The following is a 110,242-nucleotide window of genomic DNA, read 5'->3' as shown; positions in this document are numbered from 1 at the left end:
GGGTGGGGGTTTAGCGGAGGGCCAGGCGGGCGGCTCGGGCGTCGCGCTTTTCCTCGAAGCGGCTCGCGGCGCGCTCCAGGTTGTCCAGTTGGCCGGCGAGCTGCTCGCGGGCGGCTTCACCGTCGGCGTTGAGGCCGGTCACGTTGAAGACGTCCCACTGGCGCAGCACCGGCTGCAGCACATCGTCGCGGTGCTGGCGCAGGTCGTAGATGCCGGCCAGGGCGATCGCCACCGACTTGCGGGCGAAACCGTCGATGCCGCTGCCCGGCATCTGGAAGTCGGCCACCACGTCGGCGACGGCCCGCATGGCCTGACTCGGGGCCAGCTCGAACGCGGCGGCGAGCAGGTTGCGGTAGAAGACCATGTGCAGGTTCTCGTCGGCCGCCACCCGGGCCAGCAGCGCCTCACAGGCGGGGTCGCCGGTGGCCTTGCCGGTGTTGCGGTGCGAGATCCGGGTGGCCAGCTCCTGGAACGAGACGTACGCCAGCGAGTGCAGCACCTCGTCGCCGTGGGCGTTGGTGTAGCCCTCGGACATGTGCGTCATCCGGGCCCGCTCCAACGCCACCGGGTCCACGGCCCGGGTGACGGTCAGGTAGTCGCGGATCGCGACGCCGTGCCGGCCCTCCTCGGCGGTCCACCGGTGCACCCAGGTGCCCCACGCGCCGTCGCGGCCGAACAGGGTGGCGATCTCGTGGTGGTACGAGGGCAGGTTGTCCTCGGTCAGCAGGTTCACGATCAGCGCGGTGCGAGCCACGTCCGGGATGGTCGAGTCGGTCGGCGACCACGCCTCGCCGCCGAGCGGCCCGTCGAAGGTCCGCCCTTCGCTCCACGGCACGTACTCGTGCGGGAACCACTCCTTGGCGAGCGTGAGGTGGCGGTCGAGGTTGCGTGCGACCACCGGCTCCAACTCGACGAGGAGAGCGGTCTGACTGAGTGTGGTGCTGACGGTCACAAGAAACTCCCTACGGTGGCGTAACTTACGCTACCGTAGGTCCCCGCGGCCGTCAGCGCCAGTGGAGAGACTCACCCAACAGTCGGCTTGAGGTCCTCCAGAGGGGGCATCCACTCCTGCGCACCGGCCGTGACCTGCTCACCCGAGCGGATGTCCTTCACCTCGTCCGGCGCTCCGTCGACACCGGGGAACCAGACGTACGGGATGCCGCGTCGCTCGGCGTAGCGGATCTGCTTGCCGAACTTCGCCGCGCTCGGCGACACCTCGGTCGGCACCGCGCGCCGCCGCAGCGCCTCGGCCACCCGGTTGCTGGCCGTCCGCTGCTCCTCGCTGGTCACCGCGACGAGCACGGCGGTCGGCACCTCCCGGGACACCGACAGCTCCCCCGCGCCGAAGAGCAACCCGAGCAGCCGGGTCACCCCGATCGAGATCCCCACCCCGGGGTACGAGACGGCGCCGGCGGTGGCCAGGTTGTCGTACCGGCCGCCGGAGCAGATCGAGCCGAACCGCTCGTAGCCGCGCAGCTGGGTCTCGTAGACGGTGCCGGTGTAGTAATCCAGGCCACGGGCGATGCGCAGGTCCGCCACGCAGAGGCCGGGCGAGTGCTCGGCGGCGGTCTCCACCACCCGGACCAGTTCGTCGATGCCCTCGTCGAGCAGCGGATCGCTCACCCCGAGCGCGCGGACGGCGTCGGCGAACGAGGCGTCCGGGGCGGAGATCTCGGCCAGCGCCAGGCACGCCTTGGCCTGCGCCTCGCTCGCCCCGGCGGTCTGGGCCAGCAGGTCGGCCACCTTCGCCGGGCCGATCTTGTCGAGCTTGTCCACCGCGCGCAGCGCCGCCTCCGGGTCGGTCAGCCCGATGCCCCGGTAGAAGCCCTCGCAGATCTTGCGGTTGTTGACCTGGATCGTCACCGGCGGGATCGGCAACGAGCGCAGCGCGTCGCCGATGACGAGGGGCATCTCCGCCTCGTGGTGCGGGGCCAGGGTGTCCCGGTCGACAATGTCGATGTCGGCCTGCACGAACTCCCGGTAACGGCCCTCCTGCGGCCGCTCACCCCGCCACACCTTCTGGATCTGGTAGCGGCGGAACGGGAACGCCAGCTTGCCGGCGTTCTCCAGCACGTAACGGGCGAACGGCACGGTCAGGTCGAAGTGCAGGCCGAGCTGGTCGTCACCACCGGAACCCTCCGCGTCGGCGTGCAGCCGCCGGATCACGTAGACCTCCTTCGAGGTCTCGCCCTTGCGCAGCAGCTGGTCAAGCGGCTCCACCGCGCGGGTCTCCAGCGGCGCGAAGCCGTACAGCTCGAAGGTGGCCCGGATCCGGTCGAGCACGAACTGCTCGATCATCCGCTGACCGGGGGTCCACTCCGGGAAACCGGAGATGGGCGTGGGCTTGCTCATCGGCGTACTCCTTGCGGTGCCGCGCCCGCGGCGCGGTGGTGTCGTGGGTCCGCGCGCGGCGCGGAGAAGGTCTAGAGGCCCCGGGTGGGCGCCGGTCGGCCGCCGCCGACCTGCGCCACCTCGATGAGGTACGGGTTGCTGGCGCGCTCGCGGCCGATGGTGGTGGCGGGGCCGTGGCCGGGCAGCACGACGGTGTCGTCGGCCAGCGGAAGGATCTTGTCGCGCAGGCTGGTGAGCATGGCCGGCATGCTCCCGCCCGGCAGGTCGGTGCGGCCGATCGACCCGGCGAAGAGGACGTCACCGGAGAGGCACAGCTCGTCGGCCTCCCAGTCCGACCCCGCGCCGGGCAGCCGGAACAGCACCGACCCGCCGGTATGGCCCGGGGCATGGTCGACGGCGATCTCCAGGCCGGCGAGCGTGAGGGTGGCGCCGTCGGTCAGCTCCGCCACGTCCTCCGGCTCGGTGTAGCTCAACCGACCGCCGAAGAGCGACGTCAGGTCGGCCGAGAGGCCCTTGGACGGGTCGGCCAGCATCTCCCGGTCGCCCGGGTGCACGTAGGCGGTGACGCCGCGCGCACCACAGACCGGCGCGACCGAGAAGGTGTGGTCGAGGTGGCCGTGGGTGAGCAGCACGGCGGCCGGATGCAGGCGGTGCTCGGCGAGCAGCGCGTCGAGCTGGTCGAGCACCCCGATCCCGGGGTCGACCACCACGCACTGCTCCCCCGGCGCGGTGGCAACCACGTAGCAGTTGGTGCCGAAGGCGTCCGCGGGAAAGCCGGCCACGAGCACAGGCGCTGTCCTTTCCGTCGAGCAGCTGTCGTCCTGCCAGCAGCCTAACGGGCGTGCCGAGCGACTTTGCCGCGTCCGCCCCTCGCGCCCCGTACGGCGCAGTGACAACACCCGATAAGCGCTGCTCGGGATGGGGTGGAACCTCGTACACCACATTCCCAGTCGCTAGCCGTACACTCTGGCGGGCGTGTGGCGCGACACACGTGACGCCCGGACGGGCCGGGACGCCCGGTCGCCGGCGACGACCAGGTAGAGGAAAGGGGAGCACGGGTGGCTTCCAGCAGGGACCGGCAGCGCAAACTGGCGCGGGAAAAGCTCGACCGGCAGTTGGCTCGCCGAGCCGCCGCGACGCGGCGCCGTCGGCAGATCCAGGCCGGTGTCGGTGCCGCCCTGATCCTCGTGTTGGTGGTGGCCGGCTCGGCCTGGGCGCTCGGGGCGTTCGACTCCGACTCGAAGCAGAACACGGCCGCGGAGGACACCTGCCTCTGGACGCCGCAGGACGCCACGGCCAACACCAACCTGAAGGACGTCGGCACGCCGGCGACCAAGGATCTGCCCACCGACGGCACCCGGGCGATGACGGTGACGACCAACCAGGGCGCGCCGATCACCGCGGAGCTGAGCCTGACCAACTCACCGTGCGCGGCGGCGAGCATCGCCCACCTGGCGAGCCGGTCGTTCTACGACAACACCAAGTGCCACGAGATCACCACCGAGGGCGCGCTGCACTGCGGCGATCCCAGTGGCACCGGCCTCGGTGGGCCCACCTACTCGTTCTATGACGAGGAGGTGCCGACCGTGCCGTCGGCGTCCCCGTCGGCCAGCCCGGCCCCCGGCCAGCCGCCGACGTACCCGAAGGGCACCGTGGCGATGGTCTCCAACCCGCCGGGCAGCAACGGCAGCCAGTTCCTGATCTTCTTCAAGGACTTCACCACCGCCGACCCGAAGTACCCGGTGATCGGCAGGGTGACCGGCGGGCTGGACGTGGTGGAGAAGATCGGCGCCCTCCCGACCGTGGACAATGGGACCGGGGCCAAGGTCAAGCCCAGCACCGACGTGACGATCCAGAGCCTCACGGTCGGTGAGCCGGTCACCGGCGCCGCACCCTCGGCCTCCGGCGCCCCGGCCAGCAGCCCGAGCGCCGGCTGACCGGGCACCACCACCCACCCCAAGCGGCACTCAGCAGCAGACAGCCCAGGAGGATCCAGGCGTGACGTCCACCAGAGAGCGGCAGCGCGCGGCGGCACGCGCCCGGCTCGAGAAGGAGATGGCCGAGCGGTCGGCCAAGGCCCGCAAGCGCCGGCAGACGCAGGCGATCGTCAGCGCGGCTGCCGCGCTGGTGCTCGTGGTCGCCGGCACCGTCTGGCTGGCGATGAGCCTCGGCGACGACGACGACAAGAACGACACCGCCGCGCCCGCGGCCGGGGCGTCCGAGTGCGTGTTCAACGCGCTGCCGGCCGAGCAGCGGCCCCCGCAGATCAAGGACGTCGGGGTGCCGAGCAACGAGCAGTACGCCAAGGGCGTGCAGACCATGACGATCGACACCAACCTCGGCCCGATCACGGCCAAGGTCGACCGGTCGCTGGTGCCGTGCACGGCGGGCAGCTTCACCTACCTGGCGGAGAAGAACTTCTTCGACAACACCAAGTGCCACCGCCTGGTGACCGAGGGCATCAAGGTGTTGCAGTGCGGTGATCCCAGCGCCACCGGCAACGGCTGGCGGGAGACCGACGGTCAGGGTGGCCCGAGCTACCGCCTGCCCGAGGAGAACCTGCCCACCGACAAGCGCCCGCCGTACCCGGAGGGTGTCATCGCGATGGCCAACTCCGGCCAGCCGGGCAGCACCGGCAGCCAGTTCTTCATCGTCTACGGCGACTCGCCGCTGGACCCGGCGTACACGGTGCTGGGCACCATCACCGGTGGCCTGGACATCGTCAAGGACGTGGCCAAGGCCGGCGACGACGGGGCTTTCGCCCAGCAGGCCGGCGGTGGCCACCCGAAGAAGGAGGTCATCATCAAGGACCTCACCATGAGCAACCCGCAGGGCTGACCCCCGCGCGCACGACGAAGCGCCCGCCGGCTGAGCCGGCGGGCGCTGTCGTGTCCGGGGTACGCGTCAGGCGCCGGAGGTGACCCGGTACGCGTCGAAGACGCCGTCGACCTTGCGGACCGTGGCCAGCAGGTGGCCCAGGTGCTTCGGGTCGGCCATCTCGAAGCTGAACCGGCTCACCGCCACCCGGTCGCGGGTCGTGGTGACGGTGGCGGAGAGGATGTTGACCCGCTCGTCGGAGAGCACCCGGGTGACGTCGGCCAGCAGCTTGTGCCGGTCCAGTGCCTCGACCTGGATCGCGACCAGGAACGTCGAGGCGGAGGTGAGCTTCCAACTCACCTCGACCACGCGCTCGCTCTGCGCCCGCAGGTCCTCGGCGTTCGCGCAGTCGTCGCGGTGCACGCTCACCCCGCCGGAGCGGGTGACGAAGCCGAACACCGAGTCCGGTGGGACCGGGGTGCAGCAGCGGGCCAGCTTGATCCAGACGTCGCTGACGCCCCGGACCACGACACCGGGGTCGCTGCTGCTCTGCCGGCTGCGCGGTGGCCGGGTGGCGACGGCGGTCTCGGCGATGTCCTCCGCCGCGCCCTCCTCGCCGCCGTACGCGGCCATCAGCTTCTGCACCACCGACTGCGCGGAGACCTGGCTGTCGCCGACCGCCGCGTAGAGCGAGGCCACGTCGGCGAGGTGCAGGTCCCGGGCGATCGACATCAGCGCGTCGGAGGTGAGCATCCGCTGCAACGGCATGCCCTGCTTGCGCATCGCCTTGACGATCGCGTCCTTGCCGGCCTCGATCGCCTCCTCGCGCCGTTCCTTGTTGAAGTACTGCCGGATCTTCGTCCGGGCGCGAGGGCTCTTGACGAAGCCCAGCCAGTCCTGCGTGGGGCCGGCCGTCTCGGACTTCGACGTGAAGATCTCGATCACGTCGCCGTTGGACAGCGTCGACTCCAACGGCACCAGCTTGCCGTTGACCCGCGCCCCGATGCACTTGTGCCCGACCTCGGTGTGCACCGCGTACGCGAAGTCCACAGGCGTCGACCCGGTCGGCAGCGGGATGACGTCACCCTTCGGGGTGAAGACGTACACCTCCTGGCTGGACAGGTCGAAGCGCAGCGCGTCCAGGAACTCGCTCGGGTCGGCCGCCTCACGCTGCCAGTCGAGGAGCTGCCGCAGCCAGGTCATCTCGTCGATGTGCGCGGGCGGGCCGACGATCTGGGTGCCCTTGTGCTCCTTGTACTTCCAGTGCGCGGCGATGCCGAACTCCGCGGTGCGGTGCATCGCGTACGTGCGGATCTGCATCTCCACCGGCTTGCCGGTGGGCCCGATGACAGTCGTGTGCAACGACTGGTACATGTTGAACTTGGGCATCGCGATGTAGTCCTTGAAGCGGCCCGGCACCGGCTGCCAGTTGGCGTGGATGACACCCAGCGCCGCGTAGCAGTCCCGAACCGTGTCGACCAGGATCCGCACCCCGACCAGGTCGTAGATGTCGTTGAAGTCCCGACCCCGCACGATCATCTTCTGGTAGATCGAGTAGAGGTGCTTCGGCCGCCCGGTGGTCTCCGCCTTGATCTTGGCGGCCTTCAGGTCGGTGCCGACCTTCTGGGTGACCTGCCGCAGCAGCGTCTCGCGCTGCGGCTGGTGCTCCCCGATCAGCCGGTTGATCTCCTCGTAGCGCTTCGGGAACAACGTGCCGAAGGACAGGTCCTCCAGCTCCCACTTGATCGTGTTCATACCGAGCCGGTGCGCGAGAGGCGCCAGGATCTCCAGCGTCTCCTTGGCCTTCTGCTCCTGCTTGGGGCGGGGCAGGAAGGTCAGGGTGCGCATGTTGTGCAGCCGGTCGGCCAGCTTGATCACCAGCACCCGGGGGTCCTTGGCCATCGCCACGACCATCTTGCGGATCGTCTCGGCCTTGGCCGCGTCACCCAGCTTGACCTTGTCGAGCTTCGTGACGCCGTCGACCAGGAGGGCGACCTCGCCACCGAAGTCGGCGCGCATCTGGTCGAGGGTGTATTCGGTGTCCTCGATGGTGTCGTGCAGCAGCGCGGCGACCAGCGTGGTGGTGTCCATCCCCAGGTTGCCGAGGATGGTCGCCACCGCGAGCGGGTGGGTGATGTACGGGTCGCCGGACTTGCGGTACTGCCCGGAGTGCCACCGCGCGGCCGTGTCGAAGGCGCGCTGGAGCAGCCGGGCGTCGGCCTTGGGGTGGTTGTCCCGGTGGCTCGCGATCAGCGGCTCCAGCACCTCGCTGACCTGCGAGGTCTGCCAGGGCGCGTTGAACCGGGCCAGCCGGGCCCGCACGCGCCGGCCGGTGGGCGCGTTGGACAACCCGAAGCCACCGCTCGGCGACGGGTCGATGCCCGCGTCGGTCGGGAACGGCACCACAACCCCGTCGGCGCCGGGCGCGGCCTCGACGCTCGGCGGGCCGCTGATCGGGCGGACAGTGGTCTCGCCCGCAGCCTTGCCGGAGCCGTTGCCGGTGCCCGTCACCCGGGCCGGCGCGTCGCCTGTCCGGTCAGTCACCGAGCCGTCAGCGTCGCCTGTCGGGTGCACCGTGCCCTCCGCCGGAGGGACGACATCGTGGGACACCGGCCTCCTCACCGCTCGCCGGAAACACACCGACCGAACATCGGCCGGCCTGGTCTCGCCTCGCCGGACGTGTGCGGCCGGCGTCAGCAAAGGGCAATGCTACCCGCACCGGAGGCCCCCTGCCGCTCCGCCGGACGGTCGACGCCGGCAGTGTCCGCCGGATCTGGGATCAAACGGTCAGCCGCGTGTCGAACTGCTCAAACGGTCAGCAGGGCGTGCACCGGACGCTGCGCCAACCGCTCGCGCCCGCCCAGGAACCCGAGCTCCAGCAGGACCGTGAAGCCGGTGACGGTGCCGCCGGCCCGCTCGACCAGGTCCAGCGTCGCCTCGGCGGTGCCGCCGGTGGCCAGCACGTCGTCGACGACCAGGACCCGGTGCCCGGCGGTGAAGGCATCCTCGTGCACCTCCAGGGTGGCCTCGCCGTACTCCAGGGCGTAGGACACCGAGTGCGCCGGGCGGGGCAACTTGCCGGCCTTGCGCACCGGCACCACGCCCACCCCGGCCGCGTAGGCGACGGCCGCCGCGACGACGAAGCCGCGGGCCTCGATGCCGACGACAACGTCGAAGGCGTCCCGCCCGTGGTACGCGACGATCCCGTCGATCACCTCACGGAAGACCTTCCCGTCCGCGAACAGCGGCATCAGGTCCTTGAACAGGACGCCGGGCTTGGGGAAGTCGGGCACGTCCAGCACCCGGCTGGCGACCAGTCGGGCGGCCTCCGGGCCGCTGTCCCCGCGCGCCTCGGTGCTGTGGGTCTCCGTCACGGCTGTTCCGCTCTCCTTCAACGACGACGGCGTCCGGCAGTGCTGCTCACACAGCATGCCGGACGCCGTTCGGGTGTTTCCGTTCGGGTCAGCGCCGCTTGGCGCCACCCGGCCGGTTGCCGCCGCCACCCGGGCGACCGCCCCGGGCGCCGGTCGGCCGCTTGCCCGCCGGCCGGGCGCCCACCTTGGGGGCGGCACCCGCCAGCGCGGCGGCGTCCGGGTCGAGCGGCTCGTCGGTCGCGTCGGCCTGGGCCGGGCTCGCGGCCCCCTTCGGGGTGACCTCGCCGCGGGCGAGGGCGCCCCGCCGGGTCAGGACGCGCTTGTTGTGCGCCTGGATCCGCGGGTCGTAGTTCTTCAGCAGCGCCAGCAGCGGGGTGGCCACCAGGATGGAGGTCAGGAACGCCACCGCCATACCGACGAACAGCACCAGGCCGAGGTCCTTCAGCGTGCCGGCGCCGAGCAGGCCGGCACCGATGAAGAGCAGACCGCCGACCGGCAGCAGGGCGACCACCGAGGTGTTCAGCGACCGCATCAGGCTCTGGTTGACGGCCAGGTTGGCCGCCTCGCCGTACGTCTGGTTGTTGTTGGCGGTGATGCCCCGCGTGTTCTCCTGCACCTTGTCGAAGACCACCACCACGTCGTAGAGCGCGAAGCCCAGGATCGTGAGGAAGCCGATGATCGTCGACGGGGTGACCTCGAAGCCGACCAGCGAGTAGATGCCGGCGGTGAGGATCAGGTTCGTGATCAGCGAGGCGACCGCGGCGACCGCCATCCGCCACTCGAAGCGCAGGATCAGGTAGACCATGACCAGTGCGATGAAGATGACCAGACCGAGCACGGCCCGCTCGGTCACCTGGCTGCCCCACGCCTCGCTGACCTGGTTGCTGCTGATCTGAGCCGGGTCGATGCCGAGGTCCTCGGCGATCTGGGCCTTGACCGCAGTGGTCTGGTCGGCGTCGAGCTGTGCCGTACGCAGCTCGTAGGTGTCGCCGCCGGTGCCGCCGACCTTCTGCGCGGTGGCCACCGTGACGCCGGTGTTCTCCGTGGCGAGGGCCGAGTTGACCTCCCGCTCGGCGTCCTCCAGGGTGCCGACGCTGGCCGGCACCTGGAACGAGTTGCCGCCGGCGAACTCGATGCCGAGGCTGAAGCCACGCAGCCCGAAGCTGAGGAGCGCGATCAGGATCAGGACCCCGGCGACGCCGAACCAGACCTTGCGCTTGCCGACGACGTTGAGACCGGCTTCGCCGTTGTAGAGGCGGCTCGCCAGACCGTTTTCAGCCATCTCAGGCCTCCTTGGCGCGCGGGTTGCGGGGCTGAGTCGGCTGGTTGCGGGCCGGAAGCGCCCGACCCAGACCGCTGACCCGCGGGGACAGGAACGCCCGGGTCCGGGCGAACATGGTCATGATCGGGTGGCGGAAGAGGAAGACCACGACCAGGTCCAGGACCGTGGCCAGGCCGAGGGCGAACGCGAAGCCCTTGACCGTGCCGACCGAGACCACGTAGAGCACCACCGCGGAGAGCAGGGTGATCGCGTTGGCCGAGATGATCGTCCGGCGGGCGCGGATCCAGGCACGGGGCACCGCGCTACGCGGGCTGCGCCCCTCCCGGATCTCGTCCTTCAACCGTTCGAAGTAGATGACGAACGAGTCCGCCGCGACACCCAACGACACGATCATGCCGGCGATGCCGGCGAGGGTGAGCGTGAAGCCGATCTGCCGGCCGAGCACCACCAGCGCGCCGAAGACGAGCAGCGCGGAGAGGATCAGGCTCAGGAAGATCACCGAGCCGAGCAGCCGGTAGTAGAAGAACGCGTAGATGATGACCAGCAGCATGCCGATGCCGGCCGCGAGCAGACCGGCGCGCAGGTGGCTGGCACCCAGCGTGGCGGTGACGTTCTGCGCCTCCTGCTGCTCGAAGGTCACCGGCAGCGCGCCGTAGCGCAGCTGACCGGCCAGCGTGCTGGCGTCCTTCTGGTTGAAGTTGCCGGTGATCTGCGAGTTGCCGGTCAGCACGCCCTGGATCTCCGGGGAGGAGACGATCTCGTTGTCCAGCACGACGGCCACCCGGCACTTGCCGTCCTGACCCAGCGCGGTCGCGTCGCAGGCCTGACCCTCGTTGTTGAACGCCTCACGGGTCAGCGCCGTCCACTTGCCCTGGCCGTTGCCGGTGAAGTCGAGGCTGACCACCCAGGCGTTGGTCTGGTCGAGCACCGCGTCGGCGTCGGACACGTCGGTGCCCAGCACCTTGGCCTGGTCGAGCAGGTACTTCGAGGCGCCGTCCTCGCAGGAGACGACCTGCTGCTTCGCGTCCGAGATCGACGCCGGCGGGCGGGCGTCGAGCTGCGCGCAACCGATGGTCGGCACGTTGAACTGCATCTGCGCCGGCAGCACGGCGACCTCTTGCGGCGACAGGGTGCCGAACGGCTTGAGCTTGTCGGCCAGCGAGGGGTCGGACGCCAGGTCGGCGGGGGCCTGCAGACCGTTGGCGGCCTGCCAGGACGCCACGCCCACCTTCTGCTCGACGGCCTTGCGCTGCTGCTCGATGCTGGCCGGCACCGGCTCGGTGCTGGCGCTCGCCGAGGGGGCTGCGGCACTCGGCGAGGCGGACGCGGACGGGGTCGGCGTGGCGCTCGGCGACGCCGGGGCCATCCCGCCCTGACCTCCGCTGGGCGAGGAGGTCGCCTTCGGCGCGCCACTGCCCGACGGGGTCGGGACCGCGCTGCCGGACGGGGTCGGCACGGCGCTGCCGGACGGGGCCGGCGTGGCGGCCGGCGGCGGCACGGCGGCCGTCCCGCTGCCGTCGGCGGCCTTGAGGACCTTGCGGAAGCGCAGCTCGGCCGCTTCGCCGACGTCGTCGAGGTTGCGGTTCTCACCGGGCAGGGAGATGACGATGTTGCGGTTGCCCTCGGTGACCACCTCGGCCTCGGCCACGCCGAACGCGTTGACGCGGCTCTCGATGATCTGGCGGGCCTCCTCGAGGTTCTCCGCCGTCGGAGGCTTGCCGTCGACGCTGTTCGTCGCCTCCAGTGTCACCCGGGTCCCGCCGATGAGGTCCAGACCGAGCCGGGGCTCGAGCCGGTCCTTCAGGCTGCCGCTGGCACCCGAGAAGAACACCAAAAGGTAGAGGACGACGAAGATGAACCCGAGCACGGCGAGCTGCCGCCCGGGGCGCATCTGTCCCTGAGGTGGTGCCACGGCTGTCCTGTCTCCCTGTACGGTCGCGCCGCTGCGCGCAGCGGCGGCGGGTGTCGGGCCGGGGGTCCCGGCCGACGGGTCGGCCCTGGGCCGACGAGGTGCCGGCACGAGGACCGGTCACGCCGGCGTGGGGACGCCGACGGTCACGGGAACGTGCCGACGCCCGGCGTCGACCCAACTATCCAGTTTTCACGTCTCGTCCGCTGCCCCGTCGGGCGCGGCGGCCCGGAAGCCGGTCGACCGGCCGTACGCCGGACTCGCCACCCCCGGGAGGGAGGGTCACTCCTTGACGGTGTCCGCGTCCTCGGTGACCGGCTCGCTCGGCAGCTCCGCGCGGGTGACCACCCGGGCGATGGCCGGTCGGGCGTAGCGGGTCTGCACGCCCGGAGCAACCTCGATCAGGACGGTGTCGTCCTCGATGCCGGTGACCGTGCCGTAGAGCCCACCGATGGTCACGACCTCGTCGCCGGGGCCGAGGTTGGACTGCATCGCCTCTGCCTCTTTGCGGCGCTTCTGCTGGGGCCGGATCATCATGAAGTACATGACACCGAAGAGCAGGGCGATCATCAGGATCGGCGTGAAACCGCCGGCCCCGCCACCCGCTGCTGCCAAATGCACGGTTACTGACCTTCCCATTGGCCACCTGCCCGGCACCGGGGTGCCGGAGCGGAGGCGGATTCTCACGTCCTGTACAGACCGCGGCGAAGTCTAAACCCTGCACCTGAGAACGCCGAATGCGGCACAGATCACGTTCACATCACGGCTGATCGGTATCCAAGGAGAACAGATCGGGCGCGGGCGGACTATCCATACCAAATGTACCATTCGGCGGGGTACGTCCCAGATGCCGCCAAGCTCCCTCAGTCGCCACCCGGCCCCGGGGCGTACGGGCCAGCAGACCGGCACGGACCAGGAACGGCTCGCAGACCTCCTCGACCGTGTCCGGCTGCTCCCCCACCGCCACAGCGAGGGTGGACAGACCCACCGGGCCACCCCGGAACGAGTCGACCAGCGCGGTCAGCACCGCCCGGTCCAGCCGGTCCAGGCCGAGCGCGTCCACGTCGTACACGATCAGGGCCGCCCGGGCGGTGTCGAGATCGACCACCCCGTCGGCCCGCACCTCCGCGTAGTCGCGGACCCGGCGCAGCAGCCGGTTGGCGATCCGGGGCGTGCCCCGGGACCGACCGGCGATCTCGGTCGCGCCCTCCGGGGTGATCGGCACACCGAGAATCCGCGCCGAGCGGTGCAGCAGCGTCTCCAGATCCGCCGGGGCGTAGAAGTCGAGGTGCGCGACGAAACCGAACCGGTCCCGCATCGGCCCGGTCAACAGGCCCGAACGCGTCGTCGCCCCCACCAGGGTGAACGGCTCGACGTCCAGCGGGATCGCCGTCGCCCCCGGACCCTTGCCGACCACCACGTCGACCCGGAAGTCCTCCATCGCGCTGTAGAGCAGTTCCTCCGCCGGCCGCGCGATGCGGTGGATCTCGTCGATGAAGAGCACATCGCCCTCGGCGAGGCTGGTCAGGATGGCCGCCAGATCACCGGAACGCTCGATCGCCGGGCCGCTGGTCACCCGGATGCCCGCGCCCAGCTCCGCGGCGACGATGTTGGCCAGACTCGTCTTGCCCAGCCCCGGTGGGCCGGAGAGCAGAATGTGGTCCGGTGGTGACCCCCGCCGCATCGCGCCCTGCAACAACAGGTCGAGCTGATCGCGCACCCGGTCCTGGGCGATGAACTCGGCCAGCCGCTTCGGCCGTACCGTGGCCTCCGCGTCCCGTTCCGCGTCGCTCACGTACGCCGAGACAAGCCCGTCGATCTCGCTCATCGGGTGCGGCCCAGCAGGCGGATGGCCTGCTTGAGCAGGACCGGCACCGGCGGCGTCGGGCCGTCGATGGTCTCCGCCACGGCGGCCACCGCCTGATCGGCCTGACCGGCGGACCAGCCCAGCCCGACGAGCGCCTGCCGGACCTGGTCGGGCCAGGCACCAGCGGTCACCCCGCCCACGCCGTCGGCGCCGATCGGCACCGGGCCGATCCGGTCGCGCAGCTCCAGCACCAGGCGCTCGGCGCCCTTCTTGCCGATCCCGGGCACCCGGGTCAGCGCCGCCGTGTCGGCGTTGGCGATCGCCTTACGCACCGCGTCCGGGGTGTGCACGGCCAGGACCGCCTGGGCCAGTCGCGGACCCACCCCGCTGGCGGTCTGGAGCAGCTCGAACAGCGACTTGGCGTCGTCGTCGGCGAAGCCGTAGAGGGTCAGCGAGTCTTCCCGCACGATCAGGCTGGTCGCGAGGCGGGCGACCTGACCGACCCGCAGCTCGGCGAGCGTGCCGGGAGCGCAGTGCACGGCGAGACCGACACCGCCGACCTCGATCACGGCCTGGTCCGGACCCGTCGCGGTCACCGTGCCGCGCACGCTGGCGATCATCGTGCTCCTCCTCGTCGTACCCGGTCGGCCGCCGCGGCCAGCTTGGAGCGGGTGCCGCCGCGCCACACGTGGCAGATGGCCAGGGCCAGCGCGTCGGCGGCGTCGGCCGGCTTCGGTGGCTCGGCCAGCCGCAACAGCCGGGTCACCATGGCGGTCATCTGCGCCTTGTCGGCCTGACCGGACCCGGTCACGGCCGCCTTCACCTCGCTCGGCGTGTACGTCTGCACCGGCAGCCCTGCACGCGCCCCCGCCAGCACGGCGATGCCGCTGGCCTGCGCGGTGCCCATCACCGTGCGCACGTTGTGCTGGCTGAACACCCGCTCGACGGCGACGCTCTCCGGCTGGTGCTCGGCGACCAGCTTGGTCAGCGACTGATCCAGGTGCAGCAGGCGCAGCGACAGATCGTCGGCCGGGTCGGTGTAGACCACGTAGTAGGCGATGAGAGTGCAGGGCCGGCCCGGCACACCCTCGACCACGCCCACCCCACACCGGGTCAACCCCGGGTCCACACCGAGCACGCGCACGCGACCCCTCCCCGAAAACCGTGACCAGTACGTGTGTTCGACACCCTACTGCCCGCCCTCCCAGCGGCCCCACGGGACACGCCCCACGCCCCACGCCCCACGCCCCACGCCCCACGCCCCACGCAACTTCCCGGATGTTGCTGCCTCCGGCGGGCGAGAGACAGCAACATCCCTGATGTTGCGCGGATCTTGACGACGAACACCGTGCCCGCGGCGCGACGCGGCGCGGCGCGGCGGGACGGGGCCGGGGCGGGGTGGTCGCGAGCGGCGGTGGGGCGGGAGTGGGTGGCCGGGGCGGTGGGGCCACACAGCTTTGCACCGGAGTATGTGTCGCTGGCCCATGTGCCGGGGAGCACACAGCTCGTAACTTCTTGCGCCATGACGGCAGAACCCGTGGCGGTCCGCCACGTCGTACAGGTCGACCTCGCCGGTCGGACCGCCCTGGTCACCGGGGGCGGCAGCGGCATCGGGCGGGCGTGCGCCCTGCGGCTGGGCGCGGCCGGCGCCAAGGTGCTCGTGGTGGACCGCAACCTGGAGGCGGCCAAGGCGGTCGCCGCCGAGGCCGGCGGCCGGGCCGAGGGCGTGGACCTGTCCGACGCCGCGGCGGTGGACCGCCTCGACGTGGACGTGGACATCGTGGTCAACAACGCCGGGCTCCAGCACGTCGCGCCGGTGCAGGACTTTCCCGTCGAGCGCTTCGAGTACATCCAGCGGGTGATGGTGGAGGCGCCGTTCCTGCTGATCCGCCGGGCGCTGCCGCACATGTACGCCCGGGGCTGGGGTCGCATCGTCAACATCTCCTCCGTGCACGGGCTGCGCGCGTCGCCGTACAAGGCGGCCTACGTCTCGGCCAAGCACGCCCTGGAAGGGCTGTCGAAGGTGGTCGCGCTGGAGGGCGCCGCGCACGGGGTGACCGCCAACTGCATCAACCCGGCGTACGTCCGCACGGCGCTGGTGGAGAGCCAGATCGCCGACCAGGCGGCCAGCCACGGCATCGACGAGACCGAGGTGATCGAAAAGATCATGCTGGCCCGGGCCGCGATCAAGCGACTGATCGAACCGGAGGAGGTGGCCGAACTGCTGGCGTACCTCTGCTCGCCGCCGGCGGCCTTCATCACCGGCGCGTCGATCGCCCTCGACGGGGGCTGGACGGCCAACTAGTGGGCCCGAGCACAATGTCGACCATGTCTTCGCCGGTGGAGTTCCTGGAACTGCTCGCGCGGGAGGCCGCCGCTGTCGAGTTCGAGGGACCGTTGGTGGCCGCGCGTGCTGCCGGGCTGCCGGCCGACAAGCTGGCCGAGCTGGAGCAGGCCAAGTCGGTGGCGTTGCGGGTCCGCGCGTTGTTGGAGCGCCGGCGCAGGCGCGAGACCGAGCTGTCCGGCCTGTACGACACGGTCAGCGACCTGGCCGGGCTACGCGACCTGGACGACGTGTTGCGGGCGATCGTGCACCGGGCCCGCAACCTGCTCGGCGCGGACGTGGCCTACATGACGCTCAACGACGACGAGCGCGGCGACACCTACATGCGGGTGACCGACGGGTCGGTTTCGGCCCGTTTCCAGCGGCTGCGCCTGCCGATGGGTGCCGGCCTCGGTGGGCTGGTGGCCCAGTCCGGGGCCCCGTACGTCACAGCGAACTACGGCGAGGACGCGCGCTTCCACCACACCGGTGAGATCGACGCCGGGGTCGGGGAGGAAGGGCTGGTGGCGATCCTCGGGGTGCCGCTGCGGCTCGGCTCCACCTCGATCGGCGTGCTCTACGCGGCCAACCGTTCGGCCCGGCCGTTCGTCCGGGAGGAGGTGGCGCTGCTGGTCTCGCTCGCCGCGCACGCCGCGGTGGCGATCGACACCGCCCGGCTGCTGACCGAGACGCGCTCGGCGCTGGGCGAGCTGTCGGCGGCGAACACCACCATCCGGGCCCACAGCAGCTCGGTGGAGCGGGCCGCGGCGGCGCACGACCGGATGACGGCGCTGGTGCTGCGCGGCGGCGGTGTGGAGGACGTGGCGGCGGCGGTGACCGAGGTGCTGGGCGGTGCGCTGCTGGCGCTGGACGCCGAGGGCCGCCTGCTGGCCCGGGTGGGTGAGATCGACGAGCCGGACCGGGCGGACATCGTGGAGGCGGTCGCGGCCTCGCGCACCGAGGGGCGCAGCGTGCGCCGCAGCCCGCTCTGGTACGCGGCGGTGGTGGCCGGCGCGGAGAACCTGGGTGCCCTGGTGCTGCGTCCGGACGACGAGTTGGTCGACGCCGACCAGCGGATCCTGGAGCGGGCCGCGCTGGTGACCGCGCTGCTGCTGTTGTTCCGCCGTACGGTCGCCGAGGCGGAGGGGCGGGTCCGGGGCGAGCTGCTGGACGACCTGATCGCCCGCCCGTTGCGGGACACCGACGCGTTGCGCAGTCGGGCCCGCCGGCTCGGGGTCGACCTGGACGCGCCGCACGTGCTGGTGGCGGTGGGCGACGACGCGATCGCCGCGACCGGCTCGGCGAGGCAGCGGGTGCTCTCCTGGGCCACCACGTACGCCTCGGCGCGCAGCGGACTGGCCGCGGCGCGGGACGGCCGGGTGGTGCTGATGCTGCCAGGGCTGGACGCCGGTGGCAGCGCTCGCGCGGTCGCGCGGGACCTGTCCCGGGTGACCGGCCGGCCGGTGACCGCCGGGGCGAGTGGTCCGTCGAACGGGCCGGCGGCGCTGGCCGCCACGTTCCACGAGGCGGATCGGTGCCTGACGGCGTTGGGCGCTCTGGGTCGCGACGGGCAGGGTGCGAGCACCGCGGAGTTGGGCTTCGTCGGGTTGCTGCTGGGCACTGTCGGCGATCGGGGTGAGAAGGACGTGACCCAGTTCCTCGCCACGACCGTCGGGCCGGTGGTCGACTACGACGCCCGGCGGGGCACGGCTCTGGTGAAGACGCTGGAGGCGTACTTCGGGGTGGGTGGCAGCCTGGCCCGGGCCGCCGAGCAGTTGCACGTGCACGTCAACACGGTGACCCAGCGGTTGGAGCGGGTCGGGCAACTGCTCGGCGCCGACTGGCAGCGGCCCGAGCGGGCGTTGGAGGTGCAGCTCGCGCTGCGCCTGCACCGGCTGCGCGCACCGGCCGGCTGACCAGGACCGGCCGGCGGGCGGACTCGCGGCCGGCTCAGCGGACCTGAATGCCCTCCAGCACGGCGTCGACGACCCGCTCGGGCAGGGTCTGCTCGTCCAGGTCCGGGTTCCACTGGAGCACCCGTTGGATCAGCATCGGCCCGGTGAGCAGCGCCATCGTCACCTCGACGTCGATGTCGGCCCGGAGCACCCCCTCGGCGATGCCGCGCCGCAGGACCTCGCGCATGAGCTGCCGCCGGGGCCCGATGATGTTCTGGTAGAGCTGGAACTGGTCCGCGCTGCGGTTCACCGCGGGCACCAGACAGGGCATGATCTTCGCCGCGCGGGGGTCGACGTTCTTGCCGATCGCGCCGACCAGCAGCACCAGGTCGTCGCGGACGGAGTGCCCGGCCGGCTGCGCCATGACGCCCTTGAGTCGCCGCAGCGCGTCCAGCAGGAGGGCGTCCTTGCCGGCCCAGCGGCGGTAGATGGTGGCCTTGCCGACCCCGGCCCGCGCGGCGATCGCCTCGATCGACAGCGCCTCGATGGTGCTGCCCTCGGCGAGCAGGTCGAGGGTCGCTTCGATGATCGCCTCGTCGGCGCGGACGCTCCGCGGTCGCCCGGGCGACCGCGGAGCATCGGCAGTGGACATCATGTCCGACATTCTTCCCGCACCTACGCCGTGCCGGCCAACTCGGGCTCGGCGACCGGCGCCACAGGGGCGACGCTGGAGTCCTCCCGACCCGGCATCCAGCGCAGCACCACGATGACCCCCAGTGCGGCGATCACCGCGGAGAGCCCGGCCGCCCAGTGCATGGCGGTGACGAAGGCGTCGTTGGCCGCCGAGATCAGCGCCGGCGCGTCCGGGCCGAGCTGGCCCGCCGCCGCGTACGCCCCGGAGATCGACTCGTTGGCCGTGTCGCGGGCCTGCGTGGGCAGGCCGGTCAGCGCGTCACCGATGTCGCTGCGGTAGACGGCGGAGAGCACCGAGCCGAGGATCGCCACGCCGAGCGCACCGGCGACCTGGCGGACGGTGTTGCTGACCGCCGAGCCCACACCGGCCTTCTCCCGGGGCAGCGCCGACATGATCGACTCGGTGGCGGGAGGCATGATGTTGGCCATCCCGGCGCCCTGGATGAGGAAGGCGACCAGCACGATCCAGATCGGGGTGGAGGCGCCGATGAACACGAACGCGGCGAGTGACACCACGGTCAGCGCCAACCCGACGGTGGCGACGGCCCGGCCGCCGTAGCGGCGGACCATCGCGGCGCTGCGCGGTGCGAAGACCAGCTGGGCGGCGGCGAAGGGCAGGAAGAGCAGACCGGTCTGCAGCGGGCTGTAGCCCCGCACCAGTTGCAGGTAGAACGAGCCGAAGAACAGCGAGCCCATCGCGGCGAAGAACACCAGGCCGACGATGGCGACCGGCGCGGCGAAGCGGGGCACCTTGAACAGCCGGACGTCCAGCGACGGGTGGTCGCTGCGCCGCTCGTGCTGCACGAACCAGGCCAGCACCGCGATGCCGACCAGGATCGAGCCCCAGACCACCGGGCGGCCGAAGCCGTGCTCGCCGCCGTCGATGATGCCGTAGGAGAGGGCGACCAGGCCCACCACGGAGAGCAGCACACCGAGCACGTCGACCCGGCCCGGCCGCGGGTCACGCGACTCGGGGACCAGCAGCGCCACCAGGATCACGCCGGCGACGACCACCGGCACGTTGATCAGGAAGACCGAACCCCACCAGAAGTGCTCCAGCAGCGCGCCGCCGAGGATCGGGCCGATGGCCACGGCGAGACCGACCGCTCCGGCCCAGACACCGATGGCCCGACCACGCTCACGCGGGTCGAAGACGTTGGAGATGATCGACAGCGTGACCGGCATGATGGCCGCGCCACCGACCCCCATCAGGGCGCGGGCCGCGATGAGCTGGCCGGGGCTCTGGGCGTACGCGGAGAGCAGCGACGCCAGGCCGAACAGCACCAGACCGATCATCAGGAAGCGCTTACGGCCGGCGCGGTCACCGAGCACCCCGAAGGTGAACAGCAGCCCGGCGAAGACCAGCGTGTAGGAGTTGATGGACCACTCCAGCTCGCCCTGGGTGGCGCCGAGGCCGTGCACCGGGTCGGCCAGCGTGCGCAGGGCGACGTTGAGGATCGTGTTGTCGAGGACGACCACGAGGAGGCTGATCACCAGCACCCCGAGGATCGCCCACCTCCTCGGGTGGCCCGTGTTGTTGTGCAGCTCCATGCCTGATTTCCCCCCATGCTTTCCCCGCGACGCAATACGATACGGGTCAGACTCGTAACGCGGGTCAGCCTACGACGCGCATTAACGATACGGCACCGATCCGTATCGTATGTGGTGGGCGTCACGTCCGGGAACGCCCGCGAGGCAGGCGGTGACGGCCCTCGGCAGCGAGTCGAGATGCGCCACCGGCGCGGTGAGCGGCTCGATCCAACCCGGCCCCGCGCCGTACACCCGCAGGCGTGCGAACTCCCGGGCGAAGCGGACCAGACGGTACGCGCGGCCGGTGACCGGCGTCTGCGACCAGAGCACGACGGTGTGCGGCCGTGCCCGGTACACCGCGCTGGTCAGCGCCGACCAGGGCAGCGCCGGGCCGAGATTCAGACACCCACGGCCCTGCTCGCGCAGCGCGGCGGCCAGCGCCTGGAGGCCGAGACTGTGCGCCTCCTTCTCGGCGCCGGCCAGCAGCACGCCACCGGTCGGCAGCGACCGGCCCGGCTCCCGGCGGTAGACGTCCAGCCCGACCCGGACGCCCTCGCTGAGGGCGTGCTCGACGACCACCTCGGCGGCGGTACGCCCCGACAGCCCGGCCAGCAACGGACGACAGACCTGCTCCCAGAGCGCCGGCACGCCCCAGGCCTCGGCCAACTCCAGCACCAGCGTCGCGACGGCGTTGCCGTCCAGGTCCTCGGCAGCCAGCGACACCTGCTTGTGCGCGATCTCCACGGCCTCGGCCGGCATCGGCTCGATCAGCACCAGACGCACCCCCGGGTAGACGTTCCCTACCCGGGGGTTCGCTGAAACGGCGCGCGGCGGATGCGCCGTCGTGAGATTTACCGGCGACGGGCCGCCAGCCGGTGAGCCAACTCGGCGGCGCTTGACCAGGCCTCCCAGGTTGACGACGAACAGACCGCCAACGTCAAGGCGTTCCAGAAGGGTCTGAAGCAGCTCAAAGAGCGGACCCCGATGTCAGCGAGTGGTCCGCAGTTGGCGCATCGAGTCGTTGAGCTGCCGCTTCATCCAGCGAGCGGCGGGCCGTTCGACGAAGCGGTGGATCAGCCAGGCGGCGATGAGCAGGCCGGCGATCAGCGTAGTGATCAGCAACCACGGCGACAGGTGGTCCTGGAGCCGGTCGATGACGGCGAGCCCGACCGTCTGGTGAATGAGGTACAGCGGGTAGGTCATGGCACCGGCCGTCGCGACCCAGCCCCACTTCACCCAGGAGAAGAAGTTGAGAGCGACCGCCGCCATCACCACGACGAAGGCCGTCACGATGACGGCCGTCGGCGCGAAGGCGACGTCGCGGGCCTGGGCCAGGCTGGGCAGCCGGGTGATCGCGATCAGCCAGGAGAGGCCGATGATCGACCACAGCAGCAGGTTCGGGCCGAAGCGGTAGATGAGATAGAGGGCGATGCCCGCGATGAAGTAGCTGGAGTAGCCGGCCGCCACGACGGCGCTGAACCATGGGCTGCCGAACTTGGGCACGACCAGCGAGGCGACGGTCCAGATGGCGCAGAAGGCGACCACACCGCGGTAGGTCAGGCCGCGCGCCACGAGGATGGCGAAAAGGAGGTAGAAGACCAACTCGACGGTGAGCGTCCAGTACGACAGGTCGAGGTGCCGGATGCCGAGGAACTCCTGCATCATCGTCAGGTTGCCCACCACTTCGCGGAGCTTGAGGTCGACGCCCCTCGGCACGGCCACGAGCACGGCGGCGGACACCAGGACCGCGAACCAGTAGGCGGGGTAGAGCCGGACGACGCGGGAGACGAAGAAGTCACCGACGGAGCGTCCCCAGGCGCTCATGCAGATGACGAAGCCGCTGATGATGAAGAAGAGCTGCACGCCGAGGAAGCCGTACTGGGAGACGGAGTGCAGCAGCCCGAAATGGGACGCGGCGGAGGGCTGCCAAACACCGATCTTGTCACCGACGAGGTGGTACGCGACGACCATGAGCGCAGCGCCAAGGCGCAGTCCGTCGAGGACCAGCAGGCGCGGCCGCCGCCCGCCCGCTGCCCGCTCGACGGCCGGCGCCTCCACGCCGTCCTGCCGGGGCAGGTCCGCGCGTTGGCCGGCCTGCATCGGCTCGGTGGTCTGCGCTGCGACCGCGTGCTCGTCCATCGCCTGCGTCATCGACGTCTCCTGGTGTTCGCGGCGGTTCCGAGCCGCTGTCGCCGTAGGGAATTGATCACGGGTTTGCGGTGCCGACGGCCGGCAGGACCGTCCGTTCCGCACGGGACCGCCAGTACAGCCACAACGCGGCGAGCGCGAAGAGCACCAGCATCGTCGACACGTAGGGATCAACCGCGAGCCGCTGGGCCGGCCCGTCAAACCGGTTAGCCTGCCAGATCAGGCCGCGCGGGATGACTTCGCCACGATAGGGGGCCGGCCACATGAGAAACGGCACGATCGCGGCTACCGCGACGACGCCGGCGATCAGACGTGCCGTGCCGCGTGAGCGACGCGCTACGTCGATCAACACCACCGCCATCGGGCCGATCCAGAGCCAGTAGTGCGACCAACTGACGGGCGAGATGAGCAGCATGGTGAAGCCGACGACGACCATCGCCATCGCTTCCTCGCCGTGCCGCTGGAGCGCGGTGGCCAGGGCGAGGCCGCCGACCAGCACGACGGCGACGGAGAGCATCCACCAGATGGTGTTCTGCTGGTCGGTCCCGAGCAGTCGGGCGGTGAAGCCCTGCAGGGACTGGTTGCCCCCGTAACGCGGGCCGGAGGACATCAGCACCCGGTGCGAGTCGAACGCCCGCCCGGTCAGCCAGTAGTCGTACGAGCCGCCCGGCTGGATGATGGCGCCCAGCAGCGTGAGCCCGACGAAGGTGCCGGTCGCGACGATGGCGGCCCGGATTCGCCGGGTGAGCAGCAGGTAGACCACGAAGAGTCCGGGCAGCAGCTTGGTCGCGGTCGCGACGCCGATGCCGACGCCCTTGAACCGGCTCCGGCCGGGCAGGGCGAGGTCCGCCACGATCAGCAGCATCACGAAGATGTTGATCTGGCCGAGGTCGAGGTTGCGCTGCAGCGGCTCGGTCCAGACCAGCACCGCGCCGACGGCGGCGACGAGACCGAGCCGGCCCCGCGTGCCCTCGTAGCCGAGCATCTTGGTGGTGAACCACAGGGCGAGGAGCATTGCCGCGATACCCACGATGTTCATGACGGTGAGCGCGGTCCGTGGATCGAGCAGCGTCAGCGGCGTCAGGAACGGCAGGGTGATCGGCGGATAGGTGTACGGAAGGGCCAGCGTGGTGTACCCGAGCTGGTAGACGGGCTGCCCATCGAGGAAGGCGTGGGCGGCCCCGAGGTACATGTTGAAGTCCGTCCCGCGGAACGGCCGGTCGCGCACGAACGCGCCGTACGCCGTGAGCGAGATGACCAGCAGGGCCAGGCCCGGGACGAGGAGCCAGTTCGGCAGGGGGGTCCGCGGGCGCGCGGCGTGATCGGCCGGTACGTCGGTGGCGAGCCGGCGGATGCGCTGTATGAGCATAGTGGGCTGGATCCTAGTCGGGTCGCCACCCCCGTGGGAGACGGCCCCCACACCTTCGGCGACTTGCCGTAGCCGGACAGTTACGACCGGTTGCATCGATGGCCGAGAGGGCTGGCGAACTCCCTGGTAATAGCGCGTAACCGGCCTGGCGGCGACGAGGCCGAGCCGGTGACCCGGGCTCGTCGCCCAGGCCACCGACGCACGCCAGAGTTATCTGCGGCGGGTGACGGCCCAGCGCCGGGCCAGGTCGGCCACGGTCCCCCAGATGCCGCACCGGAACAGCACCACGACCAGGACGAAGATGCCGCCGGTGACCAGGCCGATCGGCTCGAACCCGGAGAACGACAGCCAGTCCTCCAGCCGCACCACGATCCCGGCGCCGAGCACCCCACCCCAGAGGGTGCCGATGCCACCGAGCACCACCACGATGACCGCCTTGCCGGAGGTGGTCCAGTGCAGCACGTCCAGCGAGACGAACCGGTGGCCGACAGCGAACAGCCCGCCGCCGAGGCCGGCGATGAACCCGGAGAGCACGAACGCGGTGAGCTTGTAGCGGTGCACCGGGTAGCCCAGTGCCCGCGCCCGGGCCGGGTTGTCCCGGATGCCGACCAGCACCCGACCGAACGGCGAGTGCACGATCCGCCAGGCGGCGGCCAGCCCGAGCAGCACGATCGGCAGGATCGCGTAGTAGAAGAAGTAGTCGTCGGTCAGATCCAGGCCGAAGAACGAACGGGGCACCCCCTGGAGACCGTTCTCACCCTGCGTGACCGAGCGCCACTCGTTGGCCACGTAGTAGACCATCTGCGCGAACGCCAGGGTCACCATCGCGAAGTAGATGCCGGTCCGCTTGACCGCGAGGTATCCGATCGGCACCGCCAGAACGGCCGCGGCGAGCGCGCCGGCCAGCACCGCGAGGGGGAACGGCAGGCCCGCGTGGATGGCCACCAGGCCGGTGACGTACGCCGAGGTGCCCCAGAACGCGGCGTGACCGAAGGACATCAGCCCGGTGAAGCCGAGCAGCAGGTCCACCGCGACGGCGAACAGCGCCCAGCAGAGGATGTCCACCGCGACCGCCGGGTAGAGGCCGTTGGGCAACCACGCCGCGACGGCCAGCCCGACGGCGAGCAGCGCGTACCGCACCCAGCCGGGAGCCCGGGCCACGGCGATCAGCCCGGACGGGGGTGTCGAGCGGGACGCGTCGGCGGCGGCAGTGTCCACGGTGCTGGTCATGCGGGAGCCTCCTCACGACCGAACAAGCCGGCCGGGCGCCAGAGCAGCACGCCGGCCATCACGACGAAGACGATGGTCTGCGAGACGATCGGGAAGGCCGACAGGTACGCCTCACCCCACGCCTGCACGAGGCCGATGCCGAAGCCTGCGGCGACCGAACCGAAGATCGAGCCCAGCCCGCCGATCACGACCACCGCGAACACCACGATGATCAGGTCGGCCCCCATCAGCGGGTTCACCGCGCGCATCGGTGCGGCCAGCACGCCGGCGAGACCGGCCAGCCCGATCCCGAAGCCGAAGACCGGTGTCACCCACCGCCCGACGTCGATGCCGAAGGCGCGGGTCAGGTCGGGCCGCTCGGTGGACGCCCGGACCACCATCCCGATCCGGGTACGGGTGAGCACCCACCACACCGCGACGCAGAGCAGCACCGCGAAACCGAGGATGAACACCCGGTACGTCGGGAAGTCGAAGAGCCCGAAGTTGACCGACCCGCTCAACAGCGACGGGGTCTCGTACGGGCTGGACTGCACGCCGTAGCGCAGCTTCACCAGATCCTGGAGGATCAGCGTCAGGCCGAAGGTGAGCAGGAAGTTGTAGAGCGGGTCGAGCCTGGTCAGCCGCTGGATCACGGCGCGTTCCAGCGCCATGCCGAGCAGTCCCAGCCCCACCGGCATGATCACCAGGGCCGCCCAGAAGGGCACTCCCGCCTCGGTGAGCAGCACGTACGCCCCGAACGCCCCGAGCATGTAGAACGCGCCGTGCGCGAAGTTGACCACCCGCAGCATGCCGAAGATGACGGCGAGCCCGAGGGCGAGCAGGGCGTAGAACGCCCCGCTCACCAACCCGTTGAACGTGTTCTGCGCGAAGCCGCTCACAGCGAGCCGCTCACAGCGATGCATTCGTTTCGCGACTGCGGGGCTCGCAACACCGGCTCACTCCTCGCGCTCACAGCGATGCAGTCGTTTCGCGACTGCGGGGCTCGCAAAACCGGCTCACTCCTCGCGCTCACAGCTTGCAGTCCGCAGAGGGCGCGCGGAACGCCTCCGCGGCGGGGATCGTCTTGAGCACCTTCACGTAGTCCCACGGCTCGGTCACCTCGGCCTGAGGCTTCACCTGGGCCAGGTACGCGTCGTGCACCACCCGGTGGTCCTCGGCGCGGATCCTGCCGTTGCGCAGGAAGACGTCCTCGACCGTCTTGCCCTCCAGCCCCTTGACCACGGCGTCCGCGTCGTCGGTGCCGGCGGCCTGCACCGCCTCCAGATACTGCAACGCCGCCGAGTAGTTGGCCGCGTGCGCGAACGTCGGCCGGGTGCCGGACTTCTGCTGGAAGCGGTCGGCGAACTCCCGGTTCTTCGCGTCGAAGTTCCAGTACCAGGCGTCGGTGTACGTGGTGCCGGCCAGCGCGGCCGGGGTGAGCGAGTGGATGTCGGTGAGGAACATCAGCCCCACCGCGAGGCCGACGCCCTTGTCGCGCAGCTTGAACTCGTTGTACTGCTTCACCACGTTGACCAGCTCGGCACCGGCCTGCATGGTGCCCAGCACGTTCGGCTTCGGGTTCAGGTTCGGCGCCTTGAGCAGGAAGGTGGAGAAGTCACCGCTGGTGTTCGGGAACGGCGCCCCGTCCTTGCCGACCACCGTGCCGCCGGCCGCCGTGATCGCGGTGGAGAAGCTCTTCTCCATGTCCTGACCGAAGGCGTAGTTCGGGTACAGGATGTACCAGTTCTTGCCGATCTGCTCGGTGGTGGTCTTCCCGGTGCCATTGGCCAGCATGTACGTGTCGTACGCGTAGTGGAACGTGTACTTGTTGCAGCTCTTGCCGGTCAGGTCGGTGGTCGCCGCGCCGATGTTGAAGTAGAGCTTCTTCTTCTCCTTCGCCACGTCGGCGACCTTCAGCGCCGCGGACGAGGTGGGCACGTCCAGGATCAGGTCGACGCCCTTGCGGTCGTACATCTCCTGGGCCTTGGAGTTGGCCACGTCCGGCTTGTTCTGGTGGTCGGCGGTCTCCACCGTGATGTTTCTGGTCACCGCCTTGTCGCCGTACTTCGCGGTGAAGTCGGCGACGGCCAGCTCGACCGCCGCCACCGAGTTCTTCCCGGACAGCTCCGAGTACGCCCCGGACTGGTCGTTGAGCACGCCCAGCACGATCTTGTCGCCGGTCAGTTTCTGGTCGCCACCCGACTGGGGGCCACCGCCGCCGCAACCGGCGACCAGCACCACCGCGGCTGACGCCACGGCCACACCCACCGTCCTGCGCATGCCCACTCCATCCATCCGGCGCGTCGTCGCGCGGGTCGTCGTTGAGAGAATTCAGATGCCGAGGTACGCGAGCAGTTCGCGTTCGCGCGAGCGCACCTCGGAGTTGTCCATCGCCTCGGCGACACGCCCCTCGGCCAGCAGGTAGTGCCGGTCGGCGACACCCGTGGCGAAGTGCAGGTTCTGTTCGACCAGCAGCACGGTCACCCCGTGCCGCTTGGCCTCCCGCAGCAGCTCACCGACCTGCTGCACCAGCAGGGGCGACAGCCCTTCGGTGGGCTCGTCGCAGAGCAGCAGCCGGGCACCCATCCGCAGCACCCGGGCCAGCGCGAGCATCTGCTGCTCGCCGCCGGAGAGCATGGTGGCCACGGAGTCCCGCCGGGTGTGGAGGGCGGGAAACGCCTCGTACACCCGCTCCAGCGGCCACGGGTCGGGGCCCACAGTGGGCGGCAGGGTGAGGTTCTCGGTGACGGTCAGGGTGGCGTAGCTGCCCCGGTCGTCCGGCACCCAGCCCAGCCCCAGGCGGGCCCGTTTGTGCGCCGGCAGCCGGGAGATGTCGCGGCCGTCCAGCTCGACAGTGCCGCGCTGACCGGGGTGCAGCCCCATGACGCAGCGCAGCAGGGTGGACTTGCCGGCGCCGTTGCGCCCGACCAGGGTGACCACCTCGCCGGCGGCGACGTCGAGCCTGACGTCGCGGAGCACCTGCGCCTCGCCGTAGAAGGCGGAGAGGTTCTCAATGCGCAGCATCAGCGGCTCCCAGGTAGGCGGTGATCACGCGCTCGTCGGCCCGGACCTGCTCGTACGGGCCCTCGACGAGGACCTTGCCGGCCTGCAGGACGGTGACGGTGTCGGCGAGTCGGCCGACCACGCTCATGTTGTGCTCGACCATCACGACGGTCCGGCCCTGGCGGACGGTGCTGATCAGCTCGACGGTGCGGTCGACGTCCTCCATGCCCATCCCGGCGGTCGGCTCGTCGAGCAGCAGCACCTTCGGGTCCAACGCCAGGGCGATGGCCAGTTCCAGGGCCCGCTTGCGCCCGTACGCCAACGACTCGGACGGTGCCTGCGCGAGGTCGACCAGCCCCACCATGGCCAGCAGCTCGTCGGCCCGCGCCGTGTAGCGACCCATCAGCTTCGCCGACCGCCAGAACCGCCAGCCCAGCCCGCTGGGCGACTGGAGGGCCAGCGCGACGTGCTCCCGGGCGGAGAGCTGCGGAAAGAGGCTGGTGATCTGGAACGAGCGGGCGACACCGAGCCGGGCCACCTGCTCCGGGGGCAGGCCGGTGACGTCCCGGCCGTCCAGCTCGATCCGTCCGGCGCTGGGGCGCAGAAATCCGGTGAGCAGGTTGAACAGGGTGGTCTTGCCCGCGCCGTTCGGGCCGACCAGCGCGTGCACACTCTCCGGCGCGACGTCGAGGTCGACGTCGTCGACCGCCCGGAAGCCCCGGAAGTCGCGGGTCAGCCCACGGGCCGACAGGAGCGCTTGCCCGGCCATCGCCTCATCCTCCGCACCGTCGCCGCGACGGTCGGTTCGGTGACCGTGGTCACAGGCCCGTCGCGTGGACGAAACCTACGGCCGGCCGTGGGAGTCGAGCCATGTCGATGGGATCCATATTCGCCCCGCAATTGACGTGCGCGAACTCCACCTCCCCGTGCCGTCGATTTGACAGGACCGCCTAAGTTGATGATCCACACAGCCCACCGGAAGGTCCCCACCCCATGCCCGTCGGCTTCACCATGGCGATCGTCTTCGCCGTCGCCCTGGCGGTCACCGCCGTCGTCGCGCTCGTCGCCCCCGCACGGTCGCTGAAGCGGATGGCCGCCCTCGCGGCGCTCGGCTTTCTCGCCCTCACCCTGGTGGTCGGCATCGCCTCCAGCGCCCACTCGGTGCCCATCCGCTCGGTGGGCATCGTCACCAGCTTCGGCAAGCCCACCGGCGAGGTGACCGGTTCCGGCCTCAAGTGGGTGGCGCCGTGGCAGAAGGTCGGCGAGTGGGACGCCGGGCGGCAGAAGTACGACCACATCGGCGGCAACAACTGCGTACGGGTGCGCACCGGCACGCTCGCCGACGCCTGTGTCGAGGTGCTCATCGAGTGGCAGGTCAAGCCGGAGAACGCGCCGAAGCAGTTCATGGACTACAAGGGCGACTTCGTCAGCTTCCGGGGCCAGCGGGTGGGTGTGCAGCTCGACAGCGCTGTCAACGACGCGTTCGCCGCGTACAACCCGCTGGAGAAGATCGACGCCCAGACCGGTGACCTCAACGTCGACCTCAAGCCGTTCGCCGCGAACATCAAGACCAGCGCGGAAACCCGGCTCGCCGCCGACGTGGACATCCTCTCGGTGACCATCACCCGGGTGAACCACGACGACAAGACCGAGGGCAACATCAAGGCGTTCCAGGACAAGCTGGCGCAGACCCGCAACCTGGAGCAGGACCGCAAGAACGCCGAGATCTCCAAGCAGATCACCGAGACCAACGCGAAGGTCGACAAGGTGACCCGCTGCCTGGAGATCGCCGAGAAGAACGGCGCCAACCCGGGGCTCTGCATCAACCCGGGCATCGTCACCGGCAAGTGATGGAGAAGCCGGCCCACCCGTGGCGGGTGGGCCGGCTTCCGCGTCGCGTCGGTGGCGCCGACTAGGCGTAGCTGAACAACGGTGGAAAGACGAGGACCACGATCCACGCCCACGCGGCGTACACCGGCAGATAGCCGGTCTGCCACCGTTCCAGCGCCGCGAACGGTGTGCGCCGCCGGATGAAGGCCAGCAGGAGCCACGCCGACCACGCGAGGTTGACCAGCAGGATGACGTTCTCGCCGAGCGCTGCCGCCCGGTTGGGCGTTCCGCCGTACTCGTCGGTGATGCGTCCGGTGATCTCCAACAGCACCAGCACGTCGATGGCCAACGCGCTGACCACGAGCGCGAGCTGGAGCTTGTCGAACGGGCCGGGCGGGGCCAGCGGATCGCGGGCCGAGAGCGAGTAGAGCAGCAGCCCCAGCACCACGACGAGCAGCAGGTCGAACAGGATCAGAGCTTCGCGCTCGACCTCGATGCCGTGGCTGGTCCAGACGACAGCGACGAGGAAGGCGAGCAGGGCGGCCGTGAAGAGCGGGGTGAACAGCCGGGTGAGGACCGGCGCGATGTTCTCGACGACACTCTGCTTGGCCTCGACCAACCACCCGGCCACGACGACCGCGGCCGCGGCGCCGCAGGGCAGCAGCCACTGCGAGATGAACGCCTCCGGGACGATTCCGATGGCCGCGAAGGTGTTGAACAGGAACGCGGCGAGCACGCCGCCGCCGAGGGCCATCAGTACGAAGTAGATGAACCACTCGCCGGTGAAGCGGATGAAGTCCATGCGTCGACGAGACGAGCGCCAGTCGTCGGCGACGTAGGCCAGACCGACCACGAGCCACAGGGCGATGGGGAGATGGACGCTGCTGACGACCACGGACTGCGAGTCGTCCGCCAGGGGATAGGCGTTGGCCGCCACCACGCCGAGGGCGAACAGCGCCACCAGCACTGCGATCATCACCGGTCGGGCCTGCCGGCGCCAGGCCAGGAACGCCGCGAGCCAGGGCAGCGCGAACAGGGTGGCGTTCCGCGCGTAGAACGAGCCGTCGTCGTCGAAGCTCAGCCCGAACAGCGCTGGCGCCTTGACGGACACCACCGCACCCGCCGCGCAGCCGAACATGACCCACAGGTCCCGCCGGGAGCGCGCGCCGGCAATCGGACTGCCGGAGTCGCCGGTCAGCACCAACTGCTTCCACAGGCGCTCCGAATGCTCCCGGGCGAACTCGCGGGAGATGTCGTCGAGACTGCCCATCCGCTTCACCGCGACCAGGAACGCCTCATCCGGGCTCAGGCCCGCGGCGACCAACTCGTCGACGGAGCCGCGAAGGTGGTCTTCGAGCTCGTCGGCGTCCGACGGTTGCAACTCCCTGCGACGCAGCACGTACTGGCGCCACTGCGCGAACTGCGCTTCCACCTGCTCCGGCCCGTCTTGTGCCGTCATGCGAGGCCCTCCAGCGGTTTCACCGTCAGCGGTGCACGGTCATGCCAGATCTCCTTGAGCGCGCCCACGACGGTGTCCCACTGCCGGCGCTGCTCGGCCAGCTCGGCCAGACCCTTGTCGGTGATGCGGTAGTACTTGCGTTTCCGCTCGCCGACGGCCGACTGCCAGCTCGCCTCCACATAGGCGAGGCGCTCAAGCCGGTGCAGCAACGGGTACAGCAGCCCTTCGGTCCAGTCCAGCTCGCCGCCGGACAGCTCGTTGATCCGCCGGAGGATGGCGTAGCCGTAGCTCTCACCCTCGGCCAGGATGCCGAGCACCATCGGTGTCGCCGAGGCGGCCACCAGATCCTTAGCGACCTTCACGAGACCTCACCACGCTCCCCCAACCCAAGCCTAGAACCATTATGCATAGTAGTGTTAGGTATCGGAGGGTGCAACGGGCCAATCACCTGGTGTCGGCGACGAGGCCGCCCGGAACGGTCCTGCCGCTGAACGGCAGCTGTCCAAGATCGCCAGGTGTGGCGGATGCATGGGGCTGGGTCACGCCGAGTTCGACGGGCACCGGCGCCGAGCAGCCTCGGCTAGTCCAGGGTGACCACCCAGCGAGCGCCCTCGCCCCGGGCCAGCCGGTCGAACGCCGAGGGCGCGTCGTCCAGCGGGAGCGTGCCGCTGACCAGCACACCCAGATCCAGTGCACCGTCGGCGAGCTCGGCTGCCAGCACGGGCACCTCCCGGTCCGGGTCGGATGAGCCGTACACCGAGGAGCGCAGGGTCCGCGCGGAGTGGAAGATGTCCAGCGCGCCGAGGCTGACCATGTCGTCCTTCGCGCCCATGCCGACCACGGTCACCGCTCCCCCGCGCCGGGTGAGCCGCCAGGCCGCCCGGATGGTGGCGGCGCGACCGACGCACTCGAAGGCGTGGTCGGCGCCGCGGCCCTCGGTGCGCGCCCGCACCTCCTTGGACAGCCGGTCGTCGGAGAGCAGGAAGTCGGTCGCCCCGGCGGCGAGCGCCAGGTCGCGTTTCGCCTCGGCGACGTCGACGGCCAGGATCGTGGTGGCGCCGGCCCGGCGGGCGGCGGCGAGCACGGCGAGGCCGACCCCGCCGAGACCGATCACCGCGACCGACTCACCGGGTGCGACGCGGGCGGTGTTGCGCACCGCGCCGGTGCCGGTGAGCACCGCGCAGCCCAGCAGGGCGGCCTGCTCCGGGGGCAGCCCGGCGGGGATCGGGATCACGGCGTTGTCGGGCACCACCACCGCCTCGGCGAGCGCGCCGAGGCCGAGGGTCAGGTGCAGCGGGGTGCCGTCGTCGGTCTCGCCACGCGCCACTGTGGGCGCGGTGGTGGCGGCGCACAACCAGGGCTCGCCGTGACGGCACCACCAGCAGGCCCGGCAGGCCGGCGCCCAGTTGAGCACCACCGGTGTGCCGACCGCCAGCCGGCTGCCGGGGCCGGTCTCGGCCACCACCCCGGTCGCCTCGTGCCCGAGCACCAGCGGGAACCTCGCGGCGAGGGTGCCGTTCACCATGGACAGATCGGAGTGGCAGACACCGGCGGCCCGGATCGTCACCCGCACCTCACCGGGGCCGGGCGCGGGCAGGCGTACCTGCTCGATTCGCAGCTCGGCGCCGGCCCCACGCGCGACCAGGGCACGGACGGTGACCGGCGCGCCCGCCGGCTCGCCGCCGCCCGGCGCGGCCGGGGACGACTCGGGGGCGCTCATCGCTGGATCGCCTTCAGCTCGCAGAACTCGGCGAGCCCGTGCACGCCCAGCTCCCGGCCCAGGCCCGACTGCTTGTAGCCGCCGAACGGGGCAAGCGGGTTGAACGAGGCGCCGTTGATGTCGACCGCCCCGGTGCGCAGCCGGCGGGCCACCGCGAGCGCCGCGTCGGTGTCGGCGGACCAGACAGCGCCGGCCAGCCCGTACTTCGAGTTGTTGGCGATGGCGACCGCCTCGTCGGTGTCGGCGAACGGGAGGACGGCAAGCACCGGACCGAAGACCTCCTCCTGGGCGAGCGCGCTGTCCGGGTGCACGTCGGCGAAGACGGTAGGGGCCACGAAGTGCCCCGCAGACGGCACCGGGGCGTCGGGGCCACCGGCGACCAGTCGGGCGCCGTCGGCCATGGCCCGGTCGATGTGACCGCGGACCCGCTCGGCCTGGGCGGCGGAGACCAGCGGGCCGAGGCGGGTGGCCGGATCGAACGGGTCGCCGAGCCGGTAGCCGGCCACCGCCTTGGCGACCAGGTCGAGTGCTTCGTCGTACCGGTCGCGGTGCACGAGCATCCGGGTCCACGCGGTGCAGGTCTGCCCGGAGTTGAGCAGGGCGTTGCCGACGCCCACCTTGACCGCGGTGGCCAGGTCGGCGTCGGGGAGGATCACGTTGGCGGACTTGCCGCCCAGCTCCAGCGCGACCCGGGCGATCCGGTCGGCTGCGAGCCGCATGATCCGAGCACCGGTGGCGGTGGAGCCGGTGAACGAGACGAGGTCGACGTCGGGGTGCCCGGCCAGGGCCTCGCCGACCACCGGCCCGGTGCCGGTCACCAGGTTGAGCACCCCCGGCGGCAGGCCGGCCTCGGTGACCGCGTCGAAGAGCAGGTACGCGGTCAACGGGGTCATCTCGCTGGGCTTGAGCACCACAGTGCAACCGGCGGCCAGCGCGGGCGCCAGCTTCGCCATCACCTGGTGCAGCGGGTAGTTCCACGGGGTGATCGCACCGACCACGCCGATCGGCTCGCGGACGACGAGGGAGTTGCCGATCGTCTCGTCGACCGGTGCGCGGGCGGCGAGCGCGACGTGGTCGCGCAGCACGGTCAACGGCAGTCCGACCTGCGCCCGGGTGGCGAGCTTGAGCGGCGAGCCCAGCTCAACGGCGATGGTGCGGGCGAGGTCGTCGGCGCGTGCGGCGAGCGCGGTGTGCAGCCGGTCGAGGTGGGCGGAGCGCTCGGCGGGAGCGGTGGCCGACCAGCCGGGGAAGGCGGCGCGGGCCGCGGCCACGGCGCGGTCCACGTCGGCCGGGGTGCCGGCCGGCACCTGCCCGATCAGCTCGCCGGTGCTCGGGTTCTCCACGTCGATCAGGTCGGTGCCGGCGGGCGACGACCATTCGCCGCCCAGGTGCAGGTGGCGCCGGAGGCGCAGGGCGTCGGACAGCTGCGACGGCGGGGCGGCGAGGTCCATGTCGTCCCTTCGGGGGGTGGTCGATGGGCGATGGCGACGGGGTCGCGATGAGGGCTGGCGACGACGTCGCGGCGGGCGATGAAACTAGCGCTGGGAGTTTGGACGCTACCCGTTGGGCCGCCCGGACTCCACAGTGCCGACGGTGCGGGCGTACTCGGCGGCCAGGCCGTACAGCAGGGCGTCGAGGCCCAGCGCGAAGGCGCCCTCGTCCACGCTCTGCTGGTGCTCGGCGAGCCGGTGCGCCTGGCGCAGGTGCGGGTAGTGCGCGGCGTACAGCTCCGGGTCCTCGACGAAACCCCGGGCGAACGAGCCGAGCGCCGACCCGGCCACGAAGTAGCGCAGGGCCGCGCCGATGTGGGTGGCCCGCGCGGGCGGCCAACCGGCGCGGACCAGCCCGCCGTAGACCGCGTCGGCCATGGCCAGCGCCGCCGGTCGGCGGCCCGGCCCCTGCGCCAGGTACGGCACGATGTTCGGGTGCGCGGTGAGCGCCCGCCGGTACGACCAGGCCCAGTCGAGCAGCGCGGCGGCCCAGTCCCGGCTGGCGAAGCCGCTGGTGTCGACGGCGCCGGTGACCGTGTCGGCGACCGCGTCGAGGATCTCGTCCTTGGTGGCGAAGTGGTTGTAGAGCGACGGCCCGCGTACGCCCAGCTCGGCGGCGAGCCGCCGGGTGGAGAAGGCTGGCAGGCCCTCGGCGTCGATGAGCGCGGTGGCTGTCTCGACGATCAGCTGCCGGGTCAGCCGGGGCTGGCGGGGTCGGGGCACTGCGCTCCTCGCGGGTCTCGGCCGTCAGGTCTGGACGCGGCAAAACTTGCACCGCTAGTTTAAGGGCGACCGGCTGCGCCGACGCCAGGAGGACCACGTGGACTTTTCGCTGACCGACGAGGAGCGGGCGGTGCGGGACACCGTCCGATCGTTCATCCGCCGCGAGGTGATGCCCCTGGAGGCGGAGGTGCTCCGCCGGGAGAGGGCGCACCAGCCGGGCCTGGACCACTCCGAGGTGCGTGAGCTGCAACTCAAGGCGCGCAAGTTCGGCTTCTGGGGCCTGGCCACCCCCGAAGAGTACGGCGGGATGAACCTGCCGGCGGTGCTCCAGTCGTTGATCTGGACGGAGCTGGGCCACACCTTCGTGCCGTTCCGCTTCGGCGGCGAGGCGGACAACATCCTGTTCCACGCCACCGAGGAGCAGAAGCAGGAGTTCCTCATCCCGACCATCGAGGGTGAACGGCGCTCCTGCTTCGCGATCACCGAGCCGGGTGCCGGCTCCGACGCCGCGAACATCCGGCTCTCCGCCCGCCGCGACGGCGACGACTGGATCCTGGACGGCGAGAAGACCTTCATCACCGGTGGCCACGACGCCGACTTCGCCATCGTGGTCGCGGTGACCGACCGGGAGAAGGGCGCCCGCAACGGCGGGGCCACCGCGTTTCTGGTGGACCGTTCGATGGGCTGGCGCTCGGAGTTCATCCAGACCATGGGCGAGGGCGGGCCAGCGTCGCTCATCTTCGACGGCGTACGCGTGCCGCACCGCAACATCCTCGGCGAGATCGGGCAGGGCTTCACGCTGGGCATGGAGTGGATCGGCAAGGGCCGTTACACCATCCCGTCGCACGCCATCGGCATCGCCGAACGGGTCCTCCAGATGGCCATCGACTACGCCAACACCCGGGAGACCTTCGGCACGAAGATCGGCACCAACCAGGCCATCCAGTGGATGATCGCCGACTCGGAGACCGAGCTGGAGGCGGCCCGCTGGCTGGTGCTGCGCTCGGCGTGGACGGTCGACCAGGGCCTGGACCCCCGGCACGCGTCGTCGATGGGCAAGCTCTACGGCGCCGGCATGGTCAACCGGGTCGTCGACCGGGTGCTCCAGATCCACGGCGGCATGGGCTACACCCGTGAGCTGCCCATCGAACGCTGGTACCGGCAGGTCCGGCTCTACCGGATCTTCGAGGGCACCGACGAGATGCAGCGACTGATCATCTCCCGGGACCTGCTGCGCGGCTACACGAAGATCGGTGGCCACCTGGCCTGAGCCCGCGTGAGTGGTCTCAGACCACCGGCCGGCCGTGCCCCGCCGCGGGCGCGGCCGGCCTCACCCGACGAGCGCGGTCAGCGCGGCGTCCACGTCGGCCTCTGTGGAGTAGAGGTGGAACGAGGCACGGACCCGCCCGGCGCGCACCGCCGCCCGGATGCCGGCCGCATCGAGGCGCTGCTCCGCGTCGGGCACGTCGACGCTGACGATGGCGCTGTCCCCCGGCGGCCGGCCCAGCCCGGTCAGGAACCGGTTAGCCAGCGCCACGTTGTGCTCCCGGATCGCCGGCACACCGATCTCGGCGACCAACTCCAGGGCGGGCGCCGCACCGACCCAGCTGAACCAGGCCGGCGAGATGTCGAACCGGCGGGCGTCGTCGGCCAGCCGCAGCGGCGGACCGTAGTAGGAGGCGTGCGGGTCGCGGCCCGCATACCAGCCGGCCGCGTCCGGGCGCAGCCGCTCGCGCAGCGCCGGGGCCAGATAGGCGTACGCGGTGCCGCGCGGATTCATCAGCCACTTGTAGCCGCCCACCGCCACCACGTCGGCCCGGCTCCCGTCGAACGGCAGCCAGCCGCACGCCTGGGTTGCGTCCACCACCACCAACGCGTCGTGCGCGCGGGCCGCCGCGACAATTTCGTCGTACGCGGCGACAGCACCGTCGGCCGACTGGACCAGACTGAACGCGACCAGGTCGGTGTCGGCGTCGATCGCGTCGGCCAGCCCGTCCACCGGCACCGTGCGGACCGTGACGCCGCGGCCCTCCTGGACCAGCCAGGGGAACAGATTCGAGGTGAACTCGACGTCCGGCACCACCACCGTGGCACCGGACGGCAGCGCCGCCGCGACCGGCGCGAGGATCTGGGACACGGCGGCACCGACCGCCACGTCGCTGTCCGGCACGTTGATCAGACCTGCGACCGCGGTACGGGAGCGCTGCACCGACTCGCCCCACCCCTCCCACGACGTGCTGCCGACCCGCCACGCGGCGAGAGCGTCCTGCAACGCCGTCCACGCCGGCTCGGGCGGCAACCCGTAGGAGGCGGTGTTCAGCCAGCCGGGTTCCGGCTGCCACAGCTTCTGTGCCTGCTCGATCTCCATGTGCTCGACGCTAGGCGGCACGGCCCCGAACGGGCACGGCCAATCGGCAACCGGCGGCCTGGGCGGACCGGGTCACGGCTGCCCACGGCGGCCAGCCGAGTCGCCCTGAGCCGGCGGGTGGATCCGGGCGAGGGTGTCGGCGAGACCGGCGAGCCACCGGTCGACCTCCACCAGGTGCCGGACGGACCGGGGGTCGGCCTTGCCGAGGGCCGGACGGATCCGGTCCAGTTCGGCGGCACAGCCGGTCGGGAGGGGCGTGGGACCAGCCGGCCGGCCGTGCGCGACCTCGTCGGCGAGGGCCGCGTACGCCGATCGCAGGTGCCCGGCGGAGTCCCGCAGCAGCACCGCAGCGGCCGGCCAGCCGGCCAGGCAGCCGGGCGGGTTGCGCCGCAGCAGCGACTCGGCGCCGGGCACCACGTGGTGCCCGGCGCTCAGGATCGCGGACCAGTTCACCTGCTGACGGTGCGGGTCGTGCCGCTCGAAGTGGTACTGGCAGTACGACGAGTCGATCAGGATCATCCGGCGTCGTACCCGGTCGAGGGCGCGGTCCGGGGACGGAGCGTCACCGAGCATCGCCTCGACGGTCTGCTCGACCGCGTCCGCGTTGGCGGCCAGGTAGCGGGTCGCGTTGTGCCGCAGGTCGTGGGCCGCGCCACGTGGCCACATCGCCACGCCGACGAGAACACCGATCACCGCGCCGAGCAGCACGTCGACGAGACGGACCTCGGCGAGCCGCCACCCTTCCGGGCTGAGCTGGGCGAACACGACCGTCAGCAGCAGGGTGAACAGCGCCTGCTGCCACACCGGACCCAGCAGGCGACCGACGCCGAAGGCCAGCATCAGGGTGACCGGCAGGACGACGGCGTACACGACGGGCTGGTCGACGACGACCATCAGGCCGCCGCTGACAGCAGCACCGGCGATCGTGCCCAGCACGGCCGGCCGCAGCGCGGTGCGGGTGTCCGAGGCCGAGGTACGCAGGACCGTGAGGGTCGCCAGCAGCACCCAGAAGCCGTGGGTCAGGTGCAACACCCCGGCGGCGACCCGAGCGAGGGCGAGCGCCACCGCCAGCCGGAGCGAGCTGTGCAGGTGGGCCGAGCGGGGTGCCAGGTGGGAGCGAAACTGCCACCAGTACAGCGTCCACGGGCTGTGTCGCGCGTACTCGAAGAGCCCCGAGGTCGCGTCCTCGCCGTGCAGCCGCGCCCCGGTGGCCACCCGGGCGCCGACGGCGAAGACCCGCACCTGGTCGGCGAGGGCCAGCCCCGTCGCGTCCCGGCACAACCGGGGTACGTCCGACGTGTCGCGGCCGTCGCCCTCCCCCACGGGGTACGCCGTCTCGGCTCGCCCGACCGCAGTGTCCAAGCCGTCGATGAGCACTGCCGGGGCACCCGGCGAGAGGCTGCGACCCGCAGCGCGGGTGGTGTCCGCGCACGAGCGCAGCAGACCTGCCGCCGTCAGGTTCCCGGCCGGCTCCGGCGGGGCGTCCGTCACCAGCCGGTCCGCCTCGACGAGCACCTCCCGCAGGGCGGCCGCGCAGATCCGCAGCGCCCGGTCCTGAACGCCCGCCGCGGTGGGGGCCCACTCCGGTGGGTTGCGGCCCAACTCGATGGCGGCCACCACGTCGTACGCCCGCTCGCGCCGCGCGTCCCGATCACCCGGACCGGCGTGCGGGTGGATCAACCCGTCGGCGGTGGCGTCCAGGAGCGCCGCGACGCCGTCCGCCGCCTGGGTGAGACGCTGCCGGTAGGAGACCGGCACCGGATCGGGCCAGAGAACAACCTCGGCGGCGGCGAGCAGGACGATCGCGAACGTGACCCCGCCGAGTCGCTGCGGCAGGGTGCCCGGCTGGTACGGCGGGAAGGACGCCAGGATGTAGAAGAGCTGGAACGCGCTCGCCAACCCCACCAGGCGCGGGTTGCCAACCCCGGCGAACGCCACGACGAACCCGATGACCAGCATCCCGCCAGCGGCCGCCCACGTGCTCCACGCCAACAGCGATCCCGCGACGATCAGCGCCCAGACCCCCGGCAGCGACAGGACGAGGATCCGCGCCCGTTGCGGCGCGGGACCGGGCAGTTGCGCGAACGACCCGGCCGCGATCGTGCCGAACAGGCCGTACGTGGCGAGCATCGGACTGCCCGCGCCGTACCGGCAGCCGTAGAAGACGACGGACGCGACGATCGTCAGTCGCGCCGCGCGCCGCAGGATGGCGTCCCCTGGGTCACGGCGGCGGAGCCGGCCGAGGAGGCTGGTTGCCAGCACGCCTGCTCCCCCGGCTCGTCGCGGCACCCCTCCCCGGTCCACCATTCTGCTCCGGGGCGTCCCGGCACCGGCGGGTTTCGCGACGAAATCAGCGCCGAGAACCCCGGAACAGGCCGAGCCCAGCTGATCGGCAGCGACCGCCGCTGTCAATCTGCCCACTTCTTCGAGCGGTGCAACTTTCCGGGTGGGCGGGTCCGTTCTACCTCCGTCATGAGGAGGCAGTGGACTTGATAGCCGAAGACGAGCAAGCATTCCGCGAGTTCGTGACGTCAGAAATGGCGTCACTGCGCAAGCTGGCGTACGTGACCTGCGGTGACTGGCACGCGGCGGAGGACGCCGTGGCCAACGCTCTGGTCAAGCTTTACCCCCGCTGGCGGAAGCTGGACCGCCCCGATCTCTACGTCAAGACCATGGTCTACCGGGCCGCGGTCGACGAGACCCGTCGGCCGTGGCGACGCGAGCGGTCGGCCGGTGACGCCATGCCGGACATCGCGCTGCGCGACCCCGCCGGTGCGACCGACGAGCGGATGCGCCTGCGGGCGGCGCTTGACGCGGTGCCACCCCGGCAGCGAGCCGCAGTTGTGCTCCGGCACTACCTGGATCTGAGCCTGGAGGACACCGCCAGCGTCCTGAACTGCACGGTGGGCACGGCCAAGAGTCAGGTCTCCCGTGGCCTGGCGAAGCTGCGCGAGTCACTCGGCGGCGACCGTACCGATCTCATTGAACCGTCGAAAAAGGAGTGGACCCATGCGGTTGCATGATCTCGTGGACACGGTAACGGGCGAAGAGCCGCCGATGTCCCGCACCATCGACGACATCATCACGGCAGGGCGGCGGGCTGAGCGCCGCCGTCGGGCTGGATTCGCGTCAGCTGGCGCGGCGGGCCTCGTCGTGGCCGTGGTCGCCGGTGCGTTCGTGGTACCGACCCTAGGTGCCGAGCAGAGCTCCCCGGCCACGCCGGCCGGGGCCGGCGCGGCGGCGTCCAAGCCGGCCGGGGCCGAGTGGCCCGACGCCGCGCCGTTCACCTTCACCTTCACCGGGTACGACGCCGGCACGCTGCATGTGCAGGACCCGATCGTCGCGTCCACCGCGTACCAGATCGCCTCCGTCTACTCCGACGGCCACACCTCGAACGACAAGCCCATGACCCGCCAGGAGGTGGAGGAGCAGGGCGACGAGTTCTTGCGGAACAGGGAAAACGGGAAGCCGGCCCTCTGGGCATACCTGACCGTCTACCGGCCCGGCGCCTTCGACCCCACCAAGATCAAGGACGGCACGAACATCACCGTGGCCGGGCGCAGGGCCGTGCAGGCGACGCTGCCGGTCGGCCTTGACCCGCAGCGCTCGGTGGATGGCGGCAACAAGCTCTTCGCCTGGGAGTACGCCGACAACGCCTGGGCGGCTGTCACGTCGTACTCCGGCGACAAGGCCACGCCGAGCTTCGAGGAGCTGGGCGGCCTGGTCGAAGGCCTGAAGCCCAGCAGGCCGACGCCGGCCCTGGTGCCCTTCAGGGTGGGCTACCTGCCGGACGGTTACGTGCCGTTGCAGATCGGCACCCACACCACGGCGGGCCTCGGCGGCATCGCCACGGCCCGCGCCGGCGACTATGGCGGCGCGACGTACACCAAGTCCGCCGTGCCCACCACTGGACTGACCGCACCGTACGACGCGACCGAGGGTGCCATCACAGACGGGTTCCACATCTCCGTCATCCCGAGTAGCAGCGCGGACCAGACGCCGAAGCCCGGTGTGACGGAGTGCTACGACGTAGCCGACCGGCCCGGGGGGGACGGCCCGCTGCCCGGCAGCTGGTGCCAGTTCTGGAGCGCCGACGGCACAGTCGTCCTCGAGGTCAGCCCCGCTAGGCACGGTAACCAGCTGCCGCGGGCCGAGCTGGAGAAGATCGCCAAGGGGATCACGGTCGCCGACGTCGAGGACGAGTCGACCTGGACTCCGGCCGCGACCGCCCTGCGGCCATGACGGCCAGCACCGGCAGCGACCACCCGGCGCAACCGCGGACACCTCAATCCCACTTAACTTCGAAGAGCCGGCTTCATTGAGGTAGACGCGGGTGGCGAGGTAAGCGTCTAGGTATCTGGTCGACCAGGGTGGGCTACGCCACCCCGCGCTCGGCCGTCAACCCAGGTCGTCGCCATCTGTCCTAGCACCGCGAGGGCCTTTGCCACCACGGCGAGGTCCTCGCGCTGTTGTTGGGCTGCCACGAAGGCGACCAGCTCCAGCGTGAGGCTCACGTAACGCCAGCTCCTACAACCGGGACGCAGAGGGGGCCATGCGATCACTCCTCGAACGGTCGGGGAACCACAACATCCACGACGGTAACCATCTCCGGGCCTACCGTCAGCGCGGCAACCAGCTATGAATGTCCGATGAGTGCGAGTGCGACAACCACCCGGCCCCCACGCGTTCCGGTCCACCCGGTGCCCGGGCCGATCGCACGGTGGGGCCTGGTGTGTCTGGCGGCGGCACTGACCGCCTGCACGCCCGCAGGCGACTCGCGGCAACCCAGCGCGCCGCCGTCCAACGGCGCGACGACATCAACGAGCCCGAGCGATGGCGAGCCGCCCTGCACCCCGTCGGTCACGGAGATGTCGGCACCGCCGGCGGGCTACCGGCTGGTTGGAGAGGACGTGGCGGTGCCCAGCGCGGCCGTGCTGTCCGCGGAGGAGTCCGGCGAGGCCGACCCGGCGGCGCGGCTCTTCGCCAAGTGGGGGCTGGTCGTCCGCGCGGACCGGGTCGTGGACCTCCGGATCGCACCGGGATGGGAGGGCAGGGCCCGAGTCGGATGGGGCGCCGCCACCACGCCAGCCGCGACCGCCACCGTGCACGCCTGCGCACCAGAAGGTGGGCAGGCTCGGTGGCTGGCGTTCGTCGGCGGCACCTGGGTCGCGCGGGCGGGCTGCGTACCCCTCATCGTGACCTCGAACGGCCAGGACCACCGCGTCGACCTCGGCATCGGCGTGGCCTGCGCCACGACCACGCCGTAGAGCCGGAAGCGCCGCGACGGACGGCGACACGCGTCGATCTTCGGACAACCACCGTGGGCGGCACCATCTACAGTGAATGATCTGTCGAGAGGCCAACGCCATGCTGAATGCCGAGGATCTTCCCCCGTTTCAGCGCGCCGTGTCCCACGAGTCGCAGCGCGGCCAACGAGTGTTCACGACCCTGATCGCACTGCGGTTGTCCCTGCTCCTGCTGGCCGCCGTCGCGGGCGTCGCCACCTGGAAACTCGACAACTTCGCCCTGGGCCCGGCATTGGCGGCGGGCGCCTTCGCCGCCACCTCGATCGTCGAGGTCTTCCTGCTCACCAATCGTCCCAACGAGCGGTGGTACGTCGGCAGGGCCCTCTCCGAATCCGTCAAGTCGCTCACCTGGCGATTCGTGACAGCTTCTGAGCCCTTTCCCCGGTCGCGGAGCGACGCGGACAGCACCGAGGAATTCACCGGCCGGCTGCTGGGCCTCACCAGGGACATGTCGGCGGCCGGGCTGGCCGCGCCCGCGATGACCGGGCAACAGATCACCGATCGGATGCGGGCTCTCCGCTCATCCTCCCTTGAGGACCGCCGCGCCGCGTACCTGACCGGCCGCCTGGAGAGCCAGCGGGCCTGGTACGCCGAGCGGTCGTTGTCGAACCGCGCCCGGGCGACACGCTGGTCGGTCAGCATGCTCGTCCTGGAGATCGTGGGGGTGACCCTGGCCGTGTCGAGGGCTGCCGGCCTGACCGATGTCGACCTGCTCGGCGTGGCCGCCGCGGCGGTCGCGGCCGGCGCGGCATGGACGCAGACCCGGCAACACGGTGCGGTGGCAACGGCCTATGCCCTGGCGAGTCAGGAGCTTGCCGCCATGGGGTCGCTCGCCACCCGGATCAGGTCGGAAGCCGACCTGTCGCAGTTCGTGAACGACACGGAGACGGCGATTTCCAGGGAACACACGATGTGGCGAGCACGCCGGCGCTGACCGGACCGAAGGCCGGGCCAGCCGATCGGCAGTGCTGCCGTCGCCACGTCCGAAACATCGACAGGAAACGAGGCAGCCAGTGCTCACCGTAGGCTCGGCGGACACGATCTCGGTGCCCGAGAGTGAACGATTCGGATACTGGCACGACCTGGTGGCACGCGAGTCGGTGCCGATGCGGATCCACAGTGCCCACGCGGCAGACTTCCGCGCCCGCGCCGACGTCATCAGCCTGGGCGAGGTCGTGTTGTCGTCCTGGCAGTACCCATCCCTGGACATGCAGCGGACCAGCACGTTCATCCGCCGCGGAGACCCGGAGATGTACGAGTTCGCGCTGCCGCTGTCCGGGTACGGCGGGCTGGAACAGGAGCGGCGGACGAACCGCTTCGCGCCGGGGCACTTCGCCGTCGTCGACACGTCGCGACCGCATCAGTCGTCCCATCAGGGGCGGTCGCAGCACGAGGATCTGTTGACCACCCTGACGATCCTCGTGCCGCACGATTTCATACCACTGCATCCCAACAAGGTCGCGCAGCTCCTCGGAACGACCATCTCCGCTTCCGAGGGGATGGGCGTGCTGCTCAACCACTTCGTACGGCAGGTGTTGACCCACCCCGAGCAGTACCAGGAGAGCGACGTTCCGCTCCTGGGCACTGTCGCCCGGGACCTGATCTCCGCGATGCTGGCCCAGCGCCTGGACCTCACGGAGGCTCTACCGACCGAGGTACGCGGACACAGCCTGCGCGTGCGCGTCAAGGCGTTCATCGACGAGCACCTCGGCGACCCGGACCTCTCCCCGGGCACTGTCGCGGCCGCGCACCACGTCTCGCTCCGCAGCCTGCATCGAGCGTTCGAGGCCGAGGACCAGACCGTTGCCGAGATCATCCGGACGAGGCGCCTGGACCGGTGCGCGCGCGACCTGCGCGACCCCCTGCAACGTGGGCGGCCCATCCTCAGCATCTCCGCCCGCTGGGGCTTTCCCTCCCAGGCCCATTTCAGCAGGGTCTTCACCGCTGCCTTCGGCATGTCACCCCGAGCCTTCCGCAGCGATCCCTCGGCACCTCGTCGGCATCGTTGACGAGACCAGTCAGTCGGTTCGGGTGCGCAGGCTGCGCGCCAGGGTGGGGATCATCACCGCCGCGGGCACCAGGTGCAGCCCGAGGAGAGCGGCGATGGTGGCGGTGTTCGCCCCGGAGATGAGGGGCGGGACCAACGAGACCGCGGTCAGCGACAGCGCCGCCCACACGAATCGCCTGGCGGGCTGAGCGCTCCACCGGCGAAAAGCGGCGGCGATGACGATGCCCAAGACCGAGAAGAAGCCGGTCACCACGGCGAAGCCGGACAACGGGATCGTCTCGCCACCATCGGGGATCTCGAAGTCGACGCCGGCGCCTTGGGCGAGCGCGGCCGCGAGGGTGGTGGCCACCACCGCTGCGAGCGCGGCGACGAGGCCGGTGCCGACGAGTCCGCGGAACCGGTGGGTGTGGGTGGTCCGGGCCGGTGCCGGGCCTGCGACGACTCCGGTGTCATTCGTGCTGCTCATGTCGTTCCTCCATCGGTAACTGGGATACGGGGTGTCTGGGCGCGACGATGCGCACCCTCGCCGTACGACGGCCGGGGTTGTGCAGGGCGCGGACGCCGGTGCCGCGAAGCCAGAACCCGGCGTCACGGCCGAGGACCGGCCCCGGTTCGCCGTCGCGCAACTCCAGCTGCACCCGCCCGTGCGTGACGACGCCAAACGCGTCGCGCCACTGCGCCGGGTCCACGACGACACGCTCACCGCCGCGCAGCGTGAGCGTCCACATCGGGACTACTCCGTGCCGTCCGCCGGCAGTCGCTCCGGCAGCCCGAGCCGCGGAAACTGGTCGTCGTGGAACGTGACGATCTCGGTGATCGCTCCACCGGTGACGCGCAGGACGTCGAGCGTCAGCGGGAGGTACGCGCCCTCCTGCTCCCGCCACAGGTAGAAGGCGACCGCCGGCTGACGGTTCACCGAGGTGGGGATGCCCCGCAGCCCCTTCATGCCGACGAATCCGTCCTGGACCCAGTCGTTCACCACCGCGTCACGGCCGACGTGCAGGCCCGGCGTGGGCGGCATCGAGCAGCGGACGTCGTCCCGCAGCATGCCAGCGAGCACGTCGATGTCGGTGGCCACGCTGGCGTCGGTGAAGCGGCGCACCAGCTCACGTGTCCCGGCGTCCTCTTCACCGCCGGTCCAGTCCTGCCGCTCGGCGGGCAGGTGCTCCCGCATGCCGGCGCGAGCCCGCTGCAACGCGCTGTTCACCGAGTTGACGGAGTCCCCGAGGAGATCCGCGACCTCCTTCGCCGGCCAACCGAGCACATCCCGCAGGATCAGCACCGCCCGCGGACGCGGCGCGAGGTGCTGCACCGCGACCAGGTACGCCAGCTCGATCGTCTCCCGCGCGACGGCGACGGCCTCCGGCTCGTCCGCGTCGCCAGCGGGCAGCTCGTCGAGCAGCCGGTCCGGGTAGGGCTGCAACCACAGCACCTCGCCGCCGGTCGCCGGCTCCGGGCGACGCTTGGCGAGCAGGTCCAGGCAGGCGTTGGTGGCGATCCGGTACAACCAGGCCCGGAACGTCGACCGCCCCTCGAAGGTCTCCCGCCGCCGCCAGGCACGAAGGAACGTCTCCTGCACGGCGTCCTCGGCGTCCTCGAACGACCCGAGCATCCGGTAGCAGTGCACGTGCAGTTCCCGCCGGTGCCGCTGTGCCAGCCCCGAGAACGCCGGCTCGTCGACCTCACCCAGATTGCTCACGCCCAGCTCCTTCAGCCGCGTGTCCGCACTCATCGCGTCATCCTTCCGCCTCGTCATGTCCTGTCGTAGGTATGACGGGCGCGGACGCCGGAACTCATCACCCGGGGGTCCGAACGCGGTGATCCAGGCAGGCGCGGTTCACCCCCGGCAGGGGGCACTGGCGCATGCCCGCGCACCCTGCCGGGGGTCCATGCCGTAACTCAGGCTGGCGCTCCCGCCGTCGCGGGCTTCTGTTCGTCGGACCGTGCAGCGGCCGTCTCGTCGGCGTCGTCGTGCTCATCGAGCATCGTGGCCTCGTCGAACGGGTCGTCGCCCTTGAGCACCCCGACCGCCCGGTCCCGGTCGAACTCGCCGGTCCACGTTCCGACCAGCACGGTCGCCACGGCGTTGCCCGCGAAGTTGGTCAGCGCGCGGGCCTCCGACATGAACCGGTCGATGCCCACGATCAGCCCGACACCGTCGACGAGGTCCGGTCGGTGCGACTGGAGCCCACCGGCCAGCGTCGCGATGCCCGCGCCGGTCACGCCCGCCGCACCCTTCGACGCGATGATCATGAACAGCAGCAGCGACACCTGCTCGCCGATGGAGAGCGGGTTGCCCATTGCCTCGGCGATGAACAGCGACGCCATCGTCAGGTAGATCGCCGTGCCGTCCAGGTTGAACGAGTACCCGGTCGGCACCGTGATGCCGACGACCGGCTTGCTCACCCCGAAGTGCTCCATCTTCGCGATCAGCCGCGGCAGGGCCGACTCCGACGACGAGGTCGACAGGATCAGCAGGAACTCCCGGCCGAGGTAACGCAGCAGCGAGAAGATCGAGATCCGGGCCACGAACCAGAGCAGCGCGCCGAGGAACACCAGCACGAAGATCAGACAGGTCGCGTAGAAGCCCAGCATGATCTGGGCGAGACTCTTGAGCGCGTCCACCCCGGTCGCGCCGACCACGGCGGCCATGGCACCGAACGCACCGACCGGCGCCAGCCACATGATCATGGCGAGGACCTTGAAGACGACGCGCTGGATGACGGCGATCGCGCCGAGCACCGGCTCGCCGCGCCGGCCCATGGCCTGGACGGCGAAACCGACCAGCAGGGCCACCAGCAGCGTCTGGAGGACCTCGCCCTCGGTGAGCGCGGACAGCATCGTGGTCGGGATGATCCCGAGCAGGAACTCCGTCGTACTGGCGGCTTCGTCACCGGCGGCGGCCTTGCCCGCGCCCGCGAGGTCCGAGCCCAGGTTCAGGCCTGAGCCGGGGTGGATGAGGTTGCCGACGACCAGGCCGATGGCGAGCGCCACCGTCGACATGGTGAGGAAGTAGCCGAGGGCGAGGCCGCCGACCTTGCCGACCTTCGCGGCCTGCCGGACGGACCCGACGCCGAGCACGATGGTGCAGAAGATGACCGGGCTGATCATCATCTTGATCAGGTTGACGAAGCCGGTGCCGATCGGCTTGAGTTCCTTGCCGAAATCGGGGGCCACCAGGCCAACCACGATGCCGGCGAGCACGGCCACGATGACAGCGATGTACAGGTAACGGGTACGGTCCCGGCGGGCCGGGGGCGCCGGTGAGGTGGTGGATGCGGTGGTGTCCATGTCGACAATGTGAAGCGTGTCTCACCCGTTGACAGCCTTGCGGTCATTCTGTTCACCGCTGACTCGATAACGGCAGCGGCGCGATGAGGAGGTGGTGGAGGTGGCCCGACGCCAGTGGAGCATCGCGGCGCAGCTCTTCGCCCTCCAGGCGGTGGTGGTGACGCTGCTCGTGCTGGCCGGCGCGGCGGGCGCCGTCTGGCTGGCCCGCAGCGACTCCCGCCAGGCCGCGGAGGAGGAGGTGCTCGCGGTGGCGCAGACCGTGGCCGGCTCCCCCGACGTCCGCGCGGCCCTCGCGACCGCCGACCCGGCCAGCATCCTCCAGCCGTACGCCGAAGCGACCCGGGAGGCGACGGGCACCGACTTCGTGGTGGTGATGGCCCCCGACCGCACCCGTTTCTCGCACCCCACCCGGGAGCAGATCGGCGAGCCGTTCGTCGGCGACATCGGCCCCGCCCTGGCGGGCCGCGCGTTCACCACCACCAACGTCGGGACGCTCGGCGAGTCGGTGCGCGCGGTGGTTCCGGTGTACGACGAGCAGCGACGCATCGTCGGTCTGGTCTCGGTGGGCATCACCACCCGCGCCATCAACCGCAAGCTGCTCGGCCAGTTGCCGGTGCTGTTCGGTGTCGCCGCGCCGGCCCTGGCGCTCGCCGCGACCGGCTCCTGGCTGCTCAGTCGCCGACTTCGCCGCCAGACACACGGCCTGGGGCCGGCGCAGATGACCCGCATGTACGAGTACTACGACGCGGTCCTGCACTCCGTCCGCGAAGGTCTCGTCGTGCTGACCACCGACCGGCGGGTGGCACTGGTCAACGACGAGGGACGCCGACTGCTGGGGCTCGACGCGGACACGCCGGTGATCGACCAACCGGTCGCCGGGATCGACCTGCCGCCAGCGGCGGCCGAGTTGCTCGGCTCCGGGCGCGACGCCCGCGACGAGCCGATCGTCGCCGGCGACCGGGTGCTCGTGGCCAACCAGCGGACCACCCGCTTCGAGGGCGCGGTGCTCGGCACGGTGCTGACCCTGCGCGACCAGACCGAGCTGCGCACGCTGGCCAGCGAGCTGGACTCGGTGCGCGCGCTGACCGAGGCGTTGCAGGCGCAGACCCACGAGTCGGCCAACCGGCTGCACACCGTGCTGACCCTGGTCGAGTTGGGACGCGCCGACGAGGCCGTCCGGCTCGGCACCCGGGACCTGGCCCTCGCCCAGCAGCTCACCGACCGGGTGGTCGGCGCCGTGACCGAGCCCGCGTTGGCCGCGCTGCTGCTGGGCAAGTCCGCGCGGGCCGGCGAACGCGGGGTGGACCTGGTCATCGAGCCGGACTGCCGCCTCGACGACAGCCCACTGCCGAGCGGCGACCTGCTCACCGTGGTCGGCAACCTGGTCGACAACGCCCTGGAGGCGGTGGCCGGCACGCCGGCGCCACGCCGGGTGCGGGTCTTCGTCGGCGCCGTCGACGACGAGCTGGTGATCCGGGTCGCGGACAGCGGCCCCGGGCTGGCCCCGGAGCGGGTGGCCGACGCGTTCCGGCGTGGCTGGTCCACCAAGAGCACCGGCCGCGGCCTCGGTCTGGCGCTGGTCGGGCAGGTGGTCCGCCGGCACGGCGGCAGCGCCGAGGTGACTCGCTCGGACGACGGCGGCAGCCTGTTCACCGTCCGCCTGCCCAATGGAGGTGAGCGGTCGTGACCGACATCCGCGTGCTGGTCGTCGAGGACGAGCCGCTGCTCGCCGAGGCCCATTCCGCGTACACCGAACGGGTTCCCGGGTTTGTGGTGGTCGGCGTGGCGCACACCGCGCGGGCGGCGATGGCTGCCCTGCGCGCCAACGACGGCGGCGACGTCGACCTCGTACTCCTGGATTTTCGGCTGCCCGACCTGCACGGCCTGGACGTCTGCCGGGCGCTGCGCGCGGCCGGCAGCAGCGTCGACGTGCTCGCGGTGACCTCCGCGCGGGACCTGGCGGTGGTGCGCACCGCGGTATCCCTCGGGGTGACCCACTACCTGCTCAAACCGTTCACGTTCGCCGCGTTCCGCGACAAGCTGGAGCGGTACGCGGACTACCGCAGGCAGGCGCTCGCCGACGGCGAGGTGGCCGCCCAGCACGACGTGGACCGGATGTTCGCCACCCTGCGCGGCACCGCCGGACACAGCCTGCCCAAGGGGCTCGACGCGCAGACCCTCAATCGGGTACGCGCAGCCCTCACCGACGGGGCCGGCGCCCAGGCGGGGCTGTCCGCGACCGAGGTCAGCGGGCTGACCGGCATCTCCCGGGTGACCGCCCGCCGATACCTGGAATATCTGGTGACCGTCGAGCGGGCGGCCCGCAGCCCCCGCTACGGCACCCCCGGCCGCCCCGAAGTCGAATACCGACCCCGCTGAGCGAACCACCCTCTTCCAGCATCGATCATGGAATTGTGGTGCCTCGCATATGGAGCATCAGGGGGCATTGCTCCCACCACAACTCCATGATCGACGTCTGCTGTCGCCAGCAGTACGCGAGACGCGCTGTCAGGCGATCTGACGGAGGTCATCGCCGTAGTCGAAGATGATCCGCATCCGGGCGCCGAGCGCCCGTGCATAGCGGCTCAACGTCGCGACCTCGTTGGCCTCCAGATCGCCGTTCTCGATCTGGCTGACCCGGCCGGGCGTGACACCCATCAACTCGGCCACCTGCCGTTGGGTCAGGCCCAGCCGCTTCCGCTCTTCGGCAAGATGGAAAGCGCTGATCCACGCCTCGGTACGGGCACGTTCTCCGTCGAGCGCTTCATCGTCCCCGTCGTGCAACTCAGCCCGGATGTCGTTCCAGTCATGGAAGTCGCTCATCAGCCCTCCCTCCGTTTCCTCTCGAAGGCAAGCCAGCCCTCGTACGCGATTTCAGCGACCGGGATCGCTTTCTCGTACCATCGATTCCAGTCGCCTGCCTTGTTACCGGCCACCAGCAGCACGGCCTGAGACCAAGGATCGAAGACGAACAGCACGCGAACGCGACGTCCCTTCCAGATCTCGGTCGCAGTTCCTTGAGGTTGCTGATGGTCGAACCCCTGAGGGTGTCAACCAGCGGACGCCCCAGGCCCGGACCGGTCTCCGCGAGCATGTCGATCGCCACGTTGACCGACCGGTACGTCGCGGGGTCGGCCTGACGCAGGGATCGCAGCCAGTCGCGGACATCCGTTGTCGTCCTGATCGCCGAGCGACGTGGCGGCTCATGAGACATGGACCAACTATAGCCTGACCTATACACCGAGCGCTGCACCCTATTGCGGTGGCGGGGTGAAGATCCGTTGTTAGACTTGGCGAGTTGGGTTGGTGGCACGACCAGGGAGACCAGACATGGCGGGTGACGACGACATCTCCGGGTGAGACCGGATGTGTTCGGCCATCGGTTCGGCGCGCGTAGGCGCAGCCGCCGAGGCCATGCCGTCGTTCCACCGGTTCCCGTTGTCGTCGGGCGACCTAGGCGCGCCCACCCCACCCTTTGAGGTCACTCTCATGTCTGATGCGTTCATCGTCTGCTCGAACCTGTCCTTCTCCTGGCCGGACGACACCCCGGTCTTCTCGGAGCTGTCCTTCACCGTCCCGGGCGGGCGCACCGGCCTGGTCGCGCCCAACGGCGCCGGCAAGAGCACCCTGCTGCGGCTGATCGCCGGGGAGCTGCGGCCCAGCGGCGGCAGCGTCACCGTCGACGGCCTGCTCGGCTACCTCCCGCAGACCCTGCCACTGGTCGGCGACCTGACCGTGGCGCAGGTGCTCGGCGTCGCCGAGCGGATCGCGGCCCTGCACGCCATCGAGGCCGGCGACGCCAGCGAGGCGCACTTCGCCACGATCGGCGACGACTGGGACATCGAGGAACGCACCCGCGCCGAGCTGGACCGGCTCGGCCTCGGTGAGCTGTCACTCGACCGGCGGCTGCACACCCTCAGCGGCGGCCAGGTGGTCTCCCTCGGTCTGGCGGCGCAACTGCTGCGCCGCCCGGACGTGCTGCTGCTCGACGAGCCGACCAACAACCTGGACCTGGAGTCTCGGCACAAGCTCTACGACGTGCTCACCGACTGGTCCGGCTGCCTGCTGCTGGTCAGCCACGACCGGGAACTGCTGGACCGGATGGACCGCATCGCCGAGCTGGACCGCGGGGAAATCCGCTGGTACGGGGGCAACTTCACCGCGTACACCGAGGCGGTGCAGGCGGCGCGGGAGGTGGCCGAGAGCAACCTGCGCAACGCCGAGCAGGAGGTCAAACGGGAGAAGCGGGAGATGCAGCAGGCCCGGGAGCGGGCCGACCGGCGGGCCAGCAACGCCTCGAAGAACCTCAAGAACGCCGGCCTGGCGCGGATCGTGGCCGGTGGGCTGAAGCGCAGTGCGCAGGAGTCGGCGGGCCGGGCGCAGGAAACCCACTCCAACCGGGTCGGTTCGGCCCAGGCGCGCCTCGACGAAGCCGGCCGGGCGGTACGCGACGAGGACCGGATCACCGTGGACCTGCCGGACACCACCGTCCCCGGCGGGCGCACGGTCTTCTCCGGCCAGGGGATGCGGGCCCGCTTCGACGACCGGGAACTGTTCGGCGGCGACGGCGCCGACCTGGTGATCCGGGGGCCGGAGCGGATCGCGCTCACCGGGGCGAACGGCGTCGGCAAGTCGACAGTGCTGCGCCTCGTCAACGGTGATCTCGAACCGGCCGGCGGCGAGCTGAAACGCGGCGACGGGCGGATCGCGTACCTGTCGCAGCGGCTGGACCTGCTGGACCTCGACCGTACGGTGGCGGAGAACTTTGCCGCGTACGCGCCGAGCCTGCCGGACGCGCAGCGGATGAACCTGCTCGCCCGGTTCCTGTTCCGGGGCTCCCGGGTGAACCTGCCCGTCGGGGTGCTCTCCGGCGGTGAGCGGCTGCGCGCGACCCTCGCGTGTGTGCTCTGCGCCGAGCCGGCGCCGCAACTGCTGCTGCTCGACGAGCCGACCAACAACCTGGACCTCGTCAGCGTCGCCCAGTTGGAGAGCGCGCTGTCCGCGTACCAGGGGGCGTTCGTGGTGGTCAGCCACGACGAACGGTTCCTCGCCGAGATCGGCGTGCAGCGCTGGTTGCGGTTGGCCGACGGCCAGCTGCGGGAGATTAGCGCCCCCGACCGGGGCTGAGCCCCGCATCGGCTGATGTCTGACCGGGCGGAGCGTGCTTTGCCCGGTCAGACGCGGGCGACGAGGTCGGCCAGAGCCCGTCGCACCCTGTCCCGGACCTCGTCCAGGCCCCAGGTGGCGATCTTCGACAGTGGGTGCTCCGTCCGCAACTGACGCACCACCTCCAGCCCGACCAGGTAGCCGCAGCGCTTCGGCAGGTCACCGAGTGGGGAGTCGCGCATCAGGAAGTACGCCGCGTGATGCCGTGGGTCGACGGTCTCCAGATCGGCTGTGATCCGGCCCAGGATCTCCGGCCATCGGCGGCGGCACTCGTCGAGCCACGGTCGGTGGCCCGGCCGGCCGAACCAGAGGTACGCCTCGTCGCCCCGGCCGGGTGTCAGCTCTGCCGAGACCTCGGTGGCCAGGCCCTCGGTGAGCAGCGTGTTCGCCACACCGTGCTCGGGCCAGTCGCGGATCGCCGCGAGCCGGTCGTGCACCACGTGGGCCACCTCGTGCCGCACCAGCATCCGCCCGTCGTCCGTCCCGTCAAGCTCCTCGACGGCGAGGAAGAGCGCGAACCGGCCGTCGAGCGACTCTGCCCAGCCGTTGGCCCGGTGCAGGCCCACCATGACCACACACTCCACCGGGTCGGCATCGCCGCTCCAACCCAGCGCGTGGGACACCGCCGGCACCGCCGTCGGCAGGTCCGCCCGCAGTGCCGCCGACCGGGCGGTCAGGTCGACGTCCGCGCCGGCCAGTCGGCTGAGAACCGTGGCGAGTTCGGGCGGGACGGACCACGCGTGGTCCCGGTCGAGGGTGGCAAAGACCTCCGGGTGACGGTCGAGGTAGCGCGTCCGCCACAGTTCGGGCCGGTGCGACGCGGGGGCGGACGCGGCGCTGCGGGCGTACTCCAGGTAGGCCGGAATCAGGTCGCGGACCCGCAGCGTCGGTCGGACGGCCTCCCCGGCGGGCGTGCTGGCGGTCATCCCGCCATGCTGCCCGACTGGGGCCGGTCGCGCCGACCAGGTGAGCGGGTCAGCTCACGTTGGCCGGGCCGAGGACGCTCTTCAGGTCACCCATCAGCGCGGTCGTCGCCGCCACCCGGAACGGGCCCAGCCGCAGGGTGGTGGTGCGCCCACCGTTCTGGAGTTTGACGTGCACCTCGGTGTCGCCGGGGTGCAGCACCAGGGTTTCCTTGAGTTTCTCCACCAGCGGCGGTGTGCATCGGTGCACCGGGATAGTGAGGGTGACCGGCTTGTTGGTGGCGCTGGTGCTGACGTCCGGCATGGACATGTCCATCGCCATGATCCGTGGGGTGTCGTCGCGGCGGTCCACCCGACCCTTGACCACCACGATGGCGTCCTCGGCGATGTACTGCCCGATCACCTCGTAGGTGTTGGGGAAGAACAGCGTCTCGACCCCACCGGCCAGGTCCTCCAGGGTGGCTGAGGCCCAGGCACGGCCCTGCTTGGTGACCCGGCGCTGCACACCGGACAGGATGCCGGCGAGGGTGACCACCGCCCCGTCGGGCACCGCGCCGTCCTCGGCCAGGGAGGCGATGGTGGTGTCGGCCGCCGCGTTGAGGATGTGCTCCAGGCCGAACAGTGGGTGGTCGGAGACGTACAGGCCGAGCATCTCGCGCTCGAAGGCCAGCTTGTCGCGCTTGTCCCACTCGCTGTCGCCGATGACCGGCATCACCGTCGTGCTGCCGGTGTCGGCGTCTCCGAAGCCTGCGCCGAACAGGTCGTACTGGCCGACCGCCTCCTTGCGCTTGACGTCGGCGTACGCGTCGATGGCATCCGCGTGCACCGCGAGCAGACCCTTGCGGGGGTGGTCCAGCGAGTCGAACGCACCAGCCTTGATCAAGGATTCGATGGTCTTCTTGTTGCAGACCACGGCGTCCACCTTGGACAGGAAGTCGTAGAAGTCGGCGTAGTCGCCCTTCTCCTCCCGGCACCGCATGATCGAGGCGACGACGTTCGCGCCGACGTTGCGCACGGCGGCCAGACCGAAGCGGATGTCCTTGCCGACCGGGGTGAACGGCCCGGCCGAGGTGTTCACGTCCGGCGGCAGCACCTGGATGCGCATCCGGCGACACTCGGCCAGGTAGAGCGCCATCTTGTCCTTGTCGTCGCCGACGCTGGTCAGCAGCCCGGCCATGTACTCGGCCGGGTAGTGCGCCTTCAGGTACGCGGTCCAGTAGGAGACCAGGCCGTACGCGGCGGAGTGCGCCTTGTTGAAGGCGTAGCCGGCGAAGGGCACCAGGACGTCCCACACCGCCTGGATCGCCTCGTCGGAGTAGCCGCGCTCGCGGCAGCCGTCCCGGAACGGGATGAACTCCTTGTCGAGGATCTCCTTCTTCTTCTTACCCATGGCCCGGCGCAGCAGGTCCGCCTGGCCGAGGGTGTAGCCGGCGAGGATCTGCGCGGCGCGCTGCACCTGCTCCTGGTAGACGATCAGGCCGTGGGTGGGCTCCAGGATCTCCCGCAGCGGTTCTTCCAGCTCCGGGTGGATCGGCGTTATCTCCTGGAGCTTGTTCTTGCGCAGTGCGTAGTTGGTGTGTGAGTCGACGCCCATCGGACCGGGTCGGTACAGGGCCAGGACGGCGGAGATGTCCTCGAAGTTGTCCGGCTTCATCAGCCGCAGCAGGGACCGCATCGGCCCACCGTCGAGCTGGAACACGCCCAGGGTGTCACCGCGGGCCAGCAGCTCGTACGCGGCCTTGTCGTCCAGCGGCAGGCCCAGCAGGTCGAGCTTCCGACCGTGGTTCAGCTCGATGTTCTTGACCGCGTCGTCGATGATCGTCAGGTTGCGCAGGCCGAGGAAGTCCATCTTCAGCAGCCCGAGCGACTCGCAGGTCGGGTAGTCGAACTGAGTGATGATCGCCCCGTCGGCGTCGCGGCGCGTCAACGGGATGTGCTCGATGATCGGCTCGGCGGACATGATGACGCCGGCGGCGTGCACACCGGTCTGCCGGATCAGCCCCTCGATGCCCTTGGCCGTGTCGATCACCTTGCGGACGTCCGGGTCGGAGTCGTACAGGCCGCGGATCTCACCCGCCTCGGCGTAGCGGGGGTGTTTGTTGTCGAAGATGCCGGTGAGCGGGATGTCCTTGCCCATCACCGCCGGTGGCATGGCCTTGGTGATCCGGTCGCCGACCGCGTACGGGAAGCCGAGGACCCGGGCCGAGTCCTTGATCGCGGCCTTCGCCTTGATCGTGCCGAAGGTGGCGATCTGAGCGACCTTGTCCTCGCCCCACTTGTCGGTGACGTACTTGATCACCTCACCGCGCCGACGCTCATCGAAGTCGATGTCGACATCCGGCATCGAGACCCGCTCGGGGTTGAGGAACCGCTCGAAGATCAGGCCGTGCTGGATCGGGTCAAGGTCGGTGATGCCCAGCGCGTACGCGACGAGCGACCCGGCGGCGGAACCACGACCCGGGCCCACAGCGATGCCCTGGTTCTTCGCCCACTGGATGAAGTCGGCGACCACGAGGAAGTAGGACGGGAAGCCCATCTGGTTGATGACGCCCAGCTCGTACTCCGCCTGGACGACATGCCCCTCCGGGATGCCGTTCGGGTAGCGGCGGGCCAGACCGGCGAACGTCTCCTTGCGGAACCAGGACTCCTCGGTCTCCCCCTCGGGCACCGGGAAGCGCGGCATCAGGTTGTGGAACTCGAACATGCCGGTCGGGTCGACCTTCTCGGCGACCAGCAGGGTGTTGCGGCAGCCCTCCTGCCACAACTCCGACGAGTCCACTGCGCGCATCTGGTCGGCGCTCTTGATGAAGTAGCCGCCGCCCTCGAACCGGAACCGGTTCGGGTCGTCGATGTTGCTGCCGGTCTGCACGCAGAGCAGCACGTCGTGGGCGGTGGCCTGCGCCTCGTGGGTGTAGTGCGAGTCGTTGGTGACCACCGGCGGGATGTCCAGTTTGCGGGCGATCTCGGTGAGCCCCTCACGGACCCGGCTCTCGATGGAGAGGCCGTGATCCATGATCTCCAGGAAGTAGTTTTCCTTGCCGAAGATGTCCTGGTAGCTCGCGGCGACCTTGAGCGCCTCGTCGAACTGGCCCAGCCGCAGCCGGGTCTGCACCGCGCCGGACGGGCAGCCGGTGGTGGCCATGATCCCCTCGGCGTGCTCGGCGATCAGCTCCATGTCCATCCGGGGCCACTTGACGTAGTGCCCCTCCATGGACGCCCGCGAGTTGAGGGTGAACAGGTTCTTCAGGCCACGGGCGTTCTTCGCCCACATCGTCTTGTGGGTGATCGCGCCGTTGCCGGAGATGTCGTCGCTCTTCTGCTCCGGCCGACCCCACTTGACGCGCGCCTTGTGGTAGCGCGACTCCGGCGCCACGTACGCCTCGACGCCCAGGATCGGGGTGATCCCGGCGGCCATCGCCTGGTTGTAGAAGTCGTTCGCGCCATGCATGTTGCCGTGGTCGGTGATCGCCACGGCGGACATGCCGAGCCGCTTGGCCTCGGCGAACAGGTCCTTGAGGCGGGCCGCTCCGTCGAGCATCGAGTATTCCGTGTGCACGTGCAGATGCGCGAACGAATCGGCCATGCCTGGCGCCCCCCGGCGGTGTGGATCTTGTTGGTCGGAGCCGACCGGGACCTACCCTACCGAGGTGATCTCGGCGGCTCCACCGTCCGCGCCGACGGTCGTGGCCCTCGTCTCCTACTCGCCCGCGAGTGCGCCTAGGCTCTTCAGGATGGCGAGGTACTACGACGTGCACCCGGAGAACCCCCAGCCCCGGATCATCGGCCAGGTCGCCGACCTGATCCGCGGTGGTGGGCTGGTCGCCTACCCGACGGACTCCTGCTATGCCCTGGGCATCCAGCTGGGCAACCAGGACGGGCTGGACCGGATCCGCCAGGTCCGCCACCTCGACGACCGGCACCACTTCACGCTGGTCTGCCGGGACTTTGCGCAGCTCGGCCAGTTCGTCCGGATCAGCAACGCGGTCTTCCGGCTGGTGAAGGCGTCCACCCCGGGCAGCTACACGTTCATCCTGCCGGCCACGAAGGAGGTGCCCCGCCGGATGTTGCACCCGAAGAAGCGCACCGTCGGGGTGCGCGTACCCCGGCACACCGTCACCCAGGCGCTGCTGGCCGAGCTGGCCGAGCCGCTGGTGTCGAGCACCCTGGTCCTGCCCGGCGACGACGAGCCGATGACCCAGGGGTGGGAGATCAAGGAACGGCTCGACCACCAGCTCGACGCGGTGCTCGACGCCGGCGACTGCGGCAAGGAGCCGACGACCGTGATCGACCTGTCCGGCCCCGAGCCGGAGATCCTGCGCAGGGGTGCCGGAGACGTGTCCCGCTTCGAGTAACGCGTCGGGTGCCGGACCGTACCGGGGCGCGACGGCCGCACCGGTCGTACGCTCGGGGATCGGCACCGGCGAGCATTGGACACCCGGCATGCCCGACGCGGACGACATCGACGCGCTGGCCCGGTCCGCCGCGCACGGCGACCCGGCGGCCCTGGACGCCCTGCTGCTCGCGGTACGCCCCGAGGTGCTGGGGCTGTGCGCACGCTTCCTACCCAACCGGGAGGACGCCGAGGAGGCCTGCCAGGACACCCTGCTGGCGCTGGCCAACGGGATCACCCGGTTCGAGGGGCGCTCCTCGTTCCGCACCTGGCTGCACCGGCTGACCGCCAACCGGGCCCGCTCGACGTACCGCACGCTGCGCCGCCGCTGGCGGTTGGAGGCCGGCGGCGTACCCGTGCCCGAGCAGGCCGACCCACGACGGACCAGCGTGGTCGCGGGCACCCGCCTCGACCTGCTCGACGCCTTCGACGCGGTCCGCCCCGACCTGGCCGAGGTGGTTGCCCTACGCGACGTCCTCGGGCTGAGTTATCCCGAGATCGCGGCGCTGCTCGACGTGCCGGTGGGCACGGTGAAGTCCCGGCTGCACCTGGCCCGGCGGCAGGTCCGGCAACGACTCGGCGCCGAATGAGCCCCGCCGCGCGACTCCCCTGGATCCGCTGGCTCCTCGCCGGTGGCGTCGCCCTCGTGGCCGCCGTGGCGGTCGCGGCCTGCGGCGGCGCCGACGCGGTCGCGCCGCTGCCCGTGCAACCACCCGCCGAGTCCCGACCGTCGCCGACCCCCTCGGCGATCCCGGCGCCCACCGCATCTCCGTCCCGACCGCCGTCGACCAGCGGGCGTCCGGTCGCGGCACCGCCCGCACCGACCACCGCCAGGGGTACGCCGCACCGCCCGGCCGCCACGTCGACCGGGCCGACCACGAGCTGCCAGGGCGCCGTGCGCTACGACCTGCCGCTGGCCGAGACCGAGCTTGAGCTGCTGCGGTCCCTCTGCTTCGCCGCCGGCGCGGTGCTGCGGATCCAGGGCATCGGCCCGGGCCTGGTCACCGTCGACCGCCCGGAGCTGGTTTCGCAGCACTACGAGGCCGGCGTGGTGGACATCCGGTTCGTCCGCCCCGGCACCGTCGACGTCACGATCCCCCAGCAGGATCGGGAGCACACCATCACCGTGGTGGTCCGCTAGCCCGCCGCGATCCGTCCGGCCCGCGCATGGTCGCCCGTCACCACGGAGCGCCGTTCAGCGCACCCGCACGCCGGCGAGCAGCCCGTCCACGAAGTCGGGTCCGCCGTCCAGCGGTGGCACGACCTGCACGTACACCAGAGCGCCGCGGGCGGGATGCAGGCCGGCCGACTCGACGATCCGCGGCCGGTCCCGGTCGCAGCGGTACGCCACCACGGTCCACTCGACGCCCGCCTGGCGGGTGGTGCGCACCGGCGCGGACGTGCAGTCCCCGTGTGTGCGCCCGGCCAGGAACCTGGCGGGCGTGGTGCGCGCCGCCGTGCTGACGGAGACGCCGACGAACGCGCCGGGCACCCCGGGGTCGGCGGCCCAGCGGCGGGGCTGCGGCGACATCACCAGCGCCGGTTCCGCTTCGCCGTCGGCGTCGTACTGACCGGCCCAGGTCGCCCCGGTGGCCGACCAGCCGTCCGGCAACGTCACGGTGAGCGGTCCGGCGGTGTAGGTGTCACGTTCGGCCCCGGTGCCGCCCGGCTCGGCGCCCACGACGGCGACGGCCGCGACGGCCGCCCCGGCCAGCAGCATCCGGTACGGGCGACGGGCCATCGGCGACGACTGCCGGACGGGATCGGTGGCCCGGTCGAGCGCGGTGTGCAGCGCGGCGGCGTCGGGATAGCGGTCGGCGGGCCGGTGAGCTGTGGCCCGGAGGAGTACCGCCGCTACCCGCGCCGGCACGCCGTCGCGCAGTCGCAGGGCGCCGGCCGATCTGGGCGGGTCGGACCCAGGGGCGGCGGCGAGCAGGCGGATCCCGAGCCGTCCGAGCCCGTACACGTCGGCGCGGGTGTCGATCACCGCGCCCGGTTCGTCCTGCTCCGGCGCCATGTAGCCGGGGGTACCGGCCCGGGCGGTGAGGCCGGAGGCGGCGGCGAGCGCCTTGGCGAGACCGAGGTCGGCGATCAGCACCCGCTCGGCGCCGGAGGTCGCGCCGGTGGATCCCGCCCCGGGAGACACCTCGGTGGATTCCGCGCCGGAGGGCGACCCGGTGGATTCGGCGCCGGAGGGCGCCGGAGTGGAGTGGAACAGGATGTTGCCGGGGGTGAGGTCGCGGTGCACGACGCCGTGGCGGTGCAGCACGCTCACGCCCGCGCAGATCTCGCCGAGCAGGCGCAGCGCCGCCGGCACGGAAATCTCAGCAAGAGCCAGCCGGTCCCGGAGACTGCCCCCGTTCGCCCAGCCCAGCACAGCGTACGGCCGTCCGTCGGGCAGCTCACCGACGGCGTGCACCCGGACCAACCGCTCGTGTTCCAGCCGGCGCAGCAGCCGGGCCTCGTCTCGGAAGCGTTCCCGGACCCGCAGGTCGTGGCTCCAGTTCTCGGCCAGCACCTTGATCGCCACGTACCCGTCGAGCACTGGGTCGTAGCCCAGCCAGACGGTCGCGAACGATCCGACGCCCAGCAGCCGCTCGATGAAGTAGGGCCCGATCCGTTGCGGAGCCGTCACCGCGTCACCCCCGGCCAGCACGGTCGGTCGGCGTCTCTCTGCACAGTAGACCGGGCTGGTCGGAAAGCCGACGAACCGTTGGGCCGGGCGCGGTGACTAACAGGGCAGAGACCCATCACCGAAGGAGCGCACGATGAAACGACCCTCGATCCTCCTCACCACCGCCGCGCTGGCGCTCGGCACGCTCGTCCCGCTGGTCAACGCAGGTCCGGCCTCGGCGACTCCGGTGTCGGGCGGCAGCGCACCGGCCTCGGCGCGCGGACCACTCGACGCGGCCGGGCACAGCCACCCGCAGGTGCTCAGCGTCGGCGGCGCCGGGGCGTACCGGATCGGCGCCGACCTGGCGGCGCTCACCGCGGCCGGGCGCATCGGCTGGACGGCGACGGCCTGTGGCGGGGTGGTGCACGCCGGCGCGACCGGTTCCTGGGCCGGGGTGCTCATCCTGGCCTTCCGCTACGGCCGGCTGGTGGAGGTCGGTACGGCCACCGCTCCGCCGCGTTCCCCCGCCGGCGCGATGGTCGGCATGTCCTTCGACGAGTTGGAGGACATCTACGGCCGGCGGGGTTCGCTGATCCGCAACGACGCCGGGGACGCCGAGGCTTACCTCGTACGGGTCGGCTCGCGGGTCGAGCTGTTCACCGGGCATCCGATCCGGCCGGGCGTGGGCTACTTCCAGGTCGGCCCGGCCAGCTTCGTCGAGCGGAACTTCCGGCAGGGCTCGACCTGCTGATCCGTGTCAGATCTCAGGGCGTCCGGCCCGTGCCGGGCGCCCCTCGCGCTGCTCGGCACGGCCATCCGTCCAGTGCATCTGTGAGCGACACGATGCTATTGGCGTAGACAACGCTGTGTGGCACACAGTATGGTGTGACACATGGTTAGCGAGGACGTTCTACGGACGCACCTACAGGAGTTGCGTCGAGGCACCGTCGTGGTGGCCAGCCTGGTCGCGTTGCGCCGACCGGACTACGGCTACGCACTGCTGCAACGGCTCACCGACCACGGCTTCCCGGTCGACGCCAACACGCTCTACCCGCTGCTGCGCCGCCTGGAGGACCAGGGGCTGCTGACCAGCGAGTGGAACACCGCGGAGAGCCGGCCGCGCAAGTTCTACCGGACCAGCGACGAGGGCGAGTCGATGCTGACCCGGCTCCTCGACGACCTCGCCGCCGTACAGACCTCCATCACCGGGCTGATCCAAGGAGCCGACCGATGAACACCCTGACCGACCGTTACCTCGCCGCCACCCTGCGCTCGGTGCCCACCCAGCGCCGGGACGAGATCGCCAGCGAGCTGCGCGCCTCGATCGACGACATGATCGAGGATCGGACCGGCAGCGGCCAGGACGCCCCTACCGCCGAGCGGGAGGTGCTCACCGAGCTGGGCAACCCGGACGAGCTGGCCGCCCGGTACGCCGATCGCCGGTTGCAGCTCATCGGCCCGACCTACTACCTGGTCTGGCTGCGCCTGCTGAAACTGCTGCTCAGCTTCCTCCCGGCGCTCGTCGGCACGATCGTCGCCATCGTCAAGGTGGCCGAGGGCAGCGGTTTCGGCGCCATCGGACCAGGTCTCGTCGTCGCCCTGCACGTGGGCGTGCACATCGGTTTCTGGCTCACCCTGACCTTTGCGATCATCGAACGTTCCCAACCGGCCGTGGACCTGCCGGACTGGACGGTCGACCAACTGCCCGACGTCCCGGTGCACCGCGACGTGTCCCTCGCCGACACCATCGCGTCGGTGGTCATGCTGGTGGTGACCATTGGCTACCTACCGTTCCAGCACTACCGGTCCTGGGTGCGCGACACCGACGGCGACAACATCCCGATCCTCGACCCGGCGCTGTGGTCCTTCTGGCTGCCGGCACTGATCGTCGTCATGCTCGGCACCCTGGTGTTCGAGATCGTCAAGTACCGGATCGGGCAGTGGAACTGGGCGCTGTTCGGGACCAAGGCGCTGCTCAACCTCGCGTTCTCGGTGCCGCTGGTGTGGCTGGCGCTCTCCGACCGGCTGCTCAACGCGGACCTGGGCGAGCGGCTGAGCTGGCTGGCGGACGCGGACAACCGCAACCTCATCGGGGTCGCCATCGCGGTCGGCACAGCCGCGATCCTGGTCTGGGACCTGATCGACACCGCTCTGAAGACGCGCCGCCAGACGGCGTGAGCGACACCCGACAGGACGGCCCGGCGCGCACCCCACGCCGGGCCGTCGCCCGTCGGCAGGAGCTGGTAGCGGCCCCGCCCGGTGGACGGGCACCGGGGGTTCCGTGGCATCGTTCCTGGATGAGCACGTCATCGCGAGAGGACTGGCGCCGACCCGGCCCGACGGCAGAGCAGCGTCGGGTCGACCTCTGGCTGGGCCTCGGGGTGACCGCGCTGGCCCTGGTGAGCCTCACCCTGGCCCGCAGCACCGGGGCGTTCATGCTGGGTCCGCCGCCGTCCGGGCCGGAGCAGCTGTTCTGGACCGTCGCGGTGACCCTGCCGCTGATCTGGCGGCGACGCTGGCCGGCCGCGACCCTGCTGATCATCTCGGTGGCTTTCATCGCCGCGCAGGCGCGCTCGGCCCCGGAGACCCAGTTCTCCTCGTGGGCCCTGTTCTGCGCCCTCTACACGGTGGGCGCCTGGGGACAGGACCGTCAGCGGTCCCGCAGGCTGCGGATCGGCGTGATCGCCACGATGTTCGCCTGGCTGGGGATCTACTACGCGGTGTCCATCGACCACATCCCGCCCGGCGCCTTCGCCGACGCCGTCGGGCCGGTGCCACCGGTGCTCGCCGCGATGGTCACCGGCGTCCTCGTCAACGTGCTGGTCTTCGGTTTCGCGTACTTCTTCGGCGAGACCGCCTGGGTCGCCGCACGCCGCGAGCACGAGCTGCGGACCCAGGCCGAGGACCTGCGCCGGTCCCAGGCCGAGGCTCGGGAACGGGCGGTGCTCGGCGAACGGGTCCGGATCGCCCGGGAGCTGCACGACGTGGTCGCCCACCACGTGTCGGTCATGGGGGTGCAGGCGTCCGCCTGCCGCCGGGTCTTCGACCGCGACCCAGGCAAGGCCCGCACGGCCCTCACCGCCATCGAGCAGAGCGCCCGCACCGCCGTCGACGAGCTGCGTCGGATGCTCGGCGTGCTGCGGGCCCCCGCCAACGCCAACGCCGACGCCGAGCCGCCGGCGACCGGCGGCGTCGAACGGATCGGCGAGCTGGTCGAGCGGGCCCGAGCCGCGGGCCTGACGGCAACCCTCGGGGTGTACGGCGACGCGGTCGCGTTGCCCGAGTCGGTCTCGCAGGCGGCCTACCGGGTGACGCAGGAGGCGGTGACCAACACCCTGAAGCACGCCGGAGCGAACGTGTTGGACGTGCGGGTCCGGTACCTGGCCCGCGAGGTGGAGGTCGACGTGACCGACGACGGACGAGGTGGCCGCCGGGTCAACGCCCTCGGGCTGGGCCTGATCGGAATGCACGAACGGGTCAGCGCCCACGATGGCGACCTGGAGGCCGGGCCGCGCGCCGGTGGCGGTTGGCGGGTACGCGCCCGCTTCCCACTGCCGGCACCGGCGGACCCGCCGGTGGGCGCGCAGGCGCCGAGCGACGAGCAGCAGCCGGTCGTCGACACGGCGCGTTCGGCATGAGCGCCGCACCGACCGGCGAGACGTCAGCCCCGGGTCCGACCGTCCGGGTGCTGCTCGCCGACGACCAGCACCTCGTCCGCACCGGCTTCCGGGTCATCCTCGAGGTGGAGGACGACATCGAGGTGGTCGGCGAGGCGGCCGACGGCGAACGGGCCGTAACCATGACCCGAGCCACCCGCCCGGACGTCGTACTCATGGACGTGGAGATGCCCGGGATGGACGGCCTGGAGGCCACCCGGCAGATCACCGCCGACGGGCCCGGGGGGCCGGCGGTGCTGATCCTCACGACCTTCGACCGCGACGACTACCTCTTCGCCGCGCTGCGGGCCGGTGCCAGCGGCTTCCTGCTGAAGAACGGCACGCCGGAGGAGCTGATCGAGGCGATTCGTGTGCTGGCCAGGGGCGACGGCCTGCTCGCCCCGGAGATCACCCGGCGGGTGATCTCCACGTTCGCCCGTCCCGGTGACCCGGCGGGCACCGCGCACCGGGGACCGGAGGCCGACGCCGCGCTGGCCGGGCTGACCCCGCGGGAACGGGAGGTGCTGGTGCTGCTCGCAGGCGGGTCGAGCAACGCCGAGATCGCCGCGAGCATCCACCTGGGCGAGGCGACGGTGAAGACGCACGTGAGTCGGGTGCTGGCCAAACTGGGCCTGCGCGACCGGGTCCAGGCTGTGGTGTTCGCGTACGAGAACGGGGTGGTCCGGCCCGGCGGGTGACCGCCATCCGTCGTAGGACGGACCCACCCGCTCAGTCCTCGGACGGACGGCGTGACGCCGCATTCGATCTAGCGTGGATGCGTGACCAGAACGCTTCGCCTCGACGGCGTCGACCGCAGTTTCGGCGACCGGCAGGTACTCAAGAACGTGTCCTTCGAGGTGGCCGCCGGCCGGATGACCGGCTTCGTCGGCGCCAACGGCGCCGGCAAGACCACCACCATGCGGATCATCCTGGGTGTGCTGTCCGCCGACGCCGGCGAGGTGAGCTGGGGCGGCATGACGCTGACCCGGCAGGACCGCCAGCGCTTCGGTTACATGCCGGAGGAGCGCGGCCTCTACCCCAAGATGACCACCCGGGAGCAGGTGACCTACCTGGGCAGGCTGCACGGCCTCGACGCACCGGCGGCTCGGCGCGCCACCGACACCCTGCTGGAACGGGTCGGGCTCGGTGCGCGCGGCGACGACCTGCTGGAGACGCTGTCGCTGGGCAACCAGCAACGGGCCCAGATCGCCGCCGCGCTGGTGCACGACCCCGAGGTGCTGGTGCTCGACGAGCCGTTCTCCGGCCTCGACCCCCTCGCCGTCGACACCGTCGTCACAGTGCTGCGGGAACGCGCCTCGGCCGGAGCGCCGGTGCTCTTCTCCAGCCACCAGCTGGACGTCGTGGAGCGCCTCTGCGACGACCTGGTGATCATCGGCGACGGGGTGATCCGCGCCGCCGGCAGCCGGCAGCAACTGCGCGACTCGTACACCGTGCCCCGCTACGAGCTGGTGGTGGCCGGCGACGCCGGCTGGGTACGCGACCACCCAGGGGTCACCCTGGTCGAACTGGACGGTGCTCGAGTCGTCTTCGACCTGCCGGCCGGCGCCGACGAACAGCCCGTACTGCAGGCGGCCCTCGCCCGCGGCCCGGTCCGCGCCTTCCGCCCGGTCAGCCCCTCGCTCACCGAGATCTTCCGAGAGGTCACCCAGTGAACGTCACCCAGGCCACCCGGCTGGTCGCCGAACGCGAGATCCGCGTGAAACTCCGCGACCGCACCTTCCTGTTCGGCACCCTCTTCTTCCTGCTGATCGCGGCGGCGGGCACCATCCTGCCGCCGCTGCTCTCCGGCGGTCCGGACACTGTGGCCGTCACCCAGGAGGCAGCCGGGCCGCTGCGGGACGCCGGACTCGACGTCCGCGTGGTCGCCGACGACCGGGCCGCCGAGCAGGCCGTCCGCGACGGTGACGTGGACGCAGCGGTGGTCTCCGGTCCGAAGGTTCTCGCGATGGACGAGTCCCCCACCGACGTGGTCCAGGCGCTGAGCACCTCGCCGCCGGTGCAGTTGCTCGACCCGGACGCGGTCGACCCGGTGGTGGCGTTCCTGGTGCCGTTCGTCTTCGCGTTCGTCTTCTTCATCACGTCGCAGACCTTCGGCCTGCAGATCGCGCAGAGCGTCACCGAGGAGAAGCAGACCCGCATCGTGGAGATCCTGGTCGCGGCGGTGCCGGTGCGGGCGTTGCTGGCCGGCAAGGTGGTGGCCGGCGGCATCCTGGCGTTCGCACAGATCGCGCTCATCGCCGTGGTGGCGGTGCTCGGCATGCAGATCGGCGACAGCGGTGGCCTGCTCAGCCTGCTCGCCCCGGCGATCGGCTGGTTCGTGCCGTTCTTCCTGCTCGGTTTCGTGCTGCTCGCCGCGATGTGGGCGGCAGCCGGCGCGCTGGCCAACCGGCAGGAGGACATCGCCGCCGTGTCGACACCCGTGCAGTTCGCCGTGATGCTGCCGTTCTTCGCGGTGATCTTCCTGAACGACAACGCCACGGCGATGCGGGTGCTGTCGTACCTGCCGTTCTCGTCGCCGACGGCCATGCCACTGCGGCTGTTCACCGGTGACGCGGCCACCTGGGAACCGATCGTCTCGCTGGTCATCCTGCTGGTCGCGGCCGCTGCGTTCGTGATCGCCGGGGCCCGGGTCTACGAGGGTTCACTCCTGCGCACCAACGGCCGGACCTCGCTGCGCGCCGCCTGGCGGGAGCGCGAGACGATCGGCTGAGTCGACAATTCGCCCCACGCGGGCGCCGGTGTCCTGACGGATGCCGGCGCCCGCCGCCGTACGGGCCCGTTCCGAGCGCTGTTCGGAGGCCGTGAACAGCGCGAACGCTCCTACGTTGAGCCGATCCTCACGGCAACGACCTGGTCGTCGCCGGTCCCTGGACCGGAAAGGCTCTCGATGTCCCCACCGATCAACACACGGCACCTTCGTCGCCTGCTCAGCATGGTGCTCGCGGTCGCCCTCGCCAGCACCCTCACGGCCCTCGTCCGGCCCACGCCGGCCGCCGCCGCCCCGGGCGACCTCATCCTCAACGGCACGTTCGACAACGGCAGCACCCAGCCCTGGTGGACCCGGCTCGCCTCGACCAGCACGACGGTCAACGCCGGGCAACTGCGCGTCCGCACCAGCGCGACGGTCGGCAAGCCCGTCTGGGAGGACCTGGTCGGCCACTTCGAGTTCGGAGTGACGGCCGCGCAGCCGTACCGGTTGCAGTTCGACGCTGCCGCGGACGTCAGCCGCTCCCTGCGCGTCTCGGTCTCCCGGGCGGACACGCCCTTCACCTCCGCCGTCGACCAGAGCGTCGCGCTCACCCCCACGATGCGCCGGTTCACCTTCGACTTCACCTCCGCGTTCGGTGACCCGAAGGCGGTGCTCCTGTTCCACCTCGGTGGCCAGGCCTCCTCGACGGTCCGGTTCGACAACGTCTCGCTCAGCCCGTTGGCCGTCGACTCGGCCACCGATCCGATCCTGTACTGGAACGGCGTGCTGCTGCGCACCTACCAGGCGCTGGACCTGCCGCCCACCTCCTCCTCCCGGGAGGCCGCCATCCTGCACGCGGCGATGCACGACGCCGCCGTCTCGGTCACCGGCGTCGGAAATCCCTACCGGGTACGGGTGCCGGTCAGTTACCCGGGGACCATGGACAACGTCGTGGCGCCGTCCCTGCACGCCGCCATCGACCGGGCCGCGTACGACGTGCTGACCGCCCTGTACGGCGGTCAGGGCCAGTCCTACACCCAGGCCCTCGCTGGCGCTGTCGCCCTCCGGCCGTCCGGGGTGAACGCCGCCGAGGTCGCCCGTGGTGACACCGTCGGCGCGGCGGCGGCCACCGCCAACCTCCAGGCCCGCGCCAACGACGGCTCCGGCAACAACACGCCGTACCAACTGGACGCCGTGCCCGGGTCGTGGCGGCCGACCAACGGAAAGGCGGCGGTCAGCCCGAACTGGGGCCTCGTCACCCCGTTCGCGCTCACCTCCGGCCGGCAGTTCCGCCCCGGGCTACCCGCCGGGGTGACCGGAGGTTACGCCGACCTGCTCGGCGAGCAGGAATACCGCGACCAGGTGCAGGAGATCCGCGACTACGGCGGTCAGACGTCGTCGCTGCGGACCCCCGAGCAGACGCAGATCGCGTTCTTCTGGGCCAACGACCTGGGAGGTACGTACAAGCCACCGGGTCAGCTCTTCTCGCACACCCGGATCGTGTCGGAGCAGCGTCAGCTCGGCATCCTGGCCAACGCCCGGCTCTTCGGGCTGGTCGCTCTCGCGCTCGCCGACGCCGCCATCGCCGCCTGGGACGCCAAGTACCAGACACCGATCGACCTGTGGCGGCCGGTGACGGCCATCGAGGCGATGGGCGGCGCCGGTTGGCAGCCGCTGTCCCAGGATCGCGCCGGGGTGCCGTACACGCCGGCCTTCCCGGCCTACATCTCCGGGCACGCCACCTTCGCGGGGGCCTGGTCCGCCGTGATGAAGAGGTTCTTCGGCACCGACGCGATCGCCTTCGACGCCACCACCGACGACCCGCACGCGGAGGGCGTGGTCCGGCGCATGCCCGGCTTCGACCACGCCGCCGAGGAGAACGCGCTGAGCCGCATCTACCTCGGCGTGCACTACCGGTTCGACGCGGACGCCGGACTCGCCACCGGCCGTTCCGTGGGCGCGTACGTGTACGCCAACCGGCTGCGGCCGTGAGCCGTCGGTCGGTGTGACGGGGGGATGCTCCCCGCCCGGTCCGTGGACCCGGGCGGGGAGCATCACGCGTCACCGCGACGCCGTGCAGTGCCAGTGGCCAAAGTCGCCGGTACGCGACCAGACGTGCCGGGCCGCCCCGATGCTCCAACCCGGGTCCAGCGCCGTCCGCCGGTCGACGCCCAACCGGGACAACTCCATGTCGCTGAACTGGAACAACCCCCAGCGCCGCGACCCGTCCCCGGCGATCTCCACGCGGTACGGGTCCAACCCGGACAGGCAGCGCGCCAGCTGCACCGCCCCGCCCGGGTCCTCCGGGAAGACCCGCCGCACCTCCTTGCCGATCCGGTCCTCCGTCCAGGTGGGCGGCACCTTCACCGCGCCGGACAACTCGTCGAGCACCCGCCCGTCCGCCGTGCCGCTGACCGGCAGGCCACCGAACGCCTGGAAGACGATCAGTCGGCTGGTGGTGTCCGGGCCGAACCAGCCGTCCACGGGCACCTCCAGTCCGCCCGCCACCAGACGCTCCTGGAGGTCCAGCACGCACGGGCCGTACATGCCCTGGCGCAGGATCAGCGGACAACCGTCGGACGGCGAGCTGTCGACGGTGGCGGCGGCACCAGGGAGCAGCACCCCGGACGCCCCGACCGTGAGCACGCCGAGCACGGCGAGCAGCGCGAGCCGAAGCCAACGGCGGGTCGGCCAGGGCGCGGTGACCCGCGGCTGCGCCGGCCGGACCGGGCCGACGACGGTCCCGGCCGGTGCGCTGTTCGCAGCGGGTGGGCTGTTCCCGGCTGGTTCGCTGTTCGCGGCCGGTCCGCCGCTCGCGGCCGGTCCGCCGTCCACGGCCGGTGCGCTGTTCGCGGCCTGCTGGGGGGCCGCAGGTGGCGACGAGGTGGTCGGCACCGCCTGGTTCTCCCATCGATCCCGCTCGCCGAGCTGGGCCTCGATGTTCCGGCGCGTCTCCACCCACCGCCGCACGTCGGCGGGCGTGGTGCCGCAGGCCACCAGCAGGGCCACGACGGTGCGCTCCCGGGGCAGGGTGGTCCGCCCCAGCATCGTGGCGAGAGTGCTCGGCGGTAGCCAGTGCCCGGCCGCCGAGGCCTGCCTGGTGATCTCCCGGTAGGTCAGACCGGAACGCCGACGCACGTCGCGGAGCAGTGCGACGTACTCCCCCGCCGTGGCCACGTGCGTCAGCGGATCCCGGGCAGCGTCATCCATCGGATCTCCCCGTGTCGTTGATGTCGTCGGGCCCTGAATCGGTGCCCATTCGAATGCGCCGGCCGCTCACCGATCAGCGGCGCGGCCATTGAGGACAGACGGTAGATAGGCCCGTCGGCGAGAACAATGCCCTGGTCAGCGCGGTGCGATGTCCGGGCAGCTCAGGACGGCATGTCCGGATCTTGTCCGACCATCTCGGACAGTCACCCCGGGCCGCCTTGCCCCCACCCGTCCCGGGTCTGGACAATCGTGCGATGACCACGGGGGAGCTACGACCGGACGAGGCGACCGACCCGGCCGAGTTCGTCGACATGCTGCGCCGGCTCAAGGACCGGTCGCGACTCACGTACCGACAGTTGGAGCAACGCGCGGCGGCGAGCGGTGACGTGCTGGCTCGCAGCACCGCCGCCGACATCCTGCGCCGATCCTCACTGCCTCGACCCGAGGTGGTGGCCGCGTTCGTCCGGGCCTGTGGCGCGGAGGATCAGGTGGAGACGTGGCTGCGGGCGCGGCACCGGCTCGCGGTGGGCACCTACGCGCCGACACCGCCCCCGCCGGTGTCGCCCGCGCCGGACCGCCAGCCGGTCGACGGCGCCGCAGCCGACCACCAGACCGCCGACGGCACCGCGACCGACGACCGGCCCGCCGACGGCACCGCACCCGACCTCCGTCCATCCGTCGGCACGGGGGCGGGGAGCGCGAGTGCCACCCGACCGCGCTGGTTCGCGCGGCCGGTGCCACTGATGCTGCTCGTCGGCGTCCTGCTGGCGGCGCTCGGCGTGGGCATCTGGACGCAGCGCCCCGACGACGACGAGCGGCGAACGGCACAGCTCACCGACCCGAGCACGTCGACAGGTGGGAGCCCGCCGGCCACGTCGGCGGGCGAGAGCCCTCCGGCCACCCCCGAGAGCAGCGCCAGCCCGACCATCGGCCCAGACGCGCTCCTGAGCCAGATCCGTCCCGCCCGCAGCCCGCAACTCTGCCTCAGCGAGGGGCGTGACCGCACCGGCGAGTACGGCAGCCAGGTGGCGGTGCAGATCTCCTGCGCCGAGGCCACCCCGCCGGACACCTATCTGGAGCCGGCGGCCGGCGGGCTGTACTTCATCAAGTGGAACCACCCGGAGCACGGGCCGGGCTGCCTCACCGTCCGGAGCGAGAATCCCGGCCGGAACATGCTCGAACCCGTCACGAAGTGCAGCCAGGCCAACTGGTCCCAGCTGTTCCGCTTCGAGCCGACCGGGTCCGCGCCGACCTCGTACCGCATCCGGCCCACCCGCACGGACCTGTGCGTCGGGCTGCGTGACGATGACACGGAGGTGTCGGCCGAGGCGCTGGTCGAGCCGTGCACGAACGGCCCGGACCAGGTGTTCCTGATCGACGCGCTGCCGAAACGCTGACGCCCGGGGGTCGGCGGGCTGCTCAGCGGGCGGGCGGCAACTGGTCCCAGCCGGTGGGCAGCGGGGGCACCGACCAGGCCGGATCGGGGTGCCATTGCGCCCACGCCGGGTCCCACCAACGCTCGCTCGCGTCGAGCAGCGCCGCGATCCGGTCACCCTCGGCCTGGATCGCGTCAGCCATCCCGGGGTAGCGCCCTTCGACGAGGCGCTGGGCGAACATCTCCACGTCCTTCCAGACGTACCGGTCGGCGTCCGCGCCCCACCACAGGTCAAGCTCGTGGTCGAGGGTGTCCACCCCGATCGGCGTACGACGCACCGGGTCCTGCAGGTTGAAGTACCAGCCGGCGAAGTCGCGCCCCGGCCCCGTCCAGAACACGTCGACCGAGTGCGCCTCGCCGGGGCGTTGCAGCATCAGCTTGCCGTGGCCGGACCAGGAGCGGTGCCCGGCGGTCTCCCACGGGTGCCGTCCGCACGGAAAGACGCCGGTCTCCGGGAAGCCGAACTCGGCTCCCGGTGGAAGGTAGAGGGCGAGCAGGTCGGGCGAGTCCTGGACGCAGATAGTCGGGCAGGCGAACCAGACCTCGTCCCGCAGCACCTCACGGCGCACCACCGTGTCACCTGGCGCGAACCGGTCTGCCGCCACTTTCCCACCTCCACGTTCGACGCCATCGCCTGGTCCACCCGGCTTTGCGAAAGTCGGGGTGTCCCAGCGCGAGGGACACCCCGACCTCCGTGATTCCGAGTCGACCGCTCTCAGGCGTCGACCGCCGCCATCACGTCGTCGCTGATGTCGAAGTTCGCGTAGACGTTCTGCACGTCGTCGCAGTCTTCCAGGACGTCGATCAGCTTGAAGATCTTGCGGGCGCCCTCTTCGTCCAGCGGGATGTTCATGCTGGGGATCAGGGAGGACTCCGCCGACTCGTACTCGATGCCGGCGTCCTGCAGCGCAGTCCGCACCGGGACCAGGTCGGTCGGCTCGGAGACCACCTCGTACGCCTCACCGAGGTCGTTGACCTCCTCGGCGCCGGCGTCGAGGACGGCCATCATCACGTCGTCCTCGCTGGTGCCCTCCTTGGGCACGATCACCACGCCCTTGCGGGAGAACATGTACGACACCGAGCCGGCGTCGGCGAGCGAGCCGCCGTTGCGGGTCAGCGCCGTCCGCACCTCGGTGGCCGCCCGGTTGCGGTTGTCGGTGAGGCACTCGATGAGCATGGCCACGCCGTTCGGGCCGTACCCCTCATACATGATCGTCTGCCAGTCGGCGCCGCCCGCTTCCAGGCCGGAGCCGCGCTTGACGGCGCGGTCGATGTTGTCGTTCGGCACCGAGCTCTTCTTCGCCTTCTGGATCGCGTCGAAGAGAGTCGGGTTGCCGGTGGGGTCGCCGCCGCCGATCCGCGCGGCCACCTCGACGTTCTTGATCAGCTTGGCGAACATCTTGCCGCGCTTGGCGTCGATGACGGCCTTCTTGTGCTTGGTCGTCGCCCACTTTGAGTGGCCGGACATCTTCTACCTCCGTTGCTACCCGCCGTCTGCATCGACCGCACCGCTCACGCCCCACTCCCGCCGGCGCACGCGGAGGTGCCGGTCAGCTCTGGCGGAAGCCTGGCGGGCAGATGGCCCTGCCGAATCTCCGCAATCCTACCGACGTCCCCCGGGTCGCTGTCATGCACCGCGCGCGGCGACTCCGTCCCGTCCCCCCAGACCGGGGCAGACGGGACGAAATCCACGATGGGCTACGACCCCAACAGCGCACGATCTGCCGGACGAAGCACCCGCGACCAGGTCACGACCTCGGCGAGCATCGTGGACAGCTCCGCTTCCCGACCGTCACCCGGCGCGAAGCGGCCGGCGGTCCGGTCACCAGGGTCGGCCCCGGTGAAGTCGAAGTCAGTGAAGATCGACAGCGCCACTCCGGTCGGCGCCACCACCGTCCGCACCTCGGTCAGAATCGCCCGCAGGTGATCGGCGGCCCGGGTGCCGCCCTGCACGCCGTAGCTCAGCACCCCGGCCACCTTGTCGGTCCACTCCGCGTACAGGAAGTCGATGCCGTTCTTGAGCGCTGCCGGTATCGACCGGTTGTAGTCCGGGGTGACGAAGACGAAGGCGTCGCAGCCGTCCACCACCTCCGCCCACCGCCGGGTGTGCGGATGCCGGTAGTCGCCGAACAGCGCCGGCACCGGCTCGTCCAACAGTGGTAATGACTGTTCGGCGAGGTCCACCAGTGTGAAGACGGCGTCCCCGGCGCGTACCGCCTCGTGCCGCTCGGCCACCTCCATGACCCAACGGGCGACCGCCGCGCCGCGCCGACCCGGACGGGTGCTGCCCACGATCACACCGATCCGCAGCGGTCCTGTGCTCTGTGCGTTTCTCATGCCCCCGATCCTGCGAGCCACGCGGCGGCGGGGGGAGACCGCCGCGAGGATGGCCCTGCCAGGGCCACCCACCGGCCGACGCCGACTGCCAGACTGGCTCGGTGATGGACGGAGAGCTGGGCGCCTTCCTGCGCAGTCGCCGCGAAGCGCGGCGGCCGGCCGAGGTCGGCCTCCCCGAGGGCCCCCGCCGACGCACCCCCGGGCTGCGCCGGGCCGAGCTGGCGACGTTGGCGCAGGTCAGCGTGGAATACCTGACCCGACTGGAACAGGGCCGCGACACCCGACCATCGCCGGAGATCCTCGCCGCGCTCGCCGACGCGCTGCGCCTGGACAGCGCCGACCGGGAACACCTGCGGCAACTCGCCTCAGCTCAGCACGCCCGACACCTCTGCTCGGGCGACCGGCCGACGGTGTCCCGCACCGTCCGGCCCACGGTCCGCGCCATGCTCGACGCGCTGCGCGACACCCCGGCGTACGTGCTGAACCGGCTCGGTGACGTGCTGGCCTGGAATGAGCCATTCGACGTGCTCGCCCGCCCGCTCGGCCTGCTGGACGGGTCGCGACCGAACCTGGTCTGGTTCGTGCTGACCGACGAGCGGGCCCGTGCGCACTATCCGCAGTGGTCGGCGCTGGCCGACCAGCAGGTCGCGGAGCTGCACCTGCTGCGCCGGGGCGATCCGGCCAGCGACGCCTTCGCCGAGCAGCTGGCCCGTACGGTGGGCGCGCCGTTCGTCGACCGTTGGCGGCAGCGACCGGTCACCGCCGCGCGTACCGGTCTGCTGACGGTGCGCCATCCGGCGGCGGGGCTGTTGCGCCTCAACGTCGAGACCCTCGAGCTGGCCGATGCCGACCCGCAGCGCCTGGTGGTGCAGTTGCCCGCCGACGCCGCCACGGCGATCGCGCTCGACCAGCTGGCCGGCCGCCGCCCGGGGCAGCTCCGGGCGGTCGCCGGCTGAGCAACGGGGCACGCCGTCAGGAGGCGGCCCGCACCAGGTTCACGAAGTACGCGTGCACGCGCAGGTCACCGGTCAGCTCCGGGTGGAACGAGGTGGCCAGCAGGTTGCCCTGCCGGACGGCGACGATCCGGTCGGCGGCCGGGCCGTCGGTCACCGTCCCGATCACCTGGACGCCGGCACCGACCCGCTCGACCCGGGGCGCGCGGATGAACACCGCGTGGAACGGCTCCCCCGGCACCCCGGTGATCTCCACCGGCGCCTCGAACGAGTCGACCTGCCGGCCGAACGCGTTGCGCCGGACGGTCATGTCGATGCCGGCGAAGCCCCGCTGGTCCGGTCGGCCGTCCAACACCACCGTCGCCAGCATGATCATGCCCGCGCAGGATCCGTAGACCGGCATGCCGTCGGCGATCCGCTTGTCGATCGGCTCGCGCATCTCGAAGATGTCGGTGAGTTTGCTGATGGTGGTGGACTCGCCCCCGGGGATGACCAGGCCGTCGACCGCGTCCAGCTCGGTCGGACGCCGGACCGGGCGGGCGTCCGCGCCCGCCGCGGCCAGTGCCGCGACGTGCTCGCGGACGTCCCCCTGGAGCGCGAGAACGCCGATCACGGGTGCCGTCACGTTCACACCGTTCCTCTCCGGTTCACGCCGCCCGAATGAGCGCTCACCAGCCGCGCTCGGCCAGGCGGTGCGGCTGCGGGATCTCGTCGACGTTGATGCCGACCATCGCCTCGCCGAGACCCCGGGAAACCTTGGCCAGCACGTCCGGGTCGTCGTGGAAGGTGGTGGCCTTGACGATCGCGGCGGCCCGCTGGGCCGGGTTGCCGGCCTTGAAGATGCCGGAGCCGACGAAGACGCCCTCCGCGCCGAGCTGCATCATCATCGCCGCGTCGGCGGGAGTGGCGATCCCGCCGGCGGTGAACAGCACCACCGGCAGCTTGCCGCTCTCGGCGACCTCCTTGACCAGGTCGTACGGGGCCTGCAGCTCCTTGGCCGCGACGTACAGCTCGTCGGTCGGCAGCGAGGACAGCCGGGCGATCTCCTGACGGATCTTGCGCATGTGGGTGGTGGCGTTGGAGACGTCACCGGTGCCGGCCTCACCCTTGGAGCGGATCATGGCCGCGCCCTCGGTGATCCGGCGCAGCGCCTCGCCCAGGTTGGTCGCGCCGCAGACGAAGGGCACCGTGAAGGCCCACTTGTCGATGTGGTTCGCGTAGTCGGCCGGGGTCAGCACCTCGGACTCGTCGACGTAGTCGACGCCGAGCGACTGGAGGATCCGCGCCTCGACGAAGTGACCGATGCGGGCCTTGGCCATCACCGGGATGGAGACCGCCTCGATGATCCCGTCGATCATGTCGGGGTCGCTCATCCGGGACACCCCGCCCTGCGCGCGGATGTCGGCGGGCACCCGCTCCAGGGCCATCACCGCGACGGCGCCGGCGTCCTCAGCGATCTTGGCCTGCTCGGCGTTGACCACATCCATGATCACGCCGCCCTTGAGCATCTCGGCCATGCCACGCTTCACGCGGGCGGTGCCGACGACGGGGGCGGTACCGGTGTTCGAGACGGTGTTTTCGGGCACGGGTCATCGCTCCTTGGACGGGCTCCTGGGGGTGGCAGCGAAAATGCTACGCGCGGGTCAACGCCGCACCGACAGCCAATCAGACCCCCGGTGGCCTGCTCTGTGGCACCGATCACCGGCCCACCGGGTCAGCTCGCGGGCACGTCCGCGGGCACCGTCAGGGTCGGGTCGTCGATGTCGAAGTAGCGCGGCCACTCCCGACCCCGCCCCATCCGCAACAACCGCACCAGCGGCCGGCTGCGCGCCGAACGGGCGTCCCGCACCAGGTCGGTGTGCACCTGGCGGGACAGCGCGAGCCGGCGACTGGCGGCGATGACCGCCCCGCAGTCCGGATCGCCCGGATCCAACGGGACGGAACGCAGCTGCCGGGTCAGGTCGTTCTCTGCCGCCTCCCGCTCGTCCGGGCTGGCGTCCAGGGCGATCCGGGCCGCCGCGTACAGCTCCACGCCGAAGCGCCGCTCGGCCAGCACGGCCGCCGCGGCCGCCCGGCGCAGCAGGTGGGCGTCGAGCGCCCGGGCCGCCAGCTCCGCGCGGCTCTGCAACCTCTCGACCCGGCCGGCGGTCCAGATGAGGTACGCCGCGAGCCCAACGACCACGCTCGCGGCTACCACCCACCACATGTGCGGCATCGTAGTGCTGCTCCGTTTCAGCTCCGAGTGGGTGCGGTCACGCCGGACAACCGGTCGCCACCGCACCATCCGTCACACCGGTCAGCCCAGCCCCACCCATTCCTGGTCGATGACCCGCCCGTCGGTTGCTTCGATCGCCGCTGCGTATACCTCCAGAACGCGGCGAGCAACCACGGGCCAGTCGAAATTCGCCACGACCTGATCCCCGCAGGCGGTCAGTGCGGCCCGCCCCGCCGGGTCGTCCAACAGCTCGGCCAGGGCGTCGCGCAGTCCCGCCGGGTCACCGGTGGGAAACAGCCGGCCGGCACGCCCACCGTCGAGCACCCGCCGGAACGCGTCCAGGTCGCTGGCGACGACCGTCGTACCGGCCGCCAACGCCTCGGTGAGGATCATGCCGAAGGACTCGCCGCCGGTGTTCGGTGCCACGTAGAGGTGCACACTGCGCAGCATCCGCGCCTTGTCCGGTTCGGTGACCAGGCCGAGGAACGTGACGCGCTCGTGCAGGTCGGGCGGGAACTGGTCGTACAGGTCGTCGGGAGCACCCGGGCCGGCGACGAGCAGCCGTAGCCCCGGCCTGGTGGCGGCCAGCGCCACGAACGCGTCGCGCAGCACCGGGAAGCCCTTGCGCGCCTCGGTGAACCGGCCCAGGAAGCCCAGCGTGCCGCCGGTGCCCGGGGCGCACTCACCCGGCCAGCCCGGCAACGGCTCGACGTCGGCGAACTTCGCCACCGCCACCCCGTTGGGGATCTCCACCGCGCCGCCGTCCATGTGCTCGACCTGCACCTTGCGGGCCAGCGCGCTGACCGCGATCCGGGCGGTGATCCGTTCCAACACGATCTGGAGCACACCCTGCGCCGCCGCCAACACCCGCGAACGGGTCATCGCGGTGTGGAACGTGGCCACCACCGGGCCGCGAGCGGAGAGCACGGCCAGCAGCGACAGGCTCAGCGTGAGCGGCTCATGCACGTGCAGCACGTCGAAGTCGCCATTGGTGATCCAACGCCGGACCCGGGCGGTCGAGACCGGGCCGAACGCGATCCGGGCCACCGATCCGTTGTACGGCAGCGGCATGGCACGGCCGGCGGACACCACGTACGCCGGCAGCGGCGAATCCTCGTCGGCCGGGGCGAGCACGCTGACCTCGTGGCCGAGCGCGATCAGCGCCTCGGCGAGGTCCATGACGTGGTTCTGCACCCCGCCGGGGACGTCGAAGGAGTACGGGCACACGATGCCGATCCGCATGCGTCAGCGCCCCCTGTCCGTGACCGCGACCGTGGGACACCATCGCGGCGCGCCCGCCTCGCTCACGACCCCGGGGCTCCGCTGCGCTGCACTCCTCGCGCTCACCGTGCCCACCACCCCCTCAGACCTGCCCGGAGGCCGACGAGGGCAGCTCCGTGCCGTCCCCCGTCCTCCGCTGGTCCAGCCACATCCGCTGCAACATGTGCCAGTCTTCCGGATGCCGGGCGATGCCCGCCGCCAGACGGTCGGCGATCAGCTGGGTCAGCAAACGGACCCGCTGGTCCAAAGGCCCCACCTCGGGTCCGGGGACCGGCAGCGGGCCGGCGAGCGACGCGCACGCGGCGTCCGGTTCGTACCACATCGAGGCCACGTAGAGCGGCGCTCCGGTGTGCAGCGCCAGCAGTGCGGGCCCGGCCGGCATCCGGGTCTTCCCGCCGAAGAAGTCCACCTCCACCCCGCGGGCGGAGAGGTCCCGGTCGGCCAGCAGCGGCACCACCGCACCGGCACGTACCCGGTCCAGCAGCACGTCGAACGCCGGACGTGGCCCGCCGTGCGTCGGCAGGATCTCCATCCCGAGGACCTCTCGGAAGGCCAGGAACCGCTTGTACACGCCCTCCGGCTTGAGCCGCTCCATGACGGTGGCAATCGGCCAACCGGTGGCGGCCACCCAGGCGCCCGCGGCGTCCCAGTTGCCGGCGTGCGGCAACGCCACCACCGCGCCCCGGCCGGCGGCCACGTCCGCGGCGAGCAACTCGGCGCCGTCGAGCCGGAAACCGGACAGGATCTGCGCGCGGCTCAGCGAGGGCAGCCGGAACGCCTCCATCCAGTACCGGGCGTACGAGCGCAACCCGCGCTTGACGAGATCGTCCAGCTCGGCGTCGGGCAGGTCCGGGCCGACCACCCGGCGCAGGTTCGCGCGCAGTCGGGCCGTACCCCCGCCGCCGGTGCGGTGGGCGCGGTCCGCGCCCGCCTGAAACGCCGCCGCCACCAACGGCCGAGGTAACGCGCGGACCACCCGCCAGCCGGCGACGTAGCCGAGCTCGGTGAGGTTCACGCGGCCCGGCCGCCGGTCGTCCGGCGCCGGGTCCCCGCCGCGCCGCTCACGCCTGACCGTCCGGCTGGAGCTGCTGGGCCTGGCGGTAGACGTGCGCCATCCGCTGCCCCACCGTGAAGATCGACACCGCGGCGAGCAGCCAGAGCGCGATCTCCAGCGCCGGCTTCACGTTCAGGCCGGTGAGGATTCCACCGACCCCGACGATCAGCAGCCGCTCGGTGCGCTCGGCGATGCCCACGTTGCATGTCATGCCGAGCCCCTCGGCGCGAGCCTTCACGTAGGAGACCAGGCTGCCTGCGGCCAGGCAGACCAACGCGGCGGCCACCCCGGAGTAGTTGCCCTGCGTGGCCAGCCAGTACGCGACGGCACCGAAGACGGCGCTGTCGGCGACCCGGTCCATGCTTGAGTCGAGGAACGCGCCGAACCTGGTGGAGCCGCCGCTCATCCGGGCCATCGTCCCGTCGAGCAGGTCGGTGAGCGCGAACAGGGTGACGATCAACGCGCCCGCGACCAGATGGCCGCGGGCACCGAAGCCGAGCGCGCCGACGAGCACACCAACGGTGCCCGCGACGGTGACGGCATTGGGGGTGACGCCGGCGCGCAGAAGGGCGCGGGCAATCGGCTCGACGACGCGGGTCATCCCCGCGCGGGCCGACACTTGGAAGATCTTCGCCATGGCGGTCCCCACGATAACGGTCGCCCCAGCTCCGCCGATACGGCCGGTCCCGCCGACGCGCCTGCGAGAGGCTTGTGCCTACCCGACGAGGGGTGTGAGATCGAGCCGGGAGGTGAGCCAGCTCACCCGTCCACCCGTCCCGTTCCCGCTGTGCAGCAGACCACCGGAGGATATCGCCGCGCTCTCGCCCCGGGCCGCTTCCACCTCGCGCGGCGGTCGCCACCCACCACCGGCTGAGGGAGGTGCGCCCCATGGCGCAAAAGCATGAGAAGGGTTCGACCGGCGGCACGCCGGTGCTGACCGAGCCCGAGCGGGTCCGCAACGTGGTGCTCGTCGGGCACTCCGGAGCGGGCAAGACGACACTGGTCGAGGCGCTGCTCGCGGCCACCGGCACGATCGGCCGGGCCGGCAGCGTCGTCGACGGCACCACTGTCGGCGACCACGACCCCGCGGCCGTCCGCCAGCAGCGCTCGGTCAGCCTGTCCTGCGCGCCGCTGCTGCACAACGGCATCAAGGTCAACCTGCTGGACACCCCCGGGTACGCGGACTTCGTCGGCGAGCTGCGCGCCGGGCTGCGGGCCGCCGACGCCGCGCTCTTCGTCGTCTCGGCGGCCGGCGGCATGGACGCGGCCACCGTCGCGCTGTGGGAGGAGTGCGCGGCCGTCGACATGCCCCGCGCGGTCGCGGTGGCCCGACTGGACCAGCCCCGCGCCGACGTCGACGAGACGGTGGCGCTCTGCCAGCGTCTCTTCGGCGACAACGTGATGCCGCTCTACCTGCCGATGCTCGGCGACGACGGCGTGTCCACCGAGGGTCTGCTCGGCCTGATCACCCGCCGGGTCTTCGACTACTCCGCCGGGCTTCCCGCCGACGTCCGCGATCCCGACCCGGAGCACCAGCGGGCCATCGACGAGTCCCGCGACGAGCTGATCGAGGGGATCATCGCCGAGAGCGAGGACGAGACCCTCATGGACCGCTACCTCGACGGCGAGGAGATCAGCACCGAGGTGCTCATCGATGACCTGGAGAAGGCCGTCGCCCGGGGCCACTTCTACCCGGTGGTGCCGGTCTGCGCCGCGACCGGTGTCGGGCTGGACGTGCTGTTGGAGGTGCTGACCGCCGCGTTCCCGTCGCCGCTGGAGCACGAGTTGCCGGCGGTGACCGGCGTGGACGGCTCGCCGCGTCCGCCGCTGACCTGCGACCCGGCCGGGCCGCTCGTCGCGGAGGTCGTCAAGACCACCATCGACCGCCACGTCGGCCGGGTCTCGCTGGTCCGGGTGTTCTCCGGCACGCTGCGCCCCGACCAGACCATGCACGTCTCCGGCCACGGCATGGCCGAACGCGGGCACCCCGACCACGACGCCGACGAGCGGGTCGGGCACATCTTCACCCCGCTGGGCGCCACCCTGCGGGAGGTGCCGCTCTGCGTGGCCGGCGACATCTGCGCGATCACCAAGTCGGGCAGCGCCGAGACCGGCGACACCATCTCCGCCCGGGACGAACCGCTGCTGATCGCACCCTGGGAGATGCCGGAACCGCTGCTGCCGGTGGCAGTCGTCGCCCACAGCCGCGCCGACGAGGACGCCCTGGCCCGCAACCTCGCCCGCCTGGTCGCCGGCGATCCCACGCTGCGGCTGGAGCGCAACCCGGAGACCCACCAGTTGGTGCTCTGGTGCATGGGTGAGGCACACGCTGACGTGGTGCTCGACCGGCTGCGCGCCGGCGGCGTCGAACTGGACACCGAGCCGGTCAAGGTGTCACTGCGCGAGACGCTGACCGCGCCCGCGAGGGGGCATGGCCGGCACGTCAAGCAGTCCGGTGTCCACGGCCAGTACGCGGTCTGCGACATCGAGGTCGAGCCCCTGCCCCCGGGCAGCGGCTTCGAGTTCGTCGACCGGGTCGTCGGCGGCGCGGTGCCGCACAACTACATCCCCTCGGTCGAGAAGGGTGTCCGCGCCCAGCTCGAACGTGGCCTGGTCGCCGGTCACCCGGTGGTGGACCTGCGGGTGACCCTGGTGGACGGCAAGGCGCACAGCGTCGACTCCTCCGACGCGGCCTTCCAGACCGCCGGTGCGCTGGCGTTGCGCGACGCCGCCGACCGTGGCCAGCCGGCGTTGCTGGAGCCGATCGACGAGGTCACCATCCGGGTGCCCGACGGCTCGGTGGGCCCCGTGATGGGCGACCTGTCCAGCCGGCGTGGCCGGGTGCTCGGCACCGAACCGGACCCGGACACCGAGGGCCGCACCGTCGTCCGCGCCGAGGTGCCGGCCACCGAGTTGCTGCGCTACGCCGTCGAGCTGCGCTCGATGACGGCTGGCACCGGCACCTTCCGCCGTCACTTCGTCCGGCACGACCCCATGCCCGCGCACCTGGCCGATCAGATCCGCAAGGAACACACCCCCTGACCATCGCCCCACCGAGCCCGCAGCCCGCGAACCGCGAGGCACAACTCGTGCTCGACAGCGGCGGTTCGGCGGGTTGGCATGGCATGTCGCGCGCCCTGTAGAGCTGCCCCAGATACGGGGCAGCTCTACAGGGGGCCGCACTCACAGGTGGGGTCGGCACCCGAGTTCAGGACGGAACGGCGGCACGGACCGGACAGGTATCCGGACGGATGCGCCGAACGGGTACGGATGCCCCGCTCAGGGGTGGATGGTGGGGTGCGTGGGAGGGGGCCAGTGGGGGCGGTCGGCGTCGCGGAGGGCTGCGGTCCGCAGAGCGGCCAACTGGCGCTCCACCTCGACGAACTGATCCGCCGGCAACGGGCCCCGGTGCAGGGCAGCGGCGTTCTCCTCGACCTGGGCGACCGTACGGCAGCCGGGGATCGGGATGGTGCGACCGCTGCGGGCCCAGATCCAGCCCAGCGCGCCCTGGGCGAGGGTGCGCCCGTCCGCGGTGAGCGCCGCACGGACCGCGCCGACCCGGCGCAGCCACTCGGGTGCGGGCCGACCACCGCGGAACCACTCCAACCAGCCGGGGGCCAACCCGCGTACGTCGTCGCGGGGCAGGGTCGACCCGGACGAGTACTTGCCGGTGAGCAGACCCATCCCCAGCGGGCCCCGGTTGACGCTGGCCAGGTCGTACTTGTCGCAGACGGCGAGCAGTTCGGGAGCGTCCCGCAGCACCGACAGGGTGTGCTGCACGGCGGTGGCACCGGCGGCGGCCTGCCCGAACGCGGTGGCCCGGTCGGGACGGTCGGTGCTCCACCCGTACGCCCGGATCAGGCCCTCGGTGACCAGGTCCTCGCAGGTGCCAATGAGCGCCTGCGCCCGCGGCACCGGCAGGTCGGCCAGGTGCAGCTGGTAGAGGTCGATCCGGTCAGTGCCCAACCGGCGCAGCGAGTCCGTGACGGCCCGGCGCAGGTACGCGGGCGACGCGTCCTCCCCGGTGGCCTGTCGGCTCGCCTCGTCGAAGGTGTAACCCCACTTGGTGGCGATCACGGCCTCGTCCCGGCGGCCGGCGAGCGCGCGGCCGAGCACCCGCTCGCTGTGCCCGGCTCCGTACGTGTCGGCGGTGTCGAAGAGGGTGATGCCCTCGTCGAGCGCCCGGCGTACCGCCCGCACGGACTCGTCGTCGTCGACCGCGCCCCAGCCCAGCGGTTGGGCGCCCTCCGCCCAGGGGCCGCCGATCGCCCAGCACCCCATGCCGAGGGCGCTGACCTCGATGCCGCTGCGTCCCAACGTCCGTGTCGTGACTGCCATCGGCCGATCGTGCCACCTTCGCCGGGTCGGGGCGTAGCAGATCCCGAGGCGGAATTGAGGATGCGCACCCACCGGTGGGGTGCGGGATGATCGACGCCATGCGACGGCTGGGTGTGGACATCGGCGGTGTGATCATCGAGCCGTACGCCGCGCTGCTGCGCGCCGACTAGCCGGACCGGCGCGGCCCTCGCGCTCCGGCGGCGGTCAGGACGGCCAGGCGCGGGCCAGCAGGTCGCGGGTGTCACCGAGCAGTTGCGGCAGGACCTTGGTGCGGCCGATCACCGGCATGAAGTTCGCGTCACCGCCCCAGCGCGGCACCACGTGCTGGTGCAGGTGCGCGGCGATGCCGGCGCCGGCCACCCCGCCCTGGTTCATGCCCAGGTTGAAGCCGTGCGCGTTGCTCACCTTGCGGATCACCCGCATCGCGGTCTGGGTGTACGACGCCAGCTCGGTGGTCTCCGGCACGTCCAGGTCGGTGTAGTCGGCGACGTGCCGGTAGGGGCAGACGAGCAGGTGGCCTGGGTTGTACGGGTAGAGGTTGAGCACCACGAAGACGTGCTCGCCACGGGCCACCACCAGGCTCTCCTCCGGCGGCAGCTTGGGGGCCCGGCAGAACGGGCAGCCGGTCGGCTTCTCGTAGCCCTCGGCCGGGCGGTCCTCGCCGGAGATGTAGGTCATCCGGTGCGGCGTCCAGAGCCGCTCCAGACCGTCCGCCATGCCGTCGATGTCCGTGTGCCGTTCCGCCCCTGTCACGAGCCGATCCTACGGAGCCACCCAGGCGGGCCGCGACACCCGCTGTCGGGAAAACTCTTTGCTGCAAGTTCTTGACGGATCAATGCCTAAACCTGAAACTTTCTGCATCCAAGAACTTCCATGCATTGATGGAGGGCTCCATGATCCGACGGCTCGGCCGGCTCCTCGCGGCACTCGCCCTGACTGCCGCCACCACAGTGGCCGGCGTCACCCTCACTGCCGGCGCCGCACAGGCGGACGGCTGCTACACCTGGGGTCGCGCCCTGTCCCAGGGGATGTCCGGCGAAGACGTCCGGCAACTCCAGATCCGGGTCGCCGGCTACCCCGCCTATGGCGCCGTGCTCACCATCGATGGCGCGTTCGGCCCGGCCACCCGGTCCGCGGTCATCCGCTTCCAGCAGGCGTACGGGATGTCGGCGGACGGCGTCGCCGGCGCGCAGACGTTCAACCGGCTCTACGCCCTCCAGGACGACGACTGCACACCGGTCAACTTCAGCTACGCCGAGCTGAACAACTGCAACAGCACCTGGGCCGGCGGCGCGGTCTCGGCGAGCACCGCGCGGTTCAACGCGCTCGTGTCGATGTGGAAGCTCCAGGCCATGCGGCACGCCCTCGGGGACGTGAACATCGCGATCAGCAGCAGCTTCCGCAGCTACACCTGCAACAGCGCGGTCGGCGGGGCGTCGAACAGTCGACACCTCTACGGTGACGGGGTCGACCTGGTCGGGTCCCCGTCCTTCTGCCGGCTGGCCCAGCAGGCCCGCTACCACGGCTTCGGGCAGATCCTCGGCCCCGGCTACCCGGACCACAACGACCACACCCACGTGGCGGCGGTCGGCGGCTGGTCAGCACCGAACTGCGGCATCTGACGGCAGGCGCCGACTCCTGGCGTCGGCCTCCGGGCGATGATCGCGCCCAAAAATGGAAGTAGTGGCCTCCCCACGCCGGGGAGGCCACTACTTCCTGGATCGAGCGCGATCTTGCGGCGGGCGCGCGACCGCGCGGGCGGTGCTACTCCGCGGCCGCCGAGGGGCCGATGTTGGTACGCGAGCTGACCACGTCCAGCACGTGGGTCACCGCCTCGGCGACCGGCACCCCGTTGCGCTGCGAGCCGTCGCGGTAGCGGAAGGAGACAGTGCCCGCGGCCACGTCGTCGTCACCGGCGATCACCATGAACGGGATCTTCTGCTGCTGCGCCGTACGGATCTTCTTCTGCATCCGGTCGTCACCCGCGTCCACCTGGGCCCGGATCCCCTCGGCGCGCAGCGCCGCGACGAAACCGTGCAGGTAGTCGGTGTGGTCCTCCCGGATCGGGATGCCCACCACCTGCACCGGCGCCAGCCAGGCCGGGAACGCGCCCGCGTAGTGCTCGGTGAGCACCCCGAAGAACCGCTCGATCGACCCGAACAACGCCCGGTGGATCATGACGGGACGCTGGCGGGTGCCGTCGGCGGCCTGGTATTCCAACCCGAACCGCTCCGGCTGGTTGAAGTCGACCTGGATGGTGGACATCTGCCACGTCCGGCCGATCGCGTCCCGCGCCTGCACGGAGATCTTCGGCCCGTAGAACGCCGCGCCGCCCGGGTCGGGCACCAGGTCCAGACCGGAGGTCGCGGCGGCGGTCCGCAGCGCCTCGGTCGCCTCGGCCCAGTCTTCCTCGGCCCCGATGAACTTGGGCGAGTCGTCCCGGGTCGACAGCTCCAGGTAGAAGTCGTCCAGGCCGTAGTCGCGCAGCAGGTCCAGCACGAAGCTGAGCAGCGCGGACAGCTCCCCGGCCATCTGCTCACGGGTGCAGTAGATGTGCGAGTCGTCCTGGGTCAGGCCACGGACCCGGGTCAGGCCGTGCACGACGCCGGACTTCTCGTACCGGTAGACAGTGCCGAACTCGAACATCCGCAGCGGCAGCTCCCGGTACGACCGCCCGCGCGACCTGAAGATCAGGTTGTGCATCGGGCAGTTCATCGCCTTGAGGTAGTAGTCCGCGCCCTCCAGCTGCATGGGCGGGAACATGGTGTCCGCGTAGTACGGCAGGTGACCGGAGGTCTGGAACAGCTGCGCCTTGGAGATGTGCGGGGTGTTGACGAACTCGTACCCCGCCTGCTCGTGCCGCTGGCGGGAGTAGTGCTCCATCTCGCGGCGGATGATGCCGCCCTTGGGGTGGAAGACCGCCAGGCCGGAGCCGATCTCGTCGGGGAAGCTGAACAGGTCGAGGTCCGCGCCGAGCTTGCGGTGGTCGCGCCGGGCGGCCTCCTCCAACAGCTTCAGGTACGCCTTGAGCTCGTCGCGGGTCGGCCACGCGGTGCCGTACACCCGCTGCAACTGCGGGTTCTTCTCCGACCCACGCCAGTAGGCGGCGGCCGAGCGCATCAGCTTGAACGCGCCGATCAGGCGGGTGGTCGGCAGGTGCGGGCCCCGGCACAGGTCCGACCAGCAGACCTTGTCCTCCTTGGCGTCGAGGTTGTCGTAGATGGTCAGCTCGCCGCCGCCCACCTCCATCACCTCGTCGGTGTCCAGGCCCTCGCCCTTGACCTCGATCAACTCTAGCTTGAACGGCTCGTCGGCCAGCTCGGAGCGTGCCTCGTCCAGGCTGTCGAACCGGCGGCGACGGAACCGCTGCCCGGACTTGATGATCTCCTGCATGCGCTTCTCGAGCTTGCTGATGTCATCGGGCTGGAACGGCTTGTCGACGTCGAAGTCGTAGTAGAAGCCGTTCTCGATGGGCGGGCCGATGCCCAGCTTGGCCTCGGGGAAGATGTCCTGCACTGCCTGGGCGAGCACGTGCGCGGTGGAGTGGCGCAGCACGTTCAGCCCGTCGGGCGAGTCCAGACTGACCGGCTCGACGACGGTCTCCTCGGCCGGCGACCAGTCCAGGTCGCGCAACTGGCCCTGCGGGTCACGGACCACGACGATCGCCTTGGGGCCGTTCGCGGGCAGTCCGGCCGCGGCCACCGCGTCGGCCGCCGTCGTCCCGGCGGCGACGACGACAGGGTCGGCCACGGCGGGGGTACGGGGTGCGGACACGGTGACTCCTCCAAGTGGTACGAAACGGTGCCGATCCTCGGCTCCTGCCGATGCTATCGGTCGCCCCACCCTCGACCGGGAAGGGCACCTTCCTCACGTCCGCGTTGAACCTTTCGCGCCTCGCAGCCGAACTACTGAGTGTGGCCGGAACCGGTGCCGGTCGCGCGGACACGGATGGGGGCACGAGATGGCGAGCACGTACGGCGGCGAGCGCCGACGGCGGATCACGGCGGTGACCGCGCTGACCGCCGCCGGGCTGCTGCTCTGGCCCGGCACGGCGCACGCGGTGGACGTGACGACCACCCCCACGGAGGCCCGGCAGGGCGACGCCGTACGCCTGGAGTTCAGCGTGCCGGAGGAGCGGGCCGGCACGAAGACCAACCAGATCGAGGTCCGGTTGCCGACCGACGCGCCGATCGCCGAGGTCTACCCGATGTCGGTGAACGGCTGGGCGCCCCGGATCAGCTCCCGCACCCTGGACAAGCCGGTGGCCGGCATCCACTCGTCCGGCGTGAGCACGGTGACCACTGCGGTGACCTGGGTCCGGGTGGGCGAGAGCGATCCCGGCCCGGCCCGGCTGGCGCTGTCCATGGGGCCGATGCCGCAGGCGGAGCGGCTCACCTTCGAGGTGGTCCAGACGTACGCCGATGGCACTGTGGTCCGGTGGGCGGACGCCGCCGGCCCGCACCGGGCCCCGGCGCTCACCCTGCTGCCGGCGGCGCCCGGCGCGGCGGGTCAGGCCGCACACGGCGGGCACGGCGGTCCGGCGGCCGGTGCGCCAGCCGCTGCGGACAGCGGTGCCGACGCCCCGGCCACTGGCGCGGACGAGGAGTCCGGCAGCGCCGACGGGATGTTGGCCGCCGGCCTGCTGGCCGGCCTGGGCGGCGGCGCGGCGATCGGTTGGCTGGTCAGCCGGTGGCGCCGACGCGACCCGGGCGAGGCCACCGCACTGGCCGAGGTGACCGGCGGAGCGGACGAGGACCAGACCCCGACGCTCGCCGAGGTCACCGGCCGCACGGACCAGGACCAGACCCCGACGCCCGCCGTTTCCGCGTCATCTCGGTGATCCACTCGGGTTCCCGGAAACCGCGGCATCAACGCGGCACGGACACCCCGATCTGCAGAAACCCGAGTCGATCATGACCCGGGCGGCCAGGCCGGGCGGCGGTCCAGGCCAGCCGGGTGGTCAGGGCAGCCAGGTGGGTAGCGGCTCGCGGGCGGCCAGCCACGGCTCGGGCACGCCCCCGGAGGTGCCGACGCCGGTGTACGCCGCCACCACCGCCCCGGCGATGGCGGACGTGGTGTCCACGTCCCCACCCGCCCGCACGCACGTCCGGATCGCCGTCGGATAGTCGTCGAGGTGGGTGGCGGCCACCCAGAGCGTGAACCCGACGGTGTCCTGCGCGGTCACCCGGGAGCCGTTGCCGAGCGCCGCCACCACCTGGGGCAGTGGCCGGCCGAGCAGCCCGGCTGCCCGGTTCACGCTCCGGTGCACCTCGGTGCCCGGATCGAGCGCGGCGGCGATCCCGGCGAGCAGCCGCTCCGGGGCTGGCCGGTGCCCGTCGAGGCGGGCTCGGGCGGCCAACGAGGCGGCGACAGCGACCGCGACGGCGCCGGCGATGCCCTCGGGGTGCGCGTGCGTCACCTCGGCCGAGGAGCGGGCCTGGGCTGCGGCACGCGCGGTCGAGTCGGCGAAGTACGCGCCCAGCGGACCGACCCGCATGGCCGCGCCGTTGCCGCAGGAGCCCTGACCGTCGAACGCGGAGGCGGCGGCCAGCGGCCACGGGGTGCCGGTGCGGATCAGCCGGAGGATCAGCGTCGCGCCGGCGCCGTAGCCCCGGCGCGGCTCGCAGCGCTCGGCGAAGGCCAGGGCCAGCCGGTCCCGGTCGATGCTGCCGGAGTCGGCGAGCTCGGCGAGGACCGAGCAGGCCATCTCGGTGTCGTCGGTCCACTCCCAGGGCGACGGCGGCAACGCCTGCGGGGTGAGATCCGCAGGTGCCGACCCCGGCAGGAAATACTGAGCGCCGAGCGCGTCGCCGGTGGAGAGACCGGCGAGGCTGTCCCGGGCGAGTGCCAGGCGGGCATCGGCGAACAGGGTGAACGACATCGTCGTACCAGCTTGCCCCCTCGCCAGGCACGTCGCAACGCGATCAACTTGCCAGGCCCAGTACGGTCTTGTCGTGGCCTCCGTGCTCCTGGTCGAAGACGATCACGTCGTACGCGGTGCGATGCTGCGGTCCCTCACCGACCGGGGGCATGCCGTGCACGCCGTGGGTACGGCGTTGGATGCGCTGCGCCGGGTCGCCGCGGAGACGCCCGACCTGGTGGTGCTCGACCTGGGTCTGCCGGACCTGGACGGCTCGGACGCGCTGCGGATGCTGCGCGGCATCACCGACGTCCCGATCATCATCGCCACCGCCCGCGACGACGAGCAGTCGGTGGTCAAGCTGCTGCGTGCCGGCGCGGACGACTACATGGTCAAGCCGTTCACCGGGGCGCACCTGGACGCGCGGATCACCACAGTGCTGCGCCGGGCCGGGCGGGCCAGCCGGACGGTGCAACCCGCTGTGCACAGCGTCGGCGGGCTCAAGGTGGACGTGGGCGAACGCAGTGCCCAGCTCGACGGGGAGCCACTGGCGCTGACCCGCAAGGAATTTGACCTGCTGGCGTATCTCGCCGCGCGACCTGGGCGGGTAGTGTCCCGCCGGGAACTCTTGGAGGAGGTATGGCGGCAGCCATCGGTCGGCGAGGATCAGACCATCGACGTTCACCTGTACTGGCTCCGCAGAAAGATGGGCGAGTCCGCGGCGAAGCCGCGTTACCTGCGCACCGTGCGGGGGGTCGGGTTCCGGCTGGTGGCACCGGACTGAGGACGGCGCTGGCCCTGCTCACGGCCGGCATGTGCAGTCTCGTCGCGCTCGCGTTCCTGATCCCCCTCGGCCTCAGCCTGCGTGAGCAGAGCCGGGACGAGGCGATCGCCGACGCCGCCCGGCGCAGCGCGCTGGTGACCGGCGCGCTGGCGGTCAGCACCGACCCGACGGTCGTCGAGCGTGCCGTGGTGGCCAGCGCCGAGGGTGCCCAGACCCGGCCGGTGGTGCACGGGTTGGGTCTGGACGAGTCCGCGGGCCGGGCCAGTGGCAGTGACCTGGACCGAGCCCGTGCCGACCGGCGGTCGCTGGTGGTGGACGTCGACGGCGGTGTGGTCCGGCTCGACCCGGTGGTCCTCGGTGACCGGACGGCCGTGGTCGAGGTGTTCCTCCCGGATTCGACGCTGGGCGAGGGTGCCGGCGGCACCTGGTTGCTGCTGTTCGCGGTCGGCGCGGCGATGGCCGGCGCGGCGGTGCTGGTTGTCGACCGGGTCGCCGCCCGCGCGGTGGACTCGACCCGAGGTCTGGTGAAGGCCGCACTGTCCATCGGCGACGGCGACCTGGGCGTACGGGTGGAGCCGACCGGTCCCCGCGAGCTGGCCGAGGCCGGGTACGCCTTCAACCGGATGGCGGACCGGCTCGACGCGGCCCGCACCGATGAGCGGGAGCTGGTGGCCGACCTGTCGCACCGTCTGCGTACCCCGTTGACGGTGCTGCGGTTGGACGCGGAGGCGTTGGAGTCCGACGACACCAGCGTGGGTTCGTTCAGCCCGGCGGAGCTGGACCGGCTCCGGGGCATCCGGCGGATCCGCCAGGCGATCGTCACCCTGGAGGGTGAGATCGACGTGCTGATCAAGACGACCCGCAAGTCAGTGGCGCACGAGGCCGGTCCGGCGATGTGCGACGTCAGCGAGGTGGTCCGGGACCGGATGGTGTTCTGGGCGGCCCTGGCCGGCGACCAGAACCGGCCGCACCGGGTGAACGGCGCGCAGTTGCGCATCCCGGCGCCGGTGCCGCGGGCCGAGCTGGCCGCAGCGCTGGACGCGGTCATCGGCAACGTCTTCCGTTACACGCCGCAGGGCACCGCGTTCGAGGTGGCCGTGTCCCGACGGGACGGTTACGTGGCGATCCGGATCGACGACGCCGGGCCCGGCATCACCAACCCGGACCGGGCGCTGCGCCGCGGCACCAGCGACCAGGGTTCGACCGGGCTGGGGCTGGACATCGCCAAGCGGGTGGCCTTGCAGGCCAACGGGTCGGTGAGCATCGACCGCGCCCGGCTGGGCGGGGCCAGCGTGGTGATGCTGCTCGCCGACCCGGAGGCGACGCCCCGGCAGGTGAGCCGCTTCGGTCTGGTCGGCCGGATGGCCCGCGACGCCCGGGACACGAAGTCCAGCGGACGTCGCTGGCCCCGCCAGCGCCCCACCGACGAGTGACCGCAACGGCCCGGGTTGTGGGTTGGCGCAAGTCTTCCTTAGATCGCGGTTAACGATCGCGTGTGACCGGCTTCGGGCTGACAGGATCAGTGCACGAACCCACCAGTTTCACCGGTCGAGCGCACCACGCACCCCCGGCCGGTGAAGCCGCGCGCGCGGCGGGAGTCTCAGGTCCCCCCACACCCACGCTCCCGCCGCGCGCCCCGCTCCCCCGAACGGCCCAGCGGCTCAGCCGCGCTCCGGCCGCCCAGCTCAGCCGGCGGTGGCGAGGTACGCGTCGATCTCGGCGCTGATCCGCTGCTTGCCGGCGGGGTCGAGGAAGGACGCGGTCACCGCGTTGCGGGCCAGCCCGGCCAGACCCTCGCGACCGGCCCCGAGCAGACGGGCCGCCACCGCGTACTCGTCGTTGAGGGTCGTGCCGAACATCGGCGGGTCGTCGGAGTTGATGGTGACCAGCAGCCCGGCCTCGACCAGCTGGGGCAGCGGGTGTTCGTCGAGGCTGGCCACCGCCCGGGTCCGTACGTTGGACGTCGGGCAGATCTCCATCCCGATCTGCCGCTCGGCCAGGTGTGTGAGCAGCTCCGGGTCCTGTGCGGCGGAGATGCCGTGCCCGATGCGCTCGGCGCCCAGCTCGTTCAGCGCGTCCCAGATCGTCTGCGGCCCGGTGGTCTCCCCGGCGTGCGGCACCGAGCGCAGGCCGGCCGCGCGGGCCTGGTCGAAGTAGGGCCGGAACTGCGGTCGGGGCACGCCGATCTCCGGGCCACCCAGACCGAAGCTGACCAGCCCGTCCGGGCGTTCCTCCAGGGCGATGCGCAGCGTCTCCTCGGCGGAGGGCAGACCCGCCTCGCCGGGGATGTCGAAGCACCAGCGCAGTTCGAGGCCGAAGTCGGCCAGGGCACGCCGGCGGGCGTCCTCGATCGCCTCGCAGAACGCCGGCGCGGGGATGCCCCGGCTCACGTGCGAGTACGGGGTGATGGTCAGCTCCGCGTACCGGACCTGTTGGCGTGCCAGCTCCCGGGCCACCTCGTGGGTGAGGATCCAGACGTCCTCCGGGTCGCGGATGAGGTCCACCACACTCAGGTAGACCTCGATGAAGTGCGCGAAGTCACGGAACTCGAAGTAGGCGGCGAGCGCCTCCGGGTCGGCCGGCACGGGGGTGCGTCCCTCATGGCGGGCTGCCAGCTCGGCGACGATCCGGGGCGAGGCGGAGCCGACGTGGTGCACGTGCAGCTCCACCTTGGGCAGGCCGGCGATGAAGGTGGGCAGGTCGGTCACGGGTTCTCCTGGGCATGGTCGCCGGTGCGGGCGACGACGAAGACGCGGCGGAACGGGAAGTACACCTGACCCTGCCGCACCGGGTACGCCGCGGTGAGTCGTACCCCCAGCTCGGCCCGGAAGGCCGACCAGCCGGCGGCGTCCAGCGCGGCCCGGACCGGGCGCAGCGCGGTGCCTTCCATCCAGGTCAGCACCGGGTGCTCGGCGGCGGGCCGAGCCGGCAGCAGGTGCACGTAGGTAGTCTCCCAGGCGTCCACGGCGCAGCCGGCGGCGGTCAGCAGCGCCGCGTAGTCGGCCGGGTCGTCGACCGGGTCCGCGCGCAGCAGCGGGGCGATCTCGGCCCGCCAGGCCGGCTGGTCGGCGACCTCGCGCAGGGCGCGGTGCGACGGGGCGGCGAAGTTGCCGGGAACCTGCAGGGCCAGCCACCCCCCGGCGGGCAGCTCGCCGGCCCAGCTGCGCAGCAGCTCCTGGTGACCCGGCACCCACTGGAGCGCGGCGTTGCTGACCACCACGTCCTCGTCGCCGGTCGGACGCCAGTCGCGCAGGTCGGCGACCGCGAAGTCGACGGGAGTGCCGAGGGCGGCGGCCCTGTCGATCATCTCGGGTGAGGAGTCCAGGCCGCGCACCCGGCTGGTCGGCCAGCGCTGGGCGAGGGTGGCGGTGAGCTGGCCAGGGCCGCAGCCGAGGTCGACCACGGCCCGGGGCCGCTCGGCGGGGATCCGCGCGACGAGGTCGTGGAACGGCCGGGACCGCTCGTCGCCGAAGCGCAGGTAGGTGGTCGGGTCCCACATCGCAGCCTCCCAAACCGTACGTCCGTCTTGTTTCAAGATACGGCTCGCGTGGCAGGCCGGCAACCCGATCACTAGGCTCGGGGCATGGAACAGCGCAGCTTCAACCGGCTCGGCCGGACCGTCGGCGCGGTCGGCCTGGGCGCCTGGCAGCTCGGCGCCGACTGGGGCACCGTCAGCGAGGGCGACGCGATGGCGGTGCTCGCCGCCGCCGTGGACTCCGGAGTCACCTTCCTCGACACCGCCGACGTGTACGGCGACGGTCGCAGCGAGCAGCTGATCGGCCGCTTCCTGCGCTCCCGACCCGACGCCGGGCTCACCGTCGCCACCAAGATGGGCCGCCGCGTCGAGCAGCGGCCGGAGGCGTACACCCTGGCCAACTTCCGGCAGTGGACCGACCGCTCCCGAGCCAACCTGGGCATGGACACGCTGGACCTCGTCCAGCTGCACTGCCCGCCCACCGCCGTGTTCTCCTCCGACGAGGTCTTCGACGGCCTCGACACCCTCGTCGCCGAGAAGGCCATCGCCGGGTACGGGGTCAGCGTCGAGACCTGCGACCAGGCCCTCACCGCGATCGCCCGGCCGGGCGTGGCGAGCGTCCAGATCATCCTCAACGCGGTCCGCCACAAGCCGCTGGAGCGCGTCCTGCCAGCAGCCGCGGCGGCCGGCGTGGGCATCATCGCCCGGGTGCCACTGGCCAGCGGCCTGCTCTCCGGCCGGTACGACGAGAACACCGAGTTCGCCGCCGACGACCACCGCAACTTCAACCGCACCGGCGCGGCCTTCGACGTCGGCGAGACGTTCTCCGGCGTCGACTTCGCGCAGGGCCTCGCCGCCGTACGCCGGCTGGCGCCGCTGGTCGACGCGGACCGCACGATGGCGCAGTTCGCGTTGCGCTGGGTGCTCGACCAGGCGGGCGTCACCGTGGTCATCCCCGGTGCCCGCGACGCTGACCAGGCCCGGCGCAACGCCGCTGCGGCGGACCTGTCGTCGCTGAGCGACGACCAACTGGCAGCCGTACGCGAGACCTACGACGAGCTGATCCGCCCGCAGGTGCACGACCGGTGGTGACCCGCACGCCCGGGGTGCTCGCGTCGCGCCACCCGGCCGACCATGCTGGAGGGCGACGCGCCGCCTCGGGTGTCGGAGAGGGGACGCGATGAGGGGCTGGCTTTCGCTCACCCTCGGCCTGCTGGCCGTCGTGATCGGTGCCGTGTGGACGGTGCAGGGCCTCGGCTATGTCAGCGGCAGCGTGATGACCGACCAGAAGATCTGGGCGGTGATCGGCCCGATCGTGGCACTGGTCGGGCTGGTGGTGCTCTGGCTCGGCCTGCGCTCGCGCCGCCGACGCTGACCAACTGGCCCTGGTGGCCTGGCACGGAAAAGCCCCGCATCCCTGGAAGGATGCGGGGCTTTTCAACGGCCCTGTGCCGGACCGTCCCACTGACCGGCGGGGGGCCGGCCATCTCACTCAGATGGGACGGACCTGCTCAGCCTGCGGGCCCTTCTGACCCTGAGCGATCTCGAACTCCACCCGCTGGTTCTCCTCCAGCGAGCGGTAGCCGCTGGTCTGGATGGCCGAGAAGTGGACGAACACGTCAGCACCCCCACCATCGACGGTGATGAAGCCGAAGCCCTTGTCAGCGTTGAACCACTTCACGGTTCCCTGAGCCATGTGTATCTCCCTCGAAAAACTGGCGGCCGCGCACGCCGTCCGGCCGATTGGCCGTTTTCGAGCGGCGGTGCCTGAGGCGGCCCCACGAAGGAGACTTCTCTCAACCCACGCCATCTCGCAACAGCGGGGACCAGCAAATCACGGAGGTAAAAAGTCTGTCACGACCTCTCCGACGAATTTCTCCGACATGTGACCTGACGGATGCCTCAGTTCCGCTGGGCGGCGTCCGAAGCCATGCGAAAGCCCCCTTCCCATCGATGCGGGAAGGGGGCTGAAGTCGCTGTGTGGTCAGTCCGGCCAGCTGCCGGTCATCCGGCGGACGCCGACCGCGCCGCCCCGGTCCACAGCGGCCCGGACGACCGCGAAGATGGCCCCCTGCAACGCCGCCGCGGCCAGGATCTCGCCCCAGCCGCGATCCTCGTCGATGGCGTTGGGTGCCTCACCGTCGCCCGCGGTGACCTTCCAGACCTGCCGGAAGATCGCCCCGGCCACCGTGCCCGCGGCGATACCCAACAACACGCCGACCGGCCGGTATGCGACCCTGCCGATGTTTCTGCTCACCTACGCCTCCCCCGCACGATCATCAGCACCACCACGGTGGCCACCGCACCGGCAGCGATCGCCGCCCACGGCACCGGGTTGCGTCGCATCAACTCGCCCTTGTCGTGCGCCTGTGCGCGCACCAACTCACCCTTCTCGTAGGCCTGTGCGCGGGCCATTCCGGCACCACGCACGGCCTGCCCGCGAACCCGGGCGACGGTCTGCGCCGCCTGCTCGCGCATCCGCTCCTTCGCCTGCTCGGCGGAAACCTTCAGGCGCGCCTTGACGTCGGCCTTGGCGGCCAGCGCCTCCATCGTCTCGCCCAACTCGACCCGGGTGCGGCGGATCTCCTCGCGGAGCGCCTCCGTGTCGCCGGTCCCGTTGCCGGTCATTGCCGCCCCCTGTCCTTCACCGCGGCGGTGACGGTGTCCATGTCGGCCCGGAGGCTGCGGACCGTCGCCTCCGGCATCGGTGGGACCGCACGGCTGACCTGCTTCTTGCCCACCAGGGCAAGGATGCCGGCCACCAGGAAACAGGCGACCGCCACGATCAGCGCGGCGGCCCAGGCGGGCAACACCAGGTCGAGCAGCAGGATCGCCGTGACGACCAACGCGCCCAGGCCGTAGAACGCCAGTGCGCCGCCGCCGCCGAAGAGCCCGATGCCAATGCCCGCGTGCTTGCCCTTCTCGGTCAACTCCGCTCGGGCCAGCGCCAGTTCGTCCCGTACGAGACGGGAGACCTGCTCGGTGGCCCGCTGCACCAACTCGGCGGTGGAGGGCTCGCTCCCGTTCTGGGATGTGCGGGCGTTCGCCACGTCAGCCATGCTGTCCTCCTTTCCTCATCACCGCGCTGTATGCCCGGAGTCGCCGCCCGTCAATCCTAAAGCGCACCGAGCAGCTCACCGTCCGCGTTGTCGGGACGCCGCGCCGAGGACCGGCGCACCGTCCCACCCTGATCACGCCAGAGACGTCCGGCAGCACATCCCCCACCCAAGCCCGACCAAACCTCCCGCAACGGACCACCAACCCCGGTCGCGCAGCGGTGATCATGAGGTTGACGTGGACAAACCGGGCGCACCGGCCCGGCAAGTCCATGATCGCCACGGTCCTGCGGGCAGCACTCGGGCGGCGCGACGCGGCGGCCGGGCGCGGACCGGTCAGGGGCGGGTTTCTTCGGGGCCCACGAAGGCTTCACTGCGGGCGTCGCCGTCGTCGCTGCCACCGAAGACGCGAGCGTCGTCCGGTGCCTCGGTCTCCGACAGGCGGCGTGCCGGCCGCCTCGGCTGCACCCACTGCCAGGGCAGGTTGCTGCTGGAGTCGCCCAGCTCGGTGCGCATCCGGGGCATCGCGGTCGGGCGGTTGTCCCGGATCCAGGCCACCAGATGCTCGCGGACCAGGCAGCGCAGGTCCCACAGGCTGCCCGCGTCGGCGGCGCTGACCAGCGCGCGCATTCGTACCATCCCGCCGGTGGCGTCGGTGACCTGAAGGACGCAGACCCGGCCGTCCCACAGCTCGGTGCCCTCGACCATGCGGCGAAGCTCCTCGCGCATCGTCTGCACCGGCACCGCCCAGTCCACGTCGAACTCGGCGGTGCCGAGCACCGCCGCCTCGGTCCGCGTCCAGTTCTGGAACGGCTTGCTGGTGAAGTACGAGGTGGGCAGGATCAACCGCCGGTCGTCCCAGATCTGCACGACCACATAACTGAGGGTCAGCTCTTCGATCCGACCCCACTCCCCCTCGACGACGACCACGTCATCGAGCCGGACGGCGTCGCTGAACGCGAGCTGGAGGCCGGCGAACACGTTGCCGAGCAGGCTCTGGGCGGCGAGCGCGGCCACCACACCGACCACACCGGCCGAGGTCAGCACACCGGCGCCGATGCCCCGCACGCTGGGGAACGTCATCAGCATCACGCCGATGGTCAGGATGACGATCACCGCGATGGTCAGCCGGCGCAGCATCACCACCTGCGTCCGGACCCGCCGGGCGTGCCGGTTGTCCGGCACGTCGACCCGGAACCGCGCCAGCGCGGTGTCCTCTACGACGACCAGCAGCGAGGCCACCAGCCAGGCCGCGGTGGCGATGACGGCGAGGACGAGCAGGTGCAGCAGCAGGCGGCGCCAGCTCTCGCCGACCGCGTACCCGGTGCTGAAACGGACGGCGAACTGCACGGCGAGGACCGTCCCGGCGACCTGGAACGGGCGGTGCGCGTGGTCGGTCAGCTCGGTCATCAACAGCGAGCGACGGCCGAACCGCCGGGTCAGCCGGTGGACGACCTCGACCAGGAACAGGGCGACCGCCGCCGCGACGAGCGCGGCGACGGCCGTTTCGACATAGTTCTGCAAGGCTTCGGTGCTCCCCTTCGACCAGGCGTCGGGCACTCCGGGCAAAAGCCCAAGAGTGCCCGACGACCGTGGTATCGACCAGCTCAGACCTTGCGGTACCGGGACTGGAGGAAGCAGTAGACGCCGAAGGCGGCGATGCCCAGGGCGACCAGGGTCAGCAGGAAGGTGCCGTACGACTGCTCACGCAGGGTGTGCAGCGCGGCGTCCAGACCACGGGCCTTCTCCGGGTCGTAGTTCACGGCCGCGACGATGACCAGCAGACCGGCGATGCCGTACGCGACGCCCTTGGCCACGTATCCGGCCATGCCGAGCCGGCGGGCCAGTTGGCGGGTCTTCGGGCTCATCTCACCGGTCTTCAGGTGCTTCTCGAACTTCTTGAGGGCGCCGTAGATGACCAGGCCGACACCGATCGCGGCGAGCACCAGCCCGGCCAGGCCGACGAGCCAGCGACCACCGCTGGAGGTCATCAGCTTGCCGGTCAGCGCCTCCTGCTGGTCGGCGCTGTTCGACCCGGCGTCCTTGAAGACCTTGAACGCGGTCCAGGCGAAGTAGAGGTAGACGATGGTCCGGCCGGCCGAGGCGAGCCGTTCGATGACCTGCTCCTTGCCCCGCTCGGCGCGGTGCCCGACCGCCGCCTCCAGCGCCTGCCAGATCGCCATCGCGAGCAGGCCGACCGCGACGGCGATGACCAGGAACTTACCGAGGGGCTGTGACGAGAGGGTACGCAGCGCGCCGGACTGGTCGCCGTCGTCGGACGACTTGTCGAAGGCGATCTGCAATGCCAGCCAGGCGAAGAGGAGGTGGACGATGCCGTAGCCGATGAAGCCGGCCCGGGCGAGGAGTTCCAGCCACCGGCTGTCCGCCGTACGGGAGGCGGTGGCTTCGGCGCTACGGGTAAGTGACATGGCGTCACAATCTCCGATTGCGAAGATTCTCAAACGTCGGCCACCGCCGCCCGCCCAGGTCAGCTGCCCGGGTTACGCGCTACGCGAATCTTGACCTGTTGGTCGGTCACGCTGTCCAGGGTCACCCCGAAACCCCCGGCCTCGGCGGCCTGCTGGCCGGTGGTGAGGGTGAGCTGTTCGCCGGCGACCTCGACGGTCACCTGGTCACCCTCGGCGCCGACCAGCTTGGCCTCGACGCCCAGGATGGTGGTCCTCGCGTCGACACCCCGATCGAAGGTGACGGTGCAGGCGTCCACCGAACAGTCTGTGGAGGCGCCCTGGGAGCTGCAGCCGGCGAGCACGGCGATGCCGAGCGCCAGACCGGCGAACAGACCGGCGGCGCGGCGGACGGTGGGCATGGGCATGGTGGCGGGTCGGTTCGTCACCTCGCCAAGAGTACGAGACGCCCGCGATGTCACAGTCGATCGGTGATCAGCCGGTGGCTGGACGGGGTCGCGGGAGCACCGGCTAGGGTCCGGGACATGCCGTTCGACATCGCCCGCACCCGGGCCGCGTACCCCGCCCTGACCGAGGGCTTCGTCCACTTCGACGGGGCCGGGGGCACCCAGACCGCCGCCGGTGTGATCGACGCGGTCGCCGACGCCATGCGCGCGGCGGTCGGCAACCGCAGCGCCGCCAACGTACCGGGCCGCCGGTCGTTGGAGCTGGTGGCCGAGACCCGCTCGGCGGTGGCCGACCTGCTCGGCGCCGACCCGGCCGGGGTGGTGCTCGGCCCGAGTGCCACCGCGCTGACGTACACCCTGGCCCGCACGCTCGGCGCGACCTGGCGCCCGGGTGACGAGGTGGTGGTGTCCCGGCTCGACCACGACGCCAACATCCGGCCGTGGGTGCAGGCCGCCGAGGCGGCCGGTGCGACGGTGCGCTGGGCGGAGGTCGACCGGCACACCGGCGAACTGCCCGCCGCCCAGTACGCCGACCTGGTCGGCGAGCGGACCCGGCTGGTCGCGGTGACCGCCGGCAGCAACGCCATCGGCACCATGCCGGACGTGACGGCGATCGCCAAGATCGCGCACGCCGTCGGCGCGCTCGTACACGTCGACGGGGTGCACTCCGTTCCGCACGGGCCGACCGACCTGACCTCACTCGGCGCCGACGTGCTGGTGACCAGCGCGTACAAGTGGTCCGGGCCGCACCTGGCGGCGATGGTGGCCGACCCGGCCTACTGGGCGGCGCTACACCCGGCGAAGCTGGTGCCGTCCTCCGACGCGGTGCCGGACCGGTTCGAGTACGGCACGCCGAGTTTCCCGCTGCTGGCTGGGGTGACCGCGGCGGTCGATCACCTGGCCGGGCTGGACCCGGACGCGGTCGGGGACCGGCGGGCGCGGCTGCGGGCCGGTCTGGCCGCCGCCCAGGCGCACGAGGAGGCGCTGCTGGACCAGTTGCTCGCCGGGTTGGCCGAGCGGCCGGCGGTCACCGTGTACGGCTCGCCGGCCCGTCGCTGCCCGACGGTGTCGTTCCGGGTCGCCGGGATGTCGCCGGCGGCCACCCAGGAGGCGTTGGGCGCCGCCGGGTTCTGCCTGTCGGTCGGCGACTACTACGCCTACGAGTACTTCCAGATGATGGGTCTGCGGGACAGCGGCGGCGCGGTGCGGGCCAGCATCTACCACTACAACACGGCCGACGAGGTGGACCGGTTGCTCGGCGAACTCGACGCGCTGGCCGGCAGCACGGGGAGAATGGCCGGATGAGCACCCTGGTCGAGGACAACCCGGCGAAGCACCGCTTCGAGATCCTGGTCGACGACGCGTTGGCCGGCTTCACCGCGTACCTGATGCGCGGGGAGGTCCTGGTCTTCACCCACACCGAGGTGGACCGGGGCTTCCAGGGCAAGGGCGTGGGTGGCGCGTTGATCCGGGGCACCCTGGACGAGGTCCGCGCCCGGGGTGGCACCGTGGTGCCGCAGTGCCCGTTCATGGCCGCGTTCATCGACAAGCACCCCGAGTACGCCGACCTGGTCGCCGACCTGCCGTAGGCGGGACGGTCGGCTCAGCGGGTGCCGGTCAGCACCTCGGCGGCGGCCCAGCCACTGGCCCGGGTCGCGCCGTGGGTGGCCAGGTGCACCGACCCGGTCACCAGCTCCGGCACGCCCAGCTCGACCACTACCGCATCCGGGCGGGCGGCCAGCGCGCGTTGCACGGCGGAGCGCATCCAGTCGTGCCGGTGCAGGTCGCGGACCACCAGGACCAGTGGGCGGGTGCCGGCCCCGGCGCCCGGATCGGCCGGCACGTCGGGCTCGGCGTAGCGGACCGTGCTGGTGCCGGGCAGCAGCTCGCCCAGTGGCGCGCCGATGCCCCACGGGGTCTCCGCGCCGATGGCGATGTTGCGCAGCGGCTCGAACTCGACGACGTGCGCCGCGCGGGTCAACGGCAGCGCCCCGGCCGCGGCCCGGGCGGTGGTGACCCGAACGGCCCGGCGGGCGGCGACCAGCCCGACGTCGGCGGCACCGCGCACTCCGGCCGACCCGGCGGTGCGGGCGGCCATCGTCCAGGCGGCGAGTTGCCCGACCCGCTTGGCCGCCTCGGCGAGTCGTTCCTCGGGGAGCTCGCCGGAGACGACCGCGGCCACGATGGCGTCGCGCAGCTCGCGCACCGCCTGCTCGTCGGCCCGTTCGCCACCGACGCAGATCGCGTCGGCTCCGGCGGCGAGGGCGCGAACCGTCGCCCCGGCGAAGCCGTAGCGGTCGGCGACCGCGCGCATCTCCACCGCGTCGGTCACCACCACGCCGGAGAAGCCCATCTCGTCGCGGAGCAGCCCACCCAGGATGCGCTGACTCAGCGTGGCAGGCAGCTCCGGATCCAGAGCCGGCACCAGCAGGTGGCCGGTCATCACCGCCTGCGCCCCGGCGGCCACGGCGGCCCGGAACGGGGCCAGCTCGCAGGCGTCCAGCCGGGCCCGGTCGGCGGTGATGCGGGGCAGGTCATGGTGTGAGTCGACCCGGGTGTCGCCGTGGCCGGGGAAGTGCTTGGCGCAGGCCGCGACACCGCCAGCCTGGAGGCCGCGTACCCAGGCGGCGGTGTGTCGGGCGACCAGCGCCGGGTCGGCGCCGAAGGACCGCACTCCGATCACCGGGTTCTCCGGGTTGGAGTTGACGTCGGCGTCCGGGGCGTAGTTGAGGGTGACCCCCGCCGCGGCCAGCTCGACGCCGAGGTCCCGGGCGACCGCCTCGGTCAGCGCCGGGTCGTCGACGGCGCCGAGGGCGAAGTTGCCGGGCCGGGTGCTGCCGTGCACCGACTCGAGTCGGGTGACGTCGCCGGCCTCCTCGTCGATCGCCACGATGACGTCCGGCCGCTCCGCGCGCAGCGTTGCGGTGAGTGCCGCCACCTGCGCGGGGTCGACGACGTTGCGGGCGAACAGCACCACCGCGCCGAGGCCCTCACCGAGCCAGCGACACACCCACGGCGGCGGCGTGGTGCCGACGAACCCGGGTTGCAGGACGGCGGAGGCGAGCGCCGGGAGATGCCCGGCGGACCCGGTCACACCGCCCCCTCAGGACGGTCTGTCTCCAGCACCGGCGTCGGTGCGCCCCCGTCAAACCACTGGTCGCGCTCGCTCATGCGGCCCCCGTACCCCATCTCTCGCGCGCCCTCGGCGCACCGCCACCGGCAGGCGGTCATGCCATGGTCACACCGGGCGATTCAATAGTCAATAAACCTTACAGTTGCCTGGCGGCCCGCTCCCCGGGAGAGTGCGGGGATGGACCCCGCCCTGCTGGCCGACGCGACGAGCCCGGCCGACATCCCCGGCGTACGCCTGCTCGGCCTGGTGGTCGGCGCGCTGCTGCTGCTCGCCGCGATCCGGGCGATGTTCGGTCGACGCTGAGCGCCGCACACCGATCCGGGCCCGGCGAGCCGTGTGTGGCCGACCCCGCCCGGGGTACGGCATTCCCCATCAGCAGGTTCGCGCGCCGAAGGGGAAACGATGAAGATCGGATACTTTCTGTCCAGTGAGGAGTTCACGCCAGCCGAGCTGCTGGAGCAGGCGCGCGGTGCCGAACGGGCCGGCTTCGAGGCGCTGTGGATCTCCGACCACTACCACCCGTGGGTGGACGCGCAGGGCCAGAGCCCGTTCGTCTGGTCGATGATCGGCGCGCTCAGCCAGGTCTGCTCGCTCCCGGTGACCACTGCGGTGACCTGCCCGACCGTGCGGATCCACCCGGCCGTGATCGCGCAGGCGGCGGCGACCAGCGCGGTGCTGCACGGCGGGCGGTTCGTGCTCGGCGTCGGCACCGGCGAGGCGCTCAACGAGCACATCTTCGGTGACGCCTGGCCGCAGGCCGACGTCCGCCTGGAGATGCTGGAGGAGGCCGTCGAGGTGCTGCGCGCGCTGTGGGCCGGCGGCTTCGTCAGCCACCACGGCAAGCACTACACAGTCGAGCAGGCCCGGATCTACACGCTGCCCGACACTCCCCCGCCGATCTACGTCTCCGGCTTCGGGCCGAAGTCCATCGACCTGGCCGCCCGGATCGGCGACGGCTACGTGAGCACCATGCCCGACGGCGAGATGGTCCGGCGCTTCCGCGAGAACGGCGGCGGCGACAAGCCGTGCCAGGCCGGCTTCAAGGCGGCGTACGCGGACAGCGAGGACGAGGGCATGCGCATCGCGTACGAGCGCTGGCCGAACGCGGGGGTGCCGGGCGAGCTGTCCCAGGTGCTTCCCTCACCGCGCCACTTCGAGCAGGCCGCCGAGCTGGTCAAGCCGGAGATGGTCAGGGACGCGTTCGTCTGCGGCAACAGCGTCGACGCGCACCTGGAAATGATCGACAAGTACGCCAAGGCCGGCTTCGACGAGGTGTACGTGGCCAACACCGGCCCGCACTACCAGGGCCTGTTCGACCTGTACCAGCGCGAGGTCCTGCCCCGCCTGCGCTGAGCCCCGGATCAGACGAGCCGGCTACCCAGGGACATTGCCGATGCCCTGCCCATGATCGCCTGAATGCGTTTCGGCGGTCATGGGCTCGGGTACCTCCGGCCCTCGATGAAACTGTCCACGCATTCGATGACGTTGCGCCGCGCGGCCCGCAGCCTTTTCGGCTGGAAGGCGCTGAGGCCCAACCAGCTGGCCGCCATGCGCGCGGTCATGAAGCGACGTGACGCCCTGGTGGTGTTGCCCACCGGGGCTGGCAAGTCGGCGATCTACCAGATTCCGGCCAGCCTGATCCCCGGCCCCACCGTGGTGATCTCCCCACTGCTGGCCCTCCAGCAGGACCAGATCGCCTCCCTCAACGAGCGGCAACGCCCGGAGCTGCGGGCGGTGCGGATCAGCTCGAACGAGTCGCCCACCCAGCAGGCGGAGGCGATCACCGAGATCCGCGAGGGCCGGGCGGAGTTCCTGTTCATCACCCCGGAACAGCTCAGCAACCCGGACCGGATGGCCGAGGTCGCCGATCTGAAGCCGGCGCTGGTGGCGATCGACGAGGCGCACTGCATCTCGGCGTGGGGGCACGACTTCCGCCCCGACTACCTGGCGCTCGGGCACCTCATCGACGGCATCGGTCGGCCGCCGGTGGTCGCGCTGACCGCCACCGCCTCCCCTCCGGTACGCGACGACATCATCGCCCGGCTGCGGCTGCGCGACCCGGAGGTCGTTGTCTCCGGGCTGGACCGGTCGAACCTGTTCCTCGAGGTCGCGCACTGCCCGACCGAGGACTACCGGTGGCGGCGACTGGTCGCGCTGCTGAGCGACGACGAGCGGCCGGGGATCATCTACGTTCCGACCCGCCGCGCCGCCGAGGAACTGGCCACCCGGTTGACCGACGCCGGCTTCCCGGCGCAGTTCTACCACGGTGGAATGGCGGCCGGCGCCCGTGCTGAGCTGCACGAGGCGTTCCTCGCCGACCAGGTTCCCATCATGGTGGCGACGTCGGCGTTCGGCATGGGCATCGACAAGCCGAACATCGCCTGGGTGGCGCACATGGCGCTGCCCGACTCACCGGACAGCTACTTCCAGGAGATCGGCCGGGCAGGTCGCGACGGGCAACCGGCCCGGGTGCTGCTGCTCTGGCAGGCCGAGGACGTGGGCCTGCAGCGGTTCTTCAGCGGCGGCCTGCCCGACGTCGACGAGCTGCGCGACCTGGCCGCGTTGCTGCGCCGCAAGCCGGCCACCAAGACCGAGCTGCGCGAGACCACCGGCCTCGGGCCGCGCAAGCTGGGCCAGTACCTCTCCCTGCTGGAGCAGATCGGCGCCGCCGAGCCGCGCGCACGGCAGCGCATCGGCGCTCCCCGCTACTCCCCCGCCCCGGCGGACGCCGCCGCGGCGGCACTGGCCGAGGCGGAACGCCAGCAGACGGTGACCCGGTCCCGCACCGACATGATGCGGGCCTTCGCCGAGACCACCGCCTGCCGGGGGCAGACGCTGCTGGCCTACTTCGGCGAGCAGATGACGCAGGTGTGCGGCCACTGCGACAACTGCCACAACGGCACCAGCGTGGCCGACCAGGGTGCGGTCGGGCCGTTCCCGGTGCACAGCCAGGTGCGTCACCCGGAGTGGGGGCGCGGCATGGTGCTCTCCTACGAGGAGGACAAGATGACGGTTCTCTTCGATGAGGTCGGGTACAAGACGTTGTCGGTGCGCGTGGTGTCCGAACAGGGCCTGTTGACCCTGGACTAGCCTGACCCGGGCTCCCGTTGTCGGGCCCGTTGATCGACCAAGCGAAGCACCGAGTGACCAAGCAGAGCAGGGCGGAAGGGGCATTGCCGTGATCGAGCAGCCGGCGTACACCGGTTTCGGTTTCTCCGACGGGGAGTGGGGGTTGCTGGTCGGCCTGCCGCAGTCGGTTCTGACCGCGGCGAGCGCCGCCGAGTCCGACGGCACCCGCCGGACCATGGCGGAGACCGCTGCCGGCCTGGAGACCATCGCCGCCGGCCGGGAGTCGGCCAGCCCGCTGGTCGCGGCCGTGGCCGGCGAGATCGTGACCCGGGTCGGTGACCCGGAGACCGGTGCGGAGCTGCCGGTCATCGCGCCCGCCGACCCGAAGGCCATGATCGACGACGTGCTGCTGCGCGCCGGCGAGGCCTCCGCGCTGCTGGCCGCCCGGGTCGACGAGGGCGAGGCCGGTGCGTACAAGCACTGGCTCGTGAAGATCGCCGAGCAGGTCGTGGGCGCCGCGTCCAGCGGTGGGCTGCTGGGCATCGGAGGCGAGTCCGTCAGCGACTCCGAGCGGCGCTTCCGCGACCGGCTCGCGCACGTGCTCACCGACTGACGCCCCCGAGCAGCCACCCTGGTGGCGCGACCCCCCGTGGTGCGCAACGTTGATCGACTCGGTTTCCTGGAAACCGTGGCATCCCCGCGTTCGGGACGCCCCGACTTCCGGGAAACCGAGTCGATCATTTGGGGCGGCTACGCCTCGGCCGGCGCCGGCAGCGCGGTCGGCGTCGGGTCGCTCGGGAGCGCCGCGGTCGGGTCGGCCGGCTGGGCGCCGCGCAGCGTGACCAGCGCGGCGACCGCGCCCAGCACCATCGCCACCATGGCGGCGACCGCCGCGAGGTGCAACCCGTCGGTGAACGCGACCCGGGCGGCGTGCAGCACCGCGTCGGCCAGATCCGCCGGCAACTCCTGGGCCACCGCGAGCGCGCCGCCCAGGGTCTCCCGGGCAGCGTCACCGCTGTCGGCGGGCATCCCCGCCGGCAGTCCGTCGAGGATCTCGCGCCGGTAGACCGCCGCGCCCACGCTGCCGAGGATCGCCATTCCCAGCGCGCCGCCCAGCTCACTGCTGGACTCGGTCAGCGCCGACGCGACTCCGGCCTGCTCGGGCGGCGCCGCGCCGAGGACCAGCTCGGTGACGAGCGACATCACCATCACCAGACCACCGGCGTAGACACTGGCGCCGACGAGCAGCAGCCACAGCGGCGACTCCGGCGTGACACGGGTCAGCACCGCGAAGCCGAGCACGGCGATCCCGAACCCCGCTCCGATCAGGTACGCCCGCTCGACGCGCTGGGCGAGCGCGGCGGCGGCCGGCGCCACACCGCCCACAGCGAGGGACGGCACCAGGCTCCACAGTGCCGCTCGCAGCGGGCTAAGGCCGAGCACCAACTGGAGGTGCTGGGTGGTGAAGATGGCGAAGCCGACCAGCGCGAACATCGCCAGCAGGTTGACCGCGAGCGAGCCGGCGAAGCCGCGGCGACGGAACAACGCGAGGTCGATCATCGGGTACGCCCGGGTCCGCTGCCGGTGCAGGAACAGCGCGCCCATCAGCAGGCCGGCGACGATGGCGAGCACCCGCGCCGGGCTGAGGCCGTCGCGGGCCATCTCCTTGATGCCGTAGATCACCGGCAGCAGCGCGCCGAGGGACAGCGCGGCGCTGAACAGGTCGAACCGCCCGGTCGCCGGGTTGCGTGACTCCGGCACGAGGACCGGGGCGAGCAGGAGCAGCATCAGCATCGCCGGGATGTTGATCAGGAAGATCGAGCCCCACCAGAAGTGCTCCAGCAGGATGCCGCTGAGCACCGGGCCGAGCGCGATGCCGCCGGTGAGAGTGGCGGTCCAGATGCCGATGGCGGTGCCCCGCTGCTTGGCGTCGTGGAACAGGTTGCGCACCAGGGCGAGCGTGGACGGCATCAGGGTGGCCCCACCGATGCCGAGCACGGCGCGCGCGGCGATCAGCGTCGCGGCGCTGTCGGCGTACGCGGCCAGCAGCGACGCCGCCCCGAAAGCGGCGGCGCCGATCAGCAGGAGCCGGCGTCGGCCGATCCGGTCGCCCAGAGCACCCATGGTGATGAGCAGCCCGGCCAGCACGAAGCCGTAGATGTCGAAGATCCAGAGCTGCTGGGTGGCCGTGGGGCGCAGCTCCTCGCTGATGAACGGGACGGCGAAGTAGAGCACCGACACGTCCATCGAGACCAGGAGCAGCGGCAGCATCAGCACCGTGAACCCGATCCACTCCCGTCGGCCCGCCCGTGGTGCCGGTGTGGTCGTCGCCATCATGACCAGCCCCCCTTCTGCGTAGGTCGTACGCTGTTATGCGTAGACCATACGCAGAATTAGGATGGCGAGGCAAGGAGGAAATGTGGCGGCACAGACGGACGACAGCGGGCCAGCGATCCCGGCCTCCATCGAGAGCGCCTGGGGGCTGCGGGAACGACCACCCAAGGGCCCCCGGCCGGGGATGAGCGTGCCCGCCATCGTGGACGCCGCCGTACGGGTGGCCGACGCCGACGGGCTGGCAGCCGTCTCGATGAGCCGGGTCGCCAAGGAGCTGGGCGCCGCCACCATGGCTCTCTACCGCTACGTTGGCTCGAAGGACGAGCTGCTGATGCTCATGGTGGACACCGGCTACGGCCCGTCGCCGGGACCGCCTCCGCCGGAGACCGACTGGCGCGCCGGCCTGACCCGGTGGGCCTGGGCCGAGCACAGGGTGCTGCGGCACCGCGCCTGGTTGCTGCACGTGCCGATCACCGGCCCGCCGATCACCCCGCAGCAGCTCGGCTGGATGGAGGACGGGCTGCGCTGCCTCGACGGCACCGCCCTCGGTGAGGGCGAGAAGATGTCGGTGCTGCTGCTGCTCACCGGGTACGTCCGCAACGAGGCCACCCTCACGTCGCAGGTGGCCGAGGGCAGCAAGGCCGCCGGCGTCGCGCCCAGCGAGATGATGCCGGCGTACGGTCGGACGGTGGCCCGACTCATCGACCCGACTCGCTTTCCGGCGCTGCACCGGGTGCTGACCGCCGGCGTGCTCACCCAGGACGACGACCCCGACGACGAGTTCGCCTTCGGCCTGGACCGGATCCTCGACGGCGTCGAGGCCCTGATCCAGCGCCGAGCCAGCTGAGGGAACCGGATGCTGCCGAGAGACACCATCGACACCACGGTCCTGCCCCCGGGCGAGCGGTTCGGGATGTGGCTCGACCTCGTCGCGCGCACCTCCGCGCCGCTGCGCATCCAGTCCGCGCACGCCGACGACTTCGCCGCCCGCGCCGACTTCATCGAGCTGGGCCCGATCCAGCTGGTGGAATACCAGTACCCGTCGCTGGACGCCACCCGCACCCGCAAGCTGGTCCGCCAGTCCGACCCGGAGCTGTACATCCTCGCCCTCACCACCGGCGGCATCGGCACGTCCAGCCAGGACGGTCGCCGCAGTGAGATCCTGGCCGGCGAGTTCACCTTCTACGACGGGTCCCGACCGCACGACGTCTGCCACCACGCGACCGAGCCGGAGCGGGACCAGGCGAGCTCGATCATCACGTTGATCCCGCACGCCGCGCTGCCGTTGCCGCCGCAGCGGATGGCCGCGCTCTACGGCGGTCGGATGTCCGGCAGCGAGGGGATCGGGGCGCTGCTGGCGCAGTTCCTGTTGCAGGTGACCGGGCATCCCGAGCAGTACCATGCCGCCGACGCCAGCCGGCTCGGCACCGTGGGACTGGACCTGGCCACCACCATGCTCGGCCGGCACCTG

Annotated in this window: 103 protein-coding genes and 1 pseudogene (1 of these 104 only partly in view); 42 read left to right on the top strand and 62 right to left on the bottom strand. The window is 71.5% G+C overall.

All coding sequences use genetic code 11. The features are described 5' to 3' along the window. Nucleotides 1–10 precede the first annotated feature (10 nt). The 3 genes from KBX34_RS03310 to KBX34_RS03300 all read right to left on the bottom strand — a co-directional run bounded on the left by KBX34_RS03310 (nt 11) and on the right by KBX34_RS03300 (nt 3,140). Nucleotides 11–952 (bottom strand): acyl-ACP desaturase, encoded by a 942-nt coding sequence (locus KBX34_RS03310; protein WP_088947421.1) that lies wholly within the window; start codon nt 950–952, stop codon nt 11–13. A gap of 71 nt (nt 953–1,023) precedes the next feature. Further along, entirely contained in the window at nt 1,024–2,352 is a 1,329-nt protein-coding gene (hisS, locus tag KBX34_RS03305; RefSeq protein ID WP_210793041.1) for a histidine--tRNA ligase, read from the bottom strand. Nucleotides 2,353–2,423: 71 nt separating this feature from the next. Then, the gene (locus KBX34_RS03300) at nt 2,424–3,140 is read right to left on the bottom strand and encodes an MBL fold metallo-hydrolase (protein WP_088947419.1); all 717 of its coding nucleotides are present in this window, start codon (nt 3,138–3,140) and stop codon (nt 2,424–2,426) included. 270 nt (nt 3,141–3,410) lie between these two features. Here KBX34_RS03300 and KBX34_RS03295 point away from each other — a divergent pair, with 270 nt between their 5' ends. Then, nucleotides 3,411–4,289: a peptidylprolyl isomerase gene (locus KBX34_RS03295; protein WP_099852223.1), complete on the top strand. Its 879-nt coding sequence runs from the start codon at nt 3,411–3,413 to the stop codon at nt 4,287–4,289. Between the two features lie 61 nt (nt 4,290–4,350). After that, the gene (locus KBX34_RS03290) at nt 4,351–5,190 is read left to right on the top strand and encodes a peptidylprolyl isomerase (protein ID WP_210923159.1); all 840 of its coding nucleotides are present in this window, start codon (nt 4,351–4,353) and stop codon (nt 5,188–5,190) included. 66 nt (nt 5,191–5,256) lie between these two features. Here KBX34_RS03290 and KBX34_RS03285 read toward each other — a convergent pair whose 3' ends face one another. The 8 genes from KBX34_RS03285 to ruvC form a co-directional block, all read right to left on the bottom strand. Further along, nucleotides 5,257–7,779: a bifunctional (p)ppGpp synthetase/guanosine-3',5'-bis(diphosphate) 3'-pyrophosphohydrolase gene (locus tag KBX34_RS03285; protein WP_210923157.1), complete on the bottom strand. Its 2,523-nt coding sequence runs from the start codon at nt 7,777–7,779 to the stop codon at nt 5,257–5,259. Nucleotides 7,780–7,976: 197 nt separating this feature from the next. Then, entirely contained in the window at nt 7,977–8,543 is a 567-nt protein-coding gene (locus tag KBX34_RS03280; RefSeq protein WP_088951624.1) for an adenine phosphoribosyltransferase, read from the bottom strand. Between the two features lie 88 nt (nt 8,544–8,631). Continuing rightward, nucleotides 8,632–9,825: a protein translocase subunit SecF gene (secF, locus tag KBX34_RS03275; protein WP_088947415.1), complete on the bottom strand. Its 1,194-nt coding sequence runs from the start codon at nt 9,823–9,825 to the stop codon at nt 8,632–8,634. Nucleotide 9,826: 1 nt separating this feature from the next. Further along, on the bottom strand, nt 9,827–11,737 hold the full coding sequence (secD, locus tag KBX34_RS03270) for a protein translocase subunit SecD (RefSeq protein WP_210923155.1): 1,911 nt from the start codon (nt 11,735–11,737) through the stop codon (nt 9,827–9,829). A 279-nt stretch (nt 11,738–12,016) separates the two neighbouring features. Next, the gene (yajC, locus tag KBX34_RS03265) at nt 12,017–12,373 is read right to left on the bottom strand and encodes a preprotein translocase subunit YajC (RefSeq protein ID WP_218906795.1); all 357 of its coding nucleotides are present in this window, start codon (nt 12,371–12,373) and stop codon (nt 12,017–12,019) included. A 121-nt stretch (nt 12,374–12,494) separates the two neighbouring features. Next, nucleotides 12,495–13,562 (bottom strand): Holliday junction branch migration DNA helicase RuvB, encoded by a 1,068-nt coding sequence (gene ruvB, locus KBX34_RS03260; RefSeq protein ID WP_141908817.1) that lies wholly within the window; start codon nt 13,560–13,562, stop codon nt 12,495–12,497. Further along, nucleotides 13,559–14,161 (bottom strand): Holliday junction branch migration protein RuvA, encoded by a 603-nt coding sequence (gene ruvA / locus KBX34_RS03255; protein WP_141908816.1) that lies wholly within the window; start codon nt 14,159–14,161, stop codon nt 13,559–13,561. Before ruvA ends, ruvB begins: the two co-directional genes overlap by 4 nt. Next, the gene (gene ruvC / locus KBX34_RS03250; protein ID WP_088947410.1) at nt 14,158–14,685 is read right to left on the bottom strand and encodes a crossover junction endodeoxyribonuclease RuvC; all 528 of its coding nucleotides are present in this window, start codon (nt 14,683–14,685) and stop codon (nt 14,158–14,160) included. The genes ruvA and ruvC overlap by 4 nt, the downstream gene beginning before the upstream one ends. Nucleotides 14,686–15,063: 378 nt before the next feature. Here ruvC and KBX34_RS03245 point away from each other — a divergent pair, with 378 nt between their 5' ends. Continuing rightward, nucleotides 15,064–15,846, top strand: a complete 783-nt coding sequence (locus tag KBX34_RS03245; protein ID WP_210923153.1) for a 3-hydroxybutyrate dehydrogenase — start codon at nt 15,064–15,066, stop codon at nt 15,844–15,846. A gap of 14 nt (nt 15,847–15,860) precedes the next feature. After that, complete coding sequence (locus tag KBX34_RS03240) at nt 15,861–17,780, top strand: helix-turn-helix domain-containing protein (RefSeq protein ID WP_210793046.1); 1,920 nt, start codon at nt 15,861–15,863, stop codon at nt 17,778–17,780. 34 nt (nt 17,781–17,814) lie between these two features. On the opposite strand, the gene KBX34_RS03235 is transcribed toward KBX34_RS03240, so the two are convergent. The 10 genes from KBX34_RS03235 to KBX34_RS03190 form a co-directional block, all read right to left on the bottom strand. Further along, the gene (locus tag KBX34_RS03235; RefSeq protein WP_141908815.1) at nt 17,815–18,423 is read right to left on the bottom strand and encodes a TetR/AcrR family transcriptional regulator; all 609 of its coding nucleotides are present in this window, start codon (nt 18,421–18,423) and stop codon (nt 17,815–17,817) included. Nucleotides 18,424–18,434: 11 nt separating this feature from the next. After that, nucleotides 18,435–20,003, bottom strand: coding sequence for an MFS transporter (locus KBX34_RS03230; RefSeq protein ID WP_210793047.1), 1,569 nt, complete (start codon nt 20,001–20,003; stop codon nt 18,435–18,437). An 81-nt stretch (nt 20,004–20,084) separates the two neighbouring features. Next, nucleotides 20,085–20,756, bottom strand: coding sequence for a transcriptional regulator (locus KBX34_RS03225; protein ID WP_231927315.1), 672 nt, complete (start codon nt 20,754–20,756; stop codon nt 20,085–20,087). Nucleotides 20,757–20,969: 213 nt separating this feature from the next. Next, nucleotides 20,970–22,133 carry an acyltransferase gene (locus tag KBX34_RS03220; protein ID WP_247667592.1) on the bottom strand — a complete coding sequence of 388 codons (1,164 nt, stop codon included), beginning with the start codon at nt 22,131–22,133 and terminating at the stop codon, nt 20,970–20,972. A 55-nt stretch (nt 22,134–22,188) separates the two neighbouring features. Beyond that, nucleotides 22,189–23,499, bottom strand: a complete 1,311-nt coding sequence (locus tag KBX34_RS03215) for a glycosyltransferase 87 family protein (protein ID WP_210793048.1) — start codon at nt 23,497–23,499, stop codon at nt 22,189–22,191. Between the two features lie 210 nt (nt 23,500–23,709). Beyond that, the gene (locus KBX34_RS03210; protein ID WP_210923151.1) at nt 23,710–24,729 is read right to left on the bottom strand and encodes a branched-chain amino acid ABC transporter permease; all 1,020 of its coding nucleotides are present in this window, start codon (nt 24,727–24,729) and stop codon (nt 23,710–23,712) included. Further along, the gene (locus KBX34_RS03205) at nt 24,726–25,631 is read right to left on the bottom strand and encodes a branched-chain amino acid ABC transporter permease (protein ID WP_247671374.1); all 906 of its coding nucleotides are present in this window, start codon (nt 25,629–25,631) and stop codon (nt 24,726–24,728) included. Before KBX34_RS03205 ends, KBX34_RS03210 begins: the two co-directional genes overlap by 4 nt. Nucleotides 25,632–25,737: 106 nt before the next feature. Then, nucleotides 25,738–26,988, bottom strand: coding sequence for an ABC transporter substrate-binding protein (locus KBX34_RS03200; protein WP_210923150.1), 1,251 nt, complete (start codon nt 26,986–26,988; stop codon nt 25,738–25,740). A gap of 51 nt (nt 26,989–27,039) precedes the next feature. Further along, the gene (locus tag KBX34_RS03195) at nt 27,040–27,732 is read right to left on the bottom strand and encodes an ABC transporter ATP-binding protein (protein ID WP_210923148.1); all 693 of its coding nucleotides are present in this window, start codon (nt 27,730–27,732) and stop codon (nt 27,040–27,042) included. After that, nucleotides 27,719–28,480 (bottom strand): ABC transporter ATP-binding protein, encoded by a 762-nt coding sequence (locus KBX34_RS03190; RefSeq protein WP_210793053.1) that lies wholly within the window; start codon nt 28,478–28,480, stop codon nt 27,719–27,721. The genes KBX34_RS03195 and KBX34_RS03190 overlap by 14 nt, the downstream gene beginning before the upstream one ends. Nucleotides 28,481–28,704: 224 nt before the next feature. On the opposite strand from KBX34_RS03190, the gene KBX34_RS03185 reads away from it, so the two are divergent. Then, the gene (locus KBX34_RS03185; RefSeq protein WP_088947400.1) at nt 28,705–29,562 is read left to right on the top strand and encodes an SPFH domain-containing protein; all 858 of its coding nucleotides are present in this window, start codon (nt 28,705–28,707) and stop codon (nt 29,560–29,562) included. A gap of 61 nt (nt 29,563–29,623) precedes the next feature. On the opposite strand, the gene KBX34_RS03180 is transcribed toward KBX34_RS03185, so the two are convergent. From KBX34_RS03180 to KBX34_RS03160, 5 genes are all read right to left on the bottom strand, one after another. Beyond that, the gene (locus KBX34_RS03180; RefSeq protein WP_210923146.1) at nt 29,624–31,000 is read right to left on the bottom strand and encodes a permease prefix domain 1-containing protein; all 1,377 of its coding nucleotides are present in this window, start codon (nt 30,998–31,000) and stop codon (nt 29,624–29,626) included. After that, nucleotides 30,997–31,362, bottom strand: coding sequence for a PadR family transcriptional regulator (locus tag KBX34_RS03175; RefSeq protein ID WP_099852197.1), 366 nt, complete (start codon nt 31,360–31,362; stop codon nt 30,997–30,999). Before KBX34_RS03175 ends, KBX34_RS03180 begins: the two co-directional genes overlap by 4 nt. Before the next feature lie 218 nt (nt 31,363–31,580). Further along, nucleotides 31,581–32,720, bottom strand: a complete 1,140-nt coding sequence (locus KBX34_RS03170) for an alcohol dehydrogenase catalytic domain-containing protein (RefSeq protein ID WP_247671373.1) — start codon at nt 32,718–32,720, stop codon at nt 31,581–31,583. Further along, entirely contained in the window at nt 32,717–34,171 is a 1,455-nt protein-coding gene (locus tag KBX34_RS03165; RefSeq protein ID WP_210923144.1) for an aldehyde dehydrogenase family protein, read from the bottom strand. Before KBX34_RS03165 ends, KBX34_RS03170 begins: the two co-directional genes overlap by 4 nt. A gap of 105 nt (nt 34,172–34,276) precedes the next feature. Further along, on the bottom strand, nt 34,277–34,933 hold the full coding sequence (locus tag KBX34_RS03160) for a TetR/AcrR family transcriptional regulator (protein ID WP_088947394.1): 657 nt from the start codon (nt 34,931–34,933) through the stop codon (nt 34,277–34,279). 97 nt (nt 34,934–35,030) lie between these two features. Between KBX34_RS03160 and KBX34_RS03155 the strand changes: the two genes are divergently transcribed. Further along, on the top strand, nt 35,031–36,203 hold the full coding sequence (locus KBX34_RS03155; protein ID WP_088947393.1) for an acyl-CoA dehydrogenase family protein: 1,173 nt from the start codon (nt 35,031–35,033) through the stop codon (nt 36,201–36,203). Between the two features lie 60 nt (nt 36,204–36,263). On the opposite strand, the gene KBX34_RS03150 is transcribed toward KBX34_RS03155, so the two are convergent. Together KBX34_RS03150 and KBX34_RS03145 are read right to left on the bottom strand one after the other, a co-directional pair. After that, nucleotides 36,264–37,301, bottom strand: a complete 1,038-nt coding sequence (locus KBX34_RS03150) for an aminotransferase class V-fold PLP-dependent enzyme (protein WP_210923142.1) — start codon at nt 37,299–37,301, stop codon at nt 36,264–36,266. A gap of 72 nt (nt 37,302–37,373) precedes the next feature. After that, a complete protein-coding gene (locus KBX34_RS03145; protein ID WP_210923140.1) occupies nt 37,374–39,563 on the bottom strand; it encodes an FUSC family protein in 2,190 nt (729 codons plus the stop codon). A 227-nt stretch (nt 39,564–39,790) separates the two neighbouring features. Here KBX34_RS03145 and KBX34_RS03140 point away from each other — a divergent pair, with 227 nt between their 5' ends. From KBX34_RS03140 to KBX34_RS03120, 5 genes are all read left to right on the top strand, one after another. After that, entirely contained in the window at nt 39,791–40,324 is a 534-nt protein-coding gene (locus KBX34_RS03140; RefSeq protein WP_088951621.1) for a SigE family RNA polymerase sigma factor, read from the top strand. Then, nucleotides 40,311–41,543, top strand: a complete 1,233-nt coding sequence (locus KBX34_RS03135) for a hypothetical protein (RefSeq protein ID WP_210923138.1) — start codon at nt 40,311–40,313, stop codon at nt 41,541–41,543. Before KBX34_RS03140 ends, KBX34_RS03135 begins: the two co-directional genes overlap by 14 nt. Nucleotides 41,544–42,169: 626 nt before the next feature. Continuing rightward, nucleotides 42,170–42,568 carry a hypothetical protein gene (locus KBX34_RS03130; protein ID WP_210793060.1) on the top strand — a complete coding sequence of 133 codons (399 nt, stop codon included), beginning with the start codon at nt 42,170–42,172 and terminating at the stop codon, nt 42,566–42,568. 76 nt (nt 42,569–42,644) lie between these two features. Then, complete coding sequence (locus KBX34_RS03125) at nt 42,645–43,541, top strand: DUF4231 domain-containing protein (protein ID WP_210923136.1); 897 nt, start codon at nt 42,645–42,647, stop codon at nt 43,539–43,541. A gap of 79 nt (nt 43,542–43,620) precedes the next feature. Beyond that, nucleotides 43,621–44,616 (top strand): helix-turn-helix domain-containing protein, encoded by a 996-nt coding sequence (locus tag KBX34_RS03120; protein WP_210923134.1) that lies wholly within the window; start codon nt 43,621–43,623, stop codon nt 44,614–44,616. A gap of 9 nt (nt 44,617–44,625) precedes the next feature. Here KBX34_RS03120 and KBX34_RS03115 read toward each other — a convergent pair whose 3' ends face one another. The 4 genes from KBX34_RS03115 to KBX34_RS03100 form a co-directional block, all read right to left on the bottom strand. Next, nucleotides 44,626–45,081: a DUF6069 family protein gene (locus KBX34_RS03115; RefSeq protein ID WP_210923133.1), complete on the bottom strand. Its 456-nt coding sequence runs from the start codon at nt 45,079–45,081 to the stop codon at nt 44,626–44,628. Continuing rightward, the gene (locus tag KBX34_RS03110) at nt 45,065–45,343 is read right to left on the bottom strand and encodes a hypothetical protein (RefSeq protein ID WP_210793064.1); all 279 of its coding nucleotides are present in this window, start codon (nt 45,341–45,343) and stop codon (nt 45,065–45,067) included. The genes KBX34_RS03115 and KBX34_RS03110 overlap by 17 nt, the downstream gene beginning before the upstream one ends. A 5-nt stretch (nt 45,344–45,348) precedes the next feature. Further along, on the bottom strand, nt 45,349–46,347 hold the full coding sequence (locus tag KBX34_RS03105; protein ID WP_088947386.1) for an RNA polymerase subunit sigma-70: 999 nt from the start codon (nt 46,345–46,347) through the stop codon (nt 45,349–45,351). A 167-nt stretch (nt 46,348–46,514) separates the two neighbouring features. After that, nucleotides 46,515–47,906, bottom strand: coding sequence for a cation:dicarboxylate symporter family transporter (locus KBX34_RS03100; RefSeq protein WP_210923132.1), 1,392 nt, complete (start codon nt 47,904–47,906; stop codon nt 46,515–46,517). 100 nt (nt 47,907–48,006) lie between these two features. Between KBX34_RS03100 and KBX34_RS03095 the strand changes: the two genes are divergently transcribed. Then, entirely contained in the window at nt 48,007–49,593 is a 1,587-nt protein-coding gene (locus tag KBX34_RS03095; RefSeq protein ID WP_210923131.1) for a sensor histidine kinase, read from the top strand. Further along, nucleotides 49,590–50,285: a response regulator gene (locus tag KBX34_RS03090; protein ID WP_210793067.1), complete on the top strand. Its 696-nt coding sequence runs from the start codon at nt 49,590–49,592 to the stop codon at nt 50,283–50,285. Before KBX34_RS03095 ends, KBX34_RS03090 begins: the two co-directional genes overlap by 4 nt. A 129-nt stretch (nt 50,286–50,414) precedes the next feature. Here the strand turns inward: KBX34_RS03090 and KBX34_RS03085 are convergent, their stop codons facing one another. Further along, nucleotides 50,415–50,729 carry a transcriptional regulator gene (locus KBX34_RS03085; RefSeq protein WP_141908799.1) on the bottom strand — a complete coding sequence of 105 codons (315 nt, stop codon included), beginning with the start codon at nt 50,727–50,729 and terminating at the stop codon, nt 50,415–50,417. Then, nucleotides 50,729–51,120 (bottom strand): annotated as a pseudogene (locus tag KBX34_RS03080) (type II toxin-antitoxin system RelE/ParE family toxin). Before KBX34_RS03080 ends, KBX34_RS03085 begins: the two are co-directional and overlap by 1 nt. A 275-nt stretch (nt 51,121–51,395) precedes the next feature. Here KBX34_RS03080 and abc-f point away from each other — a divergent pair. Continuing rightward, nucleotides 51,396–53,033, top strand: a complete 1,638-nt coding sequence (abc-f, locus tag KBX34_RS03075) for a ribosomal protection-like ABC-F family protein (RefSeq protein ID WP_210923130.1) — start codon at nt 51,396–51,398, stop codon at nt 53,031–53,033. Between the two features lie 47 nt (nt 53,034–53,080). Here abc-f and KBX34_RS03070 read toward each other — a convergent pair whose 3' ends face one another. Further along, nucleotides 53,081–53,998, bottom strand: coding sequence for a hypothetical protein (locus KBX34_RS03070; RefSeq protein WP_210923129.1), 918 nt, complete (start codon nt 53,996–53,998; stop codon nt 53,081–53,083). A 49-nt stretch (nt 53,999–54,047) separates the two neighbouring features. Then, the gene (gene dnaE, locus KBX34_RS03065; RefSeq protein WP_210923128.1) at nt 54,048–57,578 is read right to left on the bottom strand and encodes a DNA polymerase III subunit alpha; all 3,531 of its coding nucleotides are present in this window, start codon (nt 57,576–57,578) and stop codon (nt 54,048–54,050) included. Between the two features lie 148 nt (nt 57,579–57,726). Between dnaE and KBX34_RS03060 the strand changes: the two genes are divergently transcribed. The 3 genes from KBX34_RS03060 to KBX34_RS03050 all read left to right on the top strand — a co-directional run bounded on the left by KBX34_RS03060 (nt 57,727) and on the right by KBX34_RS03050 (nt 59,526). Beyond that, a complete protein-coding gene (locus tag KBX34_RS03060; protein ID WP_099852173.1) occupies nt 57,727–58,347 on the top strand; it encodes an L-threonylcarbamoyladenylate synthase in 621 nt (206 codons plus the stop codon). An 88-nt stretch (nt 58,348–58,435) separates the two neighbouring features. After that, a complete protein-coding gene (locus KBX34_RS03055) occupies nt 58,436–58,975 on the top strand; it encodes an RNA polymerase sigma factor (protein ID WP_210793070.1) in 540 nt (179 codons plus the stop codon). Next, complete coding sequence (locus KBX34_RS03050) at nt 58,972–59,526, top strand: hypothetical protein (RefSeq protein ID WP_210923127.1); 555 nt, start codon at nt 58,972–58,974, stop codon at nt 59,524–59,526. Before KBX34_RS03055 ends, KBX34_RS03050 begins: the two co-directional genes overlap by 4 nt. Nucleotides 59,527–59,580: 54 nt before the next feature. On the opposite strand, the gene KBX34_RS03045 is transcribed toward KBX34_RS03050, so the two are convergent. After that, nucleotides 59,581–61,020: a serine/threonine-protein kinase gene (locus KBX34_RS03045; RefSeq protein WP_210923126.1), complete on the bottom strand. Its 1,440-nt coding sequence runs from the start codon at nt 61,018–61,020 to the stop codon at nt 59,581–59,583. Nucleotides 61,021–61,153: 133 nt separating this feature from the next. On the opposite strand from KBX34_RS03045, the gene KBX34_RS03040 reads away from it, so the two are divergent. The 8 genes from KBX34_RS03040 (at nt 61,154) to KBX34_RS03005 (ending at nt 69,357) form a co-directional block, all read left to right on the top strand. Continuing rightward, nucleotides 61,154–61,750 carry a hypothetical protein gene (locus KBX34_RS03040; protein WP_210923125.1) on the top strand — a complete coding sequence of 199 codons (597 nt, stop codon included), beginning with the start codon at nt 61,154–61,156 and terminating at the stop codon, nt 61,748–61,750. Nucleotides 61,751–61,891: 141 nt separating this feature from the next. Beyond that, the gene (locus KBX34_RS03035; RefSeq protein ID WP_088947375.1) at nt 61,892–62,233 is read left to right on the top strand and encodes a PadR family transcriptional regulator; all 342 of its coding nucleotides are present in this window, start codon (nt 61,892–61,894) and stop codon (nt 62,231–62,233) included. After that, entirely contained in the window at nt 62,230–63,177 is a 948-nt protein-coding gene (locus KBX34_RS03030; protein ID WP_210923124.1) for a permease prefix domain 1-containing protein, read from the top strand. The genes KBX34_RS03035 and KBX34_RS03030 overlap by 4 nt, the downstream gene beginning before the upstream one ends. A gap of 119 nt (nt 63,178–63,296) precedes the next feature. Further along, nucleotides 63,297–64,637, top strand: coding sequence for a sensor histidine kinase (locus KBX34_RS03025; protein ID WP_210923123.1), 1,341 nt, complete (start codon nt 63,297–63,299; stop codon nt 64,635–64,637). Continuing rightward, on the top strand, nt 64,634–65,353 hold the full coding sequence (locus KBX34_RS03020) for a response regulator transcription factor (RefSeq protein ID WP_088947372.1): 720 nt from the start codon (nt 64,634–64,636) through the stop codon (nt 65,351–65,353). The genes KBX34_RS03025 and KBX34_RS03020 overlap by 4 nt, the downstream gene beginning before the upstream one ends. A gap of 81 nt (nt 65,354–65,434) precedes the next feature. Then, nucleotides 65,435–66,328: an ABC transporter ATP-binding protein gene (locus tag KBX34_RS03015; RefSeq protein ID WP_210923122.1), complete on the top strand. Its 894-nt coding sequence runs from the start codon at nt 65,435–65,437 to the stop codon at nt 66,326–66,328. Beyond that, complete coding sequence (locus KBX34_RS03010; RefSeq protein WP_210793075.1) at nt 66,325–67,386, top strand: ABC transporter permease; 1,062 nt, start codon at nt 66,325–66,327, stop codon at nt 67,384–67,386. Before KBX34_RS03015 ends, KBX34_RS03010 begins: the two co-directional genes overlap by 4 nt. A 177-nt stretch (nt 67,387–67,563) precedes the next feature. Further along, nucleotides 67,564–69,357 (top strand): carbohydrate binding domain-containing protein, encoded by a 1,794-nt coding sequence (locus KBX34_RS03005; RefSeq protein WP_210923120.1) that lies wholly within the window; start codon nt 67,564–67,566, stop codon nt 69,355–69,357. 69 nt (nt 69,358–69,426) lie between these two features. On the opposite strand, the gene KBX34_RS03000 is transcribed toward KBX34_RS03005, so the two are convergent. After that, nucleotides 69,427–70,575 (bottom strand): peptidoglycan-binding protein, encoded by a 1,149-nt coding sequence (locus KBX34_RS03000; RefSeq protein ID WP_210923118.1) that lies wholly within the window; start codon nt 70,573–70,575, stop codon nt 69,427–69,429. 254 nt (nt 70,576–70,829) lie between these two features. Here KBX34_RS03000 and KBX34_RS02995 point away from each other — a divergent pair, with 254 nt between their 5' ends. Next, nucleotides 70,830–71,972 carry an RICIN domain-containing protein gene (locus KBX34_RS02995; protein WP_210923116.1) on the top strand — a complete coding sequence of 381 codons (1,143 nt, stop codon included), beginning with the start codon at nt 70,830–70,832 and terminating at the stop codon, nt 71,970–71,972. Between the two features lie 22 nt (nt 71,973–71,994). On the opposite strand, the gene KBX34_RS02990 is transcribed toward KBX34_RS02995, so the two are convergent. The 3 genes from KBX34_RS02990 to KBX34_RS02980 all read right to left on the bottom strand — a co-directional run bounded on the left by KBX34_RS02990 (nt 71,995) and on the right by KBX34_RS02980 (nt 74,347). Next, nucleotides 71,995–72,615, bottom strand: coding sequence for a DUF402 domain-containing protein (locus tag KBX34_RS02990; protein WP_210923114.1), 621 nt, complete (start codon nt 72,613–72,615; stop codon nt 71,995–71,997). 110 nt (nt 72,616–72,725) lie between these two features. Beyond that, on the bottom strand, nt 72,726–73,478 hold the full coding sequence (locus KBX34_RS02985) for a YebC/PmpR family DNA-binding transcriptional regulator (protein ID WP_088947365.1): 753 nt from the start codon (nt 73,476–73,478) through the stop codon (nt 72,726–72,728). Between the two features lie 230 nt (nt 73,479–73,708). Continuing rightward, nucleotides 73,709–74,347 carry an NADPH-dependent FMN reductase gene (locus KBX34_RS02980; RefSeq protein WP_210923112.1) on the bottom strand — a complete coding sequence of 213 codons (639 nt, stop codon included), beginning with the start codon at nt 74,345–74,347 and terminating at the stop codon, nt 73,709–73,711. Between the two features lie 104 nt (nt 74,348–74,451). Between KBX34_RS02980 and KBX34_RS02975 the strand changes: the two genes are divergently transcribed. Continuing rightward, nucleotides 74,452–75,303 (top strand): helix-turn-helix transcriptional regulator, encoded by an 852-nt coding sequence (locus KBX34_RS02975; RefSeq protein ID WP_247671405.1) that lies wholly within the window; start codon nt 74,452–74,454, stop codon nt 75,301–75,303. Nucleotides 75,304–75,319: 16 nt separating this feature from the next. Here KBX34_RS02975 and pdxT read toward each other — a convergent pair whose 3' ends face one another. The 6 genes from pdxT to pgsA form a co-directional block, all read right to left on the bottom strand. Beyond that, nucleotides 75,320–75,925 (bottom strand): pyridoxal 5'-phosphate synthase glutaminase subunit PdxT, encoded by a 606-nt coding sequence (gene pdxT, locus KBX34_RS02970; RefSeq protein ID WP_210923110.1) that lies wholly within the window; start codon nt 75,923–75,925, stop codon nt 75,320–75,322. A 43-nt stretch (nt 75,926–75,968) separates the two neighbouring features. Further along, nucleotides 75,969–76,886: a pyridoxal 5'-phosphate synthase lyase subunit PdxS gene (gene pdxS / locus KBX34_RS02965; protein WP_099852153.1), complete on the bottom strand. Its 918-nt coding sequence runs from the start codon at nt 76,884–76,886 to the stop codon at nt 75,969–75,971. Nucleotides 76,887–77,014: 128 nt separating this feature from the next. Then, nucleotides 77,015–77,515, bottom strand: coding sequence for a hypothetical protein (locus KBX34_RS02960; RefSeq protein ID WP_210923107.1), 501 nt, complete (start codon nt 77,513–77,515; stop codon nt 77,015–77,017). A gap of 81 nt (nt 77,516–77,596) precedes the next feature. Further along, a complete protein-coding gene (locus KBX34_RS02955; protein ID WP_210923106.1) occupies nt 77,597–78,757 on the bottom strand; it encodes a glycosyltransferase family 4 protein in 1,161 nt (386 codons plus the stop codon). 121 nt (nt 78,758–78,878) lie between these two features. Then, nucleotides 78,879–79,811, bottom strand: a complete 933-nt coding sequence (locus KBX34_RS02950; protein WP_210793083.1) for a phosphatidylinositol mannoside acyltransferase — start codon at nt 79,809–79,811, stop codon at nt 78,879–78,881. A 46-nt stretch (nt 79,812–79,857) separates the two neighbouring features. Beyond that, entirely contained in the window at nt 79,858–80,487 is a 630-nt protein-coding gene (pgsA, locus tag KBX34_RS02945; protein ID WP_141908779.1) for a phosphatidylinositol phosphate synthase, read from the bottom strand. A 251-nt stretch (nt 80,488–80,738) separates the two neighbouring features. Here pgsA and KBX34_RS02940 point away from each other — a divergent pair, with 251 nt between their 5' ends. Then, nucleotides 80,739–82,892, top strand: a complete 2,154-nt coding sequence (locus tag KBX34_RS02940) for an elongation factor G-like protein EF-G2 (protein WP_210923104.1) — start codon at nt 80,739–80,741, stop codon at nt 82,890–82,892. Between the two features lie 237 nt (nt 82,893–83,129). Here KBX34_RS02940 and KBX34_RS02935 read toward each other — a convergent pair whose 3' ends face one another. Together KBX34_RS02935 and KBX34_RS02930 are read right to left on the bottom strand one after the other, a co-directional pair. Next, entirely contained in the window at nt 83,130–84,188 is a 1,059-nt protein-coding gene (locus KBX34_RS02935) for an aldo/keto reductase (protein WP_099852145.1), read from the bottom strand. Between the two features lie 204 nt (nt 84,189–84,392). Continuing rightward, nucleotides 84,393–84,905, bottom strand: a complete 513-nt coding sequence (locus tag KBX34_RS02930; RefSeq protein ID WP_172862178.1) for an HIT domain-containing protein — start codon at nt 84,903–84,905, stop codon at nt 84,393–84,395. Between the two features lie 176 nt (nt 84,906–85,081). On the opposite strand from KBX34_RS02930, the gene KBX34_RS02925 reads away from it, so the two are divergent. Beyond that, nucleotides 85,082–85,810, top strand: a complete 729-nt coding sequence (locus KBX34_RS02925) for a D-Ala-D-Ala carboxypeptidase family metallohydrolase (protein ID WP_210793086.1) — start codon at nt 85,082–85,084, stop codon at nt 85,808–85,810. Between the two features lie 142 nt (nt 85,811–85,952). Here KBX34_RS02925 and thrS read toward each other — a convergent pair whose 3' ends face one another. After that, complete coding sequence (gene thrS, locus KBX34_RS02920; RefSeq protein WP_210923102.1) at nt 85,953–87,962, bottom strand: threonine--tRNA ligase; 2,010 nt, start codon at nt 87,960–87,962, stop codon at nt 85,953–85,955. A 187-nt stretch (nt 87,963–88,149) separates the two neighbouring features. Between thrS and KBX34_RS02915 the strand changes: the two genes are divergently transcribed. After that, nucleotides 88,150–89,028, top strand: coding sequence for a DUF1775 domain-containing protein (locus KBX34_RS02915; RefSeq protein WP_210923099.1), 879 nt, complete (start codon nt 88,150–88,152; stop codon nt 89,026–89,028). 120 nt (nt 89,029–89,148) lie between these two features. Here the strand turns inward: KBX34_RS02915 and KBX34_RS02910 are convergent, their stop codons facing one another. Beyond that, entirely contained in the window at nt 89,149–90,069 is a 921-nt protein-coding gene (locus KBX34_RS02910; RefSeq protein WP_210923098.1) for an ADP-ribosylglycohydrolase family protein, read from the bottom strand. Between the two features lie 73 nt (nt 90,070–90,142). Here KBX34_RS02910 and KBX34_RS02905 point away from each other — a divergent pair, with 73 nt between their 5' ends. Both KBX34_RS02905 and KBX34_RS02900 read left to right on the top strand, forming a co-directional pair. Next, entirely contained in the window at nt 90,143–90,832 is a 690-nt protein-coding gene (locus tag KBX34_RS02905) for a response regulator transcription factor (RefSeq protein WP_099852139.1), read from the top strand. Nucleotides 90,833–90,861: 29 nt separating this feature from the next. Next, nucleotides 90,862–92,265, top strand: a complete 1,404-nt coding sequence (locus KBX34_RS02900; protein ID WP_172861995.1) for a HAMP domain-containing sensor histidine kinase — start codon at nt 90,862–90,864, stop codon at nt 92,263–92,265. Between the two features lie 252 nt (nt 92,266–92,517). Here KBX34_RS02900 and KBX34_RS02895 read toward each other — a convergent pair whose 3' ends face one another. Together KBX34_RS02895 and KBX34_RS02890 are read right to left on the bottom strand one after the other, a co-directional pair. Next, entirely contained in the window at nt 92,518–93,540 is a 1,023-nt protein-coding gene (locus KBX34_RS02895; RefSeq protein WP_210923095.1) for an adenosine deaminase, read from the bottom strand. After that, nucleotides 93,537–94,331, bottom strand: a complete 795-nt coding sequence (locus tag KBX34_RS02890) for a trans-aconitate 2-methyltransferase (protein ID WP_210923093.1) — start codon at nt 94,329–94,331, stop codon at nt 93,537–93,539. The genes KBX34_RS02895 and KBX34_RS02890 overlap by 4 nt, the downstream gene beginning before the upstream one ends. A gap of 84 nt (nt 94,332–94,415) precedes the next feature. On the opposite strand from KBX34_RS02890, the gene KBX34_RS02885 reads away from it, so the two are divergent. Continuing rightward, nucleotides 94,416–95,399, top strand: a complete 984-nt coding sequence (locus KBX34_RS02885; protein ID WP_210793091.1) for an aldo/keto reductase — start codon at nt 94,416–94,418, stop codon at nt 95,397–95,399. Nucleotides 95,400–95,487: 88 nt separating this feature from the next. Beyond that, complete coding sequence (locus KBX34_RS02880) at nt 95,488–95,682, top strand: hypothetical protein (RefSeq protein WP_088947347.1); 195 nt, start codon at nt 95,488–95,490, stop codon at nt 95,680–95,682. Nucleotides 95,683–95,799: 117 nt separating this feature from the next. Here the strand turns inward: KBX34_RS02880 and KBX34_RS02875 are convergent, their stop codons facing one another. From KBX34_RS02875 to KBX34_RS02845, 7 genes are all read right to left on the bottom strand, one after another. Beyond that, on the bottom strand, nt 95,800–96,003 hold the full coding sequence (locus KBX34_RS02875) for a cold-shock protein (protein ID WP_030338233.1): 204 nt from the start codon (nt 96,001–96,003) through the stop codon (nt 95,800–95,802). Between the two features lie 288 nt (nt 96,004–96,291). Continuing rightward, a complete protein-coding gene (locus KBX34_RS02870; RefSeq protein WP_371409995.1) occupies nt 96,292–96,552 on the bottom strand; it encodes a DUF4235 domain-containing protein in 261 nt (86 codons plus the stop codon). Nucleotides 96,553–96,560: 8 nt separating this feature from the next. Beyond that, on the bottom strand, nt 96,561–96,935 hold the full coding sequence (locus KBX34_RS02865; protein WP_210793092.1) for a DUF3618 domain-containing protein: 375 nt from the start codon (nt 96,933–96,935) through the stop codon (nt 96,561–96,563). Beyond that, on the bottom strand, nt 96,932–97,366 hold the full coding sequence (locus tag KBX34_RS02860) for a phage holin family protein (protein ID WP_210793093.1): 435 nt from the start codon (nt 97,364–97,366) through the stop codon (nt 96,932–96,934). The genes KBX34_RS02865 and KBX34_RS02860 overlap by 4 nt, the downstream gene beginning before the upstream one ends. A 333-nt stretch (nt 97,367–97,699) precedes the next feature. Continuing rightward, nucleotides 97,700–98,887, bottom strand: coding sequence for a mechanosensitive ion channel family protein (locus KBX34_RS02855; protein ID WP_210923092.1), 1,188 nt, complete (start codon nt 98,885–98,887; stop codon nt 97,700–97,702). Between the two features lie 83 nt (nt 98,888–98,970). Next, nucleotides 98,971–99,792 (bottom strand): DUF1206 domain-containing protein, encoded by an 822-nt coding sequence (locus KBX34_RS02850; RefSeq protein ID WP_210923089.1) that lies wholly within the window; start codon nt 99,790–99,792, stop codon nt 98,971–98,973. A gap of 59 nt (nt 99,793–99,851) precedes the next feature. Further along, nucleotides 99,852–100,217 (bottom strand): hypothetical protein, encoded by a 366-nt coding sequence (locus KBX34_RS02845; protein WP_141908766.1) that lies wholly within the window; start codon nt 100,215–100,217, stop codon nt 99,852–99,854. A 96-nt stretch (nt 100,218–100,313) separates the two neighbouring features. Here KBX34_RS02845 and KBX34_RS02840 point away from each other — a divergent pair, with 96 nt between their 5' ends. Beyond that, on the top strand, nt 100,314–101,540 hold the full coding sequence (locus KBX34_RS02840) for a cysteine desulfurase-like protein (RefSeq protein ID WP_210923087.1): 1,227 nt from the start codon (nt 100,314–100,316) through the stop codon (nt 101,538–101,540). Further along, nucleotides 101,537–101,824: a GNAT family N-acetyltransferase gene (locus KBX34_RS02835; RefSeq protein WP_088947340.1), complete on the top strand. Its 288-nt coding sequence runs from the start codon at nt 101,537–101,539 to the stop codon at nt 101,822–101,824. The genes KBX34_RS02840 and KBX34_RS02835 overlap by 4 nt, the downstream gene beginning before the upstream one ends. 14 nt (nt 101,825–101,838) lie before the next feature. On the opposite strand, the gene KBX34_RS02830 is transcribed toward KBX34_RS02835, so the two are convergent. Continuing rightward, entirely contained in the window at nt 101,839–103,329 is a 1,491-nt protein-coding gene (locus KBX34_RS02830; RefSeq protein ID WP_210923085.1) for a glycoside hydrolase family 3 protein, read from the bottom strand. Between the two features lie 216 nt (nt 103,330–103,545). Here KBX34_RS02830 and KBX34_RS33965 point away from each other — a divergent pair, with 216 nt between their 5' ends. From KBX34_RS33965 to KBX34_RS02815, 4 genes are all read left to right on the top strand, one after another. Beyond that, nucleotides 103,546–103,671: a hypothetical protein gene (locus tag KBX34_RS33965; RefSeq protein WP_255421242.1), complete on the top strand. Its 126-nt coding sequence runs from the start codon at nt 103,546–103,548 to the stop codon at nt 103,669–103,671. Between the two features lie 99 nt (nt 103,672–103,770). Then, the gene (locus KBX34_RS02825) at nt 103,771–104,721 is read left to right on the top strand and encodes a TIGR03557 family F420-dependent LLM class oxidoreductase (protein WP_210793098.1); all 951 of its coding nucleotides are present in this window, start codon (nt 103,771–103,773) and stop codon (nt 104,719–104,721) included. Nucleotides 104,722–104,826: 105 nt separating this feature from the next. Next, nucleotides 104,827–106,458: an ATP-dependent DNA helicase RecQ gene (locus KBX34_RS02820; protein ID WP_088951614.1), complete on the top strand. Its 1,632-nt coding sequence runs from the start codon at nt 104,827–104,829 to the stop codon at nt 106,456–106,458. An 88-nt stretch (nt 106,459–106,546) separates the two neighbouring features. Further along, complete coding sequence (locus KBX34_RS02815; protein WP_210923083.1) at nt 106,547–107,050, top strand: hypothetical protein; 504 nt, start codon at nt 106,547–106,549, stop codon at nt 107,048–107,050. 137 nt (nt 107,051–107,187) lie between these two features. On the opposite strand, the gene KBX34_RS02810 is transcribed toward KBX34_RS02815, so the two are convergent. Next, nucleotides 107,188–108,774 carry an MFS transporter gene (locus KBX34_RS02810; protein WP_210923081.1) on the bottom strand — a complete coding sequence of 529 codons (1,587 nt, stop codon included), beginning with the start codon at nt 108,772–108,774 and terminating at the stop codon, nt 107,188–107,190. Between the two features lie 82 nt (nt 108,775–108,856). Between KBX34_RS02810 and KBX34_RS02805 the strand changes: the two genes are divergently transcribed. Both KBX34_RS02805 and KBX34_RS02800 read left to right on the top strand, forming a co-directional pair. Then, nucleotides 108,857–109,618: a TetR/AcrR family transcriptional regulator gene (locus KBX34_RS02805; RefSeq protein ID WP_210793100.1), complete on the top strand. Its 762-nt coding sequence runs from the start codon at nt 108,857–108,859 to the stop codon at nt 109,616–109,618. Between the two features lie 9 nt (nt 109,619–109,627). Continuing rightward, nucleotides 109,628–110,242 carry the 5' portion of a helix-turn-helix domain-containing protein gene (locus KBX34_RS02800; RefSeq protein ID WP_088947335.1) on the top strand. Its footprint extends 420 nt past the window's final position, so the window shows 615 of its 1,035 coding nt (coding positions 1–615); the start codon lies at nt 109,628–109,630; its stop codon lies beyond the right edge, outside the window.

The organism is Micromonospora sp. M61 (assembly GCF_018070245.1).
Lineage (GTDB): Bacteria > Actinomycetota > Actinomycetes > Mycobacteriales > Micromonosporaceae > Micromonospora > Micromonospora zamorensis.
This window is presented reverse-complemented; position numbering and strand designations above follow the sequence as displayed.

Bases quoted from the DNA above. Each gene is read 5' to 3' on its own strand.
- hisS (WP_210793041.1), bottom strand. From the start codon at position 2,352: ATGAGCAAGCCCACGCCCATCTCCGGTTTCCCGGAGTGGACCCCCGGT.
- secF (WP_088947415.1), bottom strand. From the start codon at position 9,825: ATGGCTGAAAACGGTCTGGCGAGCCGCCTCTACAACGGCGAAGCCGGT.
- yajC (WP_218906795.1), bottom strand. From the start codon at position 12,373: ATGGGAAGGTCAGTAACCGTGCATTTGGCAGCAGCGGGTGGCGGGGCC.
- ruvB (WP_141908817.1), bottom strand. From the start codon at position 13,562: ATGAGCGAGATCGACGGGCTTGTCTCGGCGTACGTGAGCGACGCGGAA.
- ruvA (WP_141908816.1), bottom strand. From the start codon at position 14,161: ATGATCGCCAGCGTGCGCGGCACGGTGACCGCGACGGGTCCGGACCAG.
- KBX34_RS03245 (WP_210923153.1), top strand. From the start codon at position 15,064: ATGACGGCAGAACCCGTGGCGGTCCGCCACGTCGTACAGGTCGACCTC.
- KBX34_RS03240 (WP_210793046.1), top strand. From the start codon at position 15,861: ATGTCGACCATGTCTTCGCCGGTGGAGTTCCTGGAACTGCTCGCGCGG.
- KBX34_RS03235 (WP_141908815.1), bottom strand. From the start codon at position 18,423: ATGTCGGACATGATGTCCACTGCCGATGCTCCGCGGTCGCCCGGGCGA.
- KBX34_RS03230 (WP_210793047.1), bottom strand. From the start codon at position 20,003: ATGGAGCTGCACAACAACACGGGCCACCCGAGGAGGTGGGCGATCCTC.
- KBX34_RS03220 (WP_247667592.1), bottom strand. From the start codon at position 22,133: ATGACGCAGGCGATGGACGAGCACGCGGTCGCAGCGCAGACCACCGAG.
- KBX34_RS03215 (WP_210793048.1), bottom strand. From the start codon at position 23,499: ATGCTCATACAGCGCATCCGCCGGCTCGCCACCGACGTACCGGCCGAT.
- KBX34_RS03210 (WP_210923151.1), bottom strand. From the start codon at position 24,729: ATGACCAGCACCGTGGACACTGCCGCCGCCGACGCGTCCCGCTCGACA.
- KBX34_RS03205 (WP_247671374.1), bottom strand. From the start codon at position 25,631: ATGCATCGCTGTGAGCGGCTCGCTGTGAGCGGCTTCGCGCAGAACACG.
- KBX34_RS03200 (WP_210923150.1), bottom strand. From the start codon at position 26,988: ATGCGCAGGACGGTGGGTGTGGCCGTGGCGTCAGCCGCGGTGGTGCTG.
- KBX34_RS03195 (WP_210923148.1), bottom strand. From the start codon at position 27,732: ATGCTGCGCATTGAGAACCTCTCCGCCTTCTACGGCGAGGCGCAGGTG.
- KBX34_RS03190 (WP_210793053.1), bottom strand. From the start codon at position 28,480: ATGGCCGGGCAAGCGCTCCTGTCGGCCCGTGGGCTGACCCGCGACTTC.
- KBX34_RS03185 (WP_088947400.1), top strand. From the start codon at position 28,705: ATGCCCGTCGGCTTCACCATGGCGATCGTCTTCGCCGTCGCCCTGGCG.
- KBX34_RS03180 (WP_210923146.1), bottom strand. From the start codon at position 31,000: ATGACGGCACAAGACGGGCCGGAGCAGGTGGAAGCGCAGTTCGCGCAG.
- KBX34_RS03170 (WP_247671373.1), bottom strand. From the start codon at position 32,720: ATGAGCGCCCCCGAGTCGTCCCCGGCCGCGCCGGGCGGCGGCGAGCCG.
- KBX34_RS03165 (WP_210923144.1), bottom strand. From the start codon at position 34,171: ATGGACCTCGCCGCCCCGCCGTCGCAGCTGTCCGACGCCCTGCGCCTC.
- KBX34_RS03150 (WP_210923142.1), bottom strand. From the start codon at position 37,301: ATGGAGATCGAGCAGGCACAGAAGCTGTGGCAGCCGGAACCCGGCTGG.
- KBX34_RS03135 (WP_210923138.1), top strand. From the start codon at position 40,311: ATGCGGTTGCATGATCTCGTGGACACGGTAACGGGCGAAGAGCCGCCG.
- KBX34_RS03130 (WP_210793060.1), top strand. From the start codon at position 42,170: ATGTCGGCACCGCCGGCGGGCTACCGGCTGGTTGGAGAGGACGTGGCG.
- KBX34_RS03125 (WP_210923136.1), top strand. From the start codon at position 42,645: ATGATCTGTCGAGAGGCCAACGCCATGCTGAATGCCGAGGATCTTCCC.
- KBX34_RS03115 (WP_210923133.1), bottom strand. From the start codon at position 45,081: ATGAGCAGCACGAATGACACCGGAGTCGTCGCAGGCCCGGCACCGGCC.
- KBX34_RS03110 (WP_210793064.1), bottom strand. From the start codon at position 45,343: ATGTGGACGCTCACGCTGCGCGGCGGTGAGCGTGTCGTCGTGGACCCG.
- KBX34_RS03105 (WP_088947386.1), bottom strand. From the start codon at position 46,347: ATGAGTGCGGACACGCGGCTGAAGGAGCTGGGCGTGAGCAATCTGGGT.
- KBX34_RS03100 (WP_210923132.1), bottom strand. From the start codon at position 47,906: ATGGACACCACCGCATCCACCACCTCACCGGCGCCCCCGGCCCGCCGG.
- KBX34_RS03085 (WP_141908799.1), bottom strand. From the start codon at position 50,729: ATGAGCGACTTCCATGACTGGAACGACATCCGGGCTGAGTTGCACGAC.
- abc-f (WP_210923130.1), top strand. From the start codon at position 51,396: ATGTCTGATGCGTTCATCGTCTGCTCGAACCTGTCCTTCTCCTGGCCG.
- KBX34_RS03070 (WP_210923129.1), bottom strand. From the start codon at position 53,998: ATGACCGCCAGCACGCCCGCCGGGGAGGCCGTCCGACCGACGCTGCGG.
- dnaE (WP_210923128.1), bottom strand. From the start codon at position 57,578: ATGGCCGATTCGTTCGCGCATCTGCACGTGCACACGGAATACTCGATG.
- KBX34_RS03060 (WP_099852173.1), top strand. From the start codon at position 57,727: ATGGCGAGGTACTACGACGTGCACCCGGAGAACCCCCAGCCCCGGATC.
- KBX34_RS03055 (WP_210793070.1), top strand. From the start codon at position 58,436: ATGCCCGACGCGGACGACATCGACGCGCTGGCCCGGTCCGCCGCGCAC.
- KBX34_RS03050 (WP_210923127.1), top strand. From the start codon at position 58,972: ATGAGCCCCGCCGCGCGACTCCCCTGGATCCGCTGGCTCCTCGCCGGT.
- KBX34_RS03040 (WP_210923125.1), top strand. From the start codon at position 61,154: ATGAAACGACCCTCGATCCTCCTCACCACCGCCGCGCTGGCGCTCGGC.
- KBX34_RS03035 (WP_088947375.1), top strand. From the start codon at position 61,892: ATGGTTAGCGAGGACGTTCTACGGACGCACCTACAGGAGTTGCGTCGA.
- KBX34_RS03030 (WP_210923124.1), top strand. From the start codon at position 62,230: ATGAACACCCTGACCGACCGTTACCTCGCCGCCACCCTGCGCTCGGTG.
- KBX34_RS03025 (WP_210923123.1), top strand. From the start codon at position 63,297: ATGAGCACGTCATCGCGAGAGGACTGGCGCCGACCCGGCCCGACGGCA.
- KBX34_RS03020 (WP_088947372.1), top strand. From the start codon at position 64,634: ATGAGCGCCGCACCGACCGGCGAGACGTCAGCCCCGGGTCCGACCGTC.
- KBX34_RS03005 (WP_210923120.1), top strand. From the start codon at position 67,564: ATGTCCCCACCGATCAACACACGGCACCTTCGTCGCCTGCTCAGCATG.
- KBX34_RS03000 (WP_210923118.1), bottom strand. From the start codon at position 70,575: ATGGATGACGCTGCCCGGGATCCGCTGACGCACGTGGCCACGGCGGGG.
- KBX34_RS02995 (WP_210923116.1), top strand. From the start codon at position 70,830: ATGACCACGGGGGAGCTACGACCGGACGAGGCGACCGACCCGGCCGAG.
- KBX34_RS02985 (WP_088947365.1), bottom strand. From the start codon at position 73,478: ATGTCCGGCCACTCAAAGTGGGCGACGACCAAGCACAAGAAGGCCGTC.
- KBX34_RS02980 (WP_210923112.1), bottom strand. From the start codon at position 74,347: ATGAGAAACGCACAGAGCACAGGACCGCTGCGGATCGGTGTGATCGTG.
- KBX34_RS02975 (WP_247671405.1), top strand. From the start codon at position 74,452: ATGGACGGAGAGCTGGGCGCCTTCCTGCGCAGTCGCCGCGAAGCGCGG.
- KBX34_RS02960 (WP_210923107.1), bottom strand. From the start codon at position 77,515: ATGCCGCACATGTGGTGGGTGGTAGCCGCGAGCGTGGTCGTTGGGCTC.
- KBX34_RS02955 (WP_210923106.1), bottom strand. From the start codon at position 78,757: ATGCGGATCGGCATCGTGTGCCCGTACTCCTTCGACGTCCCCGGCGGG.
- pgsA (WP_141908779.1), bottom strand. From the start codon at position 80,487: ATGGCGAAGATCTTCCAAGTGTCGGCCCGCGCGGGGATGACCCGCGTC.
- KBX34_RS02940 (WP_210923104.1), top strand. From the start codon at position 80,739: ATGGCGCAAAAGCATGAGAAGGGTTCGACCGGCGGCACGCCGGTGCTG.
- KBX34_RS02935 (WP_099852145.1), bottom strand. From the start codon at position 84,188: ATGGCAGTCACGACACGGACGTTGGGACGCAGCGGCATCGAGGTCAGC.
- KBX34_RS02930 (WP_172862178.1), bottom strand. From the start codon at position 84,905: ATGGCGGACGGTCTGGAGCGGCTCTGGACGCCGCACCGGATGACCTAC.
- KBX34_RS02925 (WP_210793086.1), top strand. From the start codon at position 85,082: ATGATCCGACGGCTCGGCCGGCTCCTCGCGGCACTCGCCCTGACTGCC.
- KBX34_RS02915 (WP_210923099.1), top strand. From the start codon at position 88,150: ATGGCGAGCACGTACGGCGGCGAGCGCCGACGGCGGATCACGGCGGTG.
- KBX34_RS02910 (WP_210923098.1), bottom strand. From the start codon at position 90,069: ATGTCGTTCACCCTGTTCGCCGATGCCCGCCTGGCACTCGCCCGGGAC.
- KBX34_RS02900 (WP_172861995.1), top strand. From the start codon at position 90,862: ATGTGCAGTCTCGTCGCGCTCGCGTTCCTGATCCCCCTCGGCCTCAGC.
- KBX34_RS02890 (WP_210923093.1), bottom strand. From the start codon at position 94,331: ATGTGGGACCCGACCACCTACCTGCGCTTCGGCGACGAGCGGTCCCGG.
- KBX34_RS02885 (WP_210793091.1), top strand. From the start codon at position 94,416: ATGGAACAGCGCAGCTTCAACCGGCTCGGCCGGACCGTCGGCGCGGTC.
- KBX34_RS02880 (WP_088947347.1), top strand. From the start codon at position 95,488: ATGAGGGGCTGGCTTTCGCTCACCCTCGGCCTGCTGGCCGTCGTGATC.
- KBX34_RS02875 (WP_030338233.1), bottom strand. From the start codon at position 96,003: ATGGCTCAGGGAACCGTGAAGTGGTTCAACGCTGACAAGGGCTTCGGC.
- KBX34_RS02865 (WP_210793092.1), bottom strand. From the start codon at position 96,935: ATGACCGGCAACGGGACCGGCGACACGGAGGCGCTCCGCGAGGAGATC.
- KBX34_RS02860 (WP_210793093.1), bottom strand. From the start codon at position 97,366: ATGGCTGACGTGGCGAACGCCCGCACATCCCAGAACGGGAGCGAGCCC.
- KBX34_RS02850 (WP_210923089.1), bottom strand. From the start codon at position 99,792: ATGTCACTTACCCGTAGCGCCGAAGCCACCGCCTCCCGTACGGCGGAC.
- KBX34_RS02840 (WP_210923087.1), top strand. From the start codon at position 100,314: ATGCCGTTCGACATCGCCCGCACCCGGGCCGCGTACCCCGCCCTGACC.
- KBX34_RS02835 (WP_088947340.1), top strand. From the start codon at position 101,537: ATGAGCACCCTGGTCGAGGACAACCCGGCGAAGCACCGCTTCGAGATC.
- KBX34_RS33965 (WP_255421242.1), top strand. From the start codon at position 103,546: ATGGACCCCGCCCTGCTGGCCGACGCGACGAGCCCGGCCGACATCCCC.
- KBX34_RS02825 (WP_210793098.1), top strand. From the start codon at position 103,771: ATGAAGATCGGATACTTTCTGTCCAGTGAGGAGTTCACGCCAGCCGAG.
- KBX34_RS02820 (WP_088951614.1), top strand. From the start codon at position 104,827: ATGAAACTGTCCACGCATTCGATGACGTTGCGCCGCGCGGCCCGCAGC.
- KBX34_RS02810 (WP_210923081.1), bottom strand. From the start codon at position 108,774: ATGATGGCGACGACCACACCGGCACCACGGGCGGGCCGACGGGAGTGG.